At 71.7% G+C, this 111,525-nt stretch carries 102 protein-coding genes, 3 rRNA genes and 1 pseudogene (1 of these 106 running past the window's edge); 47 read left to right on the top strand and 59 right to left on the bottom strand.

Annotated features, from left to right (window positions below; all coding sequences use genetic code 11):
* Window positions 1-381, bottom strand: the beginning of a protein-coding gene (locus BJ999_RS18525) for a deaminated glutathione amidase (RefSeq protein ID WP_179834456.1). The gene continues 429 nt to the left of window position 1, outside the view; only the first 381 of its 810 coding nucleotides appear in the window; it begins with the start codon at window positions 379-381; its stop codon lies beyond the left edge, outside the window.
* The gene (locus BJ999_RS18520; RefSeq protein WP_179834455.1) at window positions 378-1,316 is read right to left on the bottom strand and encodes a periplasmic binding family protein; all 939 of its coding nucleotides are present in this window, start codon (window positions 1,314-1,316) and stop codon (window positions 378-380) included. Before BJ999_RS18520 ends, BJ999_RS18525 begins: the two co-directional genes overlap by 4 nt.
* Before the next feature lie 129 nt (window positions 1,317-1,445).
* On the opposite strand from BJ999_RS18520, the gene BJ999_RS18515 reads away from it, so the two are divergent.
* Complete coding sequence (locus BJ999_RS18515) at window positions 1,446-2,780, top strand: aminotransferase class I/II-fold pyridoxal phosphate-dependent enzyme (RefSeq protein ID WP_218935123.1); 1,335 nt, start codon at window positions 1,446-1,448, stop codon at window positions 2,778-2,780.
* On the opposite strand, the gene BJ999_RS18510 is transcribed toward BJ999_RS18515, so the two are convergent.
* The 3 genes from BJ999_RS18510 to BJ999_RS18500 are packed head-to-tail and all read right to left on the bottom strand — an operon-like array spanning window position 2,777 to window position 5,063.
* Window positions 2,777-3,220, bottom strand: coding sequence for an NUDIX domain-containing protein (locus BJ999_RS18510; RefSeq protein ID WP_179834453.1), 444 nt, complete (start codon window positions 3,218-3,220; stop codon window positions 2,777-2,779). The genes BJ999_RS18515 and BJ999_RS18510 overlap by 4 nt on opposite strands.
* A complete protein-coding gene (locus tag BJ999_RS18505) occupies window positions 3,217-3,855 on the bottom strand; it encodes a response regulator transcription factor (RefSeq protein WP_179834452.1) in 639 nt (212 codons plus the stop codon). Before BJ999_RS18505 ends, BJ999_RS18510 begins: the two co-directional genes overlap by 4 nt.
* Entirely contained in the window at window positions 3,843-5,063 is a 1,221-nt protein-coding gene (locus tag BJ999_RS18500; RefSeq protein WP_179834451.1) for a sensor histidine kinase, read from the bottom strand. Before BJ999_RS18500 ends, BJ999_RS18505 begins: the two co-directional genes overlap by 13 nt.
* Window positions 5,064-5,236: 173 nt before the next feature.
* Here BJ999_RS18500 and BJ999_RS18495 point away from each other — a divergent pair, with 173 nt between their 5' ends.
* The 5 genes from BJ999_RS18495 (at window position 5,237) to BJ999_RS18475 (ending at window position 10,691) form a co-directional block, all read left to right on the top strand.
* Window positions 5,237-5,968 (top strand): ABC transporter ATP-binding protein, encoded by a 732-nt coding sequence (locus BJ999_RS18495; protein ID WP_218935122.1) that lies wholly within the window; start codon window positions 5,237-5,239, stop codon window positions 5,966-5,968.
* Window positions 5,965-8,391 carry an ABC transporter permease gene (locus tag BJ999_RS18490; protein WP_179834450.1) on the top strand — a complete coding sequence of 809 codons (2,427 nt, stop codon included), beginning with the start codon at window positions 5,965-5,967 and terminating at the stop codon, window positions 8,389-8,391. The genes BJ999_RS18495 and BJ999_RS18490 overlap by 4 nt, the downstream gene beginning before the upstream one ends.
* Before the next feature lie 11 nt (window positions 8,392-8,402).
* The gene (locus BJ999_RS18485) at window positions 8,403-8,573 is read left to right on the top strand and encodes a hypothetical protein (protein ID WP_179834449.1); all 171 of its coding nucleotides are present in this window, start codon (window positions 8,403-8,405) and stop codon (window positions 8,571-8,573) included.
* A gap of 110 nt (window positions 8,574-8,683) precedes the next feature.
* The gene (locus BJ999_RS18480) at window positions 8,684-9,523 is read left to right on the top strand and encodes a DUF4253 domain-containing protein (protein WP_179834448.1); all 840 of its coding nucleotides are present in this window, start codon (window positions 8,684-8,686) and stop codon (window positions 9,521-9,523) included.
* 28 nt (window positions 9,524-9,551) lie between these two features.
* Window positions 9,552-10,691 carry a VldE C-terminal domain-containing protein gene (locus BJ999_RS18475; protein WP_179834447.1) on the top strand — a complete coding sequence of 380 codons (1,140 nt, stop codon included), beginning with the start codon at window positions 9,552-9,554 and terminating at the stop codon, window positions 10,689-10,691.
* Between the two features lie 7 nt (window positions 10,692-10,698).
* Here the strand turns inward: BJ999_RS18475 and BJ999_RS18470 are convergent, their stop codons facing one another.
* The 8 genes from BJ999_RS18470 to BJ999_RS18435 all read right to left on the bottom strand — a co-directional run bounded on the left by BJ999_RS18470 (window position 10,699) and on the right by BJ999_RS18435 (window position 20,029).
* Window positions 10,699-12,666 (bottom strand): ATP-binding SpoIIE family protein phosphatase, encoded by a 1,968-nt coding sequence (locus BJ999_RS18470; protein ID WP_179834446.1) that lies wholly within the window; start codon window positions 12,664-12,666, stop codon window positions 10,699-10,701.
* A gap of 93 nt (window positions 12,667-12,759) precedes the next feature.
* Window positions 12,760-13,533 (bottom strand): SDR family oxidoreductase, encoded by a 774-nt coding sequence (locus BJ999_RS18465; protein WP_179834445.1) that lies wholly within the window; start codon window positions 13,531-13,533, stop codon window positions 12,760-12,762.
* Window positions 13,534-13,583: 50 nt separating this feature from the next.
* A complete protein-coding gene (locus BJ999_RS18460; protein ID WP_179834444.1) occupies window positions 13,584-14,444 on the bottom strand; it encodes a spermidine synthase in 861 nt (286 codons plus the stop codon).
* A gap of 43 nt (window positions 14,445-14,487) precedes the next feature.
* Complete coding sequence (locus tag BJ999_RS18455) at window positions 14,488-15,516, bottom strand: ABC transporter ATP-binding protein (protein WP_179834443.1); 1,029 nt, start codon at window positions 15,514-15,516, stop codon at window positions 14,488-14,490.
* The gene (locus tag BJ999_RS18450; RefSeq protein WP_179834442.1) at window positions 15,500-16,534 is read right to left on the bottom strand and encodes an ABC transporter ATP-binding protein; all 1,035 of its coding nucleotides are present in this window, start codon (window positions 16,532-16,534) and stop codon (window positions 15,500-15,502) included. The genes BJ999_RS18455 and BJ999_RS18450 overlap by 17 nt, the downstream gene beginning before the upstream one ends.
* 8 nt (window positions 16,535-16,542) lie before the next feature.
* On the bottom strand, window positions 16,543-17,505 hold the full coding sequence (locus BJ999_RS18445) for an ABC transporter permease (RefSeq protein ID WP_179834441.1): 963 nt from the start codon (window positions 17,503-17,505) through the stop codon (window positions 16,543-16,545).
* Between the two features lie 7 nt (window positions 17,506-17,512).
* The gene (locus tag BJ999_RS18440; RefSeq protein ID WP_179834440.1) at window positions 17,513-18,439 is read right to left on the bottom strand and encodes an ABC transporter permease; all 927 of its coding nucleotides are present in this window, start codon (window positions 18,437-18,439) and stop codon (window positions 17,513-17,515) included.
* Between the two features lie 6 nt (window positions 18,440-18,445).
* Window positions 18,446-20,029: a peptide ABC transporter substrate-binding protein gene (locus BJ999_RS18435; RefSeq protein WP_179834439.1), complete on the bottom strand. Its 1,584-nt coding sequence runs from the start codon at window positions 20,027-20,029 to the stop codon at window positions 18,446-18,448.
* A gap of 243 nt (window positions 20,030-20,272) precedes the next feature.
* On the opposite strand from BJ999_RS18435, the gene BJ999_RS18430 reads away from it, so the two are divergent.
* Complete coding sequence (locus tag BJ999_RS18430; RefSeq protein WP_179834438.1) at window positions 20,273-21,631, top strand: M20/M25/M40 family metallo-hydrolase; 1,359 nt, start codon at window positions 20,273-20,275, stop codon at window positions 21,629-21,631.
* Between the two features lie 60 nt (window positions 21,632-21,691).
* Here the strand turns inward: BJ999_RS18430 and BJ999_RS43035 are convergent, their stop codons facing one another.
* The 4 genes from BJ999_RS43035 to BJ999_RS18415 form a co-directional block, all read right to left on the bottom strand.
* Window positions 21,692-21,937, bottom strand: a complete 246-nt coding sequence (locus BJ999_RS43035; protein ID WP_218935909.1) for an ABC transporter permease — start codon at window positions 21,935-21,937, stop codon at window positions 21,692-21,694.
* Window positions 21,938-21,942: 5 nt separating this feature from the next.
* Complete coding sequence (locus BJ999_RS43030; RefSeq protein WP_218935120.1) at window positions 21,943-22,470, bottom strand: ABC transporter permease; 528 nt, start codon at window positions 22,468-22,470, stop codon at window positions 21,943-21,945.
* Window positions 22,467-23,462, bottom strand: a complete 996-nt coding sequence (locus BJ999_RS18420; RefSeq protein ID WP_179834437.1) for an ATP-binding cassette domain-containing protein — start codon at window positions 23,460-23,462, stop codon at window positions 22,467-22,469. The genes BJ999_RS43030 and BJ999_RS18420 overlap by 4 nt, the downstream gene beginning before the upstream one ends.
* Window positions 23,463-23,613: 151 nt before the next feature.
* Window positions 23,614-24,258, bottom strand: a complete 645-nt coding sequence (locus tag BJ999_RS18415; RefSeq protein WP_179834436.1) for a PadR family transcriptional regulator — start codon at window positions 24,256-24,258, stop codon at window positions 23,614-23,616.
* Between the two features lie 101 nt (window positions 24,259-24,359).
* Here BJ999_RS18415 and BJ999_RS18410 point away from each other — a divergent pair, with 101 nt between their 5' ends.
* The 3 genes from BJ999_RS18410 to BJ999_RS18400 all read left to right on the top strand — a co-directional run bounded on the left by BJ999_RS18410 (window position 24,360) and on the right by BJ999_RS18400 (window position 27,293).
* Complete coding sequence (locus BJ999_RS18410; protein WP_179834435.1) at window positions 24,360-25,274, top strand: hypothetical protein; 915 nt, start codon at window positions 24,360-24,362, stop codon at window positions 25,272-25,274.
* Window positions 25,275-25,350: 76 nt separating this feature from the next.
* Window positions 25,351-26,373 (top strand): MBL fold metallo-hydrolase, encoded by a 1,023-nt coding sequence (locus tag BJ999_RS18405; protein ID WP_229810402.1) that lies wholly within the window; start codon window positions 25,351-25,353, stop codon window positions 26,371-26,373.
* Window positions 26,374-26,654: 281 nt separating this feature from the next.
* Window positions 26,655-27,293: a pyridoxamine 5'-phosphate oxidase family protein gene (locus BJ999_RS18400; RefSeq protein ID WP_179834433.1), complete on the top strand. Its 639-nt coding sequence runs from the start codon at window positions 26,655-26,657 to the stop codon at window positions 27,291-27,293.
* Between the two features lie 114 nt (window positions 27,294-27,407).
* Here BJ999_RS18400 and BJ999_RS18395 read toward each other — a convergent pair whose 3' ends face one another.
* A complete protein-coding gene (locus BJ999_RS18395) occupies window positions 27,408-27,596 on the bottom strand; it encodes a DUF5302 domain-containing protein (protein WP_179834432.1) in 189 nt (62 codons plus the stop codon).
* A 139-nt stretch (window positions 27,597-27,735) separates the two neighbouring features.
* On the opposite strand from BJ999_RS18395, the gene BJ999_RS18390 reads away from it, so the two are divergent.
* Window positions 27,736-29,136 carry a cytochrome P450 gene (locus tag BJ999_RS18390; protein ID WP_179834431.1) on the top strand — a complete coding sequence of 467 codons (1,401 nt, stop codon included), beginning with the start codon at window positions 27,736-27,738 and terminating at the stop codon, window positions 29,134-29,136.
* Window positions 29,137-29,152: 16 nt separating this feature from the next.
* Here BJ999_RS18390 and BJ999_RS18385 read toward each other — a convergent pair whose 3' ends face one another.
* Window positions 29,153-29,512, bottom strand: coding sequence for a DUF7668 domain-containing protein (locus tag BJ999_RS18385; protein WP_179834430.1), 360 nt, complete (start codon window positions 29,510-29,512; stop codon window positions 29,153-29,155).
* Window positions 29,513-29,610: 98 nt separating this feature from the next.
* Here BJ999_RS18385 and BJ999_RS18380 point away from each other — a divergent pair, with 98 nt between their 5' ends.
* A complete protein-coding gene (locus BJ999_RS18380; protein ID WP_179834429.1) occupies window positions 29,611-30,018 on the top strand; it encodes a DUF2795 domain-containing protein in 408 nt (135 codons plus the stop codon).
* A 23-nt stretch (window positions 30,019-30,041) separates the two neighbouring features.
* On the opposite strand, the gene BJ999_RS18375 is transcribed toward BJ999_RS18380, so the two are convergent.
* The 3 genes from BJ999_RS18375 to BJ999_RS18365 form a co-directional block, all read right to left on the bottom strand.
* The gene (locus BJ999_RS18375) at window positions 30,042-31,643 is read right to left on the bottom strand and encodes a long-chain-fatty-acid--CoA ligase (RefSeq protein ID WP_179834428.1); all 1,602 of its coding nucleotides are present in this window, start codon (window positions 31,641-31,643) and stop codon (window positions 30,042-30,044) included.
* 76 nt (window positions 31,644-31,719) lie between these two features.
* Window positions 31,720-32,583 carry a hypothetical protein gene (locus tag BJ999_RS18370; RefSeq protein WP_179834427.1) on the bottom strand — a complete coding sequence of 288 codons (864 nt, stop codon included), beginning with the start codon at window positions 32,581-32,583 and terminating at the stop codon, window positions 31,720-31,722.
* Between the two features lie 49 nt (window positions 32,584-32,632).
* Window positions 32,633-33,787 (bottom strand): cytochrome P450, encoded by a 1,155-nt coding sequence (locus BJ999_RS18365; protein ID WP_179834426.1) that lies wholly within the window; start codon window positions 33,785-33,787, stop codon window positions 32,633-32,635.
* A 78-nt stretch (window positions 33,788-33,865) separates the two neighbouring features.
* On the opposite strand from BJ999_RS18365, the gene BJ999_RS18360 reads away from it, so the two are divergent.
* Window positions 33,866-34,408, top strand: coding sequence for a hypothetical protein (locus tag BJ999_RS18360; RefSeq protein WP_179834425.1), 543 nt, complete (start codon window positions 33,866-33,868; stop codon window positions 34,406-34,408).
* Here BJ999_RS18360 and murA read toward each other — a convergent pair.
* The 3 genes from murA to BJ999_RS18345 form a co-directional block, all read right to left on the bottom strand.
* Complete coding sequence (gene murA / locus BJ999_RS18355) at window positions 34,405-35,706, bottom strand: UDP-N-acetylglucosamine 1-carboxyvinyltransferase (RefSeq protein ID WP_179834424.1); 1,302 nt, start codon at window positions 35,704-35,706, stop codon at window positions 34,405-34,407. The genes BJ999_RS18360 and murA overlap by 4 nt on opposite strands.
* 85 nt (window positions 35,707-35,791) lie before the next feature.
* Window positions 35,792-36,415, bottom strand: coding sequence for a LysE family translocator (locus BJ999_RS18350; protein WP_179834423.1), 624 nt, complete (start codon window positions 36,413-36,415; stop codon window positions 35,792-35,794).
* 56 nt (window positions 36,416-36,471) lie between these two features.
* Window positions 36,472-37,497: a M4 family metallopeptidase gene (locus tag BJ999_RS18345; protein ID WP_179834422.1), complete on the bottom strand. Its 1,026-nt coding sequence runs from the start codon at window positions 37,495-37,497 to the stop codon at window positions 36,472-36,474.
* 358 nt (window positions 37,498-37,855) lie between these two features.
* On the opposite strand from BJ999_RS18345, the gene BJ999_RS43620 reads away from it, so the two are divergent.
* The 4 genes and pseudogenes from BJ999_RS43620 (at window position 37,856) to BJ999_RS18325 (ending at window position 40,762) form a co-directional block, all read left to right on the top strand.
* Window positions 37,856-38,878: a cytochrome P450 gene (locus BJ999_RS43620; protein ID WP_179834421.1), complete on the top strand. Its 1,023-nt coding sequence runs from the start codon at window positions 37,856-37,858 to the stop codon at window positions 38,876-38,878.
* A 14-nt stretch (window positions 38,879-38,892) separates the two neighbouring features.
* Window positions 38,893-39,399, top strand: a complete 507-nt coding sequence (locus tag BJ999_RS18335) for a tetratricopeptide repeat protein (RefSeq protein WP_179834420.1) — start codon at window positions 38,893-38,895, stop codon at window positions 39,397-39,399.
* Window positions 39,400-39,716: 317 nt separating this feature from the next.
* Window positions 39,717-39,909, top strand: a pseudogene (locus BJ999_RS18330) (ISL3 family transposase); the annotation flags it as partial.
* Between the two features lie 277 nt (window positions 39,910-40,186).
* Window positions 40,187-40,762 (top strand): dihydrofolate reductase family protein, encoded by a 576-nt coding sequence (locus BJ999_RS18325; RefSeq protein WP_179834419.1) that lies wholly within the window; start codon window positions 40,187-40,189, stop codon window positions 40,760-40,762.
* A gap of 54 nt (window positions 40,763-40,816) precedes the next feature.
* Here BJ999_RS18325 and rrf read toward each other — a convergent pair.
* From rrf to BJ999_RS18310, 3 genes are all read right to left on the bottom strand, one after another.
* Window positions 40,817-40,933: ribosomal RNA gene (gene rrf, locus BJ999_RS18320) — 5S ribosomal RNA — on the bottom strand.
* Between the two features lie 156 nt (window positions 40,934-41,089).
* Window positions 41,090-44,205: ribosomal RNA gene (locus BJ999_RS18315) — 23S ribosomal RNA — on the bottom strand.
* A gap of 467 nt (window positions 44,206-44,672) precedes the next feature.
* A 16S ribosomal RNA gene (locus BJ999_RS18310) occupies window positions 44,673-46,191 on the bottom strand.
* The 16S, 23S and 5S rRNA genes sit together here, the layout of an rRNA operon.
* Window positions 46,192-46,962: 771 nt before the next feature.
* Here BJ999_RS18310 and BJ999_RS18305 point away from each other — a divergent pair.
* Complete coding sequence (locus BJ999_RS18305) at window positions 46,963-47,742, top strand: hypothetical protein (protein WP_179834418.1); 780 nt, start codon at window positions 46,963-46,965, stop codon at window positions 47,740-47,742.
* Here the strand turns inward: BJ999_RS18305 and BJ999_RS18300 are convergent.
* Window positions 47,660-48,511 (bottom strand): putative RNA methyltransferase, encoded by an 852-nt coding sequence (locus tag BJ999_RS18300; protein WP_229810688.1) that lies wholly within the window; start codon window positions 48,509-48,511, stop codon window positions 47,660-47,662. The genes BJ999_RS18305 and BJ999_RS18300 overlap by 83 nt on opposite strands.
* Before the next feature lie 97 nt (window positions 48,512-48,608).
* Window positions 48,609-48,962 carry a thioredoxin gene (trxA, locus tag BJ999_RS18295; RefSeq protein ID WP_179834417.1) on the bottom strand — a complete coding sequence of 118 codons (354 nt, stop codon included), beginning with the start codon at window positions 48,960-48,962 and terminating at the stop codon, window positions 48,609-48,611.
* 130 nt (window positions 48,963-49,092) lie between these two features.
* Between trxA and BJ999_RS18290 the strand changes: the two genes are divergently transcribed.
* The gene (locus BJ999_RS18290; RefSeq protein ID WP_229810689.1) at window positions 49,093-50,103 is read left to right on the top strand and encodes a sigma-70 family RNA polymerase sigma factor; all 1,011 of its coding nucleotides are present in this window, start codon (window positions 49,093-49,095) and stop codon (window positions 50,101-50,103) included.
* A gap of 148 nt (window positions 50,104-50,251) precedes the next feature.
* The gene (locus tag BJ999_RS18285; protein WP_229810690.1) at window positions 50,252-51,601 is read left to right on the top strand and encodes a class II 3-deoxy-7-phosphoheptulonate synthase; all 1,350 of its coding nucleotides are present in this window, start codon (window positions 50,252-50,254) and stop codon (window positions 51,599-51,601) included.
* A gap of 98 nt (window positions 51,602-51,699) precedes the next feature.
* Here BJ999_RS18285 and BJ999_RS18280 read toward each other — a convergent pair whose 3' ends face one another.
* From BJ999_RS18280 to BJ999_RS18270, 3 genes are read right to left on the bottom strand one after another with little or no spacing between them, the layout of a single operon-like run.
* A complete protein-coding gene (locus tag BJ999_RS18280) occupies window positions 51,700-52,068 on the bottom strand; it encodes an ATP-binding protein (protein ID WP_218935119.1) in 369 nt (122 codons plus the stop codon).
* A 44-nt stretch (window positions 52,069-52,112) separates the two neighbouring features.
* On the bottom strand, window positions 52,113-52,439 hold the full coding sequence (locus tag BJ999_RS18275; protein ID WP_229810691.1) for an STAS domain-containing protein: 327 nt from the start codon (window positions 52,437-52,439) through the stop codon (window positions 52,113-52,115).
* A 43-nt stretch (window positions 52,440-52,482) separates the two neighbouring features.
* The gene (locus BJ999_RS18270) at window positions 52,483-54,723 is read right to left on the bottom strand and encodes a SpoIIE family protein phosphatase (RefSeq protein ID WP_179834415.1); all 2,241 of its coding nucleotides are present in this window, start codon (window positions 54,721-54,723) and stop codon (window positions 52,483-52,485) included.
* Window positions 54,724-55,050: 327 nt separating this feature from the next.
* On the opposite strand from BJ999_RS18270, the gene BJ999_RS18265 reads away from it, so the two are divergent.
* Complete coding sequence (locus tag BJ999_RS18265; protein WP_218935118.1) at window positions 55,051-59,292, top strand: hybrid sensor histidine kinase/response regulator; 4,242 nt, start codon at window positions 55,051-55,053, stop codon at window positions 59,290-59,292.
* Between the two features lie 69 nt (window positions 59,293-59,361).
* Window positions 59,362-60,018, top strand: coding sequence for a response regulator (locus tag BJ999_RS18260; RefSeq protein ID WP_179834413.1), 657 nt, complete (start codon window positions 59,362-59,364; stop codon window positions 60,016-60,018).
* Window positions 60,019-60,044: 26 nt separating this feature from the next.
* On the opposite strand, the gene gltX is transcribed toward BJ999_RS18260, so the two are convergent.
* Entirely contained in the window at window positions 60,045-61,394 is a 1,350-nt protein-coding gene (gene gltX / locus BJ999_RS18255) for a glutamate--tRNA ligase (RefSeq protein ID WP_229810700.1), read from the bottom strand.
* Between the two features lie 96 nt (window positions 61,395-61,490).
* Entirely contained in the window at window positions 61,491-62,069 is a 579-nt protein-coding gene (locus BJ999_RS18250) for a TIGR03086 family metal-binding protein (RefSeq protein WP_179834411.1), read from the bottom strand.
* 97 nt (window positions 62,070-62,166) lie between these two features.
* Here BJ999_RS18250 and BJ999_RS43615 point away from each other — a divergent pair, with 97 nt between their 5' ends.
* Both BJ999_RS43615 and BJ999_RS18240 read left to right on the top strand, forming a co-directional pair.
* Complete coding sequence (locus BJ999_RS43615) at window positions 62,167-63,024, top strand: helix-turn-helix domain-containing protein (RefSeq protein WP_218935117.1); 858 nt, start codon at window positions 62,167-62,169, stop codon at window positions 63,022-63,024.
* Complete coding sequence (locus tag BJ999_RS18240; protein WP_179834410.1) at window positions 63,021-63,659, top strand: NUDIX hydrolase; 639 nt, start codon at window positions 63,021-63,023, stop codon at window positions 63,657-63,659. The genes BJ999_RS43615 and BJ999_RS18240 overlap by 4 nt, the downstream gene beginning before the upstream one ends.
* 3 nt (window positions 63,660-63,662) lie before the next feature.
* On the opposite strand, the gene BJ999_RS18235 is transcribed toward BJ999_RS18240, so the two are convergent.
* From BJ999_RS18235 to BJ999_RS18225, 3 genes are all read right to left on the bottom strand, one after another.
* The gene (locus tag BJ999_RS18235; protein WP_179834409.1) at window positions 63,663-64,424 is read right to left on the bottom strand and encodes an SDR family NAD(P)-dependent oxidoreductase; all 762 of its coding nucleotides are present in this window, start codon (window positions 64,422-64,424) and stop codon (window positions 63,663-63,665) included.
* 83 nt (window positions 64,425-64,507) lie between these two features.
* Window positions 64,508-65,518, bottom strand: a complete 1,011-nt coding sequence (locus BJ999_RS18230; protein WP_179834408.1) for a methyltransferase — start codon at window positions 65,516-65,518, stop codon at window positions 64,508-64,510.
* 91 nt (window positions 65,519-65,609) lie between these two features.
* Complete coding sequence (locus BJ999_RS18225) at window positions 65,610-66,110, bottom strand: HAD domain-containing protein (protein WP_179834407.1); 501 nt, start codon at window positions 66,108-66,110, stop codon at window positions 65,610-65,612.
* A gap of 101 nt (window positions 66,111-66,211) precedes the next feature.
* Between BJ999_RS18225 and BJ999_RS18220 the strand changes: the two genes are divergently transcribed.
* Both BJ999_RS18220 and BJ999_RS18215 read left to right on the top strand, forming a co-directional pair.
* On the top strand, window positions 66,212-67,066 hold the full coding sequence (locus BJ999_RS18220) for a class II glutamine amidotransferase (RefSeq protein WP_179834406.1): 855 nt from the start codon (window positions 66,212-66,214) through the stop codon (window positions 67,064-67,066).
* 58 nt (window positions 67,067-67,124) lie between these two features.
* Complete coding sequence (locus BJ999_RS18215; RefSeq protein WP_179834405.1) at window positions 67,125-67,937, top strand: PIG-L family deacetylase; 813 nt, start codon at window positions 67,125-67,127, stop codon at window positions 67,935-67,937.
* Here BJ999_RS18215 and BJ999_RS18210 read toward each other — a convergent pair.
* The 5 genes from BJ999_RS18210 to BJ999_RS18190 form a co-directional block, all read right to left on the bottom strand.
* Window positions 67,930-69,072 (bottom strand): ARPP-2 domain-containing protein, encoded by a 1,143-nt coding sequence (locus tag BJ999_RS18210; RefSeq protein ID WP_179834404.1) that lies wholly within the window; start codon window positions 69,070-69,072, stop codon window positions 67,930-67,932. The genes BJ999_RS18215 and BJ999_RS18210 overlap by 8 nt on opposite strands.
* Window positions 69,069-70,511 (bottom strand): hypothetical protein, encoded by a 1,443-nt coding sequence (locus BJ999_RS18205; protein WP_179834403.1) that lies wholly within the window; start codon window positions 70,509-70,511, stop codon window positions 69,069-69,071. Before BJ999_RS18205 ends, BJ999_RS18210 begins: the two co-directional genes overlap by 4 nt.
* 263 nt (window positions 70,512-70,774) lie before the next feature.
* Window positions 70,775-71,137, bottom strand: a complete 363-nt coding sequence (locus tag BJ999_RS18200) for a VOC family protein (RefSeq protein WP_179834402.1) — start codon at window positions 71,135-71,137, stop codon at window positions 70,775-70,777.
* A gap of 84 nt (window positions 71,138-71,221) precedes the next feature.
* Complete coding sequence (locus tag BJ999_RS18195) at window positions 71,222-71,854, bottom strand: TetR/AcrR family transcriptional regulator (protein ID WP_229810693.1); 633 nt, start codon at window positions 71,852-71,854, stop codon at window positions 71,222-71,224.
* Window positions 71,847-73,139, bottom strand: coding sequence for an acyl-CoA dehydrogenase family protein (locus BJ999_RS18190; protein ID WP_179834400.1), 1,293 nt, complete (start codon window positions 73,137-73,139; stop codon window positions 71,847-71,849). The genes BJ999_RS18195 and BJ999_RS18190 overlap by 8 nt, the downstream gene beginning before the upstream one ends.
* 106 nt (window positions 73,140-73,245) lie before the next feature.
* On the opposite strand from BJ999_RS18190, the gene BJ999_RS18185 reads away from it, so the two are divergent.
* The 3 genes from BJ999_RS18185 (at window position 73,246) to BJ999_RS18175 (ending at window position 75,999) form a co-directional block, all read left to right on the top strand.
* The gene (locus tag BJ999_RS18185) at window positions 73,246-74,310 is read left to right on the top strand and encodes a phosphotransferase family protein (protein WP_308427295.1); all 1,065 of its coding nucleotides are present in this window, start codon (window positions 73,246-73,248) and stop codon (window positions 74,308-74,310) included.
* Between the two features lie 57 nt (window positions 74,311-74,367).
* A complete protein-coding gene (locus tag BJ999_RS18180; RefSeq protein WP_179834398.1) occupies window positions 74,368-74,874 on the top strand; it encodes a GNAT family N-acetyltransferase in 507 nt (168 codons plus the stop codon).
* A gap of 186 nt (window positions 74,875-75,060) precedes the next feature.
* Window positions 75,061-75,999, top strand: coding sequence for a TIGR03621 family F420-dependent LLM class oxidoreductase (locus BJ999_RS18175; RefSeq protein WP_179834397.1), 939 nt, complete (start codon window positions 75,061-75,063; stop codon window positions 75,997-75,999).
* Here BJ999_RS18175 and BJ999_RS18170 read toward each other — a convergent pair.
* The 3 genes from BJ999_RS18170 to BJ999_RS18160 are packed head-to-tail and all read right to left on the bottom strand — an operon-like array spanning window position 75,996 to window position 79,601.
* The gene (locus BJ999_RS18170) at window positions 75,996-77,489 is read right to left on the bottom strand and encodes a sugar ABC transporter ATP-binding protein (protein ID WP_179834396.1); all 1,494 of its coding nucleotides are present in this window, start codon (window positions 77,487-77,489) and stop codon (window positions 75,996-75,998) included. The two genes, BJ999_RS18175 and BJ999_RS18170, sit on opposite strands and share 4 nt — an antisense overlap.
* Window position 77,490: 1 nt before the next feature.
* Window positions 77,491-78,564 (bottom strand): sugar ABC transporter substrate-binding protein, encoded by a 1,074-nt coding sequence (locus BJ999_RS18165; RefSeq protein ID WP_179834395.1) that lies wholly within the window; start codon window positions 78,562-78,564, stop codon window positions 77,491-77,493.
* A complete protein-coding gene (locus BJ999_RS18160) occupies window positions 78,561-79,601 on the bottom strand; it encodes an ABC transporter permease (RefSeq protein ID WP_179834394.1) in 1,041 nt (346 codons plus the stop codon). Before BJ999_RS18160 ends, BJ999_RS18165 begins: the two co-directional genes overlap by 4 nt.
* Window positions 79,602-79,703: 102 nt before the next feature.
* Between BJ999_RS18160 and BJ999_RS18155 the strand changes: the two genes are divergently transcribed.
* The 3 genes from BJ999_RS18155 (at window position 79,704) to BJ999_RS18145 (ending at window position 83,014) form a co-directional block, all read left to right on the top strand.
* Window positions 79,704-80,456 (top strand): SDR family NAD(P)-dependent oxidoreductase, encoded by a 753-nt coding sequence (locus BJ999_RS18155; protein ID WP_179834393.1) that lies wholly within the window; start codon window positions 79,704-79,706, stop codon window positions 80,454-80,456.
* A 57-nt stretch (window positions 80,457-80,513) separates the two neighbouring features.
* Entirely contained in the window at window positions 80,514-82,157 is a 1,644-nt protein-coding gene (locus BJ999_RS18150; RefSeq protein WP_179834392.1) for a thiamine pyrophosphate-binding protein, read from the top strand.
* A 62-nt stretch (window positions 82,158-82,219) separates the two neighbouring features.
* Window positions 82,220-83,014, top strand: a complete 795-nt coding sequence (locus BJ999_RS18145) for an IclR family transcriptional regulator (protein ID WP_179834391.1) — start codon at window positions 82,220-82,222, stop codon at window positions 83,012-83,014.
* A 137-nt stretch (window positions 83,015-83,151) separates the two neighbouring features.
* Here BJ999_RS18145 and BJ999_RS18140 read toward each other — a convergent pair whose 3' ends face one another.
* Window positions 83,152-83,838: an RlpA-like double-psi beta-barrel domain-containing protein gene (locus BJ999_RS18140; protein ID WP_179834390.1), complete on the bottom strand. Its 687-nt coding sequence runs from the start codon at window positions 83,836-83,838 to the stop codon at window positions 83,152-83,154.
* Window positions 83,839-84,627: 789 nt separating this feature from the next.
* Window positions 84,628-85,152, bottom strand: coding sequence for a hypothetical protein (locus BJ999_RS18135; protein WP_179834389.1), 525 nt, complete (start codon window positions 85,150-85,152; stop codon window positions 84,628-84,630).
* A gap of 490 nt (window positions 85,153-85,642) precedes the next feature.
* On the opposite strand from BJ999_RS18135, the gene BJ999_RS18130 reads away from it, so the two are divergent.
* Window positions 85,643-86,737, top strand: a complete 1,095-nt coding sequence (locus tag BJ999_RS18130) for a winged helix DNA-binding domain-containing protein (protein WP_179834388.1) — start codon at window positions 85,643-85,645, stop codon at window positions 86,735-86,737.
* Window positions 86,738-86,807: 70 nt separating this feature from the next.
* Here the strand turns inward: BJ999_RS18130 and BJ999_RS18125 are convergent, their stop codons facing one another.
* Window positions 86,808-87,077 carry a hypothetical protein gene (locus BJ999_RS18125; RefSeq protein ID WP_179834387.1) on the bottom strand — a complete coding sequence of 90 codons (270 nt, stop codon included), beginning with the start codon at window positions 87,075-87,077 and terminating at the stop codon, window positions 86,808-86,810.
* A 358-nt stretch (window positions 87,078-87,435) separates the two neighbouring features.
* Between BJ999_RS18125 and BJ999_RS18120 the strand changes: the two genes are divergently transcribed.
* Entirely contained in the window at window positions 87,436-88,851 is a 1,416-nt protein-coding gene (locus tag BJ999_RS18120; RefSeq protein ID WP_229810694.1) for a DUF2786 domain-containing protein, read from the top strand.
* An 82-nt stretch (window positions 88,852-88,933) separates the two neighbouring features.
* Here the strand turns inward: BJ999_RS18120 and BJ999_RS18115 are convergent, their stop codons facing one another.
* A complete protein-coding gene (locus tag BJ999_RS18115; protein ID WP_218907561.1) occupies window positions 88,934-89,134 on the bottom strand; it encodes a helix-turn-helix domain-containing protein in 201 nt (66 codons plus the stop codon).
* Window positions 89,135-89,560: 426 nt separating this feature from the next.
* Here BJ999_RS18115 and BJ999_RS18110 point away from each other — a divergent pair, with 426 nt between their 5' ends.
* On the top strand, window positions 89,561-90,520 hold the full coding sequence (locus BJ999_RS18110; protein ID WP_179834385.1) for a hypothetical protein: 960 nt from the start codon (window positions 89,561-89,563) through the stop codon (window positions 90,518-90,520).
* A 588-nt stretch (window positions 90,521-91,108) separates the two neighbouring features.
* Here BJ999_RS18110 and BJ999_RS18105 read toward each other — a convergent pair.
* On the bottom strand, window positions 91,109-91,537 hold the full coding sequence (locus BJ999_RS18105; RefSeq protein WP_179834384.1) for an aldehyde dehydrogenase family protein: 429 nt from the start codon (window positions 91,535-91,537) through the stop codon (window positions 91,109-91,111).
* 868 nt (window positions 91,538-92,405) lie between these two features.
* On the opposite strand from BJ999_RS18105, the gene BJ999_RS18100 reads away from it, so the two are divergent.
* A complete protein-coding gene (locus BJ999_RS18100; RefSeq protein ID WP_179834383.1) occupies window positions 92,406-93,089 on the top strand; it encodes a hypothetical protein in 684 nt (227 codons plus the stop codon).
* Window positions 93,090-93,242: 153 nt separating this feature from the next.
* On the opposite strand, the gene BJ999_RS18095 is transcribed toward BJ999_RS18100, so the two are convergent.
* A complete protein-coding gene (locus BJ999_RS18095; RefSeq protein ID WP_179834382.1) occupies window positions 93,243-94,025 on the bottom strand; it encodes a hypothetical protein in 783 nt (260 codons plus the stop codon).
* 125 nt (window positions 94,026-94,150) lie between these two features.
* Between BJ999_RS18095 and BJ999_RS18090 the strand changes: the two genes are divergently transcribed.
* The 6 genes from BJ999_RS18090 (at window position 94,151) to BJ999_RS42125 (ending at window position 100,906) form a co-directional block, all read left to right on the top strand.
* Window positions 94,151-95,089 carry an aldo/keto reductase gene (locus BJ999_RS18090; protein ID WP_179834381.1) on the top strand — a complete coding sequence of 313 codons (939 nt, stop codon included), beginning with the start codon at window positions 94,151-94,153 and terminating at the stop codon, window positions 95,087-95,089.
* 90 nt (window positions 95,090-95,179) lie between these two features.
* A complete protein-coding gene (locus BJ999_RS18085; RefSeq protein WP_179834380.1) occupies window positions 95,180-96,061 on the top strand; it encodes a serine/threonine-protein kinase in 882 nt (293 codons plus the stop codon).
* Between the two features lie 463 nt (window positions 96,062-96,524).
* Window positions 96,525-97,808, top strand: coding sequence for a citrate synthase (locus BJ999_RS18080; protein WP_179834379.1), 1,284 nt, complete (start codon window positions 96,525-96,527; stop codon window positions 97,806-97,808).
* A gap of 145 nt (window positions 97,809-97,953) precedes the next feature.
* The gene (locus BJ999_RS18075) at window positions 97,954-99,177 is read left to right on the top strand and encodes a cytochrome P450 (protein ID WP_179834378.1); all 1,224 of its coding nucleotides are present in this window, start codon (window positions 97,954-97,956) and stop codon (window positions 99,175-99,177) included.
* Between the two features lie 152 nt (window positions 99,178-99,329).
* A complete protein-coding gene (locus BJ999_RS18070; protein WP_179834377.1) occupies window positions 99,330-100,244 on the top strand; it encodes a hypothetical protein in 915 nt (304 codons plus the stop codon).
* An 11-nt stretch (window positions 100,245-100,255) separates the two neighbouring features.
* A complete protein-coding gene (locus BJ999_RS42125) occupies window positions 100,256-100,906 on the top strand; it encodes a nucleoside triphosphate pyrophosphohydrolase (protein ID WP_229810696.1) in 651 nt (216 codons plus the stop codon).
* A 273-nt stretch (window positions 100,907-101,179) separates the two neighbouring features.
* On the opposite strand, the gene bioB is transcribed toward BJ999_RS42125, so the two are convergent.
* Both bioB and BJ999_RS18055 read right to left on the bottom strand, forming a co-directional pair.
* The gene (gene bioB, locus BJ999_RS18060) at window positions 101,180-102,331 is read right to left on the bottom strand and encodes a biotin synthase BioB (protein WP_179834376.1); all 1,152 of its coding nucleotides are present in this window, start codon (window positions 102,329-102,331) and stop codon (window positions 101,180-101,182) included.
* A gap of 368 nt (window positions 102,332-102,699) precedes the next feature.
* Window positions 102,700-102,930, bottom strand: coding sequence for a hypothetical protein (locus tag BJ999_RS18055; RefSeq protein WP_179834375.1), 231 nt, complete (start codon window positions 102,928-102,930; stop codon window positions 102,700-102,702).
* Window positions 102,931-103,090: 160 nt separating this feature from the next.
* On the opposite strand from BJ999_RS18055, the gene BJ999_RS18050 reads away from it, so the two are divergent.
* Window positions 103,091-103,774: an alpha/beta fold hydrolase gene (locus tag BJ999_RS18050; protein WP_179834374.1), complete on the top strand. Its 684-nt coding sequence runs from the start codon at window positions 103,091-103,093 to the stop codon at window positions 103,772-103,774.
* A gap of 143 nt (window positions 103,775-103,917) precedes the next feature.
* Here the strand turns inward: BJ999_RS18050 and BJ999_RS18045 are convergent, their stop codons facing one another.
* A complete protein-coding gene (locus BJ999_RS18045) occupies window positions 103,918-104,535 on the bottom strand; it encodes a DUF4291 domain-containing protein (RefSeq protein WP_218935116.1) in 618 nt (205 codons plus the stop codon).
* Window positions 104,536-104,570: 35 nt separating this feature from the next.
* Window positions 104,571-105,275, bottom strand: coding sequence for a TetR/AcrR family transcriptional regulator (locus BJ999_RS18040; RefSeq protein ID WP_179834373.1), 705 nt, complete (start codon window positions 105,273-105,275; stop codon window positions 104,571-104,573).
* A gap of 87 nt (window positions 105,276-105,362) precedes the next feature.
* Between BJ999_RS18040 and BJ999_RS18035 the strand changes: the two genes are divergently transcribed.
* A complete protein-coding gene (locus BJ999_RS18035; protein ID WP_179834372.1) occupies window positions 105,363-106,259 on the top strand; it encodes a TIGR03620 family F420-dependent LLM class oxidoreductase in 897 nt (298 codons plus the stop codon).
* Window positions 106,260-106,412: 153 nt separating this feature from the next.
* On the opposite strand, the gene BJ999_RS18030 is transcribed toward BJ999_RS18035, so the two are convergent.
* Window positions 106,413-107,069: a response regulator gene (locus tag BJ999_RS18030; protein ID WP_218935115.1), complete on the bottom strand. Its 657-nt coding sequence runs from the start codon at window positions 107,067-107,069 to the stop codon at window positions 106,413-106,415.
* Window positions 107,070-107,077: 8 nt separating this feature from the next.
* The gene (locus BJ999_RS43610; protein ID WP_218935114.1) at window positions 107,078-108,214 is read right to left on the bottom strand and encodes a sensor histidine kinase; all 1,137 of its coding nucleotides are present in this window, start codon (window positions 108,212-108,214) and stop codon (window positions 107,078-107,080) included.
* Between the two features lie 158 nt (window positions 108,215-108,372).
* Between BJ999_RS43610 and BJ999_RS18020 the strand changes: the two genes are divergently transcribed.
* The 3 genes from BJ999_RS18020 to BJ999_RS18010 are packed head-to-tail and all read left to right on the top strand — an operon-like array spanning window position 108,373 to window position 110,830.
* Entirely contained in the window at window positions 108,373-109,278 is a 906-nt protein-coding gene (locus tag BJ999_RS18020) for an ATP-binding cassette domain-containing protein (RefSeq protein ID WP_179834371.1), read from the top strand.
* Window positions 109,275-110,051 (top strand): ABC transporter permease, encoded by a 777-nt coding sequence (locus BJ999_RS18015; RefSeq protein ID WP_179834370.1) that lies wholly within the window; start codon window positions 109,275-109,277, stop codon window positions 110,049-110,051. Before BJ999_RS18020 ends, BJ999_RS18015 begins: the two co-directional genes overlap by 4 nt.
* The gene (locus tag BJ999_RS18010) at window positions 110,048-110,830 is read left to right on the top strand and encodes an ABC transporter permease subunit (protein ID WP_179834369.1); all 783 of its coding nucleotides are present in this window, start codon (window positions 110,048-110,050) and stop codon (window positions 110,828-110,830) included. The genes BJ999_RS18015 and BJ999_RS18010 overlap by 4 nt, the downstream gene beginning before the upstream one ends.
* A 75-nt stretch (window positions 110,831-110,905) precedes the next feature.
* On the opposite strand, the gene BJ999_RS18005 is transcribed toward BJ999_RS18010, so the two are convergent.
* Window positions 110,906-111,214: a hypothetical protein gene (locus BJ999_RS18005; protein ID WP_179834368.1), complete on the bottom strand. Its 309-nt coding sequence runs from the start codon at window positions 111,212-111,214 to the stop codon at window positions 110,906-110,908.
* Between the last annotated feature and the right edge of the window lie 311 nt (window positions 111,215-111,525).

The following is a 111,525-nucleotide window of genomic DNA, read 5'->3' as shown; positions in this document are numbered from 1 at the left end:
GGGCGTCACCCGGTCGGACTCCCTGGCGCCGAACGCGTCGTAGAGATGGACCTTGCGGTAGGCGGCGACGAGCTCGCCGTCGCGGACGGCGACGAGGGTGTTGTGGACCCTGCCGTCGCCCGCCGGCTCGTGGACGCCCGCGACGACCGTGGTGCGCGAGCCCCTGCTGTGGGCGCGCAGGCCGGTGACGAAGGGGCCGTCCAGCGGCTGCGCCGCCCCGGCGATCCGGTCGGGCTCGTCGATGAACAGCGCGAGGGAGTCCTCGGGCAGCACCAGCAGGCCGGCGCCGCCCCCGACGGCCTCGTCGATCAGCGTCATGCAGGTCTTGAGGTTGGTCTGCCAGTCCTCGGTGGAGGCGAACTGGCCCACGGCGATCCTCATCCGAAGAGCTCCTCGGCCTTGATCGGGCGGGGCGCGATGCCCTGCTCGTACAGCTCCGCGCAGAACGCGGCGGTCATGGCGGCGTTGGCCCCGGTCCCGTAGGGCATCCAGTCGGGTCCGAAGATCCGCGCCTGCGCCTCCAGCTCGTCCAGCAGCCAGGGCGTGGTGTCGGCGAGCAGCCGGCGGCGCTCCAGCCAGAGGCGCTTGGACGCCTCGAAGGCGTCCTGGACGACCTCGGGGAGCCAGGGATGGGCGTCCACGACCTCGCGCTTGAGGGCGAGGAGGTGGATGCCCGGGACGAACCCGGTCCGGGCGTAGTAGGCGGTCTCGGCGGCGCGGTAGTCGCCGTAGAGGTGGCGGAAGCGGCCGCGGGCGGTGAACATCTCCGGCGGCATGAACGGGGTGAAGACCGCGTCGAGGCTCCCGTCGGCGAGCCCTTCGATGAGGGGCGTGCCCGTGACCCGCACGTTGCCGGGCAGCGGGCGGGGGCCGACGCGGTCCTTGCCGGTCTCGCCGGCCGCGAGGGACCCGACGCGCCACTGGATGCCGGACAGGTCGACTCCCTCGGCCCGCAGCAGCGCCCGCGTCCAGGTGTTGCCGGAGTCGGGCCAGCCGGTGAGCCCGATCGTGGCGCCCGCCAGGTCCCGCGGCGAGGAGGGGCCGCCGCTCCAGCGGACGAGCACGCAGCGGTGCCGGAAGCCGCGCATCAGGAACACCGGCAGGCCCACGAGCCGGTCGTCGCCGCCCGCCCGCGCGAGGGCGTAGCGGCTGAAGGACGTCTCGCCGCCGTCCAGGTCCGGCTCTGCGAGGACGTCGGGGGTGGTGTCCCGGGTCTCGACCTCCAGGGCCGCCCCGCGGGCGCCGGCCCGGCCGGTCAGCAGCGGGACGAGATGGTCCCAGTCCCGCACCGCCAGACGAATCCGTGGAATCGGCACAGCACTCCATTTCCGCATGTAGAAGGGGGTTTGCCCGCATACCGGGCGCGATGGGACCCGACTTTAGGGTCTGTTTGTAGCCAGTACAATGGGCGTTTTGTTACTGCACATAACTCGTCCGGAGGTAGCGTGATCGACGCGGCGTGGCTGGCCGAGCACATCGGCGACCGCACGGCCCGGGGCATCGCCGCCGCGATGACGAGCCTGATCCGCAGCGGGGAGATTCCCGCGGGCACCCGGCTGCCGACCGTCCGGGGCCTCGCGGCTGAGCTCGGGGTGAGCCCCGGCACCGTCGCCGACGCCTGGACGACGCTGCGCCGGCACCGCGTCGTCAGCGCCCAGCGCCGGCGCGGCACCGTGGTGATCGGCCCGCCGAACGTCCCGCATCCGGCGCGGTACGAGCGGATCGGGGAGTTCGGCACCCGGCTCGCCGTCGACCTCGCCGTCGCGGCGCCCGACCCGGCGCTGCTGCCGCCCCTGGGCGCGGCGCTCGCGGCCGGCGCGCGGACCCCGCAACTGAACGGCTACACCCGCGAGACGATCACGCCCGCCCTGCGCGCCGCCGTCGAGCCGGGCTGGCCGTTCCCCGCCGCCGGCATGCTCACCACGGGCGGCGGCTACGAGGGCGTCCAGCTCGTCTGCCAGACCGTCGCCGTCCCCGGCGACCGCATCGCCGTGGAGGATCCGACCGGTGCCCGGCTGCTGGACATCCTGGAGGCGCAGGGCGCGGAGATCGTCCCGGTGTCGTGCGACGCCGAGGGCCCGGAGCCGGACTCCCTCGCCGAGGCCCTCGCGGCCGGGCCGGCCGCGTTCGTGTACCAGCCGCGCGCCCACACGCCACGCGGGCACGCGCTCACCCCCGCGCGCGCCGCCGCGCTCGCCGCGCTCCTCGCGCCGGTCGGCACGCTCGTGATCGAGGACGACGGCACCGGCGAGGTGTCCGCCTCACCGGCCGTCAGCGTCGGGACCCATCTGCCGGACCGCACCGTCCTGGTGCGCTCCTACTCCAAGTCGCACGGCCCCGATCTGCGCATCGCGGTGATCGGCGGTGCGGCCGAGCCGGTGGAGAGGGTCCGGGTCCTGCGCAGCTTCGGCACCGGCTGGACGAGCCGCGTCCTGCAGGACGCCCTGGCGCACCTGCTGACGGACCCCGCGACCGGCGACCTCGTGGCACGGGCACGCCTGGCCTACGCAGAGCGCCGTGACGGGCTGGCCGCCGCGCTCGCCGAGCGGGGCGTGCCGACGGGCAACCGCGACGGCCTGATGCTGTGGGTTCCGGTCGCCGACGAGTCGGGCGCCCTGGTCACGCTGGCCGCGCACGGCGTCGCCGCCGCGCCCGGCAGCCGCTACCAGATCGTCCCGTCCGGCCCGCACCTGCGGATCGCGACGAGCCGCCTGCACGACGCGCCGTTCCCCCTCCCGGAGCTGGCCGACCTGATCGCGCTGGCCGCGCGGCCCCGCTAGGGAACGAGCCCGGGGAGGTCGCCGGCGTGGTCGCGCAGGTAGGTGGAGAGCATCTCGGGGACGAGGTCCAGGGGCTCCAGGCCGGCGGGCGTGCACGGGACGAGGTCCACGTCGTAACGCCCCTTCGCGGGGTCGTCGAACTCGGGACCGTGCCGGCGCGAGAGGTCCATCGCCACCAGGCGGCAGACGTAGAAGGTGTTGATGCGGTGCAGCTCGGGGCCCTGCTCGGCGCACGCGAAGACCTGCCGGACGGGCCCGACGGTCGCGCCGAGCTCCTCGTCCAGCTCCCGGCGCAGCGCGGCCTCGCGGGAGGCGTCGGTGGGCTCGATCTTGCCGCCCGGGGTCGTCCAGTAGACGGCCCGGCCGGGCACGGTGCGGCGCAGCAGGACGAGCGCGTCTCCGTCCAGCAGGAGGGCGCGGGCGGCCCGGCGGACCCTCACGAGTTCAGGTAGGCCAGGACGGCGAGCACGCGGCGGTGCCCGCTGTCGGTGGGCGGGAGGCCGAGCTTGGCGAACACGGCGCCGATGTGCTTGCTCACCGACCGCTCGGTGATGACGAGGGTCGCGGCGATCGTGGCGTTGTCGAGGCCCTGCGCCATCAGTCCGAGAACCTCCCGCTCGCGGGGCGTGAGCTGCTGGAGCGGGTCGTGCCGGGACGTCATCAGCTGGGACACGACCTCGGGGTCCAGGGCGGTGCCCCCGGCGGCGACGCGGTCCAGGGCGTCGAGGAACTCGTCGACGCGGCCGACCCGGTCCTTGAGCAGGTAGCCGACGCCCCCGGCGCCGCCGGCCAGCAGCTCGGCGGCGTAGGTCTGTTCGACGTACTGCGAGAGGACCAGCACCGGCAGTCCCGGTAGCCGCCTGCGCGCCTCGATCGCCGCGCGGAGCCCCTCGTCGCGGAACCCCGGCGGCAGCCGCACGTCGAGGACGGCGGCGTCCGGGCGATGCTCCAGCAGGGCGGGCAGCACGTCCGGGCCGCTGCCGGCGGCGGCGACCACCTTGTGGCCGCCCGCGTCCAGCAGCATGGCGAGGCCCTCGCGCAGCAGGACGCTGTCCTCCGCGATCACGATCCGCACGGCAGCTCCACCTGAAGCGTCGTCCCTTCCCCGTCGGGGCTGTCCAGGCGGGTCGCCCCGTCGAGCGCCGCCACCCGGCGGCGGATGCCCGCCAGGCCGCTGCCCCGGTCCGGGTCGGCCCCGCCCTTGCCATCATCCCGCACGGTGATCGTGAGGCGGGCGGGTTCGCGGCGGAGGGCGACCCACCCGTGCCGGGCGCCGCTGTGCCTGGCGATGTTGGTGAGGGCCTCGGCCACGACGAAGTAGGCGGCGGCCTCGACGGCGGCGGGCGCCCTGGCGTCCTCGACGTGCAGCTCGACGGGGATCGGCTGCCCGGCGGCGAGGGCCCGCAGCGCCCCGGCCAGCCCGCGGTCGGACAGGATCGGCGGGTAGATGCCGCGGATCACCGTCCGCAGCTGCGCAAGGGCCTCCTCGACGCCCTCCCTGGCCTCCAGGAACAGCGTCCGGGCCGCGTCCGGCTCGGCGTCGAAGCGGCGGTCGGCGAGGCCGAGCCGCAGGGCGGCGGCGACGAGCTGTGCCTGCGTCCCGTCGTGCAGGTCGCGCTCGATGCGGCGCAGCTCGGCGCCGTGCGCCTCCAGGGCCTCGGCGCGGGTCTCGGTCAGCTCCTCGACCCGCTCGGCGAGACTGGTGCGCCGGGTGGGCGACAGCAGGACCTCGGCGAGCCCGGCCTGCCACCGCCGGAGCCTCGGCACCAGCCACAGCAGGATGGCCAGGTCGAAGGCCCCCTGCAGGAACGGCATCGTCAGTGCCTTCGGCCAGCTGTCCAGGGTGATGAACGCCGCCTGGGAGCCCTCGGGCGCCGCCCACCACCACAGCGGCAGCGACAGCGTGAACGGGATGGCGGGCCACACCGAGACCGCGATCGCGGCCGCCGCCAGGGCGGTGAGCCCGTGCGCCGCCATCCAGGCCGCGTCCCGCCAGGTGGAGGGCGACCGCAGCAGGCGGCGCGCCTCACCGAGCCCCTCGCCCGAGGACGGCCGATACGGCTCGGGGATCTCGCGGCCGAGGACGCGTCCGGCCCGTCGCCGCTCGGCGTTCGCGAGCGCCCGCAGGGGCTTCACGGCCGCCGGCAGCCACGGCAGCACGAGCAACGACAGGGCCAGCGCCGCCACGAGCGGGGCGAGCCCGGCCATCGCGGGCAGGCCCGTGCGCAGGGCGCCGACCAGCTCGCCGGTCGCCTCCGCGCTGCGTCTCAGGGCTCTGTTCATCTCACCTCGCAGCACACCGTAAGCGACGCCGGCGACCCGCGCACCCGGGCGTGCCCCCAGGCCGGTGGTGTAGCCCGCTACACCACCGTTTCGGGAGTGCGCGCCCATGTGCCCGCACCCCCGCGGAACCTAGGTTCGTCCAGGTGAGAGGCGGCATCCCACGGAGGGGAACCATGACCACGATGACGGCCGAGGCGACCGCGGAGGCGGTGGGCCTGGACGCGGTCACCAAGACCTACGGGGCCGTGCGGGCCCTGGACGGCGTCACCTGGACGTTCCGCCGCGGCGGGTTCACCGCGGTGATGGGGCCGTCCGGGTCGGGCAAGAGCACGTTCCTGCACTGCGCGTCCGGACTCGACCGCACGAGCGGCGGCACGGTCCGGATCGGCGGCGTGGACATCGGCGGGCTCAGCGAGGCGAAACGGACGCGGCTGCGCCGGGAGCGGATCGGGTTCGTGTTCCAGGCGTTCAACCTGATCCCGTCCATGGACGTCGAGCAGAACATCACGCTCCCGCTGCGGCTGGGCGGCGCCGAGCCCGACCCCGCCCGGCTGGAGGAGATCGTCCGGCGGGTGGGCCTCGCGGACCGGCTGCGGCACCGCCCGTCCGAGCTGTCCGGCGGGCAGCAGCAGCGCGCCGCGCTCGCCCGTGCGCTGATCACCCGCCCCGAGGTCGTCTTCGCCGACGAGCCGACCGGCGCCCTCGACCCGCGCACGGCCCGCGACGTCCTGCGGATGCTGCGCGAGGCGGTCGACCTGACCGGCCAGACGGTCGTCCTGGTCACCCACGACCCGATGGCCGCCGTGTGGGCCGACTCGGTGCTGTTCCTCAGCCGCGGCCGCATCGTCGACGAGCTGGCCTCCCCGACCGCGTCCGCCGTCCTGTCCCGCTGGGAGACGCTGTGAGGGGAAGAGGGGCGTTCGCCGGGATCTTCGTCGCGCTGGCGTTCGCGGCGACGCTCGTGGGGGCGTGCGGGGTGCTGCTGGAGTCGGCGCTGCGGGCGCACGCGCCGGTCGACAGGTTCGGCGCCGCGGCCGCGGTCGTCACCGGCCCGCGGAACGTCACGGACCAGATGGGGAGGTTCGCGGACGAGCCGGAGGAGCAGAGCCGGCCGCTGACCGAGCCGGGCCCCGTCCCGGTCGCGGCCGCGGCGGGACTGCGGGGCGTTCCGGGCGTGCGGGACGTGGTCGCGGACGTGTCCTTCCCCGCCGTGCTCTCCTCGGGGCGGCCGGTGACGGGGCACGGCTGGGAGTCGGCGGCGCTCCGGCCCTACCGGTTGAACGCGGGCCGCGCTCCGCTGGCGCCGGACGAGGTCGTGCTGAGCCGGTCGTCTGGCATGGCGCCCGGGGCGGTGGTCCGCATCCAGGTCGACGGGCCGCCCCGCCGCTACCGGGTGTCCGGGCTCGTCTCCGAGGGCCCCGCCGCGGCGTTCTTCACCGCGGCGACGGCCGCGGCCCTCGACGGGCGCCCGGGCCTCGCCGACGCTCTCGCGGTGCTCGGCGACCCCGACGAGGACGCCCTCCGCAGGGCCGTTCCCGGGCTCGCCGTCTCCTTCGGCACGGAGCGCGGTGACGCCGAGGATCCGGCCGTCGCCGCCGCGCGTCCCGACATCGTGGAGCTGTCCGCCTCGCTCGGCGGGGTCGCGGTGATGACGGCGCTCGTGGTCGTCGGCGGCCTGATCGTGCTGTCGGTGCGGGAGCGGGCACGCGAGTTCGCGCTGCTGCGGGCGGTCGGCGCGACGCCGGGGCAGGTGCGGGGACGCCTCCTGCGCGAGACGCTGCGGGTCGGGGCGCCGGGCGCGCTGGCCGGTGGCGCCCTGTCCCTCGGGGCGGGCGCCGCACTGCACGCCGCGATGGTCCGCAAGGGCGTCCTGCCGGACGGCTTCGGGCTGGCGCTCGGTCCGCTGCCCGTCCTCGCGGCGGTCGCGACCACGCTGCTCGCCGCCACCGCGACCGCGTTCCTCGCCTCCCTGCGGCCGTCGCGGATCCGGCCCGTGGAGGCGCTCGGCGAGGCCGCCGCCGAGAACCCGCGCCTGCCCCGCTGGCGCGTCGTCACCGGCGCCGTCTTCCTCCTCGCCGGGCTGAACGCGCTCGGGTTCTCGGCGGGCGCCACGGGCGCCGCCGCGAACGCCTCGATCGGCGGCCTGGTCATCTCGCTGATCGTCGCCACGGCCTTCCTCGGGCCGCTGGTGGCGCGGGCCGGGAACCGGGTGCTGGGCCGCGCCGCCCGGGCCGCCTCGCCGGTGGCCGGGCGGATGGCCCAGCACGCCGCCGGCACCGCCGCCCTGCGCGCCGGGTCACTGATCACTCCGGTCGCCCTGGCCGTCGCGTTCGCGGGCGTCCAGCTCTTCGCGCAGTCCACCGTCGCCCACGCCGCGCGGACGCAGGCGGAGGAGGGGAACCGCGCCGACCGGATCGTCGTGGCGGCGGGCCCCGGGCTCCCGCGCGGCGCCGCCGGATCGGTACGCCGCGTCCCCGGCGTGACGGCCGCGACGCCGGTCAAGCGCACCGGCGTCGTCATGGCGGTCAAGGAACTGGGCGAGAAGAACCTGCGCTCGCTGAACGGCAGCGGCATCGGCTCGGACGCCTCCGCCACGATGGACCCGGGAGTGTCGTCCGGCCGGCTCGGCGATCTGCGCGGCGACGCCGTCGCGCTCAGCCGGGACGTCGCCGGCGGCCTGCACGTCGGCTCGACGGCGCCGCTGTGGCTCGCGGACGGGACGCGGATCCGGGCGCGCGTCGTGGCCGTCTACGACCGCGGCCTCGGCTTCGGCGACGTGCTGCTCCCCCACGACCTAGTGGCCGCGCACTCCGCCTCGCCGCTCGACGACCGCGTACTCGTCCGCGGACGGGCGGACCTGAGCGCGGTCACCGCCGCCTACACCGGGGCCAGGGTGGTCACCCCGGACGCCTTCGAGGCGGGGCTCTCGCAGGAGATCAGGCTCCAGGGGTTCGTCAGCCTGCTGGTGGTCGCCGCGATCACGGGATTCATCCTCATCGGCCTCGTCACGACGCTGGCGGTGGCGACGGCGGCGCGCCGCCGCGAGTTCGCGCTGCTGCGGCTGGTGGGCGCCACCCGCCGGCAGGTCCTGCGGATGCTGCGCCTTGAGGCCGCGATCGTGCTCGGCACCGGCATCGCGGTCGGCGCCCTCATCGCGGCGGTGACCCTGACGGCGTTCGCGGCCCGCGTGACCGGCCTCCCCCTGCCCTCCGTCCCGCCTCTGGCGTGCGCGGTGATCCTCCTCGGCGTGGCCGGATCCGGCGCCGCCGCGATCCTCCTCCCGGCGCGCGCCGTGCTGCGCCGGCGCACCCCTCCCTCCCTCTCCTGAAAGGCACCTCCATGAGCAACTCCACCCGCTGGACCCTGGTCTGCATCCTCATCGGCGTGAACGTCCTGTCGAACGCGGTCCTCGGGGACGGCTGGATCCAGATCGCCGTCAGCGCCGTCACCGGCCTCGCCGCCGCCGCCGTCCTGATCGACCTGCTGCTCCGCGGCCGCCGCGAGCCCTGAGCCCGGCGGGGCCGCCCGGCCGGACGAGCGAACCGCAAGGCTCGTCCCCCGGACGGCCCCTACCGCCGTTACGATCGCCACTGGCATGCTCTGTACCGGAACGGCGTGAAATGGATGATGTGGAGGTCCGGCACCTGCCGGGCGACCTGCCGCAGCTGTTCGACGGCGGCGCCGGGGACGGCGCGCCCGGCCGGACGCTGTCGGTTCCGCTGCCCGACGGGGATCTGGTCTGGCCGGACCCCGGGTACCCGCAACGGCAGCTCCTCCTGCGGCCCGCGTTCTGGCTGAGCGACGAGCCCGCCGGCGGCGAGCTGTGGGCCCGGTTCCGCGCCGAGCACGCCAGGTCGGGGCTGTGGCCGCTGCTCATGGACGAGTCCGACCAGCCGTGGGCGGCGGGCCAGATCGCCCCCGAACCGGTCGCCGAGATCGGCAACTACCACCCCCACGCGTTCATGTACGAGGTGTGGGCGGACTGGGCCGAGCAGGCCGCCGACGACGACCACGACGACCTCGCCCCGTACGGGCGGCACTGCCCCGGACCCGCGCCCGCCGGCGTCCCGCTCGACGACCCCGATGCCACGGCCGACCGGCACGCCCGCGCCCTGGCCGCCCGCGGCCTGTCGCTCGGCCTGGTCGCGGTGGACCGCGGCGCAGACGCCCTCGCCGCCGTCGGCTGGCAGGGCGCGCTGAACCACAACGAGTGGACGGCGCCGCTCGCGGCCGTCCTGCGCAGCTGGGAGGACCGCTTCGGCGCCCGCGTAGTCGCGCTCGGCTTCAACACCCTGGAGCTCAGCGTCGCCGCGCCGCCCGTGAGCACCCGGCACGCCGTGCACGTCGCGGCCGAGCACTGGGCGTTCTGCCCCGACATCCTTTTCCAGGGGCCCGGCACCCTCGCCGGGTACGCCGAGGAGATCCGCGGCAAGACCAACTGGTCGTTCTGGTGGGACTGACCGGCGACGGAGACGGGGGCGGGCACGGATGCGACGCAGTGGCAGGGCACTCTCCGCGGTCATCGCGGCCGGGATCGTCCTCACCCTCGCGGCCGACGTCACCGTGCTCGCGCGGGACCGGAAGGGCGGCGGGCCCCGCCGGGCGGGGAACCTCGTTTCGGTCGCCGAGGCGCCGCGGACGCCGACCGTCGCGCCGCTGACCCGCCGCTACACCCCGCACCTGCTGGTCGCGGGGACGTCCTCGCTGCCGCCCCGGGCCGTCGAGCGGGCGAAGCGGCTCAAGGGCGTCGCCGGGGTCACGGTCGTGGACGCCGCGCGGGCCAGGGTCGGCGGCCGCCGCATGGGCCTGCTCGGGGTGGACCCCTCGGGGTTCCGCGCGTTCGCGCCCGAGCCCACCGCCGGTTCCGACCAGCTGTGGCAGACGGTCGCGTCCGGCGGCCTCGCGGTGTCGTTCGAGCAGGGCCGCGACGGGGCGCTGCCGCTCGGAGCGGTGGTCCCGGCGGGCCGCAGCGCGAATCCGGCGCGGGTCCGCGTCGGCGCCTACGCCTCGATGGGCATCGGCGACGTCGACGCCGTCGTGTCCCGCGCGCAGGCCCGCACGCTGGGGCTGCCGGACGGGAACGGCCTCGTCATCAGCGCCCCGAAGGCCGACACCGCGGCGCTGGTGAAACACCTGAAGGGGATTCTCCCGCGCGGCACGAAGGTGGCGGCGCTGGCGGCGCCGAAGCGCACTGGCGGCACGCCGCGCAGGAGCGTCCCGCGGGTGACCGGGCGGCCGGACGGGGCGTCCGGCGACCGCTCCCCCATCACCGGCAACGCGATGACGCCCACGATGCGGACCGCCCTGCTGGAGATCGCCGGGATGTTCGGCCCCTTCCCCGTGATCGGCTGCCACCGCTCCACCGGCGACCCGCAGGACCACGGCGACGGCCGCGCCTGCGACTTCATGGAGAGCACCGGCGGCCGGACGCCGAGCCCAGGCGCCCAGCGGCACGGCGACGAGGTCGCCCGGTACGCCGTCGCGAACGCGCGGCGGCTCGGGATCTCCTACGTCATCTGGAAGCAGCACATCTGGAACGTGCGCGGCGGCGGATGGCGGCCGATGGAGGACCGGGGAAGCATCACCCAGAACCACTACGACCACGTCCACATCTCGGTGCTGCGCTAGCCGCCCTTCAGGGAAGCGGCTGCTCGCACCACACCACCTTGCCGTTCTTGGTGCGGCGCACGCCCCAACGCTGCGCCAGCCGCCCCACGACGTGGAGGCCCCGGCCCGACTCGCTCGCCTCGTCCTCGTCGTCGTGGTGGCGGATCCGGGGGCGCCCGTCGGAGGAGTCGAACACCTCGCAGACCAGCCCGCCCTCCCGCACCAGCCGCAACACGATGCGGCCGCCCGCGTGCCGGATGGCGTTGGTGACGAGCTCGGAGGCCAGCAGGGTGGTGGTGTAGGCCATGTCCTCCAGGCCCCAGCGGGCGAGCTGGTCGCGGATGAGGCCGCGCGCCCGGCGCACGGCGGCCGGCTCGGCGGGCAGCTCCCAGGAGGCGTGCCGGTCGGCCGGGATCCGCGCCAGCCGCGCCACGAGCATGGCGATGTCGTCGCGGTGCTGGTCGTCGTAGACGCCGTCGAGGGCCGCCTGGCACAGGTCCTCAAGGGGGCGGGCGGCGGCGCCGGGCCCGAAGGTGGCGCGCAGCCGGGCCAGTCCGTCGTCGATGTCGCGGGCCCGGTTCTCCACCAGGCCGTCGGTGTACAGGAACAGCAGCGTCCCGTCCTCGACGGTGAACTCGCGGCTGACGATGGGGCCCTGGCCGCCGACGCCGAGCGGCGGCGCGGGCGGCACCGGCAGGTACTCCGAGGCCGTGCCGGGCGGGACCAGCAGCGGCGGCAGGTGCCCGGCGCTGGCCACCTCGCACCGGCCGCTGACCGCGTCGTACACGACGTACGCGCAGGTGGCGAAGTGGGGTTCGCGCTCGCCGAGCGTCCGCATCAGGGAGTCGAGCCGCTCCAGCGCCTCCGCGGGCGGCAGCTCCAGCCCGGCGAGGGTGTGGATGGCGGTGCGGAGCCGCCCCATGGTGACGGCCGCCTTCACGCCGTGCCCGGCCACGTCCCCGACGACCAGCGCGACCCGCGCCCCCGGCAGCGCGATCGACTCGTACCAGTCGCCGCCGACCTCGATGAGCCGGCTGCCCGGCAGGTACCGGTGGTGCACCTCCACCGGCGACGGCGCCGACAGCCCGGTCGGCAGGAGGCTGCGCTGCAGGGTCAGCGCGGTCGCCCGCTCCCGCGAGTACTGCCGGGCGCTCTCGACGAAGATGGCCGCCCGGCTGGCGAACTCCATCCCGATCTCGACGTCGTAGGCGTCGAAGGGGCGGTGCGCGACATTGCGCGTGCAGACGAAGAAGCCGAGGACGCCGACCGCCGAGGTGATCGGCAGCAGCAGTATCGACGCGCCCTTGAGCAGTTCGGCGACCGGCGGGCGGCGCCACGAGGAGGCGAGCCTCGCCGCGCCCTCTCCGCCGAGCGCCCGCAGCACCGGCTCGCCGGACGCCAGGCACAGCGCGTGCGGGGTCCCCTCCGGGTAGACCAGGGACTCCCCGGTCGGGAACGTCGCGTCCCAGGCCGGGTCACGGTCGTCGAAGCCGATCGCCATCCGGCGCAGCTGCGGGCCGTCGGGGCCCTGCGGCCCCTCGTCGGCGTCGATGTGGCTCTCCAGCAGCATCAGCGCGCCGGAATTGCAGAAGTGCGGGACGAGCACGTCCATCAGTCCGCGCGCCAGCAATTCCAGGTCGAGCGTGGAACCGATCCGCGGGAGCGCGTCGTCCAGCAGGGCGCGGCGGATGACGGCCGGGTCGACGAACCGGTCCGCGAGCGGCACGGGCACCTTCACCACGGCCAGCGCCGCGATCTCGGGCGCACCGCCGCTCATCGGGTGGACGGTCACGACCGCGTCGAGCAGACCGCCGACGGGAGTCTCCACGGCGAGCATGGCGGTGCGCTCCCGCCCGGCCCTCAGCGCATCCATCAGCGGCCTGTGCGCGCCGGGGATCACCTCGTCCAGCCGGGCGCCCAGCAGGCCGTCCGCATTCGGGCACAGAACCGCCGCGGCGTTGCGGTCGAACTGAAGAATTCTCCCCGACGAATCCATGCCGAGAATGAGAATTCGGGTGGACGACTCCATCGCTCGATTATGGGACATGGCGGGGCCCGATGAGACCGATACGGGCGGGGAATCCGTCCCTTACCGATGCGTATGGGTCTCGGCCAGGAACTGACGCCAGGTCCGGTTCCCCACGGCGTGGTCCGGCGCCAGGTGATGGCCTTCGCGGAAGGCCCGCGCGGCGCGTCCGGGAAGCGGCACCGGCACCCGGACGGGACGCCGCAACCCGCGCGCCTTCAGGTAGTCCCGCATCATCTCCTCGACCGTGAGCACCTCCGGGCCGCCCAGGTCGTCGACCCGCCGCGCGGGCCCGGCGGCCAGGGCCAGTTCGGCGAGCCGCCCGGCGACCTCGCCGACCTCGATGGGCTGGTCGCGCAGCCCTCTCGGCAGCAGCATCAGGCCGGGGACTTTGGTGAGCGCCGCGAAGACCGCGTCCGGCAGGGTGTGGAACTGAGTGGCCCGCAAGATCGTGTACGGCAGGCCGGAATCCTCGATCGCCCGCTCCACCGCGTACTTGATCTTGTAATATCTGTAAGGGATCTTGTCGACGCCGACGATCGAGATATAGAGCAGGTGCGGCGCGCCCTGCCGGCGCGCGGCCTCGATCAGCGTCCGCGCGGCCTGCAGGTCCCGCTTGGCGTGGAACGCGTCACTGGCGCAGTGCACGATCGTCTCGACGCCGGCGAGGGCGTCCTCGACCCCTTCGCCGGTGACCAGGTCGCCCTTGCACCAGGTCACCCCTGACTCCGGTTCCCTGGCGCGGCGGCTGAGCGCGCGCACGTCCGCGCCGGCCTCGGCCAGCAGGCGGGTGACGGGCCTGCCGAGCGTGCCGCTCGCCCCGGTCACGAGAATCATGGGAACTCCTTGTCGTTCGTCGTCGGATGCGGAGGGCCGGGCCCCCTCGGTCAGGACCTCCCGAACACCTGCGGCGGCGGGACGGGCGCGGCGATCTCCTCGCCGTCGCGCAGCGACGCGGCGCCGGCGCAGAACGCCGCGAGGTCGCCCCCCTCCAGCAGGCGGGCGCGCGCGGCGCCGCCCGCGGCGCGGCGCGTCAGCTCGGCCGCGGGGAGCGGTTCCCGGGACGCGGCCACGATCAGGTTCCCGAAGCGGCGGCCCCGCAGCACGCCCGGATCGCCCATCACCAGCGTGTGCCGGAACACCGACCGGACCGTCGCGGTCACCCTGCGGGCGAACGGCAGCCGGAAGCCGTCGGCGACGTTGGCCAGGTAGACCCCTCCGGGCCGCAGCACCCGCGCGGCGTCCAGGACGAACTCGCGGGTCGCGAGCTCCGGCGGCATCGACGCCCCGGCGAAGGCGTCCATCACGACCAGGTCGTCGGCCTCGTCCGCCAGCGCCGCGATCCCCGAGCGCCCGTCGGTGATCCGGATCCGCAGGCCGGAGACGCCCTTGACCGGCAGCTGCTCCCGGACGACCTGCACCAGCTCCGCGTCCGGTTCCAGGACGACCTGCCGCGAGCCCGGCCGGGTCGCGGCGATGTAGCGGGGCAGCGTGCACCCGGCGCCGCCGACGTGCACGGCGTCGAACGCCTCCCCGGCCAGGCCGAGCGAGTCGACCACGTCGCCCATCAGGCGCATGTACTCGAAGTCCAGGTAGGTGGGGTCGGACAGGTCCACGTACGACTGGGGGACGCCGTCGACGAGCAGCATCCAGCCGCCGTCGCGGTCGGCGTCGCGGAGCAGCTCGGCCTCCCCGCCGGCGATCTCGAAGGTTCGCGGACGGGGGCCGTGCCTGCCCTTGCGTGCCATGGCTCCCACCCTACGGATCGCGACCAGCGACGCCCGCGACGCCTCAGGTCTGCTCCGTCAGGTCCGTCAGGGCGGCCTCCGCCGCGAAGTGGCAGGCGCTCGGGTGGGCGGAGCCGTCCCGCTCCTCCAGGGCGGGCACCTGCTCCGCGCAGATGTCGCGCGCCTTCCAGCAGCGGGTCCGGAACCGGCAGCCGGACGGCGGGTCCAGCGGCGACGGCGGCTCGCCCTCCAGCCGGATCTGCTCCGCCCAGCCGGGCGCGTCGGGATCGGGCACCGGGACGGCCGACAGCAGCGCCTGCGTGTACGGGTGGGTGGGGTGCTCGTAGATCTGGGCCTCGTCGCCGGTCTCGACGACCTTGCCCAGGTACATCACGGCGATCCGGTCGGAGATGTGGCGGACGGCGGCCAGGTCGTGCGCGATGAACACGTACGCCAGGCCGAGCTCGCGCTGCAGCTCGGCGAGCAGGTTCATCACCTGCGCCTGGACGGACACGTCCAGCGCCGACACCGGCTCGTCGCACACGATGACGTCGGGCCGCAGCGCCAGCGCGCGGGCGATGCCGACGCGCTGGCGCTGCCCGCCGGAGAACTGGTGCGGGTAGCGGTTGACGTGCGCGGGGTCGAGGCCGACGAGCTCCAGCAGCTCCTGCACGCGCCCGCGCCGCTCGCCCTTCGGCGCGACCTCGGGATGGACGGCGAACGGCTCCCCCACGATGTCGCCGACCGTCATACGCGGGTTGAGCGAGGAGTAGGGATCCTGCATCACCATCTGCACGCGGCGGCGCAGCGCCCGCAGCTCCGGCTTCGGCAGCGCGAAGATGTCGCGGCCGTCGAAGCGGACCGTCCCGGCGGTGGGACGCTCGGCGGCGAGCAGCAGCTTGGCCAGCGTCGACTTCCCGCACCCCGACTCGCCGACCACCCCGAGGGTCTCGCCGCGCCGCAGCTCCAGGTCCACCCCGTCCACGGCCTTGATCTGCCCGACCGCGCGCTTGACCACGACGCCGCGGGTCACGGGGTAGTGCTTGACGAGCCCCTCCACCCGCAGGATCGGGTCCTCACTCGGCTCCGGCACGGTGCACCTCCTCGGCGAAGTGGCAGGCGGCCTCGTGCCCGGGGGCGACGGTGACCAGCGGCGGCCGCTCCGCCGCGCAGAGGGCCTCGGCACGGGGGCAGCGCGGCTGGAACGGGCAGCCCGGCGGGAGCGCGGCCGGGTTCGGCGGCGCCCCCTTGATCGGGACGAGCGGGCCGCCCCGCCGGTCGAGCCGCGGCACCGAGGCCAGCAGGCCCCGGGTGTAGGGGTGGGCGGGCCGCGCGTACAGCTCCCGGGCGGGCGCCTGCTCGGCGACCGACCCCGCGTACATGACCACGATCCGGTCGGCGACGCCGGCGACGACGCCGAGGTCGTGGGTGATCAGCACCATGCCCATGCGCAGCTCGTCCTGCAGCCCCGCCAGCAGCCGCATGATCTGCGCCTGCACGGTGACGTCGAGCGCGGTGGTCGGCTCGTCGGCGATCAGCACGTCCGGCTCCAGCGCCAGCGCCATCGCGATCATGATGCGCTGCCGCATGCCGCCGGAGAACTGGTGCGGGTAGTCGCCCAGCCGCTTGGCGGCGGAGGGGATCCGCACCCGCTCCATCAGCTCGACGGTCCTCGCCGTGGCCTCCCGGCGGCCGAGCCCCCGGTGCACCCGGAACATCTCGCGGAGCTGGTCGCCGACCGTGAAGACCGGGTTCAGCGCGGACAGCGCGTCCTGGAAGATCATCGAGATGCGGTCGCCGCGGTAGGCGCGGCGCCGCCGCTCGGACAGGCCGAGCAGTTCCTCGCCGCGCAGCCGCACCGACCCGCGCTCGACGCGGGCGGGCGGGACGTCCAGGATGCCCATCACGGCCTGCGCCGCGACGCTCTTGCCCGATCCCGACTCGCCGAGGATCGCGAGCGTCTCGCCCTCGGCGAGCGTGTACGACAGCCCGTTCACCGCGTGCACGTCCTGGTTCCGCACGCGGAACCGGACGTGCAGGTCCTCGACGCTCAGGAGCGGCGCCTCCGGTTCCGGGGCGGGTACCGGGTCGTCCTTCAGGTCCGTGGTCATGTCTCGGCTCACCGCAGCTTGGGGTCGAGGGCGTCGCGGACGGCGTCGCCGAGCATCAGGAAGCTCAGCACCGTCGCCGACAGGAACACCGCGGGGAAGATCAGCAGGTGCGGGTGGTCGACGAAGGAGTCCTTCGCCTGGTTGAGCTGGAGCCCCCAGGAGATCTCCGGGTACTGCAGGCCGACGCCGAGGAAGTCCAGGGTCGCCTCGCCCACGATCACGTGCCCCACGTTGAGGGTCGCCACCACGATCACCGGGGCGATCGCGTTCGGCAGGATGTGCCGGATCATGATCCGCCGGTCGGACGCGCCGAGCAGCCGCGCCGCCTGCACGTAGTCGGCGTCCCGGACGGAGATGACCTGCCCCCGCATGATGCGGATCATCGTCGTCCAGCCGAGCAGGACCAGCACCAGCGTCATCGCCCACACGCCGTGCGAGGGGAACGCGACCAGGATCACGGTGGCGCCGAGCACGAACGGCAGCCCGAAGAAGACGTCGGTCAGCCGCGCGATCAGCGCGTCGACGATCCCGCCGTAGTATCCGGCGAGCAGCCCGAACAGCAACGCGATCAGCAGCGCGAACACGGTGACGGAGACGCCGATCAGCAGCGTCGGGCGGGCGCCGTGCACGACGTGCGCGTAGTAGTCGCAGCCCGCGAGGTCGGTGCCGAACCAGTGGTCGCCGGACGGCCCGAGCTTGGCGTCGTTGGGGTCGCAGCCCTCGTTGACGCCCTTGGCGGTGAACAGCCGCGGCACCACGGCCATGACCGTCACGAGCGCGAGGACCGCCACCGACCCCCAGAAGACCCAGCGGCGCCGCAGTTCGTGCCACGCGTCGTCCCACAGCGAGGCCCGGCCGATCGACCCGCCGGCGACGGCGACCGCGGCGGCGCTCGTCCCCGAGGCCCCGGGGCCGGGCGCCGGCTCCGGCTCAGTGCCCGGCGGCCCCGCGTCCGGCTGCTTGATGGTCATGCGCTCCTCACTCGTACCTGATCCGCGGGTCGAGCACCCCGTACAGCAGGTCCACGACCAGGTTGACCAGCAGGAAGATCAGCACCAGCAGGGTGACCGCGCCCACCACGACCGGGCCCTCCTTCAGCTGGATCGACTGGAACACCTGCTCCCCGATGCCCGGCAGGTTGAAGATGCCCTCCGTCACGATCGCGCCGGCCATCATGTTCCCGAAGTCGACGCCGAGATAGGTCACCACCGGGATCAGCGAGTTGCGCAGGGCGTGCCGGCCGACCACCCGCGTCCGCGACAGCCCCTTGGCGTTCGCCGTCCGCACGTAGTCGGCCCGCAGGTTCTCCGACAGGCTCGTCCGGGTCAGCCGCGCGACGTACGACAGGCCGAGGGAGCCGAGCACCATCCCGGGGAGCAGGTAGGACATCGGCCAGCCGTCGTCCGTCCCGGCCGTGGGGAAGATCTGCCAGTGCAGCCCGAACAGGAGCTGCGCGGTGTAGCCGAGCACGAACACCGGCACCGCGATCACCAGCGTGGTCCCGCTGAGGACGAGGGTGTCGGCGAACCTCCCGCGGCGCAGCCCCGCCCAGATGCCGAGCAGGATCCCGATGACCAGCTCGAAGACCCAGGCGGTGACGGCGAGCTGCGCCGTCACCACCCAGCGCCCGCTGAGCATCTCCGACACGCTCTGGCCGGTGTAGTTCTCGCCGAGGTCGCCCTGGAGGAGGCCCCACATGTACTTCGCGTACTGCACCAGCAGAGGGTCGTTCAGGTTGTACCGGTCCCGGAGCGTCTCCAGGACGTTGTCGGGGACCGGCTTGTCCCCGGCGAGCGCCTGGATCGGATCGCCCGGCAGAGCGAACACCATCGCGTAGATGAGCAGCGTGGTGCCGATGAAGACGGGGATCGCCTGCAGGAGCCGCCGGAGGACGTAGCGCCACATCGCCGGCTACTTCACCGTCACTTCGGTGGCGATCAGGCCCGTCGAGAACGGGGTGATCGTGACGTTGTCCACCCGCTTCGACCGCCCGCCCTCGCCCGCCCACGTCCACAGCGGGATCATCGGCATCTCACGGACGGCGACGTCCTCGGCCTGGTTGTAGAGCGCGTTGGCCTGCTGCTGGTCCGACGTCTTGTTGGCCTTGGCGATGAGGTCGTCGAACTCCTTGCTCTCCCAGCCCATGCGGTTGCCCGCCGAGCCCCACATGTTCTCCAGGTAGTTCTGCGGGCTCGGGTAGTCGGCCTCCCAGTTCTGCCGGTACGGGCCCTTCTCCTTGCGGTCGCCCAGCAGGGAGAAGTAGTCGGAGGCGGGGACCTGCCGGAACTGGATGTCCTTGATGCCGAGGTTGTCGCGCAGGGAGTTGGCGACGATCCGCATCCACTGGGCGTAGGTCGGCTGCGCGTTGGAGAAGTACAGCTCCAGGGTCCCGGAGAACCCGCCGGCCTTGTCGAACAGCTGCCTGGCCTTGGCGGGGTCGTAGGTGCACAACTCGCCGCAGGCGTTGGCGCGGTGGCCGGGAATGATCGACGGGATCAGCGAGTCGGCGGGGAAGTAGTCGCCGTTGAAGACCGCCTTGTTGATGCCCTGGCGGTCGATGGCCATGGAGATGGCCTTGCGCAGGTCGGGGTTGGCGAACCGCTTGTCGAACACCGGGAGGCCGAGGTAGTCGGTCGTGCTCATCTTGCGGGCCAGGAACCGGTCGCCGAGGAGCCGCTTGGCCTCGGGGACCTTGGCGGACGGGATGGTCTGCAGGACGTCGATCCGGCCTGCCCGCAGGTCGGTGTAGGAGGTGTCCGCGCTGGAGTAGCTCTTCCAGGTCACGCCCTTGTTCTTCGGCTTGCGCGTCCCGGTGTAGCCGGGGAACGCGACGAGCTTGATCTGCTTGTTGCGCTCCCAGTTCCCGTCCATCATGTACGGGCCGTTGCCGATCGGGTGGTCGTCGAACGCCTTGGGGTCCTTGAGCCCGGCCTTCGGCATCGGCGCGTACGCCGGGTAGGTCAGCAGCAGCGGGAACTGGCTGAACGGGTCGTTCAGCGTGACCTTGAGTGTGTTCTGGTCGACGACCTCGATCCCGGAGAGCTTGTCGGCCTTCGGTTCGGCCTTCTCGTCCTCGGGATTCATGTCCTCGTACCCCTTGATGTACGAGAAGTAGGAGTTGGCGCCCATCGCGTTCGGCCCGTAGGCGGCGTTGTTCCACGCGTCGGCGAAGCTCTGCGCCGTCACCGGCTCCCCGTTGTGGAACTTCTGGCCGGCCCTGACCTTGATCGTCCAGACCTTCTGGTCGTCGGAGGTGACCGACTCGGCCGCCAGCGGGACGGCCTTGCCGTCCTTGGTCAGGTCCATCAGGTTGTCGAACAGCTCGGTGATCACGTCGAAGGCGTAGCTGCCGGTCGTGTTGGCGGGCAGCAGGTGGTCCGGCTCGGAGTGGCCCACGGTGAACGTGCCGTCGCTCGCCTTGGCGTCGTCCCCGCCGCAGGCCGAAAGGCCGAGCGACGCGGCCAGCGCCACCGCCGCGAGACCCGCGGCGTTCAAGCGGAGACCCCTTCCGGCATCCCTCAGGCTGGTCATGCTCCTCCTCGGCCCTGTCGTTCGGCGCACGGGCGCTTGGCCGCCCGCCGTCCCTGGAACGCTCGCAGCGTCGTACTCAGCGTGGCAGGTTGGGTACGGCGCTGACGGAGTCGAAACCGGATCGAGACGTATTTGATCATTCGTTGACACTGGTCAGCGAGGGAGCAAAATGAAGCCTCGTTGCGGAAGGGGAGCAAGGGGGCTGTGGTGCGCTTCGATCAGGAGACGGTCGGCGGAACGCCGGACGAGACGGCGGACGGGCCGGACGGCGGACGGGCCGGCGCGGAGGCGGCGGCGATCTGCGCCGACCTCATCAGGTTCGCCACGGTGAACCGGGGCGAGGGGGTGGCCGAGCCGGAGCGTCCGGCCGCCGAGCACGTCGCCGGCCTGCTCGACGAGGTGGGCGTCGAGGCGACGGTCGTGGAGGCGGCGCCGGGCCGCGCGAGCGTGCTCGCCCGCGTCCCCGGCACCGACCCGTCCCATCCGGCGTTCCTGGTCCACGGGCACCTGGACGTGGTGCCCGCGGACCCGGCGGACTGGACGGTCCCGCCGTTCTCCGGCGAGGTGCGGGACGGGTGCGTGTGGGGGCGCGGCGCCGTCGACATGAAGGGCAGCCTCGCGATGACGCTCGCGACCGTGCGGGCGCGGCTGCGCGAGGGACGGCGCACCCGAGGCGACCTGGTGCTGGCGTTCCTGGCCGACGAGGAGTGCACCGGCGACTACGGCTCCCGGTACGTGGCGCGCGCGCACCGCGGGTTCTTCGAGGGCTGCACGGAGGCGATCAGCGAGTCCGGCGGGTTCAGCGTGGAGGCCGGCGGGGCGCGGATCTACCCGATCGCGACCGGCGAGCGCGGCACGACATGGATGCGGCTGACGGCGCGCGGGACCGCGGGGCACGGGTCCAAGCCGGCGCCCGACAACGCGGTCGCCGAGATCGCGCACGCGGTCTCCCGGCTGGCCGCCCACGCGTGGCCGGTCCGGCTGACGCCGGGCGTGCGGGCGCTGCTGGACGGGCTCGCGGACGCCCTCGGCACGTCCATCGACCACGACCGCCTCGACGCGGAGGCCGCCCGGCTCGGCCGCGCCGGGCACCTGTTCGCCGGGACGATCCGCAACTCGGCGAACCCGACCCGGCTCGACGCCGGCTACAAGGTCAACGTCGTGCCGGGCACGGCGACCGCGCAGGTCGACGGCCGCTATCTGCCCGGCACGGGCGAGGAGTTCCTCGCCACGATCGACCGGCTGCTCGGCCCGAAGGTGACCCGCGAGTTCATCAACTTCGAGGAGGCCCCCGCCGCCGACCCGGCAGGCCCGACGTTCGCCGCGCTGGCGGGCGCACTGCGGGCCGAGGACCCGCTAGCGCGTCCCGTCCCGTACGTGATGGCAGGCGGGACCGACGCGAAGTCGTTCCACCGGATCGGCATCACGAGTTTCGGCTTCGCGCCGCTGCTGCTCGGCCCCGATCTCGACTACTTCGGGATGTTCCACGGCGTGGACGAGCGGGTCCCGCTGGACGGCCTCGCCTTCGGGACCCGCGTGCTGGACCGCTTCCTCGACACCCGCTAGGCCGGGCAGGGGGTTCCGGTGCGTCCGGCCACCGGAACCCCCTCGGGCCTCTCTCCCCGGTCACTGCGAATTCTGATAGCTCCGGAGCGAGTGGACCGCGAGCCCGACCGCGGCCGCGGTCAGCACGAGGAGCCATCCCCCGTGCGTCGCGACCGTCCCCCAGTCGGGATCATCGGCGAGCGCGCCGCGCGACGCGTCCAGGGCCCAGCTCACCGGATTGCCGGCTGCCACGTGCCGCATCCAGGACGGCATCAGGCCCTTGGCCATGAACGCCGACGACAGGAACGTCAGCGGCAGCAGCAGCATCACGTTCAGGCCGATGATCGTGTTGCGGTCGCGCGCACGAGCAGCGCGAGCGTGTTGGACAGCGCCGCGAGGACGACGCCGATCAGCACCGCCGCGGCGACCAGCACCGCCGGGCCCGCGGGGCCGCCCGGGTAGTGCGCGCCCGCCGCCCGGCCCAGCGCGATGATCACGATCGACTGGAACGCCGTGCTGAGGGCCTGCTCCACGACGCCGGCGTTCGCGATCGCGCCGCGCCGCACCGGCGTGACGAGGAACCGGTCGAGGGTGCCGCGCTCGATCTCGTCCATGGTCGCCATCCCGGCGAAGGAGTTCAGCGACACCGCGTTCATGACGACCACGCCGGGGACGATGTAGTCGAGGTAGGACTGCGCGCCGAACCCCGGCAGCTCGACCACCTTCCTGAACAGCTCGCCGAACAGGAACAGCCAGATCATCGGCTGCGCCAGCGTCATGACGACGACGGCGGGGTTGCGCAGCAGCGCGGTCAGCCGCCGGTGGGTCATCCACCAGGTCCCGGTCGCGAGCGCGGTCATCGGGCACCTCCGGCGGCGGCGGTCTCGGCGTGGTCGGGGGCGTCGGCCCGCGCGAACCGGCGTCCGGCGTAGCGCAGGTACACATCGTCCAGGGACGGCCGCGCGACGGTCGCCGCCGAGGCGGGGACGCCCGCCTGGTCGAGGGCGGCGAGGACGGCGGGCACGGCCGACGCGCCGTCGTCGGCGCGGGCGCTGAGGCGCGGCCCGTCCAGGACGATCTCGCGCACGCCGGGCAGCCGGCCGAGCGCCTCCCGCACCGGCGGCTCGGGCGGCGCCTCCCGCCATTCCACGTGGACGGCGTCGCCGCGCAGTTCCCCCTTGAGGGAGTCGGGGGTGCCCTCCACCACGACGCGTCCCCGGTCGACGATCGCCAGCCGCCGCGCGAGCCGGTCGGCCTCCTCCAGGTAGTGGGTGGTCAGCAGGATCGCGAGCGCGTCGTCGCCCGCCAGCCGCGCGATCTCGGCCCACATCGACGCGCGGGCCTCCGGGTCGAGCCCGGTGGTGGGCTCGTCCAGGAACAGCACCTGCGGCCGGTGGACGAGGCCGAGCGCGACGTCGAGCCGCCGCCGCATCCCGCCGGAGTAGGTCTTCACCGGCCTGCCCGCCGCGTCCTCCAGCCCGAACCGGGCGAGCAGCTCGGCGGCCCGGCTCCGCACCCGCGCCCCGCCCATCCCGTAGAGGCGGCCTTGCAGGACGAGGTTGTCGCGGCCGCTCGCCTCGGGGTCGGCGCCGGACCGCTGCGACACCACGCCGATGACGCGGCGGACCCGGTCGGGCCTGCGGAGCACGTCGTGCCCGGCCACGGTCGCGGCGCCCGCGTCCGGCCGGATCAGCGTGGTGAGGATCTTGACGGTGGTGGACTTGCCCGCCCCGTTGGGGCCGAGCAGCCCGAGGATCTCGCCCCGGCCGATCGTGACCGACAGGCCGTCCAGGGCCCGGACGTCGCCGGGGTAGTTCTTCACGAGGCCCTCGGCCTCGATGGCATGCGCCATGTTCTCCTCCGTGCCAGGAAACGTGCCGCACGAAGGGCCCCGGATAGGCTGGTGTCGCGTCACGCCGCCAGGGCCCGCCTCGCGCGGGTTCTCGGTGGTGGGTCCCGGCCCGGGGGCGGTGTTGCAGCACCGCCGCCGGGCCTTCCGCTCGCTAGTCCTCCGGGGCTCCCCTCTCCGCCAGCTCGGCGATCTCGGGCGGCATCTCGCCGGTCGCGTGGAAGGAGCGCCACAGGTCGAGGTGCGGCAGCGTGCCGTCCTCGATCTCGGCGAGGAGGCCGCGCACCCATGCGAACTCGGCGCGCCGCATGGCGAGGTCGTACTCGGCCTCCAGCAGGAAGAGGCGCGGCACCTCCGTCTCGGCCTCCAGCGCGGCCCGGTCGGCGGCGATCTCCCGCTCCATCGCGTCGAGGCGGCCGCGCAGCAGCGCCGCCACCTCGTCGGGGCCGAGCGCGCCGAGGACCGAGAGCCCCGCCTCGAACCGCGGCCGCTCCCGCTCGGGCACCCCGACCAGCTCCCGGACCCAGTCGGCCAGCTCGTCCCGTCCCGCGTCGGTGATGCCGTAGACGGTGCGCTCGGGCCGAGCCCCGTCCCGGGCGCTTCCCTCGACGGCCAGGAACCCGTGCTTCTCCAGGTTGCCGACCACGGTGTAGAGCGAGCCCCACTTGATGTCCATGTCGCGGTCCTTGCCGCGGGCACGCATCAGCGACGCCATCTCGTACGGATGCATCGGCTTGGCGGAGACGGTCGACAACACGGCGAGCCCCAACAGGTTGCTCACTTTGCGCCGCTTGGCCATCTCGGCCTCCTCGTGAACGAGTATTCGCGGACGAGTATGACAGCCATGACCACCCCCGTCCACCCCGATGCACGCGCTTCCGGTGCGGGTAGAGATCGGACGTGGACTTCTCCAGTGCGGCCGACGACCTGTACGGCGTCCTGCCCGCCGACTTCGTGGAGACCCGGAAGCGCCTGGCCCAGGAGGCCAGGAGGGCGGGCGACGCCGCGCTCGCGAAGCGGATCGGGGCGCTGCGGCGCCCCACGCTCTCGGCGTGGGCGGTGAACCTCCTGGCGCGCTCGGCCGCGGACGACCTCGCCGGGCTGCTGGACGCCGGGGAGGAGATGCGGGCGGCCTGGGGCTCGGGCCGCGGCCTCGGGGACCTGGAGCAGCGCCGCGCCAGGCTCGTCGGGTCGCTCGTGCGGACCGCCGGCGAACTCGCCGCGGACGCGGGCGGCGCGCTGCGCGAGCAGGCCGTCCGCGAGGTGGAGGACACCCTCCAGGCCGCCACGGTGGACGCCGGCGTCGCCGAGGAGGTCCGCGAAGGACGGCTGTCGCAGCCCCGCAGCCATTCCGGCTTCGTCCCCGCCGGGTTCGCGACGGCGCCCGCGGACCGGGAAGAACGCGCGAGGCCGAAGGCCGAGGAGAAGCCCGCCGAGCAGGAGCAACCGCCTGAGAGGAAGGCGGAGCCGGCGAGATCGAACGTCACGCGCACCAGCGCCGCCCGCGCCAAGCGGGCGGAGACGCTGCGCAGGCGCGCCGAGCAGGCAGAGGACAAACTGGCCGAACGCGAGGAGCGCGCCGACGCGGCCCAACGCGAGATGCAGGAAGTGTCCGCCAAGGTGGGGCAGCTCCGGCACGAACTGGAACGGGCGATCGCCGAGCGGGACGCCGCGTCCCGGAGAGCGGACCGCGCCGAGCAGAACCGCGCCCGCGCGGAGGAGGCCGTGCGCGAGGCCCGCAAGGCCGCCGCCGAAGCCCGCCGCGCCGCCGCCCGCGACCCTGGTCGACCCTCGACCGGGGCGGGGCGGGGATAAAGGGGATGTCCGGGATGAAGTAGGTTCGTCCCGAACGTGATTCGACAATCAAGGGGGCGCGGTGGGGGCACCGGTCGTGGAGCAGCCGACTGACTGGACCGAGCCGGGCGCTCATCCGGTGGCGCCGGGGGTGCACCGGGTCCCCCTCGCGCTGCCGATCCCGTCGCTGCACGCCGTCAACGTGTACGTCATCGAGGACGCCGAAGGCCTCGTCGTCGTTGACTCCGGCTGGGCCATGCCCGACACGAAGGCCTCGCTCGAAGGCGCGCTCGCCACCCTCGGCCACCGGCTGGACGACGTGGCGCAGTTCCTCGTCACCCACGCCCACTGGGACCACTACTCGCAGGCCCTGGCGCTGCGCGACTCGTTCGGGACGCGAGTGCGGATCGGGCGGGGCGAGCGGCCGTCGATCGAGGCGTTCGACGTTCGCCGGGGGCTGCACCCCCGGCAGGTGGAACTGCTGCGCCGGTGCGGCGCGGACGAGGTGGCCGACGAGATCGCGGGCCGGCCCGTGGAGCGTTCCGAGCAGGACGTGCCGCACACGATGCCGGACGCGTGGCTGGACGACGGGGAGCGCGTCGCCCTCACGGAACGCGGCCTGGACGTGTTCGCCACACCGGGGCACACCCGCGGCCACATCGTCCTGCGCGACGCGGCGGCCGGGCTGCTGTTCGCGGGCGACCACATCCTCCCGCACATCTCGCCGTCCATCGGTCTGGAGACCGAGCCTGAGCCCAAGCCGCTGCGCAGCTACCTGGAGTCGCTGCGGCTGGTCCGCGACATGCCGGACACCGTGCTGCTGCCCGCGCACGGTCCCGTGCGGCCGAGCGTGCACATCCGGATCGACGAGCTGCTGGAGCACCACGCCGAGCGGCTGGACGCCGCCGCCGCGCAGGTCCGCGCCGGGCGCGGCACGGCGTTCGAGGTGGCGGGCGCGATGCCGTGGACGCGCCGCAGGCGCAGCCTCGACGACCTGGACGCGTTCAGCCGGATGCTGGCCGTGCTGGAGATCGAGGCGCACCTGGACGTCCTCGCCGACCGGGGCGTCCTGGACGCCCACGAGGAGGGCGGCGTCCGCCGCTACGCCGCGCGGCGCTGACGCGCACGGGCGATCGGGTCCGGCGCGGGCGATGAGTTTCGGTGCGCCCCCGAGTCTGCATGGCGAACCCGTGCGGAGTACTCCCACTGAGAAACGCCGCCCCTTCCCGCGGGCGCCGCGGCCCTCGGCCCGGCGCCCGGAGCGGCGGCCGGTCGACCGTGTCGCGGCCCCGGACGAGTGGGCCGCGACACGGCCGCCGGTAGGGACGACCCTGCCGCCGGGCGCCCGGAACAGCCCGGGTTACGCTGATCTTCGGATTCTCCCCGGCGGAAGGAGCGGCGATGACGGTCGCCCCCGAGTTCACTGCGATCACCTCTCCGGCGGAGCTGCGCGAGCTTCTCGGCACGCCGATGCGGCGGGCGATCGACAAGGAGCGGGTCGCGCTGCACGACTGGGACCGCGAGTGGCTCGCCCGGTCCCCGTTCTGCCTGATCGCCACCAGTGACGCCGCCGGAAACTGCGACGTCTCCCCCAAGGGCGACCCTCCGGGGTTCGTGCACGTCATCGACGGCACGACGATCGCCGTCCCGGACCGTCCCGGCAACCGCCGCGTGGACGGGTTCATGAACGTGCTGAGCAACCCGCACGTCGGCCTGATCTTCCTCGTGCCGGGGCGCACCGAGACGCTGCGGATCAACGGCCGGGCCACGCTGGTCCGGGACGCCCCGTTCTTCGACGAGATGGTCGTCAAGGGGCACCGGCCGGCCCTCGCGCTCGTCGTGGACATCGAGCAGATCTTCTTCCACTGCGCGAAGGCGCTCATGCGCTCGAAACTGTGGAAGCCGGAGTCGTGGAATCCGGAGGCTCTGCCGCCGCACGCCCGGATCGTCAAGGACGTCCAGTACACCGAGGAGAGCGTGGAGGAACTCCGGGAGTACTACAGCGAGGCGAACTACAGCAAGAAGCTCTACCAGGGCTGATCCGGCCGGCGGCCGGACCTGGGCGCCGCTCGCGATCGCCGTGGGGCGGCGCAGGAGGAACGGAGCGACCCCCGCGCCATTCCGCGCGGGGGTCTGCCTACCGGTGCGGCCCGGTCAGCCGCTCTTGCGGCGGAACTGCCGCTGGTGGTCGGCGCGCTCGTGGGTGCCGCGCACCTTCGAGCCGCTCCGGCCGCCGGCGCCTCCGTTCTTTCCCTCCGCGCCGCGCTTGCGCTCCAGGGCCTCCCGGAACCTGCGCTTCACCTCGTCCTCGCCGTCTTCGGGCGCTCCTGCGGAGTCGGCCATGCGGACCTCCAGCTCGTGTATGGGCACCCCTAGCGTCACACAACCCGCGATGGCGGGCTCGTGCACGCCGAAAGATCGCCGTGGGAGATTCCAGCATAAACCGGCCGTCGGCAAACGTTCTCTCCTAGGGTTTGTGCACGTGGAGCCCCAGACGCCGCAGGCCGAGCCCGTCCCCGCCCATCTGCCGCTGGAGGCGCTCGCCGTCCAGCCGCTGCTGAACCGCGACCACGAGACCCGTCCCGCGGCGTTCTACGAGCGGCTGCGGGCCGAGTACGGCCCCGTCGCGCCGGTGGACGTCCTCGGGGTGCCGGCCTGGCTCGTCATCGGCTACGCCCAGACGCTCGACATCCTGCGCGACGCGCGCGGGAACTGGAGCCGGAGGGTCGGCACCTGGCGCGCGTACCGGGAGGGCGAGGTCCCGGCCGACTGGCCGATGCTGCCGGTGGTCGAGTCGGAGAACAGCGGGTTCCGCGACGGCGCCGACTCCACCCGGCTGCGCGGCGCCTGGAGCGAGGGCCTGCGGCCGTTCCAGGACCGGAGCCGACCGGAGGCGAAGGCGCTGGAGCAGGCCGTCCGGCGGTACGCCGACGACCTGCTCACCGTGATCTGCGAGGGCGGCGGCCGGTCCGGGTCGGCGGACCTGTCGGCGCAGTACGCGCGGCCGCTGCCGTTGATGGTGATCGGCCGGCTGCTCGGTTCCGGGGCCGACGACGGCGACGAGCTGATCAGCGACCTGTGGCGGGTGATGGACGCGGGCCCGGACGCCCAGGAGGCGTCCGCCCGGCTGATCGCACGAGTCGCGGACCTGTGCGCGGCGCGGGTCGCGGCCCCCGGCGAGGACCTGCCGTCCTTCATGCTCGCCGCCGTGCCCGACCTGACCGCCGAGGAGCTGACCGCCGAGATGGCGATGATGACCGGCCTCGTCGGCGACGTGACCGGAACGCTGATCAGCAACACCGTCACCGAGGTGCTCGTCGGCGAGACCGGCGCCCGCGACAGCCTCTCGGCCGGGATGCTGCAGGAGGCGATCAACCGGGCCGCGGCCGCCAACCCGCCGATGGCGAACCTGGCGTTCCGGTGGGCCAAGACCGACGTGCGCCTCGGCCGGTTCCAGATCGCGGCGGGCGACCCGGTCATGGTCTCACCCGCCGCCGCGCACCAGGACCCGGCCTTCGCGGCGGGCGGCGGGCCCGACTCGATCTACAGCTCGCGCGCCCACCTGGCGTGGAGCGCCGGTCCGCACGCCTGCCTCGGCCGCGACCTCGCCACCACCATCACCACGATCGCGGTGGAGCGGCTGTTCGACCGGTTCTCCGGGCTGCGGCTCGCGGTGCCCGCCGACCGGCTTCCGTGGCGCTCGTCCCCGCTGATGCGCGGCCTGCGGTCGCTGCCGGTCACCTACGAACTGGCCGGGGACCCGCCGGAGCCGCAGTCCTCCTCCGCCGCCGAGGAGGCGGCCGAGCAGGAGGAACCGGGCGAGGACGGGCATGACTCGCTGGTGCGGCGCGTCCTGCGGATGATGCGTCTCTCGCAGTCCTGACCGGCGGCCATCCGGCTCACCCGGCGGCCGCCTCTTCGATGCCGTCCACCTCGACGGTCCACACGCCGTCCATGACCTCGGTCAGGGTGAGCCGCAGCGCCAGCGCGGAGAGTCCTTCCTGCGCGGTCCACAGCGGGAGCGCCACCCGGAAGGCGCGCTCCCCGCCCGAGACCTGCTCGATCTCGGCCACCTCCAGGTCGGCGAAGGCGCTGTCGGGCGGACTGATCAGGTCGCGCCCGGAGGCGGTCACCGCGCCGGCCATCTCCACGGCGCTCAGCCTGCGCCCCTCGGTGAGGGTCTCCAGCTCCTCGTAGTCGCCGCGGACCAGCAGCCCGACCACGACCCGGACCGCGTTCACGCCCTCTTCCGGCAGCATGCGCCACACCGTACCGCGCCGCCGCCGCGAGATCCCCAGCGTGTTGGGACACGCGCGCCTGGGAACGTTCCATCCGATAGGTGCGAAGGGAGGACGAAATGCCAGACAAGAGCGGCAAGCACGGCGCAAGGCTGGACGAGGAGATCGGCCGCGAGACCCAGGGCATGGTCAGCGGCGGCCATCCCACGCACGCCGAGGAGTTCAAGGAGACCGAGCCGTTCTCCAACGACTACCCCGCCGACCCGGCGGCGGCCGTCGCCGGTGACCGGGAGGGCTCCCCGCCCGGGATGAGCGCGCAGGACGTGGAGGGCCGCAGCGCCCTGGCCCGGATGCTCAGCGGTGTCCGCTACCCGGCCCGCCCGAACGAGCTGGTCCGGCACGCGGCCGAGGGCGGCGCCCCGGACGGGGCGCTCGACCAGCTGCGGACGCTGCCGAAGCGCGAGTACGAGAACGTCGCCGACGTGGCCGAACAGCTCGGCTACGGGCGCGAGGAGCGGCGCTACTGATCGGCGCCGCGCCGGCGGCGTCCTCAGCCCTGGACGCGGCGGTCGTGGCCCGCCCACTCCCGCTCGCGGAGCTGAAACTTCTGGATCTTCCCGGTGGAGGTCTTGGGCAGCTCGGCGACGAACTCCACCGCGTCGGGCGCCTTGTACCGGGCGAGGCCCGCCCGGACGTGCTCGACCAGCTCGGCCTCGGTGGCGGTGCGCCCGTCGCGCAGGACCACGAACGCCTTGGGGCGTTCGCCCCACCTGTCGTCCGGCACCGCGACGACCGCGACCTCCAGCACGGCCGGGTGCGAGTCGATCGCCCGCTCGACCTCGACAGTGGAGATGTTCTCCCCGCCGGAGACGATGATGTCCTTGGACCGGTCGCGCAGCTCGACGTAGCCGTCGGGGTGCCGGACGCCGAGGTCGCCGGAGTGGAACCAGCCGCCGCGGAACGCGTGCGCGGTGGCCTCCTCGTCCCGGTGGTAGCCCTTCATGACGTTGTTGCCGCGCATGACGATCTCGCCGAGCGTCGTCCCGTCGGCCGGGACGTCGTTCATGTCGCCGTCGACGACCCGCAGCCCGTCGGTCTGGATCATGCCGACGCCCTGCCTGGCCAGCAGCCGGGCCCGGTCCCCGGTGGGCAGCGCCGCCCAGCCGGGCTGCGGCTCGCACACCGAGTACGGGCCGTAGGTCTCCGTCAGCCCGTACACGTGCACGATGTCCGCCCCGAGCCCCTCCGTCTGCCCGATGATCGTCGGGCTCGGCGGCGCGCCCGCCGTCGTGACGGTCAGCGGCCGCTCCAGCGGGTGCGCCTCCGCCGCGTTCACGATCGTCACGAGGACGGTCGGGGCGCCGTTGAGGTGGGTGACGCCCTCGGTGTCGATGAGCCGCCAGATCTCCGCGGCGACGACGGCGCGCAGGCACACCTGCGTCGCGCCGATCGCGGCGAGCGCCCACGGCGTGCACCAGCCGTTGCAGTGGAACATCGGCAGCGTCCACAGGTAGACGCTCTCGGGCGTGTGCCGCGAGTGCACGACCTCGCCGAGCGCGTTGAGGTAGGCGCCCCGGTGCGTGTAGACGACGCCCTTCGGACGTCCCGTGGTGCCGGACGTGTAGTTGATCGAGATGGCGGCGTTCTCGTCCCGGACGGCCCAGGGCAGCGGGTCGTCCGAGCCGCGCGCCATCAGCTCCTCGTAGCCGATTCCGCCGACCGCCGGGTCGGGCTCGGCGCCGGACGCGGGAATGGTGACCGTCAGGGGCAGGCCGTCCGCGAGCGGCGCCACGGACGGATGCAGCCCCGCCTCCACGACCAGCGCCTTCGCGCCCGAATGGTCGAGGATGTAGCGGATCTCGTCCGGCGCCAGCCGCGTGTTGATCGCGACGAGCACGGCCCCGGCGAGCGGCACGGCGAAGTGCGCGACGAGGAGCTCGGGGATGTTGGGCGCCAGGTAGGCGACCCGGTCTCCGGGCTCGACCCCCAGGGCGCGCAGTGCGTTCGCCAGCCGGGTCGTCTCGGCGGCGAACTCGGCGTAGGCGGCGCGCCGGTCCCCGTAGGCGTAGGCGGTCTTGCCGGGGAACACCTGCGCCGACCGTTCGAGGAACACCAGCGGGGTAAGCGCCGTGTGACCCGGGCCGTTGTCCATCGGGAGCCTCCGGTGCCGTCGGATGTGGCCTGCGCCCCCAGGATCCCACGCGCACCCGTCCCGCCCCGGACGGCCGCTAGCCGTCGGCGTTGCGGGTCAGGATGGAGACTGCCCTGACGGTGGCGTACCCGCGCCACTCCAGTTCGGCGGCGGGCGAGTAGGACGCGAAGTCCACGCGCCATCCGCCGTCGTCCTCCTGCATGCCGTCGAGCCGTCGAAGCTCGGCCGCCACGACGTCCTGCTCGAAGAGGGACCGGGCCGGGCGGTCCGGGAAGGGCGCGAAGTCGAGCGGGCGCAGCATCTCGTCCTCCAGGCCGCCCTCCACGCGGAGGAGGCCGTCATCCGGGATGTGCTCACCGAGCAGGGCGACGGCCTCGGTGTCGTCGACGGCGTCGGCCAGCCACATGGCGAACTCCACCTCCAGGGCGTGCATCGTGTCCTTGGCGCGGAGGGCGTCGAGGCAGTAGCGGGTGGCGCGGTCGAGCCAGGGATGGCCCGCGACCGCCGAGTCGTGGACGGCGACGCGACGCGCCGTGGCGGCGACCACGGCGGTGATCTGCAGCGAGGACGTCCCGGGGTCGGCCCCCGCCCAGAACGGCGCGCAGCCGGCGGGATCGGGGACGTGCAGGGCGAACGGCAGGCCGCCGTCGGGCAGCGTCACCGAGTCCAGCCAGTCGCAGAGCGCGACCGCCTCCGGGGCGGTCACCGGCGCGAGCTCCTCGAAGACCTCGAACGCGTGCAGCGCGGGGCCCGGCTGGCTCGTCCGCGACCGCAGGTCGGGCTCAAGGCCGTGGCCGTACCCGCCGTCAGGGTTCCGGTAGGCGTTGAGCGCGGCGAGCATCGCGGCCCGGTCGCCTTCCCCGGTCAGCAGTTCGAAGCGGCGGCGGTCCAGGGGACGCGCGTGCGTGGCCATGAAATCGGATGCCTTGGTCAGGTCCATGCCTCCAGCGTGGCCGCCGCGGGCGCGCCCGTCTTGTAGGTTTCGGCCATCACCAGGTAAGGATCAGCTCCCGGGGCGAGCGGTGGATCAGGCTCGGCAGCATCTCCACCGGCTCCTCGACGCGCAGGCCCGGCAGCCGCGCGGTCAGCTCCTCCAGCGTGACGCGTACCTGCTCGCGGGCCAGCTGCGAGCCCGGGCACGCATGGACGCCGTGCCCGAACGCCAGGTGCCGCGCCGGCTCGCGGGTGACGTCGAACTCGTCGGGACGGTCATGGGCAGCCGGATCGCGCCCGGCGGCCGCGAAGGCGACGAAGACCTCGGCGCCCGCCGGCAGGTCGGTGCCCGCCACCCGCACCGGCCTGGTCGTGACCCGGCGGAACCCCTGGATGGCCGTGTCGAAGCGCGCGGCCTCCTCGACGGCCGCCGGGACCAGCTCGGGCCGGGCGCACAGCAGCTCCCACTGCTCCCGGTTCCGCAGCAGGTGCAGCACCGCCGTCCCGATGAGCGCCGTCGTCGTCAGGTGCCCGGCCAGCAGGATGTTCTGCAGGTTGGAGATGAGCGTGCCGTGCGGCTCGATCGCGCGCGCCATCTCGCCGCACAGGTCCCGCCCCGGCTCCCGGTTCCTCACGTGGGCGTCCAGCACCCGCTTCATGCCCGCGACCCGCTCGGCGGCGGCGACCTGCTCGTCCGTGCTCATCGGCCGGAAGACCAGGTCCTCCGCCCGATAGCTTCCCTCGATGAGCGCGGGCACCTCGCCCGGGTCGACGCCGAGCATGTGCCCGATCACCTCGCCCGGCAGGATCCGCGCGTACCGTCCCATCAGCTCGACGCGGTGGTCGCCGGCGAAGGACGCGACCAGTTCCCGGGCCCGGCGGGTGATGAACGGGAGGGCCGCGGCGACCCGCTTCGGCGACAGCCCGCGCGTCAGCGGCTCGCGCACCCGCCGGTGGTCGTCGCCGTCCGCCGTGAGCACGACGGGGCGGCCCTGCGGCAGCGACCGCAGCACGGCGACGGCCTCGGGTCCCGGCATCACGTCCGGCCGCAGCGCGTTCGCCGAGGAGAACGTCTCCGGATCGCGCAGCACCGCCCGCGCGTCGGCGTGCCGGGCGACGAGCCACGCGTCCAGCTCGGGGACGAAGGTCAGCCCCGCGGCCTCGCGCGCCCGGGCGTAGAACGGATACGGATCGGTGCGATCGAACTCCACGGCGCCCCCTCGAAGGTCTGATCACCACCGTAGGAAAAGGGAATGCGGCGCGGGAGGGCACCGGCCTAGCCTGGCCGGATGGACGTGAGTTTCGAGCGGACGGGTGAACGCCGGTACGCCACCGTCGTCAGCCTCCCGGGCCGGCACCCGCGCCGGATGGATCCGGCCCCCGGTTACGACGACCACATCCCGCATGATCTCGTCCACTACCTGGTCGAGGCGGAGCTGGGCCTCACGTCCGGCGTGTTCGGACGCGCCGCGGCAGGGGGCGGCGGCGGCTTCAACGAGACGGTCGAGGAGCCCGGCGACCCGCGGCGGCGGGCCCGGGAGCAGCGCCGGTTGAAGAAGCGGGAGGCCTTCCTCAACCGGTCCGATCCCGGCGACATGGGAAGGTCGGAGCACCTGGCGGGCCTGTGCGATCTCGCCTGGCGCCGCCGCGCCGGGGCGCAGACCCCCGCGTGGGCCGAGCCCCGGCCGATCCCGCCCGAGGACAGGCCCGCGGTGGACCGCGTCCTGGCCCGGCTGGACGACATGGCTCCGCTCTGGCACGACCTGCCCGTCGGCGGGTCGCTCACCTTCACCTGGCCCCGGACGACCCCCGCCCCAGGCCGTCCGTCCTAGCCCGCCCGCAGGGACAGGCCCAGCGTCCGGAACTGCTCGACCGGACGGTGGTAGCCGCGCTCGATGTGGTGCACGCCCCGCAGCGTGGACGGCCCCTCCGCGACCGCCGCGGCCAGGACCGCCGAGAACCCGGCCCGGATGTCCGGCATGGTCACGTCGCCGCCCCGGAGCTTGGACACCCCGCGCACCACTGCCGAGTGCAGCGCGGCCGTGTCGTGGTACCGGCAGGCGGGACCGCCCAGGCACGTGTCGTAGACCTCGATCTCCGCGCCCATGCTCTGCAGCGCCGGGACGTAGGCGAGCCGGTTCTCGTACACGGTCTCGTGCAGCACCGACATGCCGTCCGCCTGGGTGAACAGCACCATCAGCGGCGTCTGCCAGTCGGTCGCGAACCCGGGGTGGGTGTCGGTCTGCACCGCCGAGGGGCGCAGGCCGCCGGGCGCGGAAGCCATGATCCAGTCATCGGTGATCTCGAACTCGGCGCCCATCCTGGTCAGCGTCGTGATGGCGGTGACGAGCCGGTCCTGCGGGATCCCGTGCACCCGCACCTCGCCCCCCGTCACCAGGCCCGCGACCAGGTAGGAGAACGCCTCGATCCGGTCCCCGCCCAGCCGCGTCTGCGCTCCGCTCAGCCGCTCGACGCCTTCCACGACGATGCGCCGGTCGGGGGCGAAGGAGATCCGCGCGCCCATCCGCTGCAGGAACAGCGCCAGCTCGGTGATCTCCGGCTCGGTCGCCGCGTTGCGGATGACGGTCTTCCCCTCGGCCCGCACCGCCGCCAGCAGCACCGTCTCGGTGGCGCCGACGCTCGGGTACGGCAGTTCGATGCGCGTCCCGACCAGGCGCGTGGCGTGCGCGTGGATCCCGTCGGAGGCGTGCGACACCTCGGCCCCGAACGCCCGCAGCGCCTCCACATGGAAGTCGACCGGCCGCCGCCCGATCGGGTCGCCCCCGACCAGCGGCACGAACGCCTCACCGGCCAGGTGCAGCAGCGGGCCCAGCATCAGGATCGGGATGCGGTTCAGGCCGGTGAACGCCTTGCCGACGCTCGGGTCGGACACCGGTCCCGGCACGACCGTCACCTCGCCGCCGGACCGCTCCACGGTCATCCCGACGTGCTCCAGCATCCCCGCCGTGATGCCGACCTCACCGACGTCCGGCGCGTTGCCGATCGTGCTCGGCCCGTCCCCGAGCATCGCCGCGACCATGTGCTTGCTGACCGCGTTCTTCGCCCCGCGCACGGTGACGTCTCCGCGAAGCGGCCCCGACGGCTCGATGTGCCACAGCTTCTCAGTCACCTGAGCAGCCTACGGCGTCCGGGACGGCGGCCCGCCGATTTCGCCTCAACCCCGGCGTCCCGGCCCGGTGAGGACGATCACCCGGTCAGGGCCGGTCGGCCAGCAGGTTCGCGGCGAAGCCGAGGAAGGCCACCCCGCTGAGCTGCTCCATCCGCCGCCGGAAGGACGGACGCCGCAGCCGCTCCCCCATGGCGGCGGCCGCGCCCGACACGACCCAGAACCAGAGGGCCAGCTCGGCCACGTCGATCGCGGTGAACAGGACCGTCGTGCCGAACACCGGCGCCCCGTGCGGCAGGAACTGCGGGACGAGGCTCATGTAGAAGACGCCCGCCTTGGGGTTCAGCAGGTTGGTCCCGATCCCGGCGCGGAAGGCCGCACGCCGCCCTGCGGCGACGACGGGCTCCGGTGGTCCGGCCTCGGCCTTCCTCCGGACGCGCCAGAGCGCCGTCGCCCCGAGCCACACCAGGTAGGCGGCACCGCAGACGCGCACCGCGGTGTACGCGACGTGCGAGGCGGTCAGCAGAGCGGTCAGTCCGGCCGCCGTGGCGAGCCCCCACACCGCGCATCCGGCCATGACGCCGAGCGCCGCGGCCAGCCCGCAGCGGCGTCCCTGTGCGACCGAGGTCCGCAGCACCAGAAACGTGTCAAGCCCCGGCGCCACGTTGACGATCATCGCCGCGAGGGCGAAGGCGAGTGCGGCCGTGATCATGAGCGAATGCTACGACACCCCTTACGGCCGCACCGCGACCCCCGACGATCACGCGGTCACAGGATGCCCCGTGCGGCGAACGCCTCCCGTGCGGCCCCCGCGGCCGTCGCGCCGTAGAGGCGCTGCGCCGCGGCGACGGTCGCCTCGGCTGCGGCCTTGAACGAGGTGTCCGGCGCGAACGCGAACTGCGCCTCGACGATCAGCGTGCTCGCCCGGGCGTCGCCGAGCGCCTGCCGGATGTCCCATAGGGCCCGCGACCAGATCTCGCCGTCGGCGTGGACCTCACCGGCCATGTCCTCGGGGTAGTGCTTCGTCCCGTCCAGTCTCCGCAGGCAGTGCGTGGGCCCGGACGTGTAGGACACCGAGTCCCAGTCGGCGACGCACGGCTCCGGGGTCCTGGACGGCGTGCCGGTCGCCCAACCGGTGACCGCCACCGCCAGGTAGTCGCCGAACGCCTCCCCGATCGCGCCCGACTCCAGGTTCGTCCCGAACCCGGCGACCTGGCCGTCCTGCACGGAGTGGCCGTACTCGTGAACGATCACCTCGGCGTCCTCGGCGTCGTCCACCCCGCCCTTGCCGAGCGTGATGTTCGCCTTGTCTCCGCGGAAGAAGGAGTTGTCACCGCCGTACTGGTTGATCCGCAACTCGATCTGCCGCTGGTTCACGGGGCGCAGAGCGGACCCGAACCCGAGGTGCTGCAGGTACCGCTGCGCGGTCGTCACCCAGTAGTAGCCCATCACCTGCTCGAACTGGTCGGAGTCGCGATGGTAGGCGGGCAGCGCGCCGGCATCGATCCGGGCGGCCTTGCCGGTCTCGCTCTTCACCCGCACGTACCGCCCGGTGAGCGAGCCCGACCCGTCGAGGTCGGTGAGGGTCACCTGCCGGTAGGCGGGCGCGAGGGCAGGGTAGTCGGCGTCCTTCGCGTCGGTGAGGGACTGGTCGCCGAGCTGCTGGACGGGATTGGGGTAGAAGACGGTCCCGGCGGCGGTCGCGCCGGAGTCCGCGGCGGATGCCGTCGGCAGCGCGGCCATCAGGGGGAACACCGCCACGGCCGCCAGGGCGAAACGTCGTGTGTTACGCATGGGCGGACGGTATGACCAGGTCCTCACCAGGGAACAGGTCCAATCCGCGCCGGGTCCAAGTCTGTCTGGCATCGCCCGTTCGCACCGCTGAACACTGGCGACGTTTGCGCTGGCGCTCGCGCCGGTGGCAGGAGTAGGACGGCCACCGGCAATCCAGACCCGGCCTATTCCGGCCCTCGCGGTGACCTGCGCACTTCCTGCGCCGGGGACGATCCGGACTGCCGGCCGCGTCGCTCCGACGAACGGACTCGGCACCGGCAGGAGGGCGGCCCCGACGTCCGATCTGCGATTCGGTGGCCGCGCCGGTGCGAGATGTGTGGGTTGGCACCGGCGCGACCGCGATCCCGACCGTGGCCGAGTGGTCCAATCCTGCCGCATCCCACGTTGCACACGGGTTGCACCGGCCCCATGTGTCGCCGGCGACCTGGTCGGCAACGCCTTCGCGCCCGCCCGCATCGACCGGTACCGGCCGGCGGTCGAGCGTCTCACCTCCCGGCTGCTCGACGCGCTCGTCCAGGCGGGCGATCCGGTCGAGGTCAACGAGCAACTCGCCCTGCCCCTCGCCCTCGGCGTCATCGGCGGCGCCATGGGCTTACCGGACGACGACCTGCCGCTGTTCAGGACGTGGGGCGACATGTTCCTGTCCACGGGCGCCGACCGCGCCGCCGAGAACGAGCGCGCGATGCTGGAGATGAGCGCCTACATGGCCGGACGCCTCGGCGGACTCATGGTGGACGCGGAACCCCGCCCTGAGGAAGGCGGCCTGCTCACCGTGATCGCCGGGAACGCCGTCCGCCGGCGGACCAGCCTGGAGGAGACGGCGCTCCTGGCCGCCGGTCTCGTCATCGCGGGACGAGAGACCACCGCCGCCGCGATCGCGGGCTTCCTGTTCCGGCTGCCTACCACCAGAAAAGACGGCGGCGAGACTCTCTACCGGCTTCTCGTGGCACATCCCCACCACATCCCCCGTGCAGTCGAGGAGCTGCTGCGCACCACTCCCGGCACCGCCTTCGAATCCGCGCAGCCGCGCCGGGCCGTACGTGCGGTGGAACTCGGAGGCGTTCGACTGCGGGAGGGCGACCTGGTGATTCCGGCGATCGACCGCGCCAACCGCGACCCGGACGTGTTCGAGGAACCCGAGCACGTCGACTTCCAGCGCACCCGGAACTCCCACCTCGCCTTCGGAAGCGGCCCCCATGCCTGCCTGGGCGCCCCGCTGGCCCGGCTGGAGCCGGCCGTCGTCCTGCGCGAGCTCACCCGTCGCTTCCCGGACACGCGGCTGCATCATGCGCCGCACGACGTCGTCTGGAACACCGTCACTTCGATCCGGCACCCGGCCGCGCTCTGGCTCGACCTCGCCTCCTCGGAACGGGCCCGGTGACTATGCTGACGATCATGATCAACCCCGCGCCCGACTGGGAACAGCGAATGGCCGACCTCTGGGGCAATTTCGACGACCACGATCCCGGGGATTTCCTCAGGAAGGTGGAAGCCCTGACCGCCGAGCTTCCGCCCGGCAACGCCGTCGGCGAGTACGAGCTGGCGTCCGCGCACGACTCGATCGGCAACGAGGCCGAGGCCGCCGACCACTACCGGCGGGCCTTCGCCGCGGGACTCCCCGAAGCGCGGCGCAGGCAGGCCACGATCCAGTACGCCAGCACGCTCCGGAACCTCGGCCGCGCCGAGGAGAGCGTCGCCCTCCTGACCGCGGAACGTGAGGCAGGCTCGGACGAACTCGACGACGCCGTCACCGCGTTCCTCGCGCTCGCGCTCACCGACGTCGGACGCGAACGCGAGGCGACCGGCCTCGCACTGGGCGCCCTGTCCCGCCATCTCCCCCGCTACAACCGCTCGCTCTCCAACTACGCGAAAGCCCTGACGCAGGACGGCCCCGCCGACTAGCGCTCTCCGCGCAGCCCTCGTCGCGCTTCGCGCGAACCCGCCGGACCCCTAGAGCAGCGGGTCGACATCGCGTGCGTAGCTCCGCGCGCGGTCGGGGTACTGGTGCGGCCGAGATGGCGCCGGGCCGGTCGTGGTCACCGGGCTGGCAGAACACCCCGCCGAAACTCTCGGGGTCCCGATGGGTTGGGCGTTCGGCTGTCAGCCACCGATTAGGTCGCGGTCACGTGAGCCCGATCCAGCGAGGCGCCGCGAAGCGAGGCGGACGAGCCGCGAGCCGACAGGCTCGGGCTGCTGATCCCCTGTCGGCGCTCTTCTAGAACACGAGCCGGGTGGCCGAACCGCGAGACCTGCTGCCATGGCCCGCTCTGCGCTGGGCCTTCGAAGCCATCGTGTGCCGGCATCTCACGATCGCGAGTCGCCGAGGCGCTGGCCGTGTCATGGAACACCGCGAACGACGCGGTGCCGGCCGAGGGTCGCCCCGTACTGATCAGCGACTCGCATCGTCTCGACACCGGCGTCCCGCTTGCTGCGGACCGACCGAAGCGATCAACGGCCGCCTCGAACACCTACGCGGCTCCGCGCTGGGCTTCCGCAAACCTCGCCAACGACATCGCAGGGTCACCTGAGGCAGGCAGGCTCGGACCACAACCGCTCCCTCAAATCGGATGGGCCCGGAAAGTTTCTAAAGAAGTCTGGGAGGTGTGTCGGGTTGGGGTGGTGGTGTTCGTAGCAGGGGTGAGGCCGCCGCAGGGCGCGGCGCGACCAGTTTTTCTCCTGAGGAGTCACCGTGACTGCCACCTACACCTTCGACATCTTCTCCACGCTGGACGGTTTCGCCAACCACGACGGCGACTGGGGCGGTTACTGGGGCAAACAGGGCCCCGAGTTCCTCGAGCACCGCGCCGCCGCCTTCCGCGACCCGCTGCGCATGGTGCTGGGGGCCACCACCTACACCTCCAACGCGCCGTTCCTGGCCCCGGGCTTTGACCGCGGCCTGTTCGACGGGTGGATCACGCGGATGTTCGAGTCCCCGGTCACGGTGCTGTCCAGCCGGCTGACCGAGCCGCTCGACTGGCCGGACACCACCATCGAGTCCGGCGATCCCGTCGAGGTGGTCACGCGCCTCAAGGCCGAGTCCGACGTGCCGCTGCGCTCCCACGGCAGCCTGAAGCTCAACCGGGCGCTGCTGAACGCCGGCCTGATCGACGCCATCGAGGTGACGGTCTTCCCAGTGATCTCCGGAAAGACCGGCGTGGACCGCGTCTTCGACGGCGCCGACGACTTCGACCTGGAACTCCTCCAGGCCCGGACCTTCGACCGCCACACGCAGGTCCTGACCTACCGGCCGACCCGCCACGGCTGATCGACCAAATGAGAAAGGCCCCGCCGGTAACGGCGGGGCCTTTCTGCAATATATGTCCGGCGGCGTCCTACTCTCCCACACGGTCTCCCATGCAGTACCATCGGCGCTGAAGGGCTTAACTTCCGGGTTCGGGATGGGACCGGGTGTTTCCCCCTCGCCAAAACCACCGAACGTCTCAACGCACCACCCAACCTGGGTGGGCAAATCCACGTCCGAGCCATCGGCTCGACATTCAATTAAGTTAAGTCTAACGGGTTCCCGGTTGTTTTCTGGGAACCACACAGGGACGCGAACATCTCTCGCAGCAATTCACTCTGAACGTTCAGTGTGTTCAAGCCACTCGGCCTATTAGTACCGGTCGACTCCACACGTTACCGCGCTTCCATCTCCGGCCTATCAACCCGGTCGTCTACCGGGGGCCTTACACCCCTTTAACAGGGTGGGAGAACTCATCTCGAGGAAGGCTTCCCGCTTAGATGCTTTCAGCGGTTATCCCGACCGAACGTAGCCAACCAGCCGTGCCCCTGGCGGGACAACTGGCACACCAGAGGTTCGTCCGTCCCGGTCCTCTCGTACTAGGGACAGACCCTCACAATTCTCCTACGCGCACAGCGGATAGGGACCGAACTGTCTCGCGACGTTCTAAACCCAGCTCGCGTGCCGCTTTAATGGGCGAACAGCCCAACCCTTGGGACCTACTCCAGCCCCAGGATGCGACGAGCCGACATCGAGGTGCCAAACCATCCCGTCGATATGGACTCTTGGGGAAGATCAGCCTGTTATCCCCGGGGTACCTTTTAGCCGTTGAGCGACACCACTTCCACACGTAGGTGCCGGATCACTAGGCCCTGCTTTCGCACCTGCTCGACACGTCCGTCTCACAGTCAAGCTCCCTTGTGCCCTTGCACTCGCCACCTGATTGCCAACCAGGCTGAGGGAACCTTTGGGCGCCTCCGTTACATTTTGGGAGGCAACCGCCCCAGTTAAACTACCCACCAGGCACTGTCCCCCACCCGGATACACGGGTGCGGGTTAGACGCTCAAAACGACCAGAGTGGTATTTCACCAACGACTCCACCCAAACTGGCGTCTGGGCTTCACAGTCTCCCACCTATCCTACACAAGACGCTCCAAGCGCCAATGCCAAGCTATAGTGAAGGTCCCGGGGTCTTTCCGTCCTGCTGCGCGAAACGAGCATCTTTACTCGTACTGCAATTTCGCCGGGCCTGTGGTTGAGACAGCGGGGAAGTCGTTACGCCATTCGTGCAGGTCGGAACTTACCCGACAAGGAATTTCGCTACCTTAGGATGGTTATAGTTACCACCGCCGTTTACCGGCGCTTAGATTCTCAGCTTCGAAGGAACAAGTCCCCCTAACCGGTCCTCTTAACGTTCCGGCACCGGGCAGGCGTCAGTCCGTATACAGCGTCTTACGACTTCGCACGGACCTGTGTTTTTAGTAAACAGTCGCTTCCCCCTGGCCTCTGCGACCCCACCCAGCTCAGACAGCAAATGCCATCACCAGGCGAGGTCCCCCTTCTCCCAAAGTTACGGGGGCAATTTGCCGAGTTCCTTAACCACAGTTCACCCGATCGCCTTGGTATTCTCTACCTGACCACCTGAGTCGGTTTGGGGTACGGGCCGCCGGTACACTCGCTAGAGGCTTTTCTCGGCAGCATGGGATCACTCACTTCACCTAAAACGGCTCGGCATCAGCTCTCAGGATACGTGAGAGACGGATTTACCTATCTCTCTCCCTACAGCCTTACCCCGGGACAACCATCGCCCGGGCTGAGCTACCCTCCTGCGTCACCCCATCACTCACCTACTACCCCCTCGGGCCCCACGCTCCCCACCCAACAGACCCGAAGGCCCAAAGGATGGTTCAGGTGGTTAGCATCAGAGGATTCAGCGTTGGCGCATACCAGCGGGTACGGGAATATCAACCCGTTGTCCATCGACTACGCCTGTCGGCCTCGCCTTAGGTCCCGACTTACCCTGGGCGGATTAGCCTGCCCCAGGAACCCTTGGTCATCCGGCGCACACGTTTCTCACGTGTGATTCGCTACTCATGCCTGCATTCTCACTCCCGCACCCTCCACCCCTGGGTCACCCCGAGGCTTCACCGGATACAGGACGCTCCCCTACCCATCAACACATACGTGTCAATGCCACGGCTTCGGCGGTGTGCTTGAGCCCCGCTACATTGTCGGCGCGGAATCACTTGACCAGTGAGCTATTACGCACTCTTTCAAGGGTGGCTGCTTCTAAGCCAACCTCCTGGTTGTCACAGCAACTCCACATCCTTTCCCACTTAGCACACGCTTAGGGGCCTTAGCCGATGATCTGGGCTGTTTCCCTCTCGACTACGAAGCTTATCCCCCGCAGTCTCACTGCCGCGCTCTCACTTACCGGCATTCGGAGTTTGGCTGACGTCAGTAACCTGGTAGGGCCCATCAGCCATCCAGTAGCTCTACCTCCGGCAAGAAACACGCGACGCTGCACCTAAATGCATTTCGGGGAGAACCAGCTATCACGGAGTTTGATTGGCCTTTCACCCCTAACCACAGGTCATCCCCCAGGTTTTCAACCCTGGTGGGTTCGGGCCTCCACACCGTCTTACCGGCGCTTCACCCTGCCCATGGCTAGATCACTCCGCTTCGGGTCTACAGCATGCGACTAAAAACGCCCTATTCAGACTCGCTTTCGCTACGGCTACCCGACACCGGTTAACCTCGCCACACACCATAACTCGCAGGCTCATTCTTCAAAAGGCACGCCATCACCAACAACAAGGAACAAGTCCCTCACTGAGGAGGCTCTGACGGCTTGTAGGCACACGGTTTCAGGTACTATTTCACGACCCCTCACCGGGGCACTTTTCACCTTTCCCTCACGGTACTGGTCCGCTATCGGTCATCAGGAAGTATTCAGCCTTACCACGTGGTCGTGGCAGATTCACACGGGATTTCACGGGCCCCGTGCTACTCGGGAACACACCCAGAAGCCACTCGAATTTCGTCTACCGGACTCTCACCGTCTACGGTCGGCCATCCCAAGCCATTCGACTATCCCAGCGGTTTATAACTCCTCGGCCCAGCGGCAGCTGGACCAGGGTGGTCCCACAACCCCGCACACGCAACGCCTGCCGGCTATCACACGCGCACGGTTTAGGCTCCTCCGCTTTCGCTCACCACTACTCACGGAATCACTATTGTTTTCTCTTCCTGCGGGTACTGAGATGTTTCACTTCCCCGCGTTCCCACCAACCTGCCTATACATTCAGCAGGCGGCGACACCCCATGACGGGTGCCAGGTTTCCCCATTCGGAAATCCCCGGATCAAAGTCTGGTTGCCGACTCCCCGAGGCATATCGCAGGCTCCCACGTCCTTCATCGGCTCCTGATGCCAAGGCATCCACCGTATGCCCTTAAAAACTTGAACACACAAAACGATCAGAACAAATCGCAGATAAACAACAAAAACAACCCTCAAAGAACCCTCACCAAAAGGCAGGTCCCTCTCCAGGCGGCTCTCATCATCTACCAGAGATGCTCGCGTCCACTGTGCAGTTCTCAAAAAACAACCGGGCCCACCAAAACCACACCACCCGAAGATGATGCGGTCCTGGTCCCGTAGTCCGAGGTCACCCGAGCTCGCGCCCGTTCCCTCAGGACCCAACAGCGTGTCCACCAGACCAACCACCCGAACCCGCCGTTCCCATTCCCTCCAGCCGAAGCTGCAGGACGGTACTAGCCGGGCCGCATGAGCGGCCTAGTGAATAACCAGTGCTCCACATCTATGAGCAGCCACCTGACAGACATTCGCTGTCAACGGCGGCCACCGACCTGCGCACCCAGGAGGTCTCTGAAGAGTCCCCAGGTCAACGCAGGCCAGTTGATGCTCCTTAGAAAGGAGGTGATCCAGCCGCACCTTCCGGTACGGCTACCTTGTTACGACTTCGTCCCAATCGCCGGCCCCACCTTCGACCGCTCCCCCCACAAAGTGGTTGGGCCACGGGCTTCGGGTGTTGCCGACTTTCGTGACGTGACGGGCGGTGTGTACAAGGCCCGGGAACGTATTCACCGCAGCGTTGCTGATCTGCGATTACTAGCGACTCCGACTTCACGAAGTCGAGTTGCAGACTTCGATCCGAACTGAGACCGGCTTTAAGGGATTCGCTCCACCTCACGGTATCGCAGCCCTCTGTACCGGCCATTGTAGCATGTTTGCAGCCCAAGACATAAGGGGCATGATGACTTGACGTCATCCCCACCTTCCTCCGAGTTGACCCCGGCGGTCTCCCATGAGTCCCCACCCGAAGTGCTGGCAACATGGAACGAGGGTTGCGCTCGTTGCGGGACTTAACCCAACATCTCACGACACGAGCTGACGACAGCCATGCACCACCTGTCACCGGCCCAAAAAGGACCCACCATCTCTGATGGTTTTCCGGCAATGTCAAGCCTTGGTAAGGTTCTTCGCGTTGCGTCGAATTAAGCAACATGCTCCGCCGCTTGTGCGGGCCCCCGTCAATTCCTTTGAGTTTTAGCCTTGCGGCCGTACTCCCCAGGCGGGGCGCTTAATGCGTTAGCTGCGGCGCGGAATCCGTGGAAGGACCCCACACCTAGCGCCCAACGTTTACGGCGTGGACTACCAGGGTATCTAATCCTGTTCGCTCCCCACGCTTTCGCTCCTCAGCGTCAGTACAGGCCCAGAGAACCGCCTTCGCCACCGGTGTTCCTCCCGATATCTGCGCATTTCACCGCTACACCGGGAATTCCATTCTCCCCTACCTGCCTCTAGTCTGCCCGTATCCACCGCAGACCCACGGTTAAGCCGTGGGCTTTCACGACAGACGCGACAAACCGCCTACGAGCTCTTTACGCCCAATAATTCCGGACAACGCTTGCGCCCTACGTATTACCGCGGCTGCTGGCACGTAGTTAGCCGGCGCTTCTTCTGCAGGTACCGTCACGTTAGCTTCGTCCCTGCTGAAAGAGGTTTACAACCCGAAGGCCGTCATCCCTCACGCGGCGTCGCTGCGTCAGGCTTCCGCCCATTGCGCAATATTCCCCACTGCTGCCTCCCGTAGGAGTCTGGGCCGTGTCTCAGTCCCAGTGTGACCGGTCGCCCTCTCAGGCCGGTTACCCGTCGTCGCCTTGGTAGGCCATCACCCCACCAACAAGCTGATAGGCCGCGAGCCCATCCCCAACCGAAAAACTTTCCACCACCCGATCATGCGATCAGTGGTTACATCCGGTATTAGACCCAGTTTCCCGGGCTTATCCCAAAGTCAGGGGCAGGTTGCTCACGTGTTACTCACCCGTTCGCCGCTCGAGTACCCCCGAAGGGGCCTTTCCGCTCGACTTGCATGTGTTAAGCACGCCGCCAGCGTTCGTCCTGAGCCAGGATCAAACTCTCCATCAAGGTCACACGACCAACCAGGGGGCGAACCCCGACCGGCCAAACCTCAGGAAACAATCCCAGCATCACCATCCCCCACAAAGAGGGACAGCATTGCCTCAAAGAAATCCCCACCACCCCCGAAGAGATGGCACGGGGCGACCCGGCCGTTGAAGACCGAGCCGATAAAGGCACTGGCTTTTAACACGCTGTTGAGTTCTCAAGAAACGGACACCCACCGCGCCGAACCCCGCTCCCGCGGTCCCCGGCTCCGGGGCAACCCTGCTAACTTACCAGATCCATCTCCGGTGTCAAGCCGATCTACGAAGATCTTTTTGACGAGTCGAAGGTGATCCAGTCCCCCACGCGACGACACGACCAAGTCGAAGACTCAGAAAGATCGTTCCGTGGGAGGCGCCCTGCGGGCCGGCCACCTTGCGGCGTCCTGCATCCCGTTGAAGGCTGTGAAGCCATCCTACATCGGTCCGAGCGATGCTCGAACCAGTTTCAGCGGCTTGCTTCCCCAGGGCCGGCCGCCTCTCGGCGTCCGCGTCCCCTTGGGGCGAGCAAGACATTAAGACGCCCCGCCGGGACCGTCAAATCGCGGGCCCGCACACCCGCCGCCACTTGTCACCCGTGCACACCTTCAGGCGCGCTGACCTCGCATTTCACGCACTACGTGCTTCGGGTCACAGTGGGGTACCGTGCCCTGACCGCTCTCCCCGCGGCGGACCGTCTCACGGGGCGGGCGGTGGGCTCCCGGGTCGTTTGTCACCCGAGGTCTGGAGGAACGCCGTGAATGTGCCCGCCGCCGTCCGCGCTTCGGCGGAGCGTCTCGTGGTCGCCGCGACGATGGGGCCCACGGTCCATGACGTGCACGCCTGGCGGTTCAAGGTCGTCTCCGGCCTGATCGAGGTGCACGCGGACCCGGACAGGTATCGGCCGAGGCACGACCCGGCGGGGCGCGGCCTCCATCTCAGCAGCGGCGCCGCACTGGTGAACCTGCGCCTGGCGGCCGCGCAACTCGGTCACGAGGCCGTCGTGCGGCTGCTCCCCGATCCCGGACGTCCATCCGTCCTCGCGTCGGTGCGCCTGGCCGGACGGCACCGCATCACCCGCGAGGAGCGGCTTCTCTACGCTGCGACGCTCCGGCCCTTCCGCGCCGGTCCACCGCCCGCGGGCGCCTGTCCTCCTTCGCCTGTGATCGACGAGCTGGCCGGGGAGGCGAGGCTGGAAGGAGCGACGCTTCGTCGGCTTCCCCACGCGCCTCACTCGGCGGGGCAGCAGGCGGTGCTGACCACGCGAGGGGACTCCCCTGCCGAATGGCTTCGCGCGGGCCAGGCTCTCCAGCGTCTCCTGCTGTGCGCCTCGGCCCGCTCGCTCGCCGCGTCGTTCCTCTACGAGACGGTTGCCGTGCCGGGCGTCGAAGAGGTCACGGAGCCAGGCGAGACCCCCCAGGTGCTGCTGGAGATCACGCAGGCCGGGGACGCGCCTATTCCAGCCGCCGGTACGTGGACAGGACGAACGACAGCGGCGCGGACAGCGGCTCGGGCAGCCTTTCCAGCCGTTCCCTGAGACGCTCCGGCGGAACGTGGTGCGCGCTCGGCCCCATGCCGACGAGTGTGATCACCTCGCCGTGCGTCAGGACGGTCTCGGTTTCGAGCTCCTGGCGCGAGTCCAGCTTGAAGTAGCCGGAGAGCGCGGTGTCCATGCGCTCGGTCTTGGCCTTGTCGATCGAGAGCAGGCCGAGGGGCTCCACGAGCGTCCCGAGGTGCCGGGGCGACGGAGTCACCGTGAACAGCAGACCGTCGTCTCGCAGTACACGGTGGAACTCGGTCGCGTTGCGCGGGGCGAACACGTTGACGACGGTGTCGGCCGCGCCGTCGCGCAGCGGGAACGGGCGCCAGAGGTCCGCGACCACGGCGCCGCAGCGCGGATGCGCCTTCGCGGCACGCCGGGCGGCGTGCTTGGAGATGTCCAGGGCGAGGCCGGCGGCGTCCGGCACTCGGTCGAGGATGCGGCTGAGGTAGTGCCCGGTTCCGGCGCCCGCGTCCATGACGAAGGCGGGGTCGGCACGAGAAACGTTCCAGGCGAGCCGGTCCGCGAGAGCCGCGAAGTGACCGGCCGTCAGGAACTCGTCTCTCGCGCGGACCATCTCCGGTGTGTCGGCCGTGCCCGGACGGGCATTGCCCGGCAGAAGATTCGCGTACCCCTGTCGCGCGATGTCGAAAGCATGCCCCCCAGAGCAGACCAGGCGGCGGTCGGCCAGTTCGAGGTCGGCTCCGCACACGGGGCACACCAGGTATCGGACGACATCGGCGAGCATCCGTCCATCATCGACCATGCCGGCAGGGGAAGGGGCGGCGCCGTCCGCTTCTTTGCCCTCTCGCCTCCCCGGCGCCCGCCGGGCGCCTCGTCCGCGCAACCTGGCAGGCGGCAGGTCAGGCCTTCGCGCGCCGGCGGACGTCCTCCATGTCGAGGCCGCGGACCTGCTCGATCACGTTCTCCAGCACCGACTCGGGCAGCGCGCCCGGCTCGGCGAACACGATCATCCCGTCGCGGATCGCCATCAGCGTCGGGATGGACCTGATGCCGAACCGCTCCGACAACTCGGCCTCGGCGTCGGTGTCCACCTTGCCGAAGACGATGTCCTCGTGCTTGTCCGCCGACCGCTCGAACACGGGGGCGAACCTCTTGCACGGCCCGCACCACTCCGCCCAGAAGTCGACCAGCACGATGCCGTCGCCCTGAGCCAGCTCGTCGAAGTTCTCAGCGGTCAGTGTGACCGTCGCCATGTCGGTTTCTCCTCAGTCGGGGTATCACGACGTAGAGCGGCTTACGGCCTCGCAGTATTCCCCACCCGGGAATCACAGAGCGGTAATTGGCGTTGTCCTCCTAGGGAGATCGCACCGGAGAAGGGTCAGGATGGCTGGAACCCGTACCAAGGGCGACAGGGTCGAAGTCCCCGACAAGGATCTTGTCGGGGCGTACCTCGACCGGATCGGCCGTACTCCCCTGCTCGACGCGCAGGAGGAGGTCGATCTGGCCAAGGCGATCGAAGGGGGACTGTACGCCGAACAGCTGCTCGACGAGGGGAAGGTGCCCGAGGGGGCGTCCCGCGAGGAGCTGGCGGAGCTGGCCGCGGCGGGGCTGCGCGCGAAGCAGCGCTTCGTCGAGGCCAATCTGCGGCTGGTCGTCTCGATCGCCCGGAAGTACCCGACCGACTCGTTGCCCCTTATCGACCTCATCCAGGAGGGGAACCTGGGGCTGATGCGCGCGGTGGAGAAGTTCGACTACCGCCGCGGCTTCAAGTTCTCCACCTACGCCACCTGGTGGATCCGGCAGGCGATCGGCCGCGGGCTGAGCCATACCGCCCGCACGATCCGCCTCCCGGTCCACGTCGAGGAGGAGTTGTCGCGGCTGCGGCGTGCGGAGCGCCAGCTCAGCCGCGAGCTAGGCAGGGAACCTTTCCGGGAGGAGCTCGCGGGCGCCCTCGGCGCCGACGCCGAGCACGTCGACGAGCTGCTGCGCTGGCGGCGGGATCCGGCGAGCCTGGACGCGACCGTCGACGACGCCGGCGAGACGCCCATGGGCGACCTGCTGGAGGACCCGGACGCCGTCACGCCGGAGGCGGAGATCCTCGCGCTGGACGACATCGAGGGCCTCGGACGGCTGCTGAACCGGCTTCCCGAGCGCGAGTCCGCGATCCTGCGGGCCCGGTTCGGGATGGACAGCGGGCAACCGCTGTCGTACGCGCAGATCGGCGCCCGGTACGGGCTGAGCCACAACCGGGTCCGGCAGATCACCGACCGTTCGCTGCGGCGGCTGCGGCAGCTGGCCGGCGAGACCGACCTGAGCGGCCGCCGGACGCTCGTCGGCGGGCCCGGAAACGGGACCGCGCCGGAACCGGCCACCGCCGGGACCCGGGCGGCCTGAGCGGGCGCCTGGAGCGGCGGTCCCGCCGCTTGCACGGCAACCGGGCGGCCCCGGAAACGGGGCCGCCCGTCCGCGTTCGGGCCCCGCGAGGCCCCGCCGCGCGGGGCTTTCCGTTCACGCAGGGCGGGCCGTGCCATAGCCTTTCAGGGTGAGTACTTCCACCGTCATCGGGGACCTCGACGCGTGGCGCGCCCTCCCCGCTCTCCAGCAGCCCGACTGGGACGACCCGGACGAGGTGGGCGACGTGACCGCCGAGCTGGCGGCCCAGCCACCGCTCGTCTTCGCCGGCGAATGCGACCAGTTGAAGGCGCAGCTCGCGGACGTCGCCCGCGGTGAGGCGTTCGTCCTGCAGGGCGGCGACTGCGCCGAGACGTTCGAAGGGTCGAACGCCGACGCGGTGAAGAACAAGCTGAAGACGCTGCTGCAGATGGCGGTCGTCCTCACCTACGCGGCGAGCGTCCCCGTCGTGAAGATCGGCCGGATGGCGGGCCAGTACGCCAAGCCGCGCTCCAAGCCCGTGGAGGCCCGCGGCGGCGTGGAGCTGCCCGCCTACCGGGGCGACGCGGTGAACGGATTCGCCTTCGACGCCGCCTCGCGGCGCAACGACCCTCACCGCCTGCTCAAGGCCTACCACTGCTCGGCGGTGACGCTGAACCTGTGCCGGGCGTTCACCAAGGGCGGCTACGCCGATCTGCGCCAGGTGCACGCCTGGAACCAGGACTTCGTCGCGCAGAGCCCGGCCGGCCGCCGCTACGAGCAGCTGGCGGGCGAGATCGACCGGGCGCTGACGTTCATGAAGGCGTGCGGGGCGAACCCGGACGAGTTCCACGGGGTGGAGTTCTACTCCAGCCACGAGGCGCTGCTGCTGGAGTACGAGCGCGCGCTGACCCGCATCGACCACCTGAGCGGCCTGCCCTACGACGTCTCCGCGCACTTCCTGTGGATCGGTGAGCGGACCCGGCAGCTGGACGGCGCGCACGTCGAGTTCCTGCGCCACATCCGCAACCCGATCGGGGTGAAGCTCGGCCCCACGACCTCGGCCGACGACGCGCTGGCCCTGATGGAGCGGCTGAACCCCGAGCGCGAGCCCGGCCGGCTCACCTTCATCACCCGCATGGGCGCCGACCGCATCCGCGACACGCTGCCGCCGCTGATCGAGAAGGTGCACCAGAGCGGGGCCCCGGTCGCGTGGATCTGCGACCCCATGCACGGCAACACGTTCGAGGCGCCGAGCGGGCACAAGACCCGGCGGCTGGACGACGTGCTGGACGAGGTGGCCGGGTTCTTCGAGGTCCACCGGGCCCTCGGCACGCACCCGGGCGGCATCCACATCGAGTTCACCGGAGACGACGTGACCGAGTGCGTCGGCGGCGGCCAGGGGCTCGCCGAAGCCGACCTGCACCAGCGCTACGAGACGGCCTGCGACCCGCGGCTCAACCGGGGCCAGTCGCTGGACCTGGCCTTCATGGTCGCGGAGCTGTACCGCAAGTCCGTCTGATCAGCTCGGCCTGACCGGTGCGCGCCCACCCGCAACGTGCGGTGGGCGCGCTGCCGGTCGGAGCACGCGCGGGAGGCGCGTTCCAGACGGGACGCGTCTCAGATGTCGACCTCGGCCCAGACGACCTTTCCGCCGGTCACCGGGTCGGCGCCCCAGGAGTCGGCGAAGCGGTCGACGATGAACAGGCCGCGGTGCGATTCGTCCAGGGGGCCGGGGACGGTCAGCCGGGGCAGCTGGGCCGCGCGGTCGCGGACCTCGACGCGGACCCGGCCGCCGCCGCGCAGCAGCCGCAGCTCCAGGGCCGTTCCGGCGTGCCGGACGGCGTTGGCGACGAGCTCGGCCACGATGGCGGTGACGAGCTCCTCACGGTCCATCAGCGCCCAGGTGCGCATGGTGCGGGCCGCGAGTCGCCTCGCGTACTCGACCGCCTCGGTCTGGGGTGCCGCGCGCAGCGTGGTCTCGGTCATCGGGTCGGTCACTCCGCCCGCTCGCCGTTCTTCATCGTTTCCCTTCACCGCCCATCGGCCGATGCCTCCTCCGCCGGACCCTCGATCAGGAAGCGGTCGAGGCCGGTCGTGCGCAGCACGTTCTCGACGCGGCCGTAGGCCCCGGTGACGGTGAGCGTGGCGTTCTGCGCACGCGCGTGCTTGTACGCGCGGACGAGGACGTTCAGGCCGGAGGAGTCACAGAAGTCGACCGCCGCGAGGTCGACGACGACCGACCGCTCGCCCGCGTCCACGAGCTCGGTCAGCCGAGCGCGCAGCTCGTCGGAGGAGTGCAGGTCTATCGAGCCGCGCGCGGCGATCGTCGCACGGCCGTCCTGTCGTGTCGTGTGCAAGGCAAGCCCCACGCCACCCCACCTTACCGATTGTTGGTCTCCATCATGACGCCCGCAGAACGATGAGGGCAACGTCGTCGTTCGACGGCTCCGGGCCGAAGTCGCGGACCGCGCGCTGGATGCGTGCCGCCACAGCGCCGGCGCTCAGTCCGGTGCAGTCGGCGAGAATCCGCTCCAGTCCGTGCCCGTCGCCGAGGAGCCGGTTGCCGGAGCGCCGCTCGGTGACGCCGTCGGTCACGCAGAGCAGGACCTCTCCGCGGCGCAGCTCCACGGTATCGATGTGGAACTCCACACCGTCGAAGACGCCCAGCAGCGGCTGGGGCGAGGCGGCCTCGCGAACGCCGCCCTCCGGGTCGAGCACCAGCGGGGGCGGGTGCCCCGCGCTCGTCAGCTTGATCGTCACGCCGTCGCGGCGCCGGCGGGCCGCGATCTCACCGTGCAGCAGGGTGAGCAGCCGCCCGCGCTCGCCCTCGCCGAGGATCAGCCGGTTGAGGCGGGCGAGAACGGCCGGGACGGACAGGTCCTCGGCGGCGAGGATGCGCAGCGCGTGCCGGGCCAGGCCGGTGACGGCGGCGGCCTCGGGACCGGTGCCGCAGACGTCGCCGATGGCGAACCGCCAGCGGGACGCGGGGGCCGGGCCCCCGGGCAGGCGGCCGCTCTCGAAGACGTCGTAGAAGTCGCCGCCGACCTCGCTGCCCTCCCCGGCGGGCTCGTAGACCACCGCCACCTCCAGGCCGGGGATCTCGGGGATGCCGGGCGGCAGCAGGCTGCGCTGCAGGGCGCTGCTCATGGCGGTCTGGGCGGAGAACAGGCGCGCGTTGTCGACGGCGAGGGCGGCGCGGCGGCTCAGCTCCTCGGCCAGCTCGATCGCGCTGCGCGGGAAGCGGTCGGCGGCCGGACGGCCGATCACGATGGTGCCGATGCGCCGGCCGCGGGCGATCAGCGGGAAGGCGTAGACCTGGTCGGTCGCGGTGTCGCCGACGGCGGCCCGGACCTCCTCGGGCGCGGTGGCGAGCCCGTTCCAGGTCCCGGAGGCGTCGGTGGGCGGGGCCGCGCCCGCGTGTTCGAGCAGCTCGCGCAGGCCGTCGGAGCGGTCCTCGTCGGCGTGCCACACGTAGGCGAGCCGGTCGGGCTCGGCCTCGGTGACGGTGTAGACGGCGCACCAGGTGGCCAGGCGCGGCACGACGAGCTGGGCGACCAGCGCCATCGTGCGCTCCTGGTCGAGGGTGCCGGCGAGCAGGTCGCTGGCCTCGGCGACGAAGCTGAGCCAGCCGCGCCAGGATCGTTCCAACTCGCCCACCCTGGCCTTCTCCAGGGAGAGCGACATCTCGTCGGCGAGCCGGCCGAGCCGGGCGCCGTCGGAGTCGTCGAAGCGGCCGGGCAGGGACGAGACGGCCACGATGAGGCCCGTCAGGCGGCCCTGGGACTCCAGCGGCGCGGCGGCCAGCGAGGAGGCCCGCAGCGCCGCAGCGGTCGGGTCGGAGGCGTCCGCGGCGACCCAGGCGGAGCCGGCGCGGGCGTCGGGGGTGAGGGAGGCGACCGAAAGCTCGCCGAGCGGCATCTCGGCGGCCGTCCCGGCGGCCGATCCCATGATCAGCCGTCCGTCGCGCTCGGTCAGCAGGACGGCGGCGCCCTCGGCGCCGAGGACCTCCCGGGCGGTGACGACGCCGTCCTCCATGGCCTCCACGGCCGCCGGGGAGCGCAGGAGCCGGTCGCCGGCCACGGGCATCTCGCTCGCGCCGCCGGCCAGCCGGTCCTCCCGGGCCTGGCCGCCGGCGCCCTCGCTCACCGGCTCGGCCGCGCCGCGGGCGCCGCGCTCGCGGACGGCGTACTCGTCCCGCGTGGCGGTGTCGGCGGTGAAGGCGCCCTCGGAGGCCGCGCCGTCGGCCGGCGTCGCGGCGCCGGTGGCGCCGGGCCGGGGCAGCCGGAACCAGACGCCCTTGGTGCGGCGGTCGTAGGAGACGCCCCAGGATTCGGCGAGGCGGGCGATCGACGGGAGCCCGCGCCCGCTCGAGGCGGTGACGCCCGGCATCTCGATGCCCCGGGTGGGGTGGCGGTCGCGGACCTCGATCTCGACGTCGCCGTCCGCCAGGCGGCAGGAGACCTCGAACGAGGTCCCTGCGTAGGCGATCGCGTTGGTGGCGAGCTCGCTCGTCGCGAGGACCGCGTCGTCGGCCACCTCGTCCATGCCCCAGTCGGCCAGCACCTTGCGGACGAATCGGCGCGCGTCCGCCACCGCCGCCGCGGCGGACGGGAAGGTGGCCGTCGCCGTCTGCCGATCCAACTGTCGTCCCTCGTTCGAAGCGTTCTCTACCCGGGCCTGGCTATCGTGACAGACTGGTCGGCCGCCCGGCACCGAGAGCCGCGAACCCGCCCGGGAATGCGTCCGGCCTGGGCCTTCACGACCCCGCCACAACACGACAGACCGTAACACGAAGGCTACGAGGGCGGACGCGCGGCCGAACCCGCCCAGACGCCGGAAGCGCGCGGAGGAAAGTCCGGCGCCGCGCGGCGACGTAGAGTACAGATGCGGCCGATGAGGCCCCCAGAGCAGCCAGGAGTCCGTGGTATCCGGATAACCGACGAATCGCGGGCCAGGAGGATGAAGAGCATGCCGCGTACCGCGTCACGTGCCCGCCCGAGCGGCGGGTACCGCGACACCACCCCGCGTTACAGCGACGCGGACCTCGAACCGCTCCTGAAGGCGCTGGTCGCCGTGCGGGACGGCAAGGCGAGGTCGGAGCTGGACGTGCCGGGCGAGGGCGCCGTGGCGGAGGCCGCGGCCGTCCTGGAGGAGATCCGGGAGAACGGCATGGAGCTGGCCTCGGGCCTGAGCCGTGTCCGGAGGGAGATCGGCCGGGAGGGGCAGCTGCGGGGACGCCTGACGCCGGGGACGCTGCGGGGCACCTGGGCGGGCGCGGTGGAGGACGCCAACGCGATCATCGACAAGCTCACCGACCTCGCCACCGGGATGAGCCAGGTGGTGGAGGCGGTGGCCGCCGGGGACCTGAGCCAGCGGGTGGAGCTGCGGGTACGCGGCAGGCCGATGCGCGGGGAGCTGCTGCGCATGGCCAAGTCGGTCAACGGCATGGTCGAGCTGCTCGACCAGTTCACCTGGGAGGTCACCCAGTTCGCCCGCGAGGTCGGCACCGAGGGGCGGCTCGGCGGGCAGGCGCCGGCGCGCGGCATGACCGGCCGCTGGCGGGACGTGACCGCGTCGGTGAACGTGATGGCGTCGCGGCTGACCTCGCAGGTCCGCGACATCGCGGAGGTCACCACGGCGGTGGCCCGCGGCGACCTGACCCGCAAGGTCACGGTGGAGGCGACCGGGGAGCTGCAGGAGCTGAAGCTCACCGTGAACACGATGGTCGACCAGCTGTCGGCGTTCGCCGGCGAGGTCACCCGCGTGGCCCGCGAGGTCGGCACGGAGGGGCAGCTGGGCGGCCAGGCGAACGTGCCGGGCGTCAGCGGCGTCTGGAAGAACCTGACCGACAACGTCAACGCGATGGCGAACAACCTGACCTACCAGGTCCGCAACATCGCGCAGGTCACCACCGCCGTCGCCGAGGGCGACCTCGGCAAGAAGATCACGGTCGACGCGCAGGGCGAGATCCTGCAGCTCAAGAACACCGTCAACACGATGGTCGACACCCTGTCGGCGTTCGCCGACGAGGTCACCCGGGTCGCCCGGGAGGTCGGCACCGAGGGACGGCTCGGCGGCCAGGCCCGGGTGCCCGGCGTGAGCGGCGTGTGGAAGGACCTGACCAACAACGTCAACGGCATGGCGTCCAACCTGACCTACCAGGTGCGCAACATCGCGCAGGTCACCACGGCCGTCGCCGAGGGCGACCTCGGCAAGAAGATCACGGTCGACGCGCAGGGCGAGATCCTGGAGCTCAAGGACACCGTGAACGCGATGGTCGACACCCTGTCGGCGTTCGCGTCCGAGGTCACCCGCGTGGCGCGGGAGGTCGGCACCGAGGGGCGGCTCGGCGGCCAGGCGATCGTGCCCGGCGCGGGCGGGGTCTGGCTCGACCTGACCGACAACGTCAACTCGATGGCGAACAACCTCACCAATCAGGTGCGCGGGATCGCGCAGGTCACCACGGCGGTGGCGCAGGGCGACCTGACCCGCAAGATCGAGGTCGACGCGCAGGGCGAGATCCTGCAGCTCAAGACCACGCTCAACACCATGGTCGACACGCTGTCGGCGTTCGCCGACGAGGTCAGCCGCGTCGCCCGCGAGGTCGGCACCGAGGGGCGGCTCGGCGGCCAGGCCCGGGTGCCCGGCGCGGGCGGCATGTGGAAGGACCTGACCGACAACGTCAACGGCATGGCGTCCAACCTGACCTACCAGGTCCGCAACATCGCGCAGGTCGCGACCGCGGTCGCGCACGGCGATCTGACGCGGCGCATCGACGTGGACGCCCAGGGCGAGATCCTGGAGCTGAAGACCACGCTGAACACGATGGTGGACACGCTGTCGTCGTTCGCGTCCGAGGTCACCCGCGTTGCGCGGGAGGTCGGTATCGAGGGCCGTCTCGGCGGCCAGGCCGAGGTCGAGGGCGTCTCGGGCACCTGGAAGCGGCTCACCGAGAGCGTCAACGAGCTGGCCGGCAACCTGACCACCCAGGTCCGCGCGATCGGGGAGGTCGCGAGCGCGGTCGCCACCGGCGACCTGACCCGGACGATCACCGTGGAGGCGCGCGGCGAGGTCGCAGAGCTGAGCGACAACGTGAACCTGATGGTCGCGACGCTGCGCGAGACGACCCGCGCCAACGAGGAGCAGGACTGGCTCAAGACCAACCTGGCGCGGATCGGCGGGCTCATGCAGGGTCACCGCGACCTCCAGCAGGTCGCCGACCTGATCATGCGTGAGCTGACGCCGACCGCCAGCGCCCAGTACGGCGCGTTCTACCTGGCCGAGATCGCGGGCGAGGAGCCCGACCTCGCGCTGATCGCCGGGTACGGGACGCGGCGGCACCGCGGGGGGCCCGTCCGGTTCGGGCTGGGCGAGGGCCTCGTCGGGCAGGCGGCGCAGGAGCGCCGCGCGCTGCTGATCGCCGACGCCCCGGCCGACTACGTCAAGATCGGGTCGGGTCTCGGCGAGGCGTCCCCGGTCAACATCATCGTGCTGCCGATCGTGTTCGAGGACGAGGTGCTCGGCGCGATCGAGCTCGCCTCGTTCGGCCGGTTCACCGACGTCCACCTGGCGTTCTTCAGCCAGCTGATCGAGACGATCGGGGTCACGCTCAACGCGATCCGGGCCAACACCCGCACCGAGGCGCTGCTCGGCGAGTCGCAGCGGCTCGCGCAGGAGCTGCAGGAGCGCTCGGACGAGCTGCAGCGCCAGCAGGGCGAGCTGCGGCACTCCAACACCGAGCTGGAGGAGAAGGCGGCGCTGCTGGCCCAGCAGAACCGCGCGATCGAGATCCAGAACTTCCAGATCGAGCAGGCCAGGCGGACGCTGGAGGAGCGCGCCGAGCAGCTGGCGATCTCCTCGCGGTACAAGTCGGAGTTCCTGGCGAACATGTCGCACGAGCTCCGCACCCCGCTGAACAGCCTGCTGGTGCTGGCCAAGCTGCTGTCGGAGAACCAGGACGGCAACCTCACCGACAAGCAGGTGGAGTTCGCCCGGACGATCCACGAGTCCGGCACCGACCTGCTGGAGCTGATCAACGACATCCTGGACCTGGCGAAGGTCGAGGCCGGGAAGATGGAGGCGCATCCGCAGCGGCTCTCGGTGTCGGCGCTGGTCGACTACGTCGACGCCACGTTCCGCCCGCTGTCGGTCGACAAGGGCCTGCAGTTCGGGGTGGAGGTCGCGCCGGACGTCCCGGCCACGTTCAACACCGACGAGCAGCGGCTGCAGCAGGTGCTGCGGAACCTGCTGTCGAACGCGGTGAAGTTCACCGCCGAGGGCGAGGTGCGGCTGCTGATCGAGCGGGCCGGCGACATCGACTTCACGCTGCCCGCGCTGTGGAACACCCCCGACGTGATCGCGTTCCGGGTGATCGACACCGGGATCGGGGTGAGCGCCGACAAGCTCCAGGAGATCTTCGAGCCGTTCCAGCAGGCCGACGGGACCACGAGCCGCCGCTACGGCGGCACCGGGCTCGGCCTGTCGATCAGCCGGAACATCGCGCGCCTGCTGGGCGGGGAGATCCACGCCGAGAGCCAGCCGGGCCGCGGCAGCGTGTTCACGCTCTACCTGCCCGCCCAGTACAGCGATCGCGATGACCGGCGCCGCTCGACGCTGCCGGACGACGCGGTCGTCGCGGGCGCGGAGACGGCCCCCGGGGTGGTCTCCGGTGCCCCGCACGGGAACCGCGGCGTCGGCGGGGCCGCCGCGGAGGGCGCGCTGCCGGTGGAGCAGCGCCGGCCCGGCGGGGAGCGCCCCGGCAAGTCCGACCAGGCGCTGAACGGGATGCTGCGGGAGCCGCCCACGGACTTCCTCGACACGGTCCTGTCGGACCGCAAGGTCCTGATCGTCGACGACGACGTGCGGAACGTGTTCGCGCTCACCAGCGTCCTGGAGGGCTACGGCATGGAGGTCCTCTACGCCGAGGACGGGCAGGCCGGGATCGACGTCCTGCACCACAACCCCGATGTGGCGGTCGTGCTGATGGACATCATGATGCCGGGCCTGGACGGCTACGCCACCACGGCCGCGATCAGGGAGATGCCGCAGTTCGCCGAGTTGCCGATCATCGTCATCACGGCCAAGGTGATGAAGGAGGACCGGGAGAAGAGCCTTGCCTCGGGCGCGTCGGACTATGTGCCGAAGCCCGTGGACGTGGACCATCTCCTTGATGTCATGAGGAACTGGCTGCAGCCCTCCATCGTCCGCTGAGGAGAGGAGCCGGACAGTAGGGTCGCCGTGGGGTGCGGCGCTGGCGGGACCGGGATCGGAGAGACGCGCGTGGACGACAAGGCCAAGATCCTGCTCGTGGACGACCGCGAGGAGAACCTGATCGCGCTGGAGGCCATCCTCAGCTCGCTCGATCAGGACCTGGTCCGGGCGCGGTCCGGTGAGGACGCGCTGAAGGCGCTGCTCACCGAGGAGTACGCGGTCATCCTGCTGGACGTCGTCATGCCGGGCATGGACGGGTTCGAGACGGCCCGCGACATCAAGCGCCGCAAGAAGACCCGCGACCTGCCGATCATCTTCCTCACGGCGGTGAACAGCGACCCCGACTACGCCTTCCGCGGCTACGCGGCGGGCGCGGTCGACTTCATCTCCAAGCCGTTCGACCCGTGGGTGCTGCGGGCCAAGGTCTCGGTGTTCGTGGAGCTGCACAACAAGAACAAGCAGCTCCGCGACCAGACGGCGCTCCTGCGCGAGCAGGCGGCCCTGCTGAGGGAGCAGACGGCCCTGCTGAAGGCGCGGCCCGCGGAGGCGCCGCAGGAGGCGCCCGGCGACCGTTCCGCGGCCGACCGCCTGGCCTCGGTGGAGGAGCAGGCGGAGGTACTCGGCAAGCATGTGCCGGGCACGCTGCGCGACGAGTACGAGGAGCTCGGCCGCAGGATCCTGCTCCTGCGCGAGGCGCTCGACGGGCAGACGCCCGCCCCGGACTGACCGCTTCGCGGCGCCCGGGCGGGCGGCTAGGCGCCGGCCTCCAGCCGGGCGCGGGCGGCGGCGATGCGGGCGAGGGTGCGGTCGCGGCCCAGGATCTCCAGCGACTCGAACAGCGGCAGCCCCACCGTGCGGCCGGTGACGGCGACGCGCACGGGCGCCTGGGTCTTGCCGAGCTTGAGCCCGTGCTCGGCGCCGACCCGCTCCAGCCGGTCCTTCAGCTCGGCGGCGTTCCACGGCGCGTCCCGGTAGGCGGCCTCGGCGGCGGTGAGGATCGCGGCGGCGGGCTCCTTCATCGCCTTGTTCCAGGACGGTTCGTCGGACGGCGGCTCGTCCAGGAACGCGAAGTCGATCATTTGGACGATCTCCGACAGCAGCGCGACGCGGGTCTGCGCGAGCGGCGCCAGCTCGGCGAACACCGCGACGTCGACGTCGAAGGGCGCCTCCTGCAGGAACGGCAGGCACTCGGCGATGAACTTCTCGGGGGGCAGGGCCCGGAGGTACTCGCCGTTGATCGCGCGAAGCTTCTTGACGTCGAAGAACGCGGGCGAGGTGTTGACGTCCTCGATGCGGAACTCCTCGACCATCACGTCCCAGGGGACGATCTCGCGGTCGTCGGACGGCGCCCAGCCGAGGAGCATCAGGTAGTTGCGCATGGCCTCGGCGAGGTAGCCCTCGGCGCGGTAGTCCTCAAGGGCGACCTTGTCGCGGCGCTTGGACAGCTTCTGCCGCTTCTCGTTGACGATGACGGGCACGTGCGCCCACACCGGCGGCTCCGCGCCGAGCGCCTCCCACAGCAGCTGCTGCTTGGGCGCGTTGGACAGGTGCTCCTCGCCGCGCACCACGTGGGTGATGCCCTGGCTCATGTCGTCGACCGCGTTGGCCAGCAGGAACGTGACCGACCCGTCGGCGCGGGCGATGACGAAGTCCTCCAGGACGGCGTTCTCGAAGACGGGCTTGCCGCGCAGCAGGTCGACGACGGTGGTCTGTCCCTCGTCCGGGGTGCGGAAGCGGAGGGCGCGCCCGGGGCCCTTCTCCAGGCCGCGGTCGCGGCAGAAGCCGTCGTAGCCCTTGTGCTGGTCACCGGTCCGGGCCACCACGGCCTCGCGGGAGCAGTCGCAGTAGTAGGCGCGGCCCGCGTCCTTCAGCGTGTGGACGGCCTCGGCGTGCTTGTCGGCGTTGGCGGACTGGAAGTAGGGGCCCTCGTACTGCCCGCCGTCCATCCCGAGCCACGCCAGGGCGCGGATGATGCCCTCGGTCCATTCGGGGCTGTTGCGGGAGGCGTCGGTGTCCTCGATCCGCAGCACGAGCGTCCCGCCCGACTGTGCGGCCATCGCCCAGTTGAACAGCGCCGAGCGGGCGCCGCCGACATGGAACATGCCGGTCGGTGACGGGGCGAAACGTACGCGGATCGAAGAGGTCGAAGACATGCCCCCAGCGTAGGGCGCACGGGGCCCCGCTCGCGCCGGGTTTGTTCAGGGCTTCCAGCGGGGATCGCGGCCGGACGCCCCGAGGAGGCGGTCGAGCAGCGGCGCGTCCTCGGGCACGGCGACCTCGGGACCGAGCACGCCGTACTGCCGGCTGATCTCGGCCGTGGAGGCGACCTGCTCCCAGGCGGCCCGGAGCACCGGGTCCGGGAAGGCGGGCTCGCCGCCGGTGGCGACGGCGAGGTCCCAGCCGTGCAGGACGCACTCGCCGAGCACGATCCCGGCGATGAATCCGGCGGGCATGCCCTCCGTGCTGCCGGTGAGGCTGGTCCTCCCCTCCCAGGCGGCCGGGTCCTGCCATGCCTCGGCGGTCCGGCGGGCCTGTTCCGCGAAGCGCTCGGCCCAGCCGGGCTCTGCGGTGAAGTCGTGGTCCTCCCCCGGCCCCGCGGGCGGCACCCTGCGCGCGGCGCTCTCGCCCCGCGCGCTCCAGAAGATCAGATGATTGACCAGGGCCCGGACGTCCCAGTCCGGGCACGGCGTGGGCGCGTCCATCTTCTCCTCGGGAGCCTCCAGGACGATCCGCGCCGCGGCCTCCGCCGCGGGCGTCAGCTGGCTCCGGACATCCATGATCGTTTCCTCGCTCATCGGTTCGAACACACCTGCACGCTAGAACGGGCCCGCGGCGCCGGTCTTGAACAAACGCGACACCGATTAGCCTGAGCCGGTGGAACGATCCCTACCCGGCGGGACGCGGGGCATCCTGCACGCGCGTACGGGGCTGGAACGGTTCCGGATCGAGCGGCTGGAACCGCCCGCCGTCCTCGCCCCGTTCGTCGCGAACTTCTGGGTGCTGCGCTGGGACCTGCGGGGACGGCCGCCGCACCGCCAGCGGGTCCTCACGCGCCCGTCGGTCCACATGACGTTCACCAGCTACCTGACCACCGGGACGACGCGGGCCCGGATCGCGGGCGTCGTGCGGGACGACTTCGTCGAGGAGATCCACGGCGAGGGGCGCGTGGTGGGGGCCGCCTTCCGGCCGGGCGGGTTCAGGCCGTTCATGGACGCGCCCGTGTCCGCGCTGACCGGCCGGTTCCCGGGAGTGGACGAGGTCTTCGGCGACGAGGGCCTGACACTCGCCGGCGAGGTCTTCGCGACCGCCGACGCGCACGAGGCGATCGGGCGGCTCGCGGCGTTCCTGACCGGCCGGGACCCCGAACCCGACCCGTCCGCGGGCAAGGCGGCGGCGGTCGTCGAGCGGATCGCGTCGTGGCCGGGCCTGGTGCGCGTCGACGAGCTGGCCGCGGACGTCGGGCTGAGCGCGCGCAGCCTGCAACGCCTGTTCCACGAGTACGTGGGCATCGGCCCGAAGTGGGTGATCCGGCGGTTCCGCATGCAGGAGGCCGCCGAGCGGGCCGCGGCCGGAACGGGGGTCGACTGGGCGCAGCTGGCGGCCGAACTCGGCTATGCCGACCAGGCGCACTTCACCCGCGACTTCACCGCCGCCGTGGGGACCTCGCCCGGGCGCTACGCGCGGGAGGCGGAGCAGGACGCGGAGGCGGGACCTGGCAGGATCGACGGATGAGCGCCCCCTCCTCCGGCCCCTTCGACGACCTCGCCGCGTTCCGGGCGCTGGCCGCCGGACGGCTCGGCTCGTTCGAGCACACGACCGTCCCGGACGCGCCCGGCCTGCGCCGTGCCGGGGTCGTGCTGTGCGCGGTCGAGCACGACGGCGTCCCCTCGTTGATCGTCATCAAGCGCGCCTACCGGGGCCGGAACGCGGGCCAGTGGGGGCTGCCGGGCGGCGGCATGGAGGACGGCGAGTCCCCCGAGCAGGCGGCGCTGCGCGAGCTGCACGAGGAGATCGGCCTGACCGCGGGTCCCGCCGACGTCCTCGGCAGGCTCGACGACTTCCCCGCCACCTCGGGCTTCGCGATCACGCCCGTCGTGGTGGTGCTGGACGACCCGGGCCCCCTCGCGCCGAGCCCGGACGAGGTCCACTCCGTCCACCACACGAGCCTGCGCAAACTCGCCGCCGACGACACCCCGGTGTGGGTCCCGCAGCCGGGCGGAGGGCGCCTCCTGCAGATGTGGCTCGGTCCCGAGTGGCGCGTCCACGCTCCGACCGGCGCGATGCTGTGGCAGTTCCGCGAGGTGGTGCTGCTGGGCCGGTCCGCCAGGGTCGCCGACTTCGCCCAGCCCGACTGGACGCGCCACTGAGCGTCAGAACGTCCCGCCGTCCACGACGACGCGCTGCCCGGTCACGTAGGACGCCGCGTCCGAGACGAGGAACCGGACCACGTCGGCGACCTCCTCGGGCGTGCACACGTGCCCGTAGGGGGACGCGGCGTCCTGCTGCCGGATGTCCTCGATGCCGGCCGTGGCACGGACCAGCCGGCGCCCCATCTCGGTGTCCACCAGACCGGGCGCGACGACGTTGACGTGCATGCCGTTGCCGCGCTCCTCCTTGGCGATCACCTGGGCGAGCGCCTCCATCGCCGCCTTGCCCATCGCGTAGGGGCCGCCGAACGCCGGCATCATGTCCGTGGCGACGCTCGACACGAAGACCAGGTCGCTGCGCTCGGCGCGCCGCATCAGCGGGATCAGCGCCTGGCTGAGGTGGTGCGGGCCGAACGCGTGCACGCGCATGACCCGCTCCAGCTCGGCCGGATCGGTGTCGGCGACGCTGTTGCCGCGGCTGGCGATCCCGGCGCTGTGCACGAGGATGTCCAGCTCCCCCAGCTCCGCCTCCACCTGCGCGGCCAGGGAACGGCACTGGTCGAGGTCGTCGACCGAGGCGCGGAACGCACGGCCCCGCGCCCCGGCGGCCTCGATGTCGGCGACCGTCTTGCGCGCGGCCTCGTCGTCGCGCCGGTAGGCGACGGCGACCCTGGCTCCGTCCGCGGCCAGCGCCAGGGCGATGGCCCGGCCGATCCCCCGGCTTCCTCCGGTGACCAGGGCCGTCCGATCGTCGAGAGAACTCACGCGACACTCCTTCGTCGGGCTGCTTGCGGCGGTCCCATCCTGCACGGCCGCGCGCCCCCGCCGTAAGCGGCCCCTGACAAAAGCTAGTCCGCGATTCCCGCCTCGATCACGTGGTACGCAGTCTCACGGAGCGGCCCGGTCAGTGAGACGGCCGTGAGCCCTGCGCTGCCCAGCAGCTCCCGGAACTCCGACTCGGTGCGTTCCCGCCCGCCGGTCGCCACGAGCATGTTGAGGTCGTTGTTGACGATGCCCCCCGACCCCGCTGTGACCATCTCCGGCATGACCTGCTCCAGGAGGAGCACCCGGTCGTCCGGGCCCATCGCGGCCCGGCAGTTCCGCAGGATCGCGGCGGCCCTCCGGTCGTCCCAATCATGGATGACGCTCTTGAGCACGTAGGCGTCGGCGCCCACGGGAACGGCTTCGAAGAAGTCGCCCGGCACGACCTCGGCGCGGTCGGCCACGTCGGACAGGGTGCGGGAGGCGTCGGCCAGTCCCGTCGGCAGGTCGAACAGGACCCCGCGCAGCCCGGGGTCGGCCCGCAGGATCGCGGCGAGCAGCGTGCCGTCCCCGCCGCCGAGGTCGGCGACCGTCCCGTAGCGGCCGAAGTCGTGCGCCTCGATGACCGCGGGCGCGACGTCGCGGGTGTGCTCGGCCATCGCCCGGTTGAACGTCTCCGACAGCTCGGCGTCCGAGGCGAAGTACTCGAACGGCGTGCTGCCGGTCACCCGTTCCCACGCGTACTCGCCCGTGCGGACCGTCTCGGCCATATCGCCCCAGGTCCGCCACACCTGCGGCCCGCAGAAAAGCCTGATCAGCGAGCGGATCGAGTCGGGGGCGTCCGCGCGCAGCCGCCGCCCCTCCGCGGTCAGCGCGAACAGGTCCGGCTCCTTCTGCGCCACGACGCCGAGGCCGGTGAGGCCGCGCAGCAGCCGGTGGAGGGACGGTGCGTGGGCGCCGGTCGCCTCCGCCAGCTCGGTGCTCGATCTCGGCCTGTCATCGGTGAAGGCGTCCGCCACCCCGATCTCGGTGGCCACGTGAATCATCTGCGCCGGCATGAACCCGAAGGCCAGGTCCATCAATGGTGATCTCGGCATCGTCGGCTCCCTTCCTTGTCCTCCCCGACGCTAGGAGGCCCCCGGAAGGGGCGTCTTGGACGAATGGAACCTCGGGCCGCCGGGCCCGCGCTCAGACGGAGCGAGCGCGCAGCCAGGCCGCGGCGGCCTCGACATGGTCGTCGGTCAGGCCGGTCAGCGGGTCGATCTCCACGAGCAGGTGCTCGGCGACGTCCGGCTCCCCCGCGAGGCACGCGGTGGCGTCCGGCTCGTCCTCGAACCAGACGAACGGCCGGCCCTCCGCCCACGCCGCCACGTGCCGGGCCTTCCACGCGCCCAGCGTGCGGCCCTCCGTGATGCCGGGGAACCGCGGGATCGGCACGAACGGCAGCTCCGGAAGCCCGATGCGGGGAGCGATCCACTCGTTGGCGCTGTCGCACCAGTAGCTCGCCCAGGCCAGTTCGGCGCCCGTGGACTCGGCCAGGTCGAGCAGCGCCGCGCCGTGCCCGGGATAGAGCCACAGCTTGTACGTCATCCCGTTCGGGGAGCATTCGTGCCGCTGGAAGCCGCGGTGCGGCCGCTCGAACGGGTTGAGCACTCCGTCAACGTCCAGCAGAACCACCGGCGACCCCATACACGGACCGTACGACATCCGAGGCCGTCCGTCGAAGGCGATTTGCCGCGCCCATTACCGAGTGCAGTCTTAGGTCGCCGCCAGGCGGGCATCGTCCGCGCATGTGCCGCCTGTTCGGGATGACCACGGGAGGACCCCGCGTCCGCGCCACCTTCTGGCTGCTGGACGCTCCCGACAGCCTGCGCGCCCAGAGCCGCCGCATGCCCGACGGGACGGGCCTCGGCTGGTTCTCGCTCGGCGGGGAGCCCGTCCGCGACCGCGCCCCCGTCGCCGCGTTCCAGGACGCCGACTTCAACTCCGAGGCACGGTACGTGGTGTCGCACACCTTCGTCTCCCACATCCGTTACGCCTCGACCGGCGCTCCCGACGTCCACAACTCCCACCCCTTCGTCATGGACGACCGGCTGTTCGCCCACAACGGGGTGGTGCGGGGTGTCGACGTCCTCGACTCATGGCTCACGGACGTGGACCGGGTGCCGGTCCAGGGGCAGACCGATTCCGAGCTCGTGTTCGCCTACATCACGGCGCAGATCCGGCGGCAGGGCGACACGGCCGCCGGGCTGATCGCGGCCGTCCGGCGCATCGCCGCCGAGTTGCCGATCTTCGCGTTGAACATCCTGCTGGCCGAGTCGGGGCGGCTGTGGGCGCTGCGCTACCCGGACACCCACGAGCTGTGGGTGTCCACCCCGCAGCTGACCGAGCGGGGCGCGGAATGCCACCTCGGCGCGGGCCGCGAGGAGGGCCGGGTGAAGGTGGTCAGGCACCGGGTGTCGACGCCGGCGTGCGTCCTCGCCAGCGAGCGCCTGGACGACGATCCCGGCTGGCGGCTCCTCGACCCCGGCGAGCTGCTCGTGCTGGACGGTCTGGAGGCGTCCTCGGTGTTCCCCTTCGACGCGCCCGCGCACCCACTGACGGTCGCCGATCTTTCGGGGGCCGAGTCCATCTCGCAGGCATGATCGACTGTCACACCCGGGACATAGAGTGGACGGCCGAACCCTGCTGAGGAGTCACCCGATGACGCATGAGCTCACGTTGATGGCCGTCCACGCCCACCCCGACGACGAAGTGCTGGGAACCGGCGGCCTGCTCGCCCGCAGCGCGGCCGAGGGCGTCCGGACGGTCCTGGTCACCTGCACCAATGGCGAGCAGGGCGACGACTCCGGCGGTGTGAAGCCCGGCGAGCCCGGGCACGACGCCGAGGGGGTGGCGCGGCGCCGCCTCGCCGAGCTCCGTGAGTCCGCCTCGCTTCTCGACATCGGCCACCTGGAGCTGCTCGGCTACCGCGACTCCGGCATGGACGGCTGGTCCACCAATGACGACCCGGCGGCGTTCGCGAACATACAGATCGAGGAGTCCGCCGGGCGGCTCGCGGCGCTGATGGAGCGCTACCGGCCGCAGGTGGTCGTCACCTACGACGAGAACGGCGGCTACGGGCACCCCGACCACATCCAGGCCCACCGGATCGCGCTCGCCGCCGCCGAGCAGACCGGCATTCCCGACAAGCTCTACTACACGGCCATTCCGCGGTCAGGTATCAAGCAGATGTTCGAGGCCGCCCGGGCCGCGGGCATGGACCTCGGCTTCGAACCGCCCGAGGACTTCGGTACCCCCGACGAGCTGATCACCAGCGCGCTCGACGTCGCCGCCCATTTCGAGGCCAAGCGCGACGCGCTGCTGGCGCACGCCAGCCAGGGCGAGAACATCTTCCTGCTGAAGCTGCCGGAGGAGATGCAGAAGGCGGCGTTCTCCTCGGAGGCGTTCATCCGCCACTTCAGCCGGGTCGAGGCGCCGAGCCGGGAGGACGACCTGTTCGCGGGCCTCAGGTAGCGCGGCGCTGCGCCCGGAAGTGGTCGAGGACGTCCTGCCGCAGCAGGTAGCCGAATCCGGCCCGTTCGAGGCGCAGCGCCAGACCCGCGCTGTCGGCGCCGAGGGCGGCGGCGGTGGCGCTCAGCCGCCAGTCGTGCTCGGCCAGCCGCCTGAGCAGGTACCCGCGCCTGACCTGCGCCTCCGAGAGGCGGAACGTCTTGAGGTAGGCGACCTCGCCGCCCCCGCCGGTGATGATCTCCCCGATGTGGTTCTCCCTGCCCAGCGCGAACGAGGGCAGGAACCGCGCCAGCTCGAACCCGCGCAGCGACTGCACCGCCCGGCGCGACCCGTCCTCGTCGAAGAGCCGCCCGGCCATGACCTCGTCGTGGAAGGCGGCCCACTCCGCCTCGCGCATCTCCGCCGCGACGCGCAGGTCGCCCAGCGTCCTGATACCGGCGGGGTCGATCGGCGCGGAGAGGTCGCCGGCGGGCGCGCCCAGCAGGCCGTACATGTAGATCAGCTCACCGAAGAGGTCCTCGACCAGCGTCGGGTGCAGCGCCCGGTAGTCGTCGGGGTGCGGCACGACGAACGCGCTGGCCAGGGCGTCGGCCACGTACACCAGGACGCCGCACTGGCCCGGATGGATCTCGAAGATCCGCAGCGCGTCCTCCAGCCCGCGCACCCGCCGACCGAGGTAGGTCTCCTCGCAGCGCGGCGACAGCCCGTGCGCGACCGCCCTGCGCGACCACTCCTCCCACGCGATCTCCGGGCCGCCGAAGTGCAGCGCCAGATAGCCCTCGACGGCCAGGTGCAGCGGGAGGAAGCGGAGCCGGTCCCTGCCCGCCTTCCTGGCCATCCGCCGCGTGAACCGCACGGGCATGCGCGGCGGGGCGGCTCGCGTGTCGCGCTCCAGGAGACGCGTCCCGTACGAGGCCGCCTGCGTCTGGTCGCCGTCGCTCCACGTCGCGACGAAGGCATGGGGGACGAACGAGACGTAGGCGGCGTCGCCCACGTCCACGACCGTCACCGGCTCCTCGAACACCTTCCGGTGCAGCCGCAGGTGGGGCACGGGCTCGTCCCGGACGAGGGGGACGAGCCTGACCGAGCCCCACACCTGCGCGGGCCTGGTCTCCAGCCCGTCCAGCGTGATCGTCATGCGCGCTCCCCGAGGAAGCGGGCCGTCCGGTCGGACAGGTGCGCCCGCAGCTTCGGCAGGCCGACCCGCCCCTCGGCGAACCGGGCCAGCTCGACCAGCGTCGGCAGGTCCTCGGCGTCCCGGACGCCCGCGGTCGGTACGCCCGGCGCGAGCCGCCGCACGTCGAAGTCGTCGGCGTCGTACACGGGGTTCAGGTGCACGATCATGACCCGCTGCCCCGGCGCGCGCCGGTGCCCGGGGTCCAGGCGCGTCCGCCAGACGCGCAGGACGTCCGCGGCCAGCCCCGGCGGCGCGTTGTCCCAGCCGTCGGAGACGATGAGGAGCCGTTCGGGTCCCGTCTCCAGCGCGTCGATGATCCGGTGGCCGAGCGGCGTCGGGCCGGACGGATACACCAGCAGCTCGTCGGTGCGTCCCGACGTCCACAGCGGCGTGTACTCCTTCGCGAGCGCCTCCAGCAGGTAGTGCGCGGCGAGCGCGACCGCCAGCGGGCGCCTGCGCTTCTCCCCCGAGCCCAGCGAGGAGTAGCTGTCGTCCAGCACCGCCGTGACCCGCCCCCATGAGCCGCGCGCGGCCCCGGCCACGCGCCGCGCGGCGGTGCGCAGCGCCTGGGACAGCTCGGCCCTCCGCCGGGCCCGATCGTCCAGCGGCAGAGCCAGCACGTACGACGCAAGCCTCGTCAGCGGCATCTCGCCCAGGTCGGCCCGCACGGCCTCGACCTTCGCCTCCCGCGCGCTCTCCTGCAGGCGCAACCGCTCCAGCCGCGTCATCCGGTGCTGGATCCGCTCCAGGAAGACCTCGCGCGGGATCTTGTGCTTGGCGGCGAACCCCTCCGCGACCGTGTACGGAAGCTCGTAGATCGCGGCCTGCTCGTAGTGCGCCCGCCGCCACTGCTCGTAGAGGGGCGTCTGGAACGCCTTGACGCCGGACGGCGCGAACAGGAACGCCGGCTGCTCGCCGCGGAGCCGCAGATGCGCGTGGCGCACCGCGTCCTTCACCGCCGTCCGGTACTTCACGGAGTCGAACGCCGGGTCGCGGCGCCCGGCCATCCAGTCGCGGATGATGGCGCGCGTCCGCCGGTTGTTCACACCGCGCCGCCGCAGGTCGCGGAACAGCCGGTACACCCGCTGCGGCGGCAGCGTCTCCAGCCGCCGGGCGATCAGCCGCCCCTCGCCGCGCCGCGGCTCGACCCCCACGTCGCCCGCGCGCACCAGCAGATTGCGGATGATGATCGCCGCATTGTGGTCGTTGACGTCCAGCGCGAGCACCGCCGCGTACATGTCGCGGTAGTTCTCCAGCATGTACTCGTGCAGGAACTCCAGGCTGAGCCGCTGCTCTCCCGAACCGTGGTGGAACTCCCGCTGCCCGGTGGACGTGATCGCCGCGTTCACGAACATCAGCACGTCCTCGCACGCGACGAGGTCGGCGAACGTCTCGCTCATCATTCCCCCGGTCGGTCAAAGGCGCCGGCCGGGGAATGGGGGCACGAGCAGCGAAGCATCGCTTAAGAGGCAAGTTCCGGAAGTCGCACCGAAGTCCCGCGGCCGGCTTCCGCACCGTAGCACCACATTCTTCACGAAGCCCTCCCCATTAATCACGAGGGCCTGAAGCATCGTGTTCGGCGACGGGCGCGGGAGCCGGGTCGGAGCGGTCCGATAGGCGGGGAGGACTCACCCGCCGAAAGGCATTCCGCCCTGGGTCGGGGTCAGGGGCGGTAGGTGCCGAAGTACCACTCGTTGCCGTCGGGGTCGCGGGCCGCGTAGTCGCGGGAGCCGTAGTCCTGGTCGGCCAGCTCACGAAAGATCTCGGCTCCCGCGGCCTTGGCGCGGTCGTGGTGGGCGTCGGGGTCGTCGATGGCGACGTAGACGGCGGCCGTGGCGGTGGAGGCGGCCCCGAACATGATGAGGCCGGTGTCGTAGCGCATCTCCGCGTGGACGACGGTGCCCTTGTCGTCCTTGTGGACGTCCACGGGTTCGAAGCCGAAGGCCTTCTCCAGCCATGCGAGCGTCTCGGCCGGGTCGGCCGAGCGGATCAACGGGTAGAAGGTGCGGCGGATCTCGCTGGTCATGTCGTCCTCCCTGAGTCTGGGATGCCCAGTCTGCGGGAAGCGGACCCGCCCGTCTTGGACGAATGTGACCTGGGCTTTCGACGATCAGCGGCGGGCGGCGTCGCGTTCGGCGGCGAGGCGGCGTGTCTCCGGGGAGACGGGGGCGCCGAGGATCGCCGCGACGACGTCGATCAGATAGCTGGTGAACAGGCGGTCGTCGGTGCGGGGGCCGGAGCGGGCGCGGCGGGCCAGCTCGATCGCGGCGTACAGGATGGCGGTGAAGCGGCGGTGCAGCCGGGCCGCGTCCTCCTCCAGGAGGGGCTCCACCAGGGTCCGCCAGCGGCAGAGGCTGTCGCGGGGATCGTCCAGGACCGCCACGGGGACGAGGGGGTCCGGGCGGTTCAGCACGTCCGCCCAGATCTGCAGGTAGGCGCGGCCCGAGGCGTCGGCCAGGCGGGCCGACATGGGGCGGACGAGGGCCGCGGCCAGGGGGCGGACGCCCTGCTCGCCGTCCTGGTAGGCGTCGAGCAGGGCGTGGCGGCGGGCCTCGACCTCGGGGGCGTGCCGGGCGAAGATCGCGCGCAGGATCCCGGCGCGGTCGCCGAAGTGGTACTGGACGGCCGTGGCGTTGCGCGCTCCGGCCTCCTGGAGGATCTCGCGGAGGCTGACGGCGTCCACGCCGCGGGCGGCGTAGAGGGTCTCGGCCGCGTCCAGCAGTCGTTCCCGTGTGTCACTCATTGCCGATCGCATGCTCCAGGGCCTCGGCGAACCGCTCGCGGGCCGCCGCCCGGCGGGTGGGCAGGTGGCCGGAAGGCCACAGGCCCTCGACGGGCTCGACGTCGCGCAGCAACTGCCGGGCCACGGTGATCTTGTGGACCTCGGTGGGGCCGTCGGCGATTCCCATCGCCTCGGCCCCCATCATCATGGCGGCGAACGGCATCTCGTTCGACACGCCGAGGGCGCCGTGCAGGTGCATCGCGCGCTGGACGACGTCGTGGTAGACCTTCGGCATCGCGGCCTTCACCGCGGCGATGTCCTTGCGGACCTTCTTGTAGTCCCGGTGCCGGTCGATCAGCCAGGCGGTGCGCAGCACGAGCAGCCGGAACTGCTCGATCTCGATCCAGCTGTCGGCGATCTTCTCCTGGGTCATCTGCATCTTCGCCAGCGGCCCGAACCGGGTCTGCCGGGAGACCGCGCGCTCGCACATCATGTCGAACGCCTTGCGGACCTGCGCGATCGTCCGCATGGCGTGGTGGATGCGGCCGCCGCCCAGGCGTGTCTGGGCGATGACGAACGCCCCGCCCTCCTCTCCGAGGAGAGACTCGGCCGGCACCCGGACGTCCTCGTACCGCAGATACCCGTGGGAGCCCTCGCGCTCGGCGCCGACGCCCACGTTCCGCACGGTGATCAGCCCGGGCGCATCGGCCGGCACGATGAACATCGACATGCCCTCGTAGGCGGACACGTCGGGGTTCGTCACGGCCATCACGATCAGGAACGTCGCGTGGCGGGCGTTGGAGGAGAACCACTTCTCGCCGTTGATGACCCAGCCGTCCCCGTCGCGGACGGCGCGCGTGGTGAACAGGGTCGGGTCGGCTCCCCCGTGCGGCTCGGTCATCGAGTAGGAAGAGGAGATCTCGCCGTCCAGGAGGGGGCGCAGGTAGCGCTCCTTCTGCTCGGGCGTGCCGAAGTGGGCGATGATCTCGGCGTTGCCGGAGTCGGGCGCCTGGCAGCCGAACACCGACGGCGCCCAGCGGGAACGGCCCAGGATCTCGTTCAGCAGCGCGAGCCTCACCTGCCCGTACCCCTGGCCGCCCAGTTCGGGACCCAGGTGACACGCCCACAGGCCCTTGTCGCGCACCTGGTCCTGGAGGGGGCGCACGAGCCGCTTGTAGCGGGGGTCGGCCTTGTCGTAGGGGTCGCCGAGCACCAGGTCGAGGGGTTCGACCTCGTCCTGGACGAAGGCGTCCGCCCAGTCGAGAAGTTCCTGGTAGGCGGGGTCGGTCTCGAAGTCCCAAGCCATGGCGAGCCTCCTCGGTCGTGTCCCCCGATAATCAGGGCTCCTCAGTATGTAATGCAAGTGCATGACTGTTACTCTCCGGTGCATCGAGCGTCGGAAAGGAACCGCCGTGCAGCCTGAGCAGGTCGACCGCGCCCTGGTGGACTTCGACGTCCTGGGCGGGTGGATGGAAGGCCGGGGCCTGCCGGGCGGCCCGTTCGAGGGCGTCGAGCGGCTGGCGGGCGGCACCCAGAACACGCTGATCCGGTTCCGGCGCGGCGGCCGCGACTACGTGCTCAGGCGCGGTCCCGGCCACCTGCGCGCGAGGACGAACGAGGTCCTGCGGCGCGAGGCCCGCGTGCTGGGAGCGCTCGACGGGACCGACGTCCCCGCGCCGCGCCTCATCGCGGCCTGCCCGGACGAGACGGTCATGGGCGGCGCGGTCTTCTACCTCATGACCCCGGTGGACGGCTTCAACGCGTCGGTCACGCTGCCCGAGTTGCACGCGCGGGACGCGTCCGTCCGGCGCGAGATGGGGCTGAACGCGGCACGGGCGCTCTCCGCCTTGGGCGCCGTCGACCACGCGGCGGTCGGCCTCGGCGATTTCGGCAAGCCCGAGGGCTTCCTGGAGCGGCAGGTGGGCCGCTGGATGTCCGAACTCGACTCCTACAGCACGCTCGACGGCTACCCCGGGCCGGAGATCCCCGGCCTCGACGACGTCGCGCGGTGGCTGGAGGAGCACCGCCCCCAGACGTGGCGCCCGGGGATCATGCACGGCGACTACCACCTGGCCAACCTGATGTACTCCTTCGACGGTCCGGAGGTCGCCGCGATCGTCGACTGGGAGATGTGCACGGTCGGCGACCCGCTGCTCGACCTCGGCTGGCTGCTGGCCACCTGGCCCGACCGCGCCGACCAGAGCGCGGCCCTGGCCGGCCCGCTCGGCGCCGCGGGCGGCCTGCCCGCCGCCGAGGAGCTGGTCGAGGTCTACGCCGAGCGCGCGGGCGCCGTCGACGGGCGCGACCTGTCGTCCATCACCTGGTACGCGGTGCTGGCCTGCTTCAAGCTCGGCGTCGTCCTGGAGGGCACGCACGCCCGCGCGTTCGCGGGCAAGGCCCCCAAGGAGACCGGTGACCTCCTCCACTCGATCACGCTCGGCCTCTTCACCCGCGCCCGCGACTTCATCGGCTCCTAGGGTCCCCTCGCGCGGCAGATCGAGGACTGCCAGGATCTCCTCGCACGAGGAGGTGCGATGGAGATTTACAAGGGCGGGCCCGGCGACGCCCCGGTGATGGTGGCGATGTTGGACGGGGCGGTGGCCTGGCTCGCCGCCAACGGCCGTACGGGGCAGTGGGGCAGCGAGCCGTGGTCGGGGGATCCGCGCCGCGTCGAGCGGATCGCGGGCATCGCCCGCGACGACGAGATCTGGGTGGCGCGGGTCGACGGGCGGCCAGCCGGCGTCATGGCGGTCGCGCCCGGGCCCCCGCACTACGTCGACCCGGTCGACGAGCCGGAGCTGTACATCACCCTCCTGGTCACCGACCGCGCGTTCGCCGGGCACGGTGTGGGCGGGGCGCTGATCGCCAAGGCGAGGGACGAGGCCGGGGCGAAGGGCGTCGGCCTGCTGCGCGTCGACTGCTACGGCGGCGACGACGGGCGGCTGGTGGAGTACTACCGCAGCAACGGGTTCGAGACGGACGCCGCCTTCACGGTCGGCGACTGGCCGGGACGGGTCCTGTCCCAGCGTATCGGCAGGTAGGCGGCCCGCCGCTTGCAAAACCGCGCCGCGCGCCGCAGCCTGGAAGTGACCGGCGCGAACGGGGCAGTCGGTGACGCCCTTACGCCGCACGGACGGCGACCGAGCCGCTCGCCCCGTTCCGCCGGTCGAAACCTCATGTCGCATTCCTGCCAGCCAGACGCCCCTGCCACGGGGCACGCTCGGGACATGCACAGGAACTTCCGCTTCGGCGTCGTGGGCGAGTCGATCCGCTCGGGCAGAGAACTCGCCGGCACGGCCCGCCGCGCCGAAGAGCTCGGATACGACGTCCTGACCTTGCGGGACCACTTCGTCGCCGGGCCGTTCGGCGACCAGCTCGCACCCATGGTGGCGCTGGCGTCCGCCGCGGCCGCGACGAGCGCGCTGCGGCTGGGCACGATGGTGCTCTCCAACGACTTCCGGCACCCGGTGATGCTCGCCAAGGAGGCCGCGACGCTCGACCACCTGTCGGACGGTCGGTTCGAATTGGGTCTCGGCGCGGGCTGGCTGCGCGAGGAGTACGAGGCCGCCGGAATGGCGTTCGACCGGCCCGGGACGCGGGTCGGGCGCCTTGCGGAGTCACTGCAGGTCCTGCGCGGCCTGCTGAGCGGCGAGAAGACGACGTTCACCGGCGAGCATTACACGATCGACGGTCTGGCGGTCTTCCCGCGCCCGGAGCGGCGCCCGCCGCTCGTCGTCGGCGCGGGCAGCCGGCGCATGCTCGGCATCGCCGGCCGCTACGCCGACACGGTCGGGATCCTCCCCCGCGCCCTGCCCGAGGGGACGATCTCGGAGGAGGTCTCCGAGCGCCTCCCGGACACCATCGCCCGCAAGGTCGACTGGGTCCGCGAGGCCGCCGCGGGGCGGGACGTCGAGCTGAGCATGATGGTGACGCCCACGTTCGGCCCCGACCCTCGCCGCGCCGCCGCGAAGGTCGCGGTGACGCGCGGCTGGGGCACGTCGTCGGCCGAGGTCGTCCTCGACATGCCGTCCCAGTTCGTGGGCCCGCCCGAGCACATCGCCGAGCAGATGCTGGCACGCCGGGACCGCTTCGGCTTCACCTACTACCAGGTCTCGGACGCGGTCATGGAGGCGTTCGCCCCCGTCATCCCTCTCCTTGCCCCCTAGAGGGGATCGGCGAAGCCGGCGTTCATGGCGAGGCTCAGCTCCGGCTCGGTGAGCCGGTCGCCCTCCAGGGCGTCGACGATGCGGCCGCGCTGGAGGACCACGACGCGGTGGCACAGCTCCACCAGCTCGGCCAGGTCGCTGGAGGCGATCATGACCACCTTCCCCTCGGCGGCGAGGTCGCGGACGATGGCGTGCAGCTCGGTGCGGGCGCCGACGTCCACGCCGCGCGTCGGGTCGTCCAGGGCGAGGACGGCCGGGTCGGCGTCCAGCCACTTGGCGAGGACGGCCTTCTGCTGGTTGCCGCCGGACAGGTTCCCCGCCCGGCCGTGGACGTCGCCGCGCACCCGCAGCCGCTCCATGTGGCCGCGGGAGCGCGCGACGAGGCGGGACCGGCGCGGCATGAGCCCGCCGCGTCCCTGACCGAGCCAGCTCACGGACGTGATGTTCTCCCAGAGCGCCTTGTCGAGCATCAGCCCGCGACCCTTGCGGTCGCCGGAGATGTAGGCGACGCCCGCGGTCACCGCGTGCCGGGCGGAGCGGGGCCTCCGCCCGTCCGGCAGCCGGACCGTGCCGGACGACGGCCGGGCCCGCCCGCACACGGCGTCCAGCACGGACAGGTGGCCGGAGCCCTGCAGGCCGACCAGCCCGACGATCTCGCCGCCCTCGGCGGTGAGGGAGACCTCGCGCAGCCGGCCGGGCACCGTCACGCCGTTCAGGGCGACCGCCGCCCCGCCGGGGCGGCGCGGGGCGGCGGTCGCGGCTGTCGCATGCCGGGCGGGCTGCCCGAGCATCGCGGTGACCAGGGAGTCCAGCCCGACGTCGGCCGCGGGCTCGCCCGGCAGCACGACCCGGCCGTCACGCAGGACGGTGACCCGCGTCGCGACCCGCATGACCTCCTCCAGGAAGTGCGAGATGTACAGGACGGCGAGGCCCCGTCCGGCCAGCCGCCGAGTGACGGCGGCGAGCCGTGCGGCGGCGTCGCGGGGCAGCGCCGAGGTGGGCTCGTCCAGGATCAGGACGCGCGGGTTCTGCAGCAGCGCCCGGCAGATCTCCAGAAGCTGCCGGTCGGCGAGGGGCAGCTCGCCGACCCTGGCGTGCGGCGGCGGGTCCAGGCCCAGCTCGGCCAGGACGGGCTCGGCCAGGCGCCGCATCTCCCGCGTGCTGACCAGGCCCCCGCGTCGCGGCGCCCCGTAGGGGAAGAGGTTCTCCAGCACGGTCAGGTCGTCGTAGGTCATCAGCTCCTGCGACACGATCGCGACGCCCTGCGCCGCCGCCTGCCGGGCGTCGGCGAACCGGACGCGCGCGCCGTCCAGCTCGACCGTGCCGCCCTCGGGCCGCACCACCCCGGAGATGATCTTCACAAGGGTGGACTTGCCGGCGCCGTTCTCGCCGACGAGCGCGTGCACCTCCCCCGCGTCCAGGGTGATGCCGACGCCGTCGAGGGCGGTGACCCCGCCGTAGTGCTTGACCAGGCCGGAGGCGACCAGCATCTCAGCGGGCCTCCCTGAGCGGGCGCATGCCGGTGTCGGGGCTCGCGAGGAGCCTGTCCAGCTGCGGCTTGTACCACTGGTAGGCGTTCCGCACCGACTGCTGCCGCTTGATGATCTCGTCGATGTTGGAGGGGTCCATGACGAGGCCCGGCGTCTTGAACCAGCCGTCCGGCAGCCTGCCGTCGTCCTCCCGCACCGCCGTGATCAGCATCGCGGTCGCGACGTAGCCCTTGAGGTAGTGCTCGGGGTCGACGCCGGCGAAGTTGGTGCCCTTCTTGACGTACTCCAGGGTCTTCGGGTCGACGTCGAAGCCGGCGGTGAGGTACGTGCCCTTCTTCTGCTCCTTGAGGCGGCCGAGGTTGTAGCTGTCGGCGTCGCCCACGCCGAGGAACGCCAGCGCGGACGGGTTCGCGTTCACCTGCGACTGCCAGGCGCCGAAGTTCTGCGCCGGGTCACTGTAGGTCTGGAACGGGCCGAGGACGCGGATGCCGGGCGCCAGCTTCGCCAGCGTCTCCTTGATCCCCCTGGCGCGGCTGTCGAGGACGGGCGTCCCCGGGTTCGGCACCCCGACGACCACGGTGCCCTTGGCGTCCTTGCCGAGCTTCCTCACCGTCGCCTCGGCGAGCAGCCCGCCGAGCTCGTGGTTGTCGTTGCCGACGTAGAAGCCGACCTTGCTGCCGTCGGTCGGCGCGGTGTCGAGCGCGACGATCGGGATGCCCTTGTCGACGGCCTGGGCGGCGGGCCTGGTGAAGATGGGCGGGTCGAGGTTCTCCAGGACGATCCCGTCCGGGTGGGTGACGGTGAGGTTCTGGAACAGCTGCTGCTCGGCGGGCCCGTCGGTGTTGGGCGGGCCGACGACCTTGAAGTCGATGTTCCCGGCCTGCCTGGACGCCTCCGTCGCGCCCTCGTACATCTCCCGGGCGAAGTTGAGGCTGTAGTTGGCGACGGCGATGCCCATCCTGAGCCGCTCGCCCTTGCCGGAGCCGCCGCCGTCACCGCAGGACGCGGTGGAGAGGGCGGCGCCGAGCACGAGCGCGAGGGCCGCCGCGACGGGCCCGCGGGGACGCGGGATCATGGGTTCCTCCCTGATGAGCGCAGGTCACGGACGCGGCGCAGCAGCGGCGCGGCGCCGACGGCGACGAGGATCACGCCGCCGGTCGCGAAGGTCGTCCAGTTGATGGGGACCTCGAAGAACACCAGCGCCGCGGTGACGACGCCGAGGATGAGGGTTCCGGCCGCGGCGCCGAGGACGGAGCCGGTCCCGCCCTTCAGCGGGGTGCCGCCGATGATGGCCGCCGCGATGGCCGTGAGCTCGTAGCCCTGGCCGATGGTCGGGTCCCCGGCGATGAAGAACGCCAGGGCGAGGACGGCCGCGATGCCCGCCATGAGGCCCGACAGGGCCAGCGCGGCGATGCGGGTCCGGGTGACGGGCAGCCCGCCGAACTCGGCCGCCTCGGGGTTGGAGCCGATCGCCCGCACCCGCGCGCCGAACCGCGTCCGGGTGAACACGACGGTCAGGGCCACGACGGCGAGCGCGAACACCCACACCGCGTTCGGGACGCCGAGCGACCCGCCGCCGCCCAGCACGGTGAAGAACGCGTGGTCCTGCGGGAGGTCGGTGATCTGCCTGCCCTCGGCCAGCGCCAGCCCCACGCCGCGCAGCAGCATCGACGTGGCGAGCGTGACGATGAACGAGGGCAGCCGCAGATACGTGGTAACGGCGCCGTTCAGGGCTCCGACGAACGCCGACAGCGCGAGCACCGCGAGGGCCGCGGCCCACGGGTTCCAGCCGTCCCGGATGAGCAGGGCGCCGACGACGACGCCCATCGCGTACATCCCCCCGACCGACAGGTCGACCTCCCGCATCGCCAGCGCGAACACCATGCCGCAGGCCATCAGCCCGACGTAGACGGAGTTGTGCGCGGTCGTCAGCAGGTTGCCGGTGCGCAGGAAGTCCGGCTGGAGCAGTCCGACGCCGAGCACCAGCAGGATGAGCACGCCGACGACGCCGGCCTCGTCGGGGATCGGCCGGCGGGCCCGGGGGCGCCGCGCCCGGGACGCGTCCCTGTCGTTCTCCGAGGCCGGCTCGGCCGCCGGCTTTCGTACGGACATACGGCGAGCATGTGACCCGCGCCACGCCATCACAAGGGAGCCGTTTCACCCAGTGAAAACGGTGCCTTGCCCGGCGGGCGGGGGTGGCGCACGCTGCGGTCCATGAGCGAGACGCCGTCAAGCGACGGACCACAGCGGGTCGTGCTCGTGACCGGCGCGGCGGGCGGGCTCGGGCGGGAGTTCGCGATCGCCCTGGCCGCGCGCGGGCACCGGGTCGCGGGCCTCGACCTCGCCGACCTGTCGGGCACCGCGGACGCGATCGGCGACCGGTTCCACCCCGTGCGGGCGGACGTGACCGACCCCGACGAGGTCGAGGCCGCCGTGGAGGAGACCGCCGCCCGCTTCGGCGGCCTGCACATCGTCGTGAACAACGCCGGGATCTACCCGCCGCTGGAGTTCGAGGAGACGACGCTGGAGGACTGGCGCCGGGTCATGCGTGTCAACCTCGACGGCCCGTTCCTGGTGTCGCGGGCGGCGCTGCCCCATATGAAGGCGGCCGGCTGGGGGCGGATCGTGAACATCGCCTCCGCGGTGGTGTTCCTCGGACCGCCCGACCTGGTCGCGTACACCACGTCCAAGGCCGGGCTCGTCGGCTTCACCCGGGCCCTGGCGAGCGCGGTCGGCTCCCACGGGGTCACGGTGAACGCGATCGCGCCGGGCCTCACCCGAACCGGGACGGCGGCGCGGACGACGGGCGCCGACGGCGGGTTCGAGCGCGTCCGCGACCTGCAGGTCGTGCGGGCCGTCGAGGAGCCCCGCGACCTGCTGTCCACCCTGCTGTACGTGTGCGACGAGGGCAGCGGCTTCCTCACCGGCCAGACGATCAACGTCGACGGCGGCTCCGCCATGCACTGAGCCGCCGAACACCGTGCCGCCACGGCAGTGAGCCCGCGTCCAAGGGAAGGGCACCGCATGAGGCCGATCGACGCGCTGCTGGAGATCGCCCGCGACGAGGGCGTGACGCGGATCTTCGGCAACCCCGGCACGACCGAGCTCCCCCTGATGGACGCGCTGGTGGGGGCCCCCGACCTGCGGTACGTGCTGGGGCTGCAGGAGGGGTCCGTGGTGGCGATGGCCGACGGCTACGCGCGGGCGGCCCGCCGCACGTCGATGGTCAGCCTGCACGTCGCCGCGGGCGTCGCGAACGGGCTGATCGGAATGCTGAACGCGCTGCGCTCCCGCACCCCGATGGTGATCGTGGCGGGCCAGCAGGACCGGCGCCACCTCCTCCAGGACCCGATGCTGTCGGGCGACCTGGTCGGGCTCGCGTCCGCGGCGACCAAGCAGGCGGTGGAGGTGCAGCACGCCCGCGATCTCCCGCTCGTGCTCCGCCGCGCCTTCGCCCTCGCGGCACGGCCCCCGGCGGGGCCCGTGCTCGTGTCGGTTCCCATGGACCTGCTGGAGGAGGACGCCGACGTCGCGGTGCCGGCCCGCTCCCCCGTGACCGGCCCGGGCGCGGCCGAGGCGGGCGACGCGGCGGCGCTGCTCGCCCGCGCCGAGCGCCCGGCGATCATCGCGGGCGACGGGGTGGGACGGGCGGGCGCGGTGGCCGAGCTGGTCGCGGTGGCCGAGCGGCTCGGCGCGGCCGTCCACCACCAGCCGATGAACGACGGCATCGACTTCCCCACCGGCCATCCGCTCTACGCCGGGATGCTGGCGCCCCGCAACGCGGCCGTCCGCGAGACGCTCGCCGGGTACGACGCGGTCCTGATCGTCGGTTGCCGCGCGTTCATGCCGCACCACTACACCCCCGGCCCGGCCGTCCCCGACGGGCTCGCCATCGTGCAGGTGGACGAGGACCCCGCGGAGCCCGGCCGGAACTTCGCCGTCCGGCACGGCCTGACGGGCGATCTGGCCGGGACGCTCCGGGGACTCGCGGGCCGTCTCGACGGGCTCGTCCCGTCCGCGCGGGAGCGCGCCGAGCGGCTCGGAGCCCGGCACGCGCAGGCGAGGCAGGAGGCGGAGGCGGCCGCGCGCACGACATACGGCGCGTCCCCGATGGACCCGCGCGCCGCCGCCCACGCCGTCGCGGCCGGGCTCCCCGAGGGCGCGGTCGTGGTCGAGGAGGCGATCACCGTCGGGCTGAGGCTGCGCGCCGTACTGCGCCAGGACCTCCCCGGCTCCTACGTGCACACGGTCGGCGGCGGCCTCGGCTGGGGCGTCGGCGCGGCGGTCGGTACCCGGATGGCGGACCCGGACCGCCCCGTGGTGGCGGTGCTCGGCGACGGATGCGCGATGTTCGGCCTGCAGGGGCTCTGGAGCGCCTCCCGGTACGAGGTCCCCGTGACGTTCGTGGTCATGAACAACGGCGAGTACCGCACCCTCAAGGACACCCTGGACCAGAGCGGCGGCGCCTCGGCCGAGCACGGCCGCTACATCGGCATGGACCTCGCCCCGCCCGCGCTCGACTGGCAGAGCGCCGCGAGGCTGTTCGGCATCGACGCGGTGAGGGCCGGCTCGGCGGACGAGCTGCGCGACGCGGTCGCCTCCGGCAAGGACCTCGCCGCGCCGCTGCTGATCGAGGCGCCCGTCACGGGGCACGGGGCGGACCGGTGACCCGGGTCGCCGCGCGCTTCCCCGCCCTTGCCGACGGGACCGATCACGGACACCATCGGGGCATGGACGTGCGGGCCACGGGCGAGGAGCCGCCCCGATCGGTGCTGGCGCGCGGGCTCAGCCTGCTGGACGCCTTCGGCTCCGCCGACACCGAGCTGAACCTGACCGAGCTGGCGGCCCGCACCGGGCTGCCGAAGCCGACGGCGCACCGGCTGCTGGGCGAGCTGGTGCGGTGGGGCGGGGTCGAGCGCACCGAGTCCGGCTACCGGCTCAGCATGCGGCTGTTCGTCCTCGGGCAGCGGGCGCCCCGCCCGCGGGGGCTCCGCGAGGCCGCGCTTCCCTACCTGGAGGACCTGTACGAGGCGACCCACGAGAACATCCACCTGGCCGTCCTGGACGGGACGGACACCCTCTTCCTGGAGAAGGTGACCGGGCGCCGGTCGATGCCGATCGTGTCCCGGGTGGGCGGACGGCTTCCCGCGTACTGCACCGCGACGGGGAAGCTGTTCCTCGCGCTCGGGCCTCCCGGGCGGCTGGAGCAGGCGCTCTCGGCCGGGCTCGTCCACTACACCCCGCACACGATCGTCATGCCGGGGCTCCTGCAGCGGGAACTGGCCCGCACCGCCGACCGCGGCTACGCCCTCAACCGGGAGGAGTCCGAGGCCGGGGTCTCCGCCGTGGCGGCGCCCATCCTCGACCACCGGCGACGGGTGATCGCCGCGATCTCCATCACCGGCAACGCGTGCCGGCTGGACCTGGACCGGCTCGCCCCGGCCGTGCGGACCGCGGCGCGGGCGCTGTCACGGGAGCTGGCGCGCGAGAGCACGGGCGAGCTGAAAATGGGGATTCCCCGGTGATCTTTCGATACCGGGGAATCCCCGTTTTCCATGCACCGGCAGCCCTGCGCCGGGTCTGGAAGAGGTCCGGCGAGCCCGCGCGGGCGGGCTCACATTCGCACTGTGAGCCGTTTCACGAATGGTCCGCCGGCCTCATGTCATGAGCCGAAAGGCTGGGGCATGCCCTTCTTCCCGGCGCCGTGGCCCCAGGACAGGACCTCCCACTTGACGCCGTTCAGGTGGCCCTCGCCGGTGCCGGCGTTGTACTTGCTTTCCGGCTTCTTGCCGTCCAGCAGGTACCGGAAGGTGTAGGTGTCGAGGTCGAGCATGACGCCCCGGTGGGACGGCTCGCCCGGCCCGCGGTCCCCGACGAAGCCGGTGATGCTGCGGCCCTTGTAGGTGACCTTGACCTTGGTGTGCATGGGCCAGCTCGGGCTGGCGAACAGGCCCTTCTGCATCGGCTTGCCACCGGCGGGGGCGCCGGTGTCGCCGTTCACTCCGGACCCGTCGTCCCAGAAGTAGGACGCCTTCGTCTTGCCGCTGAGCAGGGCCTTCGGGCCCTTCTTCGCGGGCTTGGCGTCCTTCTTGGGCTCGGCCTTCGAATCGGCGTTGGAGTCCGCCTTGGCCTTCGCGGGGGCCTTCGGTGCGGTGAACTTGCCGAGCGCGCCCTTGTCGGTGAGCCGGTCGGGGGACTTGTGCTCCTGCGCGGCCACGGCCTGCTGCGGGAGGAACTGCTTCTTGGGAGCGGAGTCATCGCTCGCGGCGGCGACACCGGCCACCATCATGCCCGCGAGGGCGGTGCCGGTGACGCCGGTCAGGATGACGTTGATCGCTCGCTGCTGCATGGAGATCCTTCGTTCGGGGTACAGGGCTGCCGTTCCGCACGGAAGGACACGCAGGTCACGCGCCTGTTTCCGGGCAGGGGTGAACGGCTCCGAGACTCGAGACTCGGGAGATGCCGCCGCGAGAGAGACCCGCTTTGGAACGATCCACGGGCATGGTGGACCGCGCCCGCGCTCGATCGCGCACGACCGGTCTCGGACGTGCGTGGTGACACGGGCTTGGGTAAAGCGGGAAGGATGCCGACCGGGGGCTCACAGGCCCAGCACGGTGCGCGGCCGCTGCATGGTACGGCTGCGTTCGGCGAAAGGGATCCCGCCTGGCGGGCGGGAAGCGGCGGTTATGCGATTGGCCAGGTCAACGGTTCTTTGACCCTGACCTGGGGATGACTATATACGGCATTACCGTGCTTTCGCCAAACGGGGGATTTCTTTACCTTTGGGAAGGTAGATCTTTTAAGCCCGGACTGGACCGGAGCGCCTTTCCCATAGGGCCTGAGAGCCGGTCACCGGGTGCCGAGCCCACCCCAAGAAAGATCTTTACTCCGATGGCCCCGGCTCCGCCGCGACCCCTTGCCTCGCTCTGCCGCGGGCACGGGGAACAGCTCGGGGGCGCATGGGCGCTGAAGATGGGTGGCCGCACACGCACACCCTGGACCCGTCACAGCGTATGCGCGACCACAGGAAGCAGTCGGACCCACATGATCGGACCGCTCGGCGCAGCCGCATACCCGCTCAGCGCAGCCGCATACCCGCACGGCCGTGAGCCGCGCGGGGGAACGTTCTCGTCAGCCGTCAGTGCGTCGGGTAGACCGAGGGCACGAGCGGCGTCGGGCCGGTACCGCCGGTGAAGACGGTGGGACTCGGCTGCGGCGGAATGTAGGGCGACTCCGCATAGGGGCCCTCCGCGTACGGCGACTCCGCGTACGGAGCCTCCGCGTACGGGGGTTGCCCGTAAGCGGGCGCACCGTAGGCGGGCTCCGCATAGGCAGGCTCCGCGTAGGGCAGGCCGGCCACGATGGGGCCCTGGGCCGCCGGGACGGCCTGGGCCACAGGCGGCGGGACGGGCGGCGGCACATGCGAGCCGTCCGCCCGGCGCTGCTCCGCCGCCGCGCCGCGGCGCTCGGCCAGCACGGCCATGAGGGCGCGGGCCGTCTCGGCGTCCATCTTCAGCAGGACGCTCGGCATCCCGGCCTGGTCGACGAACGGGGATACCGAGGGCGTAGTCGGCAACTGCGGAAGTGCCGCCCGCATCTCCTCGCGGAGATCCTGGGCCAGCCGCAGCGCCTGTCGGTCACTGTCGTTCAAGTGTGCGGTCATCGCGATCTCCGGGGAGTTCACGTGCGGGGGTCCGGGGCAATCCTGCTAGGGATGGCGTGCAGGTGCAAGAGCTGATGCACGTGCATTTCAAGAAAAATCCTGCCGTAACCCCCACGTCGGTCGATCGTTCTCGATCACGCCACGACACGCTCGCAGGGCGTCTGCAACGGCTTGACCAGCACGGATCCGAACGGTCGGCCCGCTCTTCCGGCCCGATGGCCGCCGACGGCCTGCACGGTGCGTGCTTCCCCGACCACGCAGACGGAAGCCGGATTCTGGCGAAGATCCATGCTCAGTCCGGCCCGGGTGGAACGCGGAGTACCGGACCGACACGTTCGCGAGGTAGCGCCAGGTCACCGTCCCCGCCGCACGGACGGACCAGCCGCCCCGCGGAGAGAGATCTCGATCACGCCCTGCACCCGCCGGCCCGCCAGCGTGGTCCACAGCATTGCGCCGAACGCGGGTGTCCATCAGGCGGCATTCTGGACGGATGACAGAGACCCTGAGCGTCCGGGCCCTCAACCGGGCCACGCTGGCACGGCAGATGCTGCTCGCACGGGAGCCGGTTCAGGTAACCGAGGCGGTGGAACGGCTGTGCGGGATGCAGGCCCAGGAGCCCAAGCCGCCGTTCCTGGGGCTGTGGACGCGCCTCGAAGAGTTCCAGGCATCCGATCTGCACTCCGCCTTGCACGACCGATCGCTGGTGCGCGCCACCATGATGCGCGCCACGCTGCACCTGGTGACGAGTGCGGACTACAAGGCGTTCCGTGCGGCGATGCAGCCGATGCTGGACGGCGGGCTTCGGGTGCTGGGCGACCGCGCCAAGGGGCTCGATCTGGAGAAGGTCGTCCCCGCCGCACGCTCTCTCTTGGCGGGAGAACCTCTCACGTTCAATGAGGTACGCGCGCTGCTCCAGCAGCAGTTCCCAGACGTCAACGACCGTGCCCTCGGCTATGCCGTCCGGCTGTGCGTGCCTCTGGTCATGGTGCCCACCGAGGACAGGTGGGGCTTCCCGCGCTCGTCGCGCTTCGCGCTGGCAGACTCCTGGCTGGATTCGGGGCCGGACGCTGAGAACGCCATCGACGAGCTGATGCTCCGCTACCTCGCCGCCTACGGGCCGGCGTCCGCCGCGGACGCGCAGACGTGGTCCGGACTGTCTTCGACCGGCGAGGCTCTGGAACGCCTTCGCCCAGGTCTGCGCACCTTTACCGACGACAAGGGCCGGGATCTGTTCGACCTGCCGGACGCGCCGCGCCCCGGTGAGGACGCCCTGGCCCCCGCACGGTTCCTGCCCGAGTTCGACAGCCTCGTCCTCGCGCACGCCGACCGCAGGCGCGTCATCGCCGACGACCATCGCCCCATGCTCACGACCAAGAACCTGCGCGTCCGCGCCGTCTTCCTATGGGACGGGTTCGCGCGCGGCATCTGGGAGACGGAGTACAAGCGCAAGGTCGCGACGCTCCGGATGCGCCCGTTCGAGGCTCTCCCCCGGACCGCCATCGAGGAACTGAGGGCCGAGGGCGAAGCCATGCTGCGCTTCTTGGAGCCGGACGCAAAGGAAGCGGTCGTCGCCGTCGAGGGGTAGCGAGACCGCCTCCGGCCTCGCGTGCGACAGCCCCCGGAACGATGGCCGGGGGCTGTCGGGATGACTGCCGCTAGCCGGCGCCGTCCTGCCCGCGCATCTCCTCGACCACGACGCTCTGGTACGCGCGGGAGGTGTCCGGGACGTAGCTCAGCCGCGCCAGCGCCTTGCCGTCGTGGTCCCTGATCTCGAAGTGGTAGCCCTCGCCGGTCTCGCCCACGTGCGCCGCGGCCTGGTCGTGCCTGAGCCGGCACATGGTGTCGACCTTCTCCAGTGCGACCTTCAGGCTCCCCGCGTCGCTGATGAGCCGCGCGGGCTCACTCGTCTCCCAGATCTCGAACATCAGTGTCCTGTCGGCGGTCGGTCGGAAGGAACGGGCGGGGCATTCCAGACGTCTGGGATAGCTTGCGCCTATCTCGTGGATCTTTCAATCAACGAAGATATCGGATTGATCACTATTCGAAGTTGTCCACGCTCATACTGTCATGTCCGCATGTGACGGCGGTCCACCGTTAGTCGTCCGAGTCGGGTTCGGCGTGGTCGCCGCCCCAAGGACCGAACATGATTCGGACGAGCACGCCCATTCCGCGACCGAAGCGAACCGACGCAGCCTTTGCACCTTCCGGCCGGACAGCGGCGAGCCTCGTCACCGCCGGATGGGAGGATCGTCCCCCGGGTGACGTCGGACGGCAGGAGTGGCGGTGCGGAAGACCTGGCGGGGCGGCCGGACGTTCGAAGCCTCGGTCGCCCGCACCACGGACGAGGCGGTGCGATCGCTCGCCCGCGGCGACCGCACCCTGTTCCGGCGGCTCGTGGGCGAACTGACCGACCGTCCCGACACTCCCGGCTGGTCGGTCGCCGCCGACCGCTGCCTCTCCGACCGGCTGCGGCGCGGGATCACTTCCGCCTGGCGGCGCGGCTGGCAACCGGCCGACCTGGTGCGCTTCACCACCCGCCGGCACACGACCCGCCACGCTCGCCTCGCCACCGACGCGATCGCCGACGAGATGCGCACCTACTCCCCCGGCACCGTCGACGATCGCTGGCACGAACAGCTGGCCGCCCTCCAGGCCGATGTGTGGTGGCCGGATGACGGCTCTCACCCGTCCCACTGGTGCCGCCGCGAAGAAGTCGCACGCGCGACCTACGTGACCTGCGCCCTCGAACTCATCCACCTCCTGGAAACCCTCGCGAGGCTCCCTCCCATCACCCCACCTCCTGGTACCGGTAAGCCCAGGACGGGCACCCCCCGCGGGAACGGCCATGGCCCGGGCGCGTTCAACGCAGGGAACCCCAGCGCCGATACGGACGAGGACTCCGCGGGAACGCCTCGCCCCGGCGGGGAAACGTCCGGTTCGGGGAGGGCCCGTAGTGGGTCACCCGGGAAGGCCAGGGGCGGCGACAGGCGGGCGGAGGCCGATCAGCGGATTCTGGGACGGGTCCGTGCGCTTCTGGCCAAGGCCGAGTCGACCGAGTTCCCCGAGGAGGCGGAGGCGCTCAGCACGCGCGCCCAGGAATTGATGGCGCGCCACAGCATCGACCACGCGCTGCTCGCCGCGGAGACAGGCGACATGAGAGGCCCTGACGGGCGGCGCATCGCGGTGGACAGTCCTTACGACGCACCCAAGGCCGTCCTGTTGACGGTGGTGGCCGAGGCCAATCACTGCCGCGCGATCTGGCATCGGGAGCTGGGGTTCTCCACCGTCCTCGGGTTCCCGGCCGACCTGGCCGCAGTGGAGATCCTGTTCACGTCCCTGCTGGTGCAGGCGACGTCCGCCATGGTGCACGCGGGGCCAAGGCGCGACGCCCGCGGACGGTCACGAACGCGTTCGTTCCGCCACGCGTTCCTCAGCGCCTACGCCGTCCGCATCGGGGAGCGGCTGCGAGGAGCGGCGGACAGGGCGGCCGCGGGCGCCGGCGGGAAGGATCTGCTTCCCGTGCTGGCGGCGCGCGACCAGGCCGTCGATCAGGCCGTCGACACGATGTTCCCCGGCCTCGCCAAAGGGCGGGCGGGTTCGGTCTCCAACTATGAGGGCTGGGTGGCCGGGCGGGCGGCCGCCGACGTCGCCAGCCTGAACGGGCGCTCCGAGGTCACCGGGGCGTTCCGCGGTCCGTAGCGCACGGGGTCCCCCCGGGGGGCGAGGGGGACGTCCGGCCATGTGCTCGCTTCTTCCTTGTCTCGCTGTGCTCGGGAGCGGGTCAGTCCTTCTTGCGCCGGGTGTTGCCGCCCCGGCCGCGCAGCGGCACTCCCGCCTCCTTCAGGACGTTGTAGATGAACCCGTACGACCGGCCGGTCTCGGCGGCCAGATCGCGGATGCTCTCGCCGGCGGCGTACCGCGGAGCGAGTTCGGCGGCGAGCCTGGTGCGTTCGGCACCGGTGACGCGGGTGCCCCTCGACATTGTTCGAGCCACGGGGACCTCCTGATTTGAAGGCTGGGCGGCGGGGCCCGTCCCCGCAGCTCACAGCAGTGTTGATCTCCCCAACGTACACATTCCCCCCGATTGCGCCGTCGATGCCGCGCGAATCACCGCGAATTCGGCCGAAGCTGGTCTTTTCCATGGCGAACGGCGTGTCGGAGCTAGACAGACGTGTCTGTCACCGCCACCTCTCGGCCGATCCGCCGGATCACCCGCTCCGGCCGCCCCGGGACCGGAACCCCGCCTCCCCCACGAGCCCGACCGGCTCCACCGGACACCCCGCCCCGAACGGCCACCGGCCTCACAGCCGCCGCAGACGATCGGGTTATCCACAGAACCGCGTTCTCCTGCCCCTCGCCCGGACCGCCGCGCATGCTGGGCGCGTCCCGACAGCCGAGGAGGAGTCCCATGGCCACGATCACATTCCCGGTCCCGTCCACCACCACCTCACGGTTCGCCGTGGCCGCCACCAACATCCCGGAGGGCCCCGCCGCCCTTCTCAGAACCGTGGACGGCCCCTACCTCGCCCACATCGCCGGACGCCTGGGCACACGCCAGCTCCAGGTCGCCCGCGAAGACCTCACCTGCCTTCGCTGGGACCCAGGGCAGATCACGGCCGCCCGACCGGAGGACCGGCAGCTCGCACGCGCCTTCAACGAGGCCGAGCAGTTCGCCGTCGTCACCGCGTTCGCCCCGATCACCGACCAGCCCCGAGCGGTCCAGGTGGCCCGCGCCGCCGCGTACGCCCTCGCCGAGGCCACCGGAGGGATAGCCGCCGACCTGGTCACGGGCCACGTCCTGACCCCGTCCACCCGGGAGAGGACGCGATTCGTCCTGGCCGACCGATGGCTGGGCGACGTCCTGCCGCCGTTCCGTGCCAACGGCCGCTGCACCGCCGCCGACCCGGGTGTCGATCCGGAAGGCGTCAACGGCTGCGCCTGCCTCCGGCTGCGCACCCGCGGCCTCCGCCGCTTCGGCCTGCCCGAACTCCAGATCACCGAGGTCGCCTGCCCGCACGACCTCACCGCCCTCAACGTCCTGCGCACCACCGCCCGCCGCCTCCTGACCGACCACTGGTCCTGGCTGGCCACCGGCCCGGCCGTCAGCGACCGCGCGATCCCCGACGCCCTCGACCTGACCCAGAACGACTTCAACGACTTCTGGGGCACCACCCGCCGAGTCCCCCTCACCCCGCCGTCGCCCTTCCAAGTCCACCTCTCCCCGCTGACCGCCCGCCTCATCGCCGTCGGCCCGCCCGCCCACTTCGAAGGCACGATCAATCACTGGCTCTGGGGCGACACCCTCCCGTTGGGCCTGCACGACGCCCAAGACGCCCCCGCATCCCACCCCCTCCCCACGGCCGCCTAGCACCGCGCCCCAAGGCCCAAGCACCGCAGCGGCCCGACGGCCGTCCCGCCCGCCTCCAACAAGCCACCGCCCACTCGCCACCGCCTTAGCCACCGCCTTGGCCACCGAGAAAGGACCACGGCTCCCGACCAGGAATCCGTCTCATCGACACGACAACTGGCAGCACTGCAACGCCCACGCCGCGCCTCAGAACCCCCGGCCGTCCCGCTCCAGGGCGGCCGGGACCACTGACAACGCACCGCCGCGAAGGCCCAGGCTCCACAACAGAGATCGACCGCGCCGAGACCAACAGGTCATGGCCCGGTCTTCACCGGCTGGTACCGGCTCATGGCCACTGTGTCGTCACCGAGCCCAGAGAGACTCTGGCCAACTCCCGACCGACTCCCGCATACGGCGCGGCGGGCAGAGGACGCCACGGTGGCGATACGGCCCGATCGGGCTGTGGGAGGGCCTCTGCGTGCTGCGCTCCAGCGGCCGGGCGCGAGCTGACCCATGCTGGCGCGTTCAGCGCTGCGATCACCGCGGTAGAGCAGATCGATCAAAGAGCGGCACCAAGTCGATCCAGACAAGCCTGACCTTGCCACCGGTTCAGCGTCTGGCGAGCGGGCGAAATTCACGACCGGCGTCGATGATGAGGCCGAGGGCGACTGGCCCGGCGGCCGGGTCGCCGACCGGGAGCTTGTCGGCCCTGTCTGCCAGCGCCGCCACGTACTCGGCGTGCAGGCTCTCGTGCACCAGGTGCCGCCCGGAGGTCATGCAGATCTGCCCCTGGTGCAGGAAGGCGCCCCACGCCCCCGCCGACACCGCGTCGGCGACCCGCGCGCCCGGCAGCACGATCAGCGCGTTGTTCTCGATCTTCGGCCGGATCGGCGGCCACTCGCCTTCCTGGTCAGGTTGGCAGAGTTGAACACCCGGGAGAGTCGGGGCGAGGGCCGCAGTGACAGCGAGTGACAGTTTTGGGGCCGTGCCGTCACCCGAGCATGCCACTTCGGAGGGCTCCTCAAGAAGTCCGATCATGTGCTGATCATGCAGGTGTCGTTGCTTGTGGAGGCCTTATCACCGTCCCCCTCATCGCGCACCCCTTTGAATGCGCGGGAATTCAGCACTCTGGCGGCCCAACGGGCAGCCGGAGGGGCAGGCAGCGATATTTAGGATGATCCGGAAAATGCCCTACATATCAGTCGCGGATGCGGCGGCATCGGCCTCACCTGATCATCTGAGCGGACTGTGGGTAATGTTCAACGCTCCGTAGCCAAAGTGGCTACGATCGGCATTCACACGGTGACCGACGCGATCCCCCGGGGCGAAGATGAACCGTTTCCTGGCACATCCCAGACTCGCCGTCGCCTTCGGCGAATGGCTCCGCTGCACCTGCGGCTTCCTGGGCTGTACCGCCATGGCCGGCGCCATCAGCATCGGTGCGGCGGCTCCGTCCGACGCCGCCGCCGGAACCGAGCCGGAACCGCACAGGCCCGTCCCCCCTGTCTGTCGCCACGCCGCCGGCGACCGGTACACCGCACATAAATGCAAGGAGGCATGGGTGGCGATGTACGAGAGGTCTCGGAGACGTTCGGGACACGGAGGAGATTTTCCCCGCTGGGGCCACCGGTACGACCGCAAACCCAAGAAGGAACACAATGCGCCATCGCCGCGCCCGCTCGAGGACCCGGCACCCAATGCCGCCCCGCCAGGCCGTCCGAGAGGCGCATCCCCTTCTCCCAGCCCCTCCCAGCGCACTTCCAAGCCCTCCCAGAGCACTTCCAAGCGCACCTCCGCACCCGCCGCCCCTGTACAAGCACGCGACCAGGCCGACGAGATCGATTCACGTCCTTCCTCGCTGCAGCCGGTCCTGCTCCTCGGCCTACTGCTCCCCGCCGCAGCGGCGATGTGCTATCCGTTCCGGCATCGCATCTACACCGCCGCCATCGCCGGCCTGTCCCCCGGTCCAGCACCCAACGCCCAAAACCCTCAGGCCGCGCACTTCACCTACCGCCCCATGCTCAACCCGTTCGCCACACCGGCCGCAGGCCTCAAGGGCCCGGGCGCCACGTCCACCGCGCGGGTACTGGCACTGACCGCGCTCGACGCGCACGGTGACGACTCGCTGGTCGTCGTCCCACGGCCCGACGCCATCACCCTCTTCGGTCTGGCCGAGGACGAACTTCTCGACGACGACACGGCCGGGCTCTTCATCCCGGGGAACCTCGACGCGGCCCTCGCCTACCTGGAGACGGAGCTCGCCATCCGGGAGAAGAGCGGCGTCTCTCAGGGGCGTCGTCTCCTTCTGGTGGCCGACTGCGCCCAGGAGGCCGAACGGATCACGGCGCTTCTCACACACCACCCGGACGCCGTGTTCGCGGTCCTGCTCGGTCACTGGACGGGCGACCAGGCCACGATCGACGACGAGGGCCTGGTCGAGGCGCCTCCCGCCGTGGCGTCCAACTTTCCTTCCCACCTTCCGGCGATGTCCCGTACGGAAGCCCGTGACCGACTGATGAAGGTCCTGGACCGGCACAAGGGCACCCGGAAGCCGCCGAGCCGCCGCCGCTCGACCTCCCGACGCGGTTAGACGACACCCGCGCCGCACGTCAACGCCCTGATGCTGAGATCTCCCCGGGCGAACGCACCGAGCGGCGACTCCATGCCTTCCCAGGTCGTCACTGCTTCTTGTGCAGCCCGTCCGGGCGTGCTCTCGCGGGACCTCGCGGGCGGGCCGGCCGCGCTAGGGGGTCAGGGTTTCTTGCCTCGCTCGATCGGCCCTGATCATTGTGAGGCTTCTCAACGCTCGCCCCAAAGGGGCGGTGTCCGGGGGCTCGCCGGCGTCGCGGTCCAGAAAGGCAGAGCACCGCAGGATCCAGGCGCGGACCACGTCTTCGGCGCGGGTCTCGGACCGGCGCGTTCGGGCGAGGACCATGGTCCGTTGTTCCTCCCCCACCTGACGGGTCAGGTGCTCGTCCGAGCTCAGTGCCTGGACGTCGGAGAGTGCGTAGCGGCCGAGCCTGTCCGTTGCCAGGCCGCGTTCGCTCGCGATCCGGTCGAAGGTCTTGCGGGGCCAGCCGAGGATGGTCGCCGCTCCGCCGGCGTCGACGGTGTCGGTGAGCGGGCCCTTCCTGGCGGTGACCACTCGGCGCACGGAGTCGGGATCGAGCCGGTCCAGGTCGTGAAGCAGGTAGACGGGAAATCCGCGGAAGGTACTGATGACGTCGAGGTCGCCTCGGGTCACCAGGACCTCGACGTCCCCGCGCTCGACGTCGAGGCCCACCCGGGACGCCAGCCGGGCGGCGGCCCTCGCCGAGCCGATCGGGGGCTCGTCGCCGAACCGGGCGACGATCTCCTCGCGGCGGCCGACGGCCCCCTCGGCGAGGGCGGCGGACCACCGGTCCCCCTCAAGGTCGGGTTTCGGGAGCAGCCCGTGTTCCAGGCCGAGGCGCAGCTGCCAACGAGCGAGACCGAGAAGGGTGGCGAGCTGGTTGGCACCGTGATCGGCGCGCGTCGTCTCAGGCATGGCCGGGCCTTTCTTGTCGCGTTGACTTGGACGTGACCCAGCCTCATGGATGGATGCCACCCCAACTGCTAGAACGCGGTTCTGTGGATAAAGGCGGCCGGGCGTCTGCATGGAAGGCTGAAGGCATGGATGCGATACGTCGGCTCGGAGTCGGTCTTGCCGCGCTGGGGCGGCCGGCCTACATCAATGTGGGAAGCGCCGGAGAACTGCCGGCGGGGCGGAGCGTGGAGGCGATGCGCGAGGCGACCTGGAGCGTCCTCGACGCCGCCTACGCGGCAGGCGTTCGATGGGTGGACGCTGCGCGCTCCTACGGCAGAGCAGAAGAGTTCCTTGGCGGCTGGCTGGCGGCCCGCGCCCCCGAAGGGATCCGCGTGTCGAGCAAGTGGGGCTACGCCTACGTCGGCGAGTGGAGGGCCGACGCGGAGGTGCACGAGGTCAAGGAGCACAGTCTTGGCCGGTTTCGGACCCAGTACGAAGAGACGCGAAGCCTGCTGGGCGGGCACCTGGCCGTGTATCAGGTGCATTCGCTCACGGAGGAGAGTCCGCTGTTCCGGGATGTTCCCCTACAGGAGGCTCTGGCCCAGCTGACCGCTGAGGGTGTTCGCGTGGGGTTCTCGACATCCGGTCCACGGCAGGCAGACACGATCAGGCGGGCCATGGGATTGGAGGTGGCCGGTCAGAGGCTGTTCAGCACGGTCCAATCGACGTGGAACATCCTGGAGCCCTCTGCCGGGGAAGCGCTGCGCGAGGCCGATGACGCCGGTCTGCATGTGCTGCTCAAGGAAGTGCTGGCGAACGGCAGGCTTGCCGTGCGGCCACCCATGGAGGTGGAGAACCTCGCATCCAAGCATGACGTGGGGCCCGACGCTGTGGCTCTGGCGGCGGCACTCAGCAACCCTTGGGCCGGCACCGTCCTCATCGGCGCGGTGAGCACGGCCCAGTTGCAGACCAACCTCGCGGCGACGGATGTGCTCCTGGATGAGGGCGACCTGGAGGATCTGGCGAGGCCGGCCGTCCCAGCGGAACGCTACTGGGCCGAACGGAGCGCGCTCTCCTGGACGTGAGCGGTCGGACGAACCCACGTCCCGTGGCACGATTTGAGCACGCCCCACCATGATCGGATAGCCGTGTCCCTGCAGCCCGAACCTCCCCAGATGATCGGCCCGTACCGCGTGGTCGCCCGGCTCGGTTCCGGTGGCATGGGCGAGGTGTTCCTCGGGGCGTCACCCAGCAGGCGGCTGGTCGCCGTGAAGGTCATCCGGCCGGAACTGCTGGACGATCCCAGGTGGAGGGAACGGTTCCGCCGCGAGGTCACCTCGGCGCGCTCGGTGAGCGGCTTCTACACGGCGCCCGTCGTCGACGCCGATCCGGACGCGGCGCAGCCGTGGCTGGCGACGCAGTACATCCGCGGGGTGAGTCTCTCCGAGGTGGTCCGGGAGCGAGGGCCGCTCCAGGAGCAGACGGCCTGCCGGCTGGGAGCCGGTTTGGCGGAGGCGCTGATCGCCATCCATGGGGCGGGGATCGTCCACCGCGACCTGAAGCCGTCCAACGTCCTGCTCGCCTCGGACGGGCCGCGGGTCATCGACTTCGGCATCGCCCGGCTCCTGGACGCGCTACCGCTCTCGCGTACGGAGATTCTGGGGACGCCCGCGTACATGTCGCCTGAACAGGCCCTCGGCGATCCCGTCCATCCGGAGAGCGACGTGTTCTCCCTCGGCTCGACGCTCGTCTTCGCGGCGACCGGTGCGGCGCCGTTCGGTGGCGGGCACAAGGTTCGCGGACGGATCGTCTACGGCGAACCCGACCTCACCCTCCTGCCGGCTCCCATGCTGGGGCTCGTCACGCGCTGCCTCACGAAGGACCCGGGGGAGCGTCCGACCCCCGAGCAGATCCTCGTCGCCCTGAGCACGCTGCTGGACGCGCACTACGGCGAGGAGTGGCCGCCCCTGGACGTCGAGCAGTTGATCGACGTCCAGGAACGGACACTGGTCGAGTTGACGGCGGAGCAGCCGACCTTGCGTGTGCCGAAGGAGTAAGGCGTGCACAGGGCCGTATGACCGGTCGGCCATGACAGCAGGGGGGCTGAGATTCTTCTCACTTTCACCGGCTTCACCGGCACGGCGCCGAGCCGCCTCCGTCGCATCCTCTCCCATTGCACGAGATCATGAGAACGCCTCGCCGGCCGACCGGCCGGTGAACGACCGGCGAGGAGGGCGAAATCTGGTCGATCGCTGCTGACCGTCCTGCTTTCTGCCCAGGCCAGCCGGACCAGGCGTTCCTGACCGACTCGTCCCGTTCCGATGGACGGACGAAAGGGTCGGGGGCGCCGCGTCCTCGAGCACCGGTGGAGCGGGCATGACGAGGCGTGAGCGGCTCGCGCCCGCGCGGCCGGAGGTCCGCCGTCAACGGAGACGGCCCGGATCAAGCCCCTGTGATCACGTGGATACGATGAAACCGGAACGTCTACGCAGGTGTGGACGCAGTTGGGAGTGAGCGAGTATGTCGGATTTCGAGCTCGACCACGCGGGCGGCCGCATGCCTCTGGAGGTCAGCGAGGCGACCGAGGGCCCCTCGGGGTTGGTCGTGGGCAGCCTCCTCAAGGAGACGGGCCACGTCACGCTCGATCCGGGGTTCACCAACACGGCGTCCACCACGTCGGCCATCACCTACATCGACGGTGAGGCGGGAATCCTGCGCTACCGGGGCTACCCCATCGAGGAACTGGCGGAGAAATCGTCCTTCCTCGAAGTGGCCTACCTGCTGATCTACGGTGAACTGCCGACGGCGGACCAGTTGGGCGCGTTCACCGACAGCGTGCGCCACCACACGCTGCTGGACGAGAAGTTCCGCGCGTTCTTCTCCGCCTTCCCGCGCCGCGCGCACCCGATGGCCGTGCTGTCGTCCGCGGTCAGCGCCCTGTCGACGTTCTACCAGGACAGCCTCGACCCGTTCGACCCTGAGCAGGTCGACCGGTCGAGCATCCGGCTCATCGCGAAGCTCCCGACCATCGCGGCCTACGCCTACAAGACGTCCAACGGGCAGCCGCTGCTCTACCCCGACAACTCCCTCGGGTACGTGGAGAACTTCCTGCGCATGATGTTCGGCCTGCCCACGCAGCCGTACGAGATCGATCCGGAGATCGCGCGCGTGCTGGACATGCTGTTCGTCCTGCACGCCGACCACGAGCAGAACTGCTCCACGTCCACGGTGCGGCTGGTGGGCTCCAGCCAGGCGAACCTGTTCTCTTCTGTGTCGGCGGGCGTCGACGCTCTGTTCGGCCCGCTGCACGGTGGCGCCAACCAGGCCGTCCTGGAGATGCTGGAGCGCATCCACGAGAACGGCGACGACATCGACTCGTTCGTCGAGCGCGTCAAGAAGAAGGAGCCCGGCGTCAAGCTCATGGGCTTCGGGCACCGGGTCTACCGCAACTACGACCCGCGAGCGGCCGTCGTGAAGAAGGCGACGGGCAAGGTCCTGGACGCGCTCGGCAAGTCGGACCCGCTGCTGGACCTGGCCATGCGCCTCGAAGAGGTCGCCCTCAGCGACGACTACTTCATCGAGCGCAAGCTGTACCCCAACGTGGACTTCTACACCGGCGTCATCTACAAGGCCATGGGGTTCCCGACGAACGCCTTCACGGTCCTGTTCGCGCTGGGCCGGCTTCCCGGCTGGATCGCCCAGTGGCGCGAGATGATGAACGATCCGTCCACAAAGATCGGTCGTCCGCGCCAGGTTTACGTCGGACCGGGCGAGCGCCCCTTCGTGGAGCTTTCCGCCCGCTGACGGCGGTTTTCCGGGCGCGACCCCGGGACGGCGGACGTTCGAGCGGCGGGCGGGGAACTCACCCCGCCCGCCCATGATCATCTTTTGTGGCACCGCCGGGTTAGCCTGTGGGTGACGGCTCCCCCAGCGGAAGGCGCTCCCACACATGCCCTCCATCGCCGAGAGCGGCCTCGTCAGCCTGGACTTCTGGTCGAAACCGCAGGACGAACGCGATGAAGTGTTCGCCTCCCTGAGGGCTGCGGAAGGGCCGGCCTTCTGCCCTGTACCGGACGAACCGGGGTTCTACGCGATCACCCGCTACGAGGAGGTCGCCGAGGCCAGCCGGAACCCCCAGGTGTTCAGCTCGCAGCCCACCGCGGTCAGCCTGGTCGACCCGCCCCCGCAGGTCGCCCCCTACAGCGGCTCCATGATCAGCATCGACGATCCCCGGCACGCGCGGCTCCGCCGGATCGTCTCCCGCTCGTTCACCCCGCGCCTCGTCCAGCGGGTCACGGGGGACGTCGCCGTCCTGGCCCGCCACATCGTGGACGAGCTGGCCGAGCGCGGCCCGTGCGACTTCGTCGAGCACGTCGCCATGCCGATGCCCCTGCAGATCATCTGCTCGATGATGGGCATCCCCGAGTCCGCGTACGACGACGTCATCGATGCCACGAACGTCATCATCGCCATCGGCGACCCCGACTACGTCGGCCCTGACGGAGATGACAGGACGACGGTCCTCACCGAGAAGTTCTCTCTCCTGCACGCGCTCATGGCCGATCTCGGTCGGCTGCGCCGCGAGAACCCCGCAGACGACCTCGTCACCGCGCTGACGCACGCGAACGTCGACGGGGAGGCCCTCGACGACCTCGATCTGGGCCGTTTCTTCTCACTGCTGGTGGTGGCGGGCAACGAGACGACGCGCAACGCGCTGTCGCACGCCCTGTGCCTGCTCACCGACAACCCTGAGCAGCGAGACGTCCTGCTGGCGGACCTGGACGTCCGGCTTCCGGCCGCCGTCGAGGAGATCGTCCGCTACTCCACCCCGGTGACGTGGATGCGCCGCACGCTGACCCGCGACCACGAGCTGGGCGGCCACGTCTACCGCGCCGGCGACCGGGTGATCCTCTACTACACCTCGGCGAACAGGGACGAGAACGTCTTCGACGACCCGCTCGCGTTCGACGTCATGCGCTCGCCCAACCCCCACTTCGGTTTCGGGGCCCCCGGACCGCACTTCTGCCTCGGCGCCCACCTCGCCCGCCGCGAGATCACGGTGCTGCTTCGCGAGCTGTACACGCGGCTGCCGACCATGCACGCCACCGCGCCGCCCGTCCGCCAGCGAACGAGCTTCATCAACGGGATCAAGTCCCTGACCTGCGCGTTCTGACCTCCACCGGAAGGCTGCCGCCTGCCGCCGGCCCCGGCCGTTCCGCGACGCAGGCGGCGGTTATCCACAGGATCTCGTTCTCCTCGGCTCGCCTGGCGGCCTCCTCGATGCTGGACCTCGCACGCCGGTCCACCGGCCACGAGGAGGCTGCAATGCGCGTCACCATCACGGTCCCCGAAGAGACGACCGCCGATTTCGTCGTCGCGACCGACAGGAACCCCGGCGACCTGTCGGCGGCGATCCTGCGAAGGTTCTCCGGCTCCTTCGCGGCGGCGATGTCGGAACGGCTCGGTTCTCCCCGACTCGCACTCGCCTGCCACCCCGCCGTGAACTCACCGTGGGACCTCTCCGGCGTCACCGGGCCGGACGCCGACGACACCGAGAGGCTCCGCCAGGCGACGCAGCACATCGGCGTCACCTCGGTCCTGCCCGCCGGTGATCTGCCGTTGGGGCCTCACCTCGCCCGCGCCGCGGCGAAGGCGATCGCCGAATCGGTCTGCGGCGTGCTCGTGGACCCCGTGTCGAGCCAGGTCCTACCCGTCGTGCCCTTCGGAAGATTCGACGAGTTCGCCCTAGCCGACGACTGGCTCGGCGCCAGCCTGCCGCCCTACAGGAACTCCGGCCGCTGCGCAGCCGACGAGGACGACATCGACGGCTGCGCCTGCGTCTACCTCACCACCCGGGGGCTGTGCCGGTTCGGCCTGCCCGAACTGCAGATCACCAACGTCGCCTGCCCGCACGACCTGGCCGCGCTCAACGTCCTGCGCACCGCCGCCCAACGGCTGCTGCCACTCGGCAGGCATCCGGGAGAGCATGCCCTGCCCGCGGAGTTGCTGCTGACGAGCGCCGACTTCTCCGCCTTCTGGGGCAACCGCGATCCCATGTGGGACGACGGCCCCCTCGCCGTTTCCCTCTCCGAGGTGACGCCCCATCGCCTGGCCGTACGGCCGCCCGCGGACTTTCCGGGCACGCTGAACGAATGGCTGTGGGACGAACTCCCGCCCATCCTGCATGAACTGCTCAGCTGCGAACCGGACCACGCCATGGCGGGCCGTCCGAGTGGCTAACGTCATCGGGCATGGAGAACGAGCACGCACCGGGATCACTCGCGAGGGCGCTGGCGGATGTGGCCGCAGAACGTGAGGCCCAAGACCGTATGTGGGGCGTCCAGGAGTTCCCTGACGGCACCGGCCCGGGTTTCACCGCGCGTGCGGAGGAGGCGAAACAGGAATGCGCCGCGGCATGGGCGCGTGGCGAGCTGACGTGGCGGCACATTCTCACCGAGGAGTTCTACGAGTCACTGGCCGAATCCGACCCGCGAAGCCTCCGTAACGAACTGGTCCAGACGGCGGCGGTCGCTCTCAAGTGGGTCCAGTCCCTGGACCGGCGGCACGGCGCGACCGTGCACCAGACCAGGGACGGGCGCCGACCCGAGAAGCTCGTCCGCGATCGGATCCCCGAGATCATCCGGGATGCGGGCGGATCCCCGGAAACCCGGGCCGCGACCCGGGAGGAACAGGCCGCCTTGCTGCGCAACAAGCTCTACGAGGAGGCCGGCGAGTACCTCGCGACCAACGATCCTGCGGAGCTCGCCGACCTCCTGGAGGTGCTTCACGCCTTCGCCGCCCTCCACGGCCTCACACCCGAGCAGTTGGAAGAGCAACGCGCTGCCAAGGCGGCGGAACGAGGAGCCTTCTCCAAGCGCCTCGTCCTCCGCCTCCCCCACTGACCCTCTGAGCTACAGGACCGGTCAATGCACAGCCGACCGCCCTCAGACTCACCCACGGCACCCTGCTACGCCCGCCTCGACCAAGACCGCACGCACCCGCCCCCGGAGCGCAGCGGACGGCGATGCACCCAGCCCCTGAAGACGCCCCAACTCCCTGCAAGCGTCACACCCCCCGGGACACACAGCCCGCAGAAGCGCCACGCTTTGGGGTGTCCTGGCCTTGGGTCGGTGGGGGTCGGCTTTCAGGGCATCGCTGGGAACGGGTTGCGCGGGTCAGGCGTTGGGGGGCAGGTCGGTGCCGGCACCGCGGCGGCGTACCGTCACCAGGTCGGCTCGGGCCGGCCGGGAGGCTTGCGGAGGGCGGGCGTCGCCGGTGCGCTCTCGTTCGGGTTCGTCATTGGACGCGGGGGGCTTCGATCGCCTTCGGTGTTCGGGCAGCGTGGTGGTGGCCGTGCCCTCGACCTCGAAGCCCGCGTCGGCGATCATGTCGAGGTCTGCTCTGCCCGCCTGCCCCTCGCTGGTCAGGTAGTCGCCCAGGAAGATCGAGTTGACCACGTGCAGCGCGAGGGGCTGGAGCGTCCGCAGATGGATCTCCCGCCCGCCGGCGAGACGCACCTCCACGTCCGGGCAGACGAAACGCACCATCGCCAGTATCCGCAGGCAGCGCTGCGGGGTGAGGGCCCACTTCCCGGCCATCGGCGTCCCCTCGAACGGGATCAGGAAGTTCACCGGGACCGAGTCCACGTCCAGATCACGCAGCGCGAACACCACGTCCACGAGGTCCGCGTCGCTCTCCCCCATACCGGCGATCAGCCCGGAGCAGGCCGACAGGCCCGCCGCCTTGGTCTGCCGCACGGTGTCGACCCGGTCGCCGAACTCGTGCGTGGTGCAGATGTCCGCATACGCGGCTTCGGCGGTGTTCAGGTTGTGGCTGTAGGCGTGGACGCCGGCCCCCTGCAGCCGCCCCGCCTGCGTGCCCGACAGCAGTCCGAGGCAGGCGCAGATCTCGACATCCTCGTCGCGTTCCTTGATCGCCGCGATGATGTCGGCGACCCGCTCCACGTCCCGGTCGGTCGGGCCGCGCCCGCTGGCCACCAGGCACACGCGTTTGGCGCCACCGGCCACGCCCGCTCCGGCCGCCGCGGCCGCCTCGCCGGGCTTCAGCCAGGTGTAGGTCAGGACCTCCGCCTTCGAACCCAGCCGCTGCGAGCAGTACGAGCAGTCCTCAGGACAGAGCCCTGACTTCAGGTTGACCAGATAGTTCAGCTTGACCCGGCGCCCGAACCAGTGCCGGCGTACCCTGCCGGCGGCGGCCACCACGTCCAGCAGCTCGTCATCGGAGGTTTCCAGCACCGCGAGCGCCTCGGCCCGGGACAGCGGCTCACGGCGCAACCCCTTGCCGACCAGAGTCTCCAGCAAATCCATGGCGCAGATCCTCGCCTCCTGCGCACGCCATGCCAAGGCCCGCACCGTACAAGAAGGCCGATCAAGATCTGTTGATCACGGCAGCGCGAGGCCACGCAGACCACGCCTGCCGAAACGGCGTTGGTCGGCATAGTGGGCCGTTCGCGCCCGGCCCACCGCCCGGGTCGGCGTCGCCACCGGACTGGTCGAAGTCGGAGTCCGGAATCTGTGTCGGCGCCGTGCCGACACCCCCACGCGCCTGGGACGTTGACACGTCCGATCAGGTGCGTACACCCAGCCCCAGGATGACGAGCGCCCCGCGCGAGAGGGCGCGGGGCGTTCGGGACGGCCGAGTTGCGGGGAGGAAGGCGTGTACTGGTCTGGGAGGGTCAGGGCCAGACTTGGTGGAGGGTCCACGGACCGGGCTTATGGGGAGCGATGACCTCGGCGATCGCGGGGCCGTCCGGTGTCGCCACCTGGAGGCGGTAGAACCTCGCCTGGCCCGGGGCCTGCCATTCTTCGAGGACTCGGCGCACGTGGTAGCGACCTCGGGGGCCGGTGATCTGGGAGGGGCGGCCCGTGGGCGTGGTCTCCGCCGAGACCGGTTCATCGATCAGCACGAGACGACAAGCTAGCCCGAACACACGTTCGAAGCGAGCGACACGCCGGGGCGAGTCCTGGCAGTCAGACGTATCCGGCTCCTAGCTCAGGACTTCGTGGGAAGGAATGTCCGCGGGGCTCGCTAGTCTCGCTGCCGCCGCACTACGGAGGACGATGAACATGGCGACCTACACACTCATCCCGGGCGCGGGCGGACAGGCCTGGTACTGGCATCGTCTGGTGCCGGAGTTGCGGGCGCGAGGGCACGAGGCCGTGGCCGTCGAGCTTCCAGCCGGTGATGACGCTGCAGGCTTGTCAAAATACGCCGACACGGTCGTCGAGGCGATCGGCGACCGGACGGACATCATCCTGGTGGCGCAGTCGATGGGCGGCCTCACGGCACCGCTCGTCTGCGAGCGGCTGCCGGTCGACCTGCTGGTGCTGCTCAACGCCATGGCCCCGTCGCCGGGCGAGACGGGCGGTGATTGGTGGGGGAACACCGGCCAGGCGAAGGCGATGTCCGACCAGGCGGCCCGCGAGGGACGGGCGCCGTCCGCGGAGTTCGACGTCGAGGAGTGCTTCTTCCACGACGTGCCGGAGGATGTCAAGGCCGTCGCGCTGGCGCAGGAGCCCCCGCAGTCGTCCACCCCGTTCGCGGAGCCTTGGCCGCTCCACAAGTGGCCCAGCACTCCGACCGTGTTCCTGCAAGCGCGCGACGACCGCCTCTTTCCGCTGGAGTTCCAGCGGCGGGTGGTCGGCGAACGGCTGGGAATCACCGTGGACGAGATGCCCGGCGGACACCTGGTCGCGCTGAGCCGGCCTCGGGAACTCGCCGATCGCCTGGAGGCTTATCGCGCACGATGATGCGGATCGTCCGCCACTACTCGGGGGACGCTTTCGAAGCTTGCCAGTGAGATGCTCCGGATGGCGGGCGCACCCGCGGAACGTGGCCCCCGGCATTGGCCGGACCGCCCGGCCGGCAGTGGAACCGGGCGCCGCGAGGCTGACTAGGCGCGACGCGCGGTCGTCGGCTCCTCGGACGCTCCGATGCGGTCGGTCAGGGCAGGTGTCAAGGGGTAGGGGCGTTCCTTGGGGAGCAGGGCTCTGGCCTGGGGTATCCGCCCGGCCTTGTGAAGCCCCTGGATCTTGCGGGCCAGCGGGGTGAGGTCCTCGATGCCGAGGACCCAGTCGTCGACGTAGCGGTCGACGATGTGGCGGCTGAGGCCTATCTGGATGCTGCGCGCTTCGAGTTTCCGGCCGTCGAGGGAGCGTTCGGGGTCCCATTGGACATGCACGACCGCCTCCGCGAACCGGCGGCGCCAGTCCTCGGAGCTCCGGAAGACGCGGCGGTCGGGATCGGTCGGGACGGCCAGCCCGAGCGCCTCCTCCCAGCCGGCCCGGGCGATCCGGACGGCGAGGATCGTCTCCTGGCCGGGTTTGCGCGCCCAGTCGCTGCGGGCCATGAGCCACAGGAACGACGGTTTGATCCAGGTCATGCGGCTCCGCGAGAACGGCGGGACGAACGTGCCGTGCCTCGCGGCAGGGACGCCGATCTCGGGGGCGTACGCCTGGTAGACGGTGATCGAGTCGCGGTCGTAACAGGCACGGATCTCGCGTGTGCGCATGATCTGGCCAGCGTGTCGCGGGAGTCCTACGCGGCTCAAGCGGTTTTCCGGCGGCGGTGGGCCTTCTGGCGGCAGGCGGCGGCGCAGTAGCGGGCGGGACGTCCCGTCGGCGCCGAGGTCAGCGGCTTCCCGCACACCTCGCACCGTCTTTCGTTACGCTCCCCGGACGATGTTTCGTCTCCTTTCGTTACGGGACGGAGGGCGTCGCACACCAGTGCCGTCATGCGTCCGGGACCGCCCTCGGGGCGCTGCCGGCGTTCCATCAGCATGGCCCCGACGAGGAGGGTGCGAACGTCGTGCACGTTCACGTCCGCGCGGACCTCGCCGACGGACTGCGCCCGCCGAAGCAGCTCGGCCAGAGCCGCGGTGAACTGCTCGTCCGTGCGGCAGGCGTCGAGCGCTCGCAGGTCCGCGGCCAAGGCGTCGCACAGGGCGTGGTTGAACATCGCGCGCTCCACGACCCACATGAGGAAGCCGTAGAAGGCTTCCCCCGGCTCCTCCGCGTGGACGAGGGCCTGCGCCTCGTCCACGATCCGCTCGACGCGATCCGTGACGACCGCCTGGAACAGGGCTTCCTTGGTCGGGAAGTGGCGGTAGACCGTCCCGGCACCGACACCCGCACGGCGGGCGATGTCGTCGAGCGGGACGAGGCGGCCGTCCGCGGCGAACGCCTCGAACGCGGCCTCGAGGATGCGTTCACGGTTCCGGCGCGCGTCGGCGCGCTGGGGCCGTCCGCTCACCCGGCGCCTCCTTCATCGGTTGACAAACGGGGCGGACGTTCCGGTAACGTCCCAAGCGGGTTGCTCGTTCCGATTATAGGAGGACCGATGACGGCGGTGGACGAGGCGCGGGCCGGGCTCGGCAGGATCGGCGTCGGGCTCGTGACGCCCATCGCGCCGGCCGACGCATGGCGGAGTGCGGCGCAGCGTGTGGAGCGGGCGGGCTACGGGGCGATCTGGGTGAACGAGGCCATCGGCGGCCGGGAGGTGTTCACGCAGCTGAGCGTGATGCTCGCCGCGACGGAGCGGATCGTTCTCGGCTCGGCGATCGCGAACCTGTGGGCGCGGCATCCCGCCGCCATGCAGGGCGCCGCGTCGGTCCTGGCCGACGCCCACCCCGGACGGCTCGCGCTCGGCGTGGGCGTCAGCATGGGGGCGATCGTGGAGCAGAGCGGGCAGAAGTGGACCAGCCCGCTGACCCGGATGCGCGAGTACCTCGACGGCATGGACGCGGCCGTCGAAGCGGCACCGGTGCCCGAGAAGCCCTTCCCGCGGCTGCTGGCGGCCCTCGGCCCGAAGATGCAGGAACTGGCCCGGGACCGCGCGGACGGGGCACTCCCCGCCGCGATGCCCGTCGAGCACACCAGGCAGGCCCGAGAAAGGCTCGGCGACGACAAACTGCTCGTCGTCATGCAGACCGCCATCCTTGAGACGGATCCGGTGAAGGCGCGCGGACTCGCGAGGGGGACCCAGATGCTGGCGCTTCCGGGCTCGCCCTACGGCCGCTCGCTCAAGGCGCTCGGATACGGGGACGAAGCGGTCTCCGGCGGTGGCTCCGACGAGGTGATCGACGCCTGCTTCAACTGGGGCGACGAGGCCGCCGTCGCCGAACGGATCCAGGGGCACCTCGACGCGGGAGCCGACCACGTCTGCGTGACGGTGTTCACCCCCGACCTGGCCTCGGCCGCCGACCAGTACGAACGCCTGGCCCCGGCCCTGCTCTGACCGCCACCCCGACCGTCGCGCTTCGAGCCGCGCACCTGCGGGCCAGGTAGTCCCAAGCCCCGCACCTTGGATTCCGACGTTTCGGTAACTCAGGTGGATTCCCGCCGTCCCCATCCCCGTCCCGTCCGGGCCCGGGTCTGGTTCGGGCGGTGGTCATCGGGCGCGGACGAGCCCGGTCTCGTAGGCGGTGATGACCAGTTGGGCCCGGTCGCGGGCGTGGAGTTTGGCGAGCAGGTGGCCGATGTGGGTCTTCACGGTGGCGGGGCTCAGATGGAGGTGCTCGGCGAGTTCGGTGTTGGACAGGCCGCGGGCGATGAGGGTGAGGACTTCGCGCTCGCGGTCGGTGAGGGCGGCCAGTCCGGTCGGCGGGGGCTGCGCGGGGCCGGGGCGGCGGACAAACTCGGCGATCAGCCGCCGGGTCACCGACGGTGCGAGCAGGGACTCGCCGGACGCGACCACGCGGATCGCCGACAGCAGGTCGGCCGGCGGGGTGTCCTTCAGCAGGAAGCCGCTCGCTCCGGCCCGCAGCGCCGAGTAGACGTAGGTGTCCAGGTCGAAGGTCGTGAGGATCAGGACCCGGACGCCCGGAATTCCGGCGCAGATGCGCTGGGTGGCCTCGATGCCGTCCATCTCCGGCATGCGGACGTCCATGAGGACGACGTCCGGGCGTTCCCGCCCGGCCAGCTCGACGGCCTCGGCCCCCGTGCCGGCCTCGCCGACGGTGCGCAGGCCGGGCGCGGTGTCGATCAGGACGCGGAAGCTGCCGCGCAGCAGGGCCTGGTCGTCGGCGACGAGGACGCTCAGATCCAACGGGATTCCTAGGAGTCGTACGGGAAGGCGGCGGACACGGCGAAGCCGCCTTCGGGACGCGGGCCGGCGGAGAAGTCGCCGCCGTACATCATGACGCGTTCGCGCATGCCGATGAGACCGTGCCCGTCGCCGCCCGGCAGGACGCGGACGCCGGGCCCGTCGTCGGTGACGTCGATGCGCATTCGCAGGCCGTCGGCTCTGACGCGGACGCGGCAGCGCGCGGGGGCCGCGTGCTTGACGACGTTGGTGACCGCCTCCTGGACGATGCGGTAGGCGGAGAGCGCGACGCCGTCGGGGAGTTCACCGGCGTCGACGTCCAGGGCGACGTGGACGCCGGCCATGGCGGCGCGTTCGGCGAGGCCGGTCAGGTCGGTGAGGCCCGGGGACGGGGTGAGGTCGGCGTCGGCGGCGCCGGTGCGCAGGACGCCGAGGAGGTGGCGCATCTCGGTGAGCGTGCCGCGGCTGGTGGTCTCGATGACCCGGAGGGCGTCGAGGGCCTCCTCGGGACGGGCCTCGGCGACGTGGACGGCGACGCCGGCCTTGACGGCGATGAGGCTCATGCTGTGCGCGACGACGTCGTGGAGTTCGCGGGCGATGCGGAGCCGCTCGTCGGAGACGGCCTGGTCGGCGAGACGGCGGGCGGCGTGGGCGGCGTGCGCGCGGCGTTCGCGGACGACGCGGCCGAGCGTCCAGGACGCGCCGAGGACGGAGGCGCCGAGCAGCAGCCTTCCGAGGATCTCGGCCTGCGCTCCGACGGGGCCGGCGACGGCGCCGGCGAAGATGAAGACGGCGCTGACCACGCCGATCAGCAGCGTGGGGATCCAGCGGCGGCGGCGCCGGGTGAGCGCGACCTGGTAGAGGGCGAACCCCGCGGCGGCGTAGGTGTCCCAGGGCAGGCCGAGGAGCAGCGTGGCGGTCGAGGCGGACAGGACGGCGGCGAAGACCGGGACGGGCCACAGGCGCCGCACCGCGAGGGGCAGAGCCGCCGCGACGGCGAGCGGGAGGACGAGGATCGGCGAGGCGGCGGTGTCCGCCGGCAGCACCAGGAGCACGAGGGCGTAGAGGAGCGCGGCCCCGGCGTCGAGGCCGATGAGGCCGCGTCGGCTGAGCCTCGGGAGCGGAGAGCGCAGCTCGGATTCGTCCACGTCACGAACGGTAGCGGCAGAGCCGATGACCGCGCCTCAGGCCGGCGGCCGTCATACCGGGGGTGGAGGCGGCGGGACCGTCTCGGAGCACGGTCGCACGCATGGTTCCCGCCCACGTTCCGATGTGCGCGGGCCGGTCGTGCACGACGCTCGACCACATGATCGAGGTACGCGAGCTGACGAAGCGCTACGGCGGCACGACCGCGGTGGACCGCCTGTCCTTCACGGTGAGGCCGGGGACGGTGACGGGGTTCCTCGGCCCGAACGGGGCCGGCAAGTCGACGACGATGCGGATCGTGCTGGGCCTGGACCGTCCGGCGTCCGGGGAGGCGTTGGTCAATGGGGGACGGTACGCGGCGCTGAAGCGGCCCATGCGCGAGGTGGGAGCGCTGCTGGACGCGGGCGCGGTGCAGGGCGGGCGCCGGGCGTTCGACCATCTCGGCTGGCTGGCGCGCAGCAACGGGATCGGGACGCGGCGGGTGACGGAGGTCCTGGAGCAGGTGGGGCTCGCCGGGGTGGCGCGCAAGCGGGTCGCCGGCTTCTCGCTCGGAATGCGGCAGCGGCTCGGGATCGCCGCGGCGCTGCTGGGCGATCCGGGGGTGCTGATGTTCGACGAGCCGGTGAACGGCCTGGACCCCGACGGCGTCCGCTGGATACGGGAGCTGATGCGGGCGCTGGCCGCCGAGGGCCGGACGATCCTGATCTCCAGCCATCTGATGAGCGAGATGGAGCTGACGGCCGACCGGCTGGTCATCATCGGGCGCGGGCGGCTGATCGCGGACACGTCGGTGCGGGAACTGGCGGACCGGTTCCGCCGCGGGGTGCTGGTCCGCTCGCCCCGCCCGGCGGAGCTGACCGCCGTGCTCGCCGCGGCGGGCGGCCTGGTCGAGTCCGCGCCGGGCGGGGCTCTCACGGTCGCCGGGCTGGACGTGGCCGCCATCGGCGACACGGCCGCGGCGCACGGGATCCCGCTTCACGAGGTGACGCCGCACAGCGCCTCGCTGGAGGAGGCCTACATGGAACTGACCGCGGAGAGCACCGAGTTCGGGGCGGTGGCGCCGTGATCGAGGCGCTCGCCGCGGAGTGGTACAAGCTCCGGACCATCCGCTCGACGTTCGCCGTCCTCGGGACGGTCGCGGCGTTCATGCTGCTCTGCCTCGTGTGGTCCTGGTACGTGACCCGCTACTGGGACGGTCTGCCGGCCGCGAGGAAGGCGACGGCGAAGGCGGCCCCGGCGGAGCAGCCCTTGGCCGTGGCGCTGCCGGTGTGCGCGGTGGTGCTGGGGGCGCTGACGGTCACGTCGGAGTACACGCACGGCATGGTCCGGACGACGCTGGCGGTGCTGCCGAACCGCCTGGCCCTGTACGCGGCCAAGGGCGGGGTGGCGGCGGCGACGATGCTCGCCGCGTCGCTGGCGGCGCTCGCGGCCGGGGTCGCCGCCGGGAACGCGATCGTGGGCGATCGTCCCGTGGCCACGTTCCGGGGCCCGGTGCCGGACGTCGCGGTCCATCTGCTGTGGCTCGGCATGACGACGGCCGCGGTCACGCTCATCGCCTTCGGGCTGGGCGCCGTCCTCCGCTCCACGGCCGCAACGATCACCGCGGGGATGGCCGTGCTGTTCGTGGCGCCCGGTCTCGCCCAGCTGCTGCCGTCGCCGTGGGACGAGAGGATCTGGTCGGCGCTGCCCGGCAGCCTGTCCAACCAGATCGCGGGCGCGCCGGGCTCGTCGAACGTCCACGGCGTGCTGGCGCCGTCCGCCGCGATCGCGCTGCTGGTGACGTACGTGGTGGTCGCGCTCGGAGCCGGCGCCTTCTCGTTCACGCGGAGGGACGCGTGATCGTCGACGCGGTCGCCGCCGAGTGGCGCAAGCTGTGCTCGATCCGCTCGACCTCCTGGATACTGGCCGTGACGGCGGCCTTCACCGGGTTCACCGTCCTTCTCGCGATCCAGATGGCGCAGGTCTGGGACGGTCTCTCCGCTGATCGCCGTGAAGATTTCCTGCTGCGCCCGCTGCAGGAGCTCAGCACATGGGTGGCGTCGCTGTGCCTGGCGGTGCTCGGCGCGCTCTCCGTCACGTCGGAGTACCGCACGGGGATGATCCGCGCGACCCTCACCGTGCTCCCGAGGCGCAGCGCGCTGCTGCCCGCCAAGGCGGTGGTGGTCGGTGCCGTCGCCCTGCTCGCCGGGGAGGCCGCGACGGTCGGCTCGTTCCTCGGCACCCGGCTCGTCATCGGCGACCGCCCGTTCCCGGACCAGCACGCGTCCCTCGTCCACGACCTGCCCGGCTTCCTCGTCGAGGGGACGGCGGTGCCGTTGTTCGCGCTGCTCGGCCTGGCGCTCGGCGTGCTGCTGCGCTCCACCGCGGGGACGCTCGTGTCGGTGGTGTTCCTGTGGCACGTCCTGCCGCTGCTCGTCTTCCACCTGCCGCCGCCGTGGAACGAGCGCGCCGGCTCGGTCATGCCCGGTGGCCTGCCCGCCCAGATGGCGGGGCTCGGCGCGAACAATTCCATCTACGGCGATCTGCTGTCCCCCGGCGCGGCGACGGGCCTGCTGCTCGCGTACGCGCTCGTGCCGCTCGGTCTGGCCGCCCTCGTCCTCACCAGGCGCGACGCCTGAAGTCCCGGAAGCCATCGACGGCGGCGTCCCGTGCGGGGCGCCGCCGATCGTTCTGCCGGCTCGTCTTCGGGAGGCTCAGCCGGCCTGCAGGGAGCTCGCCCGGATCGCCAGGCGCTCGCGGAGCATGTCGACGGCCTCGTCGATGCGGGGCGCGGCGGCCTGCGCGCGCACGCGGCGGCCGTCGAGCTCGACGACGGCCTGGGCCAGGGCGGGGCGCGGCAGCGACCGGTCGGCCACCACGCTCAGCGTGACCTGGACGGACGTGACGCCGCGGGCGCCGGCCAGCGCGTCGCGGACGGCCCGCTCGGCCGCCGCGCGCTCGTGCGCCGAGACGTCGCCCGAGGTCAGGAATCGGATCTCCGGTCGTTCACGGGTCGCGTTCATGTGCTCTCCCAGATGCGCGGGGTGTGCTCGCCTGTCGGAAACCGGCGACCGCGGCCGCCGCTCTGCACTGTGAACGCCGCGGGCGCCCGCGATCACGCCCGCGCGGGACGAGAGCTTCATCACTCGGCGGACCGAGCGCGCGGTACGTACCGTGGGGAATGTTCTCGCCAAATAAGTGGTCAGAGACATTCACGGAGACGGCGACCGGCAGCGAAATGGCCTGTCAGGATTGGCCCGCCCGCATTGCGGGAGAGCGATCCGCAATTCGTGCGCCAACCGCGGCCCGGAGGCTGGGAAAATGACCACCGGGC

This window comes from Actinomadura citrea (assembly GCF_013409045.1).
In the GTDB taxonomy this organism is placed as follows: Bacteria; Actinomycetota; Actinomycetes; order Streptosporangiales; family Streptosporangiaceae; genus Spirillospora; species Spirillospora citrea.
Note: the sequence above shows the minus strand (reverse complement) of the source record. Positions and strands in the feature narration are given on the sequence as shown.

Excerpts from the sequence above, each read along its gene's own strand:
- BJ999_RS18280 (WP_218935119.1), bottom strand. The coding sequence starts at position 52,068 with ATGACCGAGACCACGCTGCGCGCGGCACCCCAGACCGAGGCGGTCGAG.
- BJ999_RS18175 (WP_179834397.1), top strand. The coding sequence starts at position 75,061 with ATGCACAGGAACTTCCGCTTCGGCGTCGTGGGCGAGTCGATCCGCTCG.
- BJ999_RS18220 (WP_179834406.1), top strand. The coding sequence starts at position 66,212 with ATGTGCCGCCTGTTCGGGATGACCACGGGAGGACCCCGCGTCCGCGCC.
- BJ999_RS18360 (WP_179834425.1), top strand. The coding sequence starts at position 33,866 with ATGGACGTGAGTTTCGAGCGGACGGGTGAACGCCGGTACGCCACCGTC.
- BJ999_RS18375 (WP_179834428.1), bottom strand. The coding sequence starts at position 31,643 with ATGGACAACGGCCCGGGTCACACGGCGCTTACCCCGCTGGTGTTCCTC.
- BJ999_RS18170 (WP_179834396.1), bottom strand. The coding sequence starts at position 77,489 with ATGCTGGTCGCCTCCGGCCTGGTCAAGCACTACGGCGGGGTCACCGCC.
- BJ999_RS18085 (WP_179834380.1), top strand. The coding sequence starts at position 95,180 with ATGATCGGCCCGTACCGCGTGGTCGCCCGGCTCGGTTCCGGTGGCATG.
- BJ999_RS18460 (WP_179834444.1), bottom strand. The coding sequence starts at position 14,444 with ATGGCACGCAAGGGCAGGCACGGCCCCCGTCCGCGAACCTTCGAGATC.
- BJ999_RS18115 (WP_218907561.1), bottom strand. The coding sequence starts at position 89,134 with ATGTCGAGGGGCACCCGCGTCACCGGTGCCGAACGCACCAGGCTCGCC.
- BJ999_RS18250 (WP_179834411.1), bottom strand. The coding sequence starts at position 62,069 with ATGGATGTCCGGAGCCAGCTGACGCCCGCGGCGGAGGCCGCGGCGCGG.
- BJ999_RS18200 (WP_179834402.1), bottom strand. The coding sequence starts at position 71,137 with ATGACCAGCGAGATCCGCCGCACCTTCTACCCGTTGATCCGCTCGGCC.
- BJ999_RS18180 (WP_179834398.1), top strand. The coding sequence starts at position 74,368 with ATGGAGATTTACAAGGGCGGGCCCGGCGACGCCCCGGTGATGGTGGCG.
- BJ999_RS18080 (WP_179834379.1), top strand. The coding sequence starts at position 96,525 with ATGTCGGATTTCGAGCTCGACCACGCGGGCGGCCGCATGCCTCTGGAG.
- BJ999_RS18290 (WP_229810689.1), top strand. The coding sequence starts at position 49,093 with ATGGCTGGAACCCGTACCAAGGGCGACAGGGTCGAAGTCCCCGACAAG.
- BJ999_RS18475 (WP_179834447.1), top strand. The coding sequence starts at position 9,552 with ATGCGACGCAGTGGCAGGGCACTCTCCGCGGTCATCGCGGCCGGGATC.
- BJ999_RS18150 (WP_179834392.1), top strand. The coding sequence starts at position 80,514 with ATGAGGCCGATCGACGCGCTGCTGGAGATCGCCCGCGACGAGGGCGTG.
- BJ999_RS18500 (WP_179834451.1), bottom strand. The coding sequence starts at position 5,063 with ATGAACAGAGCCCTGAGACGCAGCGCGGAGGCGACCGGCGAGCTGGTC.
- BJ999_RS18020 (WP_179834371.1), top strand. The coding sequence starts at position 108,373 with ATGATCGAGGTACGCGAGCTGACGAAGCGCTACGGCGGCACGACCGCG.
- BJ999_RS18165 (WP_179834395.1), bottom strand. The coding sequence starts at position 78,564 with ATGATCCCGCGTCCCCGCGGGCCCGTCGCGGCGGCCCTCGCGCTCGTG.
- gltX (WP_229810700.1), bottom strand. The coding sequence starts at position 61,394 with ATGTTCCATGTCGGCGGCGCCCGCTCGGCGCTGTTCAACTGGGCGATG.
- bioB (WP_179834376.1), bottom strand. The coding sequence starts at position 102,331 with ATGGATTTGCTGGAGACTCTGGTCGGCAAGGGGTTGCGCCGTGAGCCG.
- BJ999_RS18075 (WP_179834378.1), top strand. The coding sequence starts at position 97,954 with ATGCCCTCCATCGCCGAGAGCGGCCTCGTCAGCCTGGACTTCTGGTCG.
- BJ999_RS18190 (WP_179834400.1), bottom strand. The coding sequence starts at position 73,139 with ATGGCTTGGGACTTCGAGACCGACCCCGCCTACCAGGAACTTCTCGAC.
- BJ999_RS18450 (WP_179834442.1), bottom strand. The coding sequence starts at position 16,534 with ATGACCACGGACCTGAAGGACGACCCGGTACCCGCCCCGGAACCGGAG.
- BJ999_RS18145 (WP_179834391.1), top strand. The coding sequence starts at position 82,220 with ATGGACGTGCGGGCCACGGGCGAGGAGCCGCCCCGATCGGTGCTGGCG.
- BJ999_RS18090 (WP_179834381.1), top strand. The coding sequence starts at position 94,151 with ATGGATGCGATACGTCGGCTCGGAGTCGGTCTTGCCGCGCTGGGGCGG.
- BJ999_RS18265 (WP_218935118.1), top strand. The coding sequence starts at position 55,051 with ATGCCGCGTACCGCGTCACGTGCCCGCCCGAGCGGCGGGTACCGCGAC.
- BJ999_RS18335 (WP_179834420.1), top strand. The coding sequence starts at position 38,893 with ATGATCAACCCCGCGCCCGACTGGGAACAGCGAATGGCCGACCTCTGG.
- BJ999_RS18005 (WP_179834368.1), bottom strand. The coding sequence starts at position 111,214 with ATGAACGCGACCCGTGAACGACCGGAGATCCGATTCCTGACCTCGGGC.
- BJ999_RS18370 (WP_179834427.1), bottom strand. The coding sequence starts at position 32,583 with ATGGACCTGACCAAGGCATCCGATTTCATGGCCACGCACGCGCGTCCC.
- BJ999_RS43035 (WP_218935909.1), bottom strand. The coding sequence starts at position 21,937 with ATGCTGCTGCTGCCGCTGACGTTCCTGTCGTCGGCGTTCATGGCCAAG.
- BJ999_RS18205 (WP_179834403.1), bottom strand. The coding sequence starts at position 70,511 with ATGAGCGAGACGTTCGCCGACCTCGTCGCGTGCGAGGACGTGCTGATG.
- trxA (WP_179834417.1), bottom strand. The coding sequence starts at position 48,962 with ATGGCGACGGTCACACTGACCGCTGAGAACTTCGACGAGCTGGCTCAG.
- BJ999_RS18300 (WP_229810688.1), bottom strand. The coding sequence starts at position 48,511 with ATGGTCGATGATGGACGGATGCTCGCCGATGTCGTCCGATACCTGGTG.
- BJ999_RS18380 (WP_179834429.1), top strand. The coding sequence starts at position 29,611 with ATGCCAGACAAGAGCGGCAAGCACGGCGCAAGGCTGGACGAGGAGATC.
- BJ999_RS18100 (WP_179834383.1), top strand. The coding sequence starts at position 92,406 with ATGTGCTATCCGTTCCGGCATCGCATCTACACCGCCGCCATCGCCGGC.
- BJ999_RS18105 (WP_179834384.1), bottom strand. The coding sequence starts at position 91,537 with ATGATCGGACTTCTTGAGGAGCCCTCCGAAGTGGCATGCTCGGGTGAC.
- BJ999_RS18050 (WP_179834374.1), top strand. The coding sequence starts at position 103,091 with ATGGCGACCTACACACTCATCCCGGGCGCGGGCGGACAGGCCTGGTAC.
- BJ999_RS18350 (WP_179834423.1), bottom strand. The coding sequence starts at position 36,415 with ATGATCACGGCCGCACTCGCCTTCGCCCTCGCGGCGATGATCGTCAAC.
- BJ999_RS42125 (WP_229810696.1), top strand. The coding sequence starts at position 100,256 with ATGGAGAACGAGCACGCACCGGGATCACTCGCGAGGGCGCTGGCGGAT.
- BJ999_RS18420 (WP_179834437.1), bottom strand. The coding sequence starts at position 23,462 with ATGGCGCATGCCATCGAGGCCGAGGGCCTCGTGAAGAACTACCCCGGC.
- BJ999_RS18210 (WP_179834404.1), bottom strand. The coding sequence starts at position 69,072 with ATGACGATCACGCTGGACGGGCTGGAGACCAGGCCCGCGCAGGTGTGG.
- BJ999_RS18440 (WP_179834440.1), bottom strand. The coding sequence starts at position 18,439 with ATGTGGCGCTACGTCCTCCGGCGGCTCCTGCAGGCGATCCCCGTCTTC.
- BJ999_RS18135 (WP_179834389.1), bottom strand. The coding sequence starts at position 85,152 with ATGACCGCACACTTGAACGACAGTGACCGACAGGCGCTGCGGCTGGCC.
- BJ999_RS18215 (WP_179834405.1), top strand. The coding sequence starts at position 67,125 with ATGACGCATGAGCTCACGTTGATGGCCGTCCACGCCCACCCCGACGAC.
- BJ999_RS18480 (WP_179834448.1), top strand. The coding sequence starts at position 8,684 with ATGGATGATGTGGAGGTCCGGCACCTGCCGGGCGACCTGCCGCAGCTG.
- BJ999_RS18445 (WP_179834441.1), bottom strand. The coding sequence starts at position 17,505 with ATGACCATCAAGCAGCCGGACGCGGGGCCGCCGGGCACTGAGCCGGAG.
- BJ999_RS18470 (WP_179834446.1), bottom strand. The coding sequence starts at position 12,666 with ATGGATTCGTCGGGGAGAATTCTTCAGTTCGACCGCAACGCCGCGGCG.
- BJ999_RS18195 (WP_229810693.1), bottom strand. The coding sequence starts at position 71,854 with ATGAGTGACACACGGGAACGACTGCTGGACGCGGCCGAGACCCTCTAC.
- BJ999_RS18045 (WP_218935116.1), bottom strand. The coding sequence starts at position 104,535 with ATGCGCACACGCGAGATCCGTGCCTGTTACGACCGCGACTCGATCACC.
- BJ999_RS18415 (WP_179834436.1), bottom strand. The coding sequence starts at position 24,258 with ATGGCCAAGCGGCGCAAAGTGAGCAACCTGTTGGGGCTCGCCGTGTTG.
- BJ999_RS18495 (WP_218935122.1), top strand. The coding sequence starts at position 5,237 with ATGACCACGATGACGGCCGAGGCGACCGCGGAGGCGGTGGGCCTGGAC.
- BJ999_RS18395 (WP_179834432.1), bottom strand. The coding sequence starts at position 27,596 with ATGGCCGACTCCGCAGGAGCGCCCGAAGACGGCGAGGACGAGGTGAAG.
- BJ999_RS18095 (WP_179834382.1), bottom strand. The coding sequence starts at position 94,025 with ATGCCTGAGACGACGCGCGCCGATCACGGTGCCAACCAGCTCGCCACC.
- BJ999_RS18465 (WP_179834445.1), bottom strand. The coding sequence starts at position 13,533 with ATGATTCTCGTGACCGGGGCGAGCGGCACGCTCGGCAGGCCCGTCACC.
- BJ999_RS18230 (WP_179834408.1), bottom strand. The coding sequence starts at position 65,518 with ATGCCGAGATCACCATTGATGGACCTGGCCTTCGGGTTCATGCCGGCG.
- BJ999_RS18400 (WP_179834433.1), top strand. The coding sequence starts at position 26,655 with ATGACGGTCGCCCCCGAGTTCACTGCGATCACCTCTCCGGCGGAGCTG.
- BJ999_RS18385 (WP_179834430.1), bottom strand. The coding sequence starts at position 29,512 with ATGCTGCCGGAAGAGGGCGTGAACGCGGTCCGGGTCGTGGTCGGGCTG.
- BJ999_RS18345 (WP_179834422.1), bottom strand. The coding sequence starts at position 37,497 with ATGCGTAACACACGACGTTTCGCCCTGGCGGCCGTGGCGGTGTTCCCC.
- BJ999_RS18130 (WP_179834388.1), top strand. The coding sequence starts at position 85,643 with ATGACAGAGACCCTGAGCGTCCGGGCCCTCAACCGGGCCACGCTGGCA.
- BJ999_RS18485 (WP_179834449.1), top strand. The coding sequence starts at position 8,403 with ATGAGCAACTCCACCCGCTGGACCCTGGTCTGCATCCTCATCGGCGTG.
- BJ999_RS18225 (WP_179834407.1), bottom strand. The coding sequence starts at position 66,110 with ATGGGGTCGCCGGTGGTTCTGCTGGACGTTGACGGAGTGCTCAACCCG.
- BJ999_RS43030 (WP_218935120.1), bottom strand. The coding sequence starts at position 22,470 with ATGACCGCGCTCGCGACCGGGACCTGGTGGATGACCCACCGGCGGCTG.
- BJ999_RS18155 (WP_179834393.1), top strand. The coding sequence starts at position 79,704 with ATGAGCGAGACGCCGTCAAGCGACGGACCACAGCGGGTCGTGCTCGTG.
- BJ999_RS18070 (WP_179834377.1), top strand. The coding sequence starts at position 99,330 with ATGCGCGTCACCATCACGGTCCCCGAAGAGACGACCGCCGATTTCGTC.
- BJ999_RS18110 (WP_179834385.1), top strand. The coding sequence starts at position 89,561 with ATGGCCACGATCACATTCCCGGTCCCGTCCACCACCACCTCACGGTTC.
- BJ999_RS18125 (WP_179834387.1), bottom strand. The coding sequence starts at position 87,077 with ATGTTCGAGATCTGGGAGACGAGTGAGCCCGCGCGGCTCATCAGCGAC.
- BJ999_RS18160 (WP_179834394.1), bottom strand. The coding sequence starts at position 79,601 with ATGTCCGTACGAAAGCCGGCGGCCGAGCCGGCCTCGGAGAACGACAGG.
- BJ999_RS18035 (WP_179834372.1), top strand. The coding sequence starts at position 105,363 with ATGACGGCGGTGGACGAGGCGCGGGCCGGGCTCGGCAGGATCGGCGTC.
- BJ999_RS18240 (WP_179834410.1), top strand. The coding sequence starts at position 63,021 with ATGAGCGCCCCCTCCTCCGGCCCCTTCGACGACCTCGCCGCGTTCCGG.
- BJ999_RS18140 (WP_179834390.1), bottom strand. The coding sequence starts at position 83,838 with ATGCAGCAGCGAGCGATCAACGTCATCCTGACCGGCGTCACCGGCACC.